Origin of the sequence: Sulfolobus sp. E5-1-F, assembly GCF_009601705.1 — an archaeon.
GTDB lineage: Archaea > Thermoproteota > Thermoprotei_A > Sulfolobales > Sulfolobaceae > Saccharolobus.
Genome location: NZ_CP045687.1, coordinates 2,139,846 through 2,255,188 on the forward strand (window position 1 = coordinate 2,139,846; position 115,343 = coordinate 2,255,188).

Below are 115,343 nucleotides of genomic sequence, written 5' to 3' on the forward strand. Positions count from 1 at the left end.
AGTGAGATAAAGATTCTTATAATCACCTTAATTAAAGAAGAGATAGAACACATTAAGGAATGGTTTAGGATAATATGGGATGAGAAATTAGATGAGGAGTTAAACGAGATAAAAAAGAAAGTAATTAGTAGCTAATACTACTTTTTATAAAACTTCTACTTACGTTAACCGAAGATAACTTTTTAATCCATTATTAGTATTTTTATTACGCCGGAGTAGCTCAGTTGGCAGAGCGCCCGGCTGTTATGCCGGGTGCAGAAACCGGGTGGTCGGAGGTTCGAGTCCTCCCTCCGGCGCTATTTTCCTATCACATGCTCACTTTGGAAATACTAGATAATTGTTGGATAAAACTAGTAATTACAATTTACTATTAATTATTCTTAAAGCTACTTTCTTACGCCTAAACGTATTGTGTACTCACACTAGAGCTACATTTTTAAGTTAATAAATACCTTATTCTGATCAACTTTCTTCCTCATCATTTGTTGAGAAATTATCATGAAGTAGCTCTTTTTGGAATAATGAAGTTGTTTTAGATAATAAGAAGTTCACTTATGAAAACAGATATAATACCGGATACAAATATACCATCAAACGTGCCCATTCCACCTATGCTAATAACCTGAGGCCTTGCCTCATTAATAATTTTTCTTAGGTTAAGTAAATCTGCACCTATTAATGTACCTAATACGCTACCTATATATGCAGATAAGGGTATAAGAATGTGAAATTTATAGAAAAGAATATAGCTGGTTATTACTGAAAATACGCTAGGTATTATGGGATGCATTGCAACTCCAACTCCTCTGATCACCCTAGAGAAAATCTTTGAAACAATAATCACAACTATTATATTCATTATAAAATATATAATATAGTCACGTAATTCATACATTAAAAACAGCGATATTGCTGAAGGAATCAAGGCTCCACCCAGATTTATGGCTACTAATGTATTCATATTGCGTCTAGACATATGTGGTATGAAGATGGGAAACCCAAAGATGAATATAACTTCTTCCTCTATTGTGATAGCCTCCTTTTTTACTTCTTTCAAAACTAAGTTAAAAGGGCTACTAAATAGACTTAGAAATGAAATAGTAATTGAGACAAGTATTGCAATATCTCTATTAATTCCAACTATTGAAAAAAGCTGGGAAAAATATCCTGCAGATATCAAGGCCATAATGAGGCCTAACAAAAAGTATAATATAGATCTAAAGAGACCTCTAAAAGGCGAGAGAACAATTATTCTTTTCAAAGCATATTACACTCCTTATTTGCCTTAATATAATCTTCCCAAGTATTTATGTTATATAATCTCTTCTTTACTTCAATATCGGCATAATTTGAAAAATTTAACCCAATCCAATACGAGACGCCAAGGTAATTCCCATAACTTTTGAGACTACATACATCAAAATTACACTTGTCGATTAAAGTTTTTATAACACTATCTTCTATGAACGCTAGATCGATAGGCATAACTAGTAGTGGTGGTTTTAGATTATCAACTACATATTTGATATCGTTTTCATAACTAATATCTGGTGTAGGAAATATTTTGAAAATAGAATCTTTAAATATTGGAAATAACGGATGGGATGGACTAATACCTAAGTATACCTCATCACATATCTTATTTACTGCGTCAAAAACCCATGAAATTAACGGTTTACCACAGACCACTAAAAAGGGCTTGAATAACGTTATCCTTTTACCCTTTCCCCCAGCTAAGATAATTGCTTTCAAATCTGACCAATTCCTCCTCGAAGTCTTCATTAAAAGTTCCAACTCCCTTAATCTCTAAAACTGGATCTCCCTTCTTAATCTCACCTATTACGTATGCCTCACTTATTTTCTCAAGAATATTTTCAGGATGACTAGATATTGCAATAAAAGATCCTGAGGAAATTAGTCTTAAAGGATCAATATTCAGAGCCTTAGTTATAATTTTCGTCTCATATCTTAACTCAATCTTTTCTAAATCACTAGAAACAGTGTACCCGGTAGCTTTTGCAATCTCAAGCAATGCTTGCATTACTCCTCCCTCTGTAGCGTCATGCATTGCAACTACATAATCTAAAATACTTAAAGCTCTCTGTTGGACTATTATGTCCTTCTTAAAATTCTTTGCATTTTCAATAACTTTTTTACTCACGCCCTTTTCCAATAACAATTCGCCATAATCTTTAGCTAAAATCCATGTTCCCTCTATCCCTGGGCTTCCAACAAGTATAACTTTCATACCCTCTTTTACATTCTTGTAACTCAAAAACTTATTAGAAATACCCATTGCGGTAGTAATTATAATGTCTTGTTTAACATTACCAGTAACCTCTGTATGACCACCTACAACTTTACAGCCTATTAAGTTACACGCTTCTGATATTTCAGAAATTATACCATTTAGGTGGGAAATATCTGAAAGTAAGATAACGTTGTTTACCCATCTACACTGAGCTCCTTTCATATTTATGTCGTTACATGCAACGGCGATTGAAAGGAAACCATTATCACTCTTAGCTTCAGTAATAGGATCTGAATGCACGATCAAATATTCGCCTTTTGCCTCGAGAACTGCAGCATCTTCACCTATCGATGGACAAGTGAGACAGTCTCCTATTGGTAAATTATAAATAAATTTATTGATAGAAACTTTACCGAAATTCACATTAACTATTATAAAATAATTAGCATATATGAGTAATGTTGCGGTAGAGGTCAAGGATTTATATAAAAATTATAAAAACAAAGAAGTACTAAGGGGGATCTCATTTACGGTCTATAAAGGAGAAATATTCTCGTTGCTAGGTCCTAATGGAGCAGGAAAGACAACAACTGTGAAAATACTTTCTTGTGTAATAAAACCAACTAGGGGAGATGTTACGGTATTAGGATATAAGGTACCGAAGGAGTGTGGGAAGATTAGAGAAAAGATTGGAGTAATGCCCCAAGATTACCAAGGTTTTCTAGATCTAACTGTAAGGGAGAACATAGAATATTTCGTTAAATTATATAATGGAAATAAAACGCAGGTAGATGAGTTAATTTCACTATTAGACTTAAGTGAAGTGAAAAATCAAAAATTGAGATACTTATCCGGGGGGTATATGAGAAGAGTAGGTCTTGCATCAGCATTTGCTGGTAATCAAGAAATTTTATTTTTAGATGAGCCAACTGTGGGTTTAGATCCTAAGGCTAGAAGAGAATTTTGGGAAATCATAAGGATGATGAAAAATAAAGGAGTAACAATCTTCCTAACAACACATTATTTGGATGAGGCACAAAAGCTATCAGATAGGGTTGCAATACTCTATGGGGGCAAGCTGATTAAAGTTTCCACTGCAGCAGAGATTATAGCAGAATTTAAGACTACTAATTTAGAAGACGCTTACCTAGAATTGATTAAGTCTTTAGAGAATGGTGAGAATGATGAATAGGATATTATTAACAGTTTCTGCATTGGTTAAGGATAATTTAAGGAATAGATTTGTAATCTTCTGGATAATTATATTTCCTATTATCATAACGTTACTATTCGGTCTCGTATTTGGGGGGTTTAGTAGTTATTTTCACGTTACTGTTGCAGTTGAGGGAGATTATGGTCTAGCTAAGTATCTTAATTCTACGGAGATATTCCAGGGAGTAACAAACGTAAGTTTAAACTACGCAGTAGAGCATGATTATATTTACGTTAAGGTGAATGGGAATAATTTCACAATATATACTAGTAAGCAAAATCAAGAGTTTGTGCCAGTATTAGAGTCAGTTATTGAACAATATTATCAAAAAGTTAATAATACACGTGACTTTACAGTGTTACAAATATCAAGCTATACTTATTATTATTATTTGATATCTGGAATAATAGGGATAATATCACTATCTAATGGAATACTTAGTACAATAGGAGTTTCGGCAAGTTATTTTAGAGATAGAATAATCGAAAGGCTAGCTACATCTCCATTGAAGAGTTATGAATGGGTTATCTCACTAATAATCTACGTGATCATTATAACACTAATTTCTACGGCTACAGTAATAATTTTGGGAATTCTATTTGGTTTTATACCAATAATAGGTATAGAATTCTTAGGATTCTTAGCAATTTCAACCTTATTATTTGGTGGTCTAGGAGCGATAATCTACGGATTAACACCAAAGGATAAGATATTTCTTTCAGAGATAGTGGCTAACGTTTTAGTATTTCCACTGATGTTCTTGAGTAATGCTTTCTTCCCTCCTAGTGTATATCCACCAATAGTAAGAACATTTGTCGAATACCAACCATTATCTGTAGTTATAACAATTATACGGGATTTAATAGTATATGGTGTATCACCAAATCCCATACTGGTCTCTATAGTGTCCCTCTTAACTATAATTTTCCTTTATACCGGAGGTCTGCTTTTGAAGTTAAGAGAAATTAGCTAAAACCAAGGAGGGTTAGTCTTATTAAGGAAGCTTAATAAACCCTCTCTTGCTTCCTCACTCTGGATCTGTACAGTAAGATCATTGAAAGCTTTATCAATATAATCTCTAAATGGTCTAAGCATATTTCTTTTTATATACAAAGTTGCAGAAGGCGAAGAAATTGATAATTCTTTAATCAATTCGAAAGTTGCCTTATCAAAATCGTCATTAACAATATGTACTAGGCCTATAGATTTAGCCTCATTCGCATCAATAACTTCACCTTTCATTGCTATTCTTTTAACGTTATTATAACCTAATATAAATTGACCAATCGATGATAGGACTGGGGGGAATAAACCTATTTTTACACCTGGTGTTGCAAAAACTGCCTTGGATTCTGATATCACGTAATCTGACAGCAATAGTAGCTCCATGGAAGCCCCGTAGGCTATCTTTTTTACCTGAGAAATAACTATTTTATTTATATCTAGCATTTTGTGAAATACCTCCCTCATGTAAGTGAAGAATGTAACTGCGAATTCACTATCATTAGAAGCTTTAATCAGTTCTCTGATATCTGCACCCGCACCAAAGTTATCTTCTCCCCTAATAATAAGAAATCTTTTACTCTTGTTCTCATTTATTGTTGATAAAGTATCTATCATCTGTGTCATGAACTCAACATTAAATAAATTATATTTATCTTCTTTTGGGTAAAATTTCAATAAAATATAGTTATCATATTCATAAACTTCAATAGGCATATTGATAGTAAATATAACTTAATAAATAAAAATCTATCGCATAACTTTACTTAACTCATCCAAAATGTTTTTCACTTTTCGTTTATCTTCATCGCTTAATTTTTCTAGATTCTCGACTATATATCTAGCAGAGAATTCTAATTGCTCTATTGCTTCCTTAACTTTATCCTCCTCTGACATAGCTCCAATAGCTCTTCTGCCCTCTTCCGTCAATTCGTAAAACTTTTTCCATCCGTCAATTTTGCTAATTCTTATCAAACCTTCAGCTTCCAGAGCGTCTAATGCAGGATAAACAGATCCGGGTGATGGTCTCCACATACCATAACTTGTCTTCTCGATTTCATCCATAATTTGAGCACCGGTCATTGGCCCCTTAGATAATACATATAATATAATCCACTTTAAGCCTCTTCTCCTATGCCAAAACATTAATACTTACTTATTATATTAAAGCTTTTAAAGCTAAAGTGCCAAAAATGGAAAAGCTCAGAAAAAATTACAATGGCTTAAACTCCTTTTCAACTAGTTGTGCCATCTTATCTGCACAATCTTTTATATCACTAAGCATCTTGCCTTTAAGCTCATTGTAATCTCTAGCCTTGTATAAATATCTTGGTCTTCCAGCCTTATTACCAGGCTCCTTTATCCTCATTACTAATCCCATTTCAAGTAACTTATTCAAACTTCTATTAATTGAAGCTTTAGAAAGCTTAAGATCACTTTCCAATTCTTCAGTACCTCTAGCATCGCCTTTCATTAGCGCTAATAATACCGTGACATCAGTTTCCGATAGACCATAGCAAAATGACAAAATATCTACTAGACCAGCATCCTTTCCAGATGGTAACTTTATTCTAGTACCCTCACTTAATTGGGTTTCCGACATTTATCTCACTAATAAAGAATCTAACAAGTCACATATAAAAATTTTTTCCAACCACAGTAAGGTAACTATTGAATCTATAAACCTCTAATGCAAGTATTATACAAAAATAATTAGCATTAAGTATTACTAATATACTTTGGATATAAAGCATTACTACATCATTCTCACTTATGTACTAGTATCTATTATTTACAGAGATAAGTAAGATTTATATATTAGATTAGTAATAGAGTATTATGGTGAATAGAATGGCAGTAGAAGAAATAGTAAAAGTATCAAGAAACTATCAAGTAACAATTCCTGCAAAAGTAAGGCAGAAATTTCAAATCAAGGAAGGAGATTTAGTTAAAGTAACTTATGATGAAAGTGAGGGAGTAGTGAAAATACAATTATTGAAGGAGCCTTGGAAGTAGTTTTTTAAATACTTTCCCCTTTTTTTTCTTTAATGTTAGTGGATTCTCACGCTCATATTGATGTCGAAGACTTTGATATGGATAGGGATTTTATAGTAAATGAATGTCGAATTCTAATAGTAAACGCTGGTGTTGATCTCAAAAGTAATTTAAAAACACTTGAGCTAGCTAAAAAATATAGTAATATTATCCCGGCTATAGGTTTCCATCCTGAGTTTGTGAAGGACAAGATAAATGAGTTAGATAAATGTATTGAACTAGTAAGATATGCGAATATAATAAGTGAGGTTGGTTTAGATTACTTTTGGATAAAGGAGAATGAACTCAGAAGAAAACAAATTGATATTTTAGAGAGATTCTTGCAAATAGCTGAGAGAGAAGAAAAACCGATAATAATCCATATAAGGGGAGGAATGAAAGATTTCTTGGAAATAATTACCTCATTCAAAAAGGTAAAATTCGTGATACATAGTTTTGAAGGAAGTGTAAAGATAGCTAATAAAATAATAGAACTTGGTGGATTAATCTCAATTCCTCCAATAATAGTAAGGGATAAGGATAGACAAATGGTTGTTAAGGAAATTCCTCTGGATTTTATTCTTACAGAAACTGATTCACCGTTTATGGGTCCTGAAAAAATGAGTAGAAATAAACCCTGCAATGTAAAGGTTGTTATAAAACAAATTAGCCAACTAAAAAGGGTAGAGGAAAAAGAAGTCGAAGAAAAAATATACAAGAATTTTCTGTACTTAATTTATGGTCCTCTTACAGCAAGCTAGCAGAAACATAGATATTATAAAACCTAAGGTTGGAATATAATATCTAGGTTCTGGTGCAAGCCACGCTAACATTGAAGATGAGAAAATTGCCATTAATAACATAGTAAGCGAAAGACCCAATATTAGAATTCCACCTATTGCCATTGGTTTATCTATCCTCTCCATTGCATCTCACTATTCTATACTAACTTAATTTAGGTTAAAAAGTTTTACTGTATATGAGAAAAATCAAAAATAATTAAAAAAAGAAATTACCTTCACTTACTTATGTTCATCTTCTGGTGCAAAATAGACAAATAAGAAGAATGATATAAAGCCTATAAAGGCACCCACAGTAAATGGTAAAATGTAATTAACAGCAGCAGCATGTAGTGTCTCCATTGTTAATTCCCACAGTAGTAATGCTATAGCTAAAATATAGCCTATACCCAATAATCTAAAGAAGCTGACCATAACTCTCACCCTTGTTCAACTAGAATCACACCCCATAGTCCCATTACGTATCCAGTTTGTTCCCCAGTTAATGTGTTCGACATTTTCATGAAGTTGTAATTATAATAAACTGGAGTTATTAGACCATATAGATATGCTGGCGCAGTAGCGTTAAAGGTGAAAGTAATGGTCTTATTGTACTGAATTGGTACTTCTTTGACTGGAGTTATACTTCCATTCCACCAGACAGCATATATTCCTACATAAACGTCAGTAACTGGGTATGGAGTACCAGTAGTTGAATAATTATACAAGAAATTATGATCATTATTAGGGGTTGGTATATAAATGTTTACGGTAACATTGGAGTTAGCTAACACTATAGCTGTAGGGCCCGGAACGGAATCATTAAACATTGCGTAGTTATTTGCGACAAGAGTAATGGATGGAGTCATTGTAGTATTATACACAACTATAGGAGGATTATACGGATCACCAACTAATGTACTTGTTTGTGCTAAATGAGTTTGTGCAATGTATTCACTGATATCAGTTGGATTCATATATCCTTGATATGGTAGTACTAATAATAATCCTTCCTGATAACTGAACCAAGGACCATTATACTCACTGTTTAGAAAGGCAAAAGCACCGCTAATATTAGGAACTACTACTGGTGCATATTGAACTAGACCAGGGACTATCTGAACATCATCGACGTGTGTAGCGTAATCTGGGTAGTAGAAATTAGCAGTAGCCATGTGTGGTGCACTATACATAGTTAAGTTAATGTACTGACCGGGATGTGCTACCATTATGTTATAATAAAACGGGCTTCCTAGCTCGTTAGAAGTAATACCGCCTCCATTTTCTTTTATGGCGAAATAATACTGATAAGCATATAATGTACCTTGTATGACTTTTCCCTCATTAGCTGCGGTATTAGGAATTATGGTCCCAGCTTGGACAGATGATGAATCGCCTCCTACGGTATATACTGCAGGTGCAGTCGCACCTATTACTATTGCGAATAGTATAATTACATATATAATCCAATAAAGTTCAAATTTTTCTTTCCTATCCACTTTAATCACCTCAAATAGACTTCATACTTTTAAGAGAACCAATAGCCGAAAAAATAATTCCAATTGTAAGAATAGTAATCCAAACCCAAGTTTGGGTAGTATACGTATCACTTGCAAAAACTAATGGAACAATGCTAACTACGATAAGTATTGCACCAACAATTGCTAATGCTATAGTCGACGCTAAACCTTTTTTACTAGTACTGTGAGCTTTTATAAACTTCAAAACTGGACTAGTAAACGAAATTGAAGATGGCCATTCTAAACTCATTGCTACCGCACCAGCAATTTGAGGCAATGATAGTCCCTCTAGTCTTACTAGTCTCCCTTTAACTAACGTTAACACCAGATTTAAGAACCATACTAAAGTAGCTAAATCGGCTATAATTGCACCAGCAGTTGCTATTACTTCAGCATCAATTAGCCCTGGTACTCTAGGATAAATCTCAGCTCTTCTTACTATCCCATAGAATCCTATTAGCTCAAATCCTACAATTAGGAGTGTAGTTCCTATCATATAACCAATGTAATGAACCCATGCCATTGCTTTTGAAAACCACATTCTTCCGCTTATCATAGTTATCATAATATATAATACTGCCCACGCGGCAGGTACTATAGAAAATAATATCATTGCATGGAAGTGTCCAACTATCCAATCCGTGTTATGAACTATTGCGTCAAAACTTATGGTTGCATTCGATATACCAGTAACTCCAGCTGCTATTGCTCCAGCAAACGAGGTTACAGCCCAAGCGGTTATAATGTTCCAATTTACGTTTGTGCCTTTAACAGTAGCCCATAGATTAAAGAATGTCATCATGGAAGGTATTACTACGGAATATGTTAGAACTTCTTGGAGAAACTTTAATGCTATGGGAAGATTGACCATGTATAAGTGATGGATAGGAACATTGTTAGAGAATATTAAGTATAATAGAGCAGATATTCTTCCCATTCTGTCACTATACAGTGGTTTGTTAGCTAACATTGGTATTAGTAAATATAATGCGCCTACTGCGGGAACCCAGGCCATGTAAACTACCGCATGGCCAAATATCCAAAACGCTATCTGATTCGCTATTGGATCTAATCCTACTACGTGATAAAATGCTAAAACATCCCATACATCAGCAGCTGTAACACCAGAATACCCTATCATGAAGATTAAGGTGACCATTAAGAAGAAAACAAGGGGGACCGGAAGTTTTTCTTTCATATTTTTACTAGCTAAGTAGTAATGATACACTATCCAGAAACCATCTATATAAGTGAAAGCATCCAGTAAGATCCAGCCCCAGAAAAACAATGGACTGGCAACATACTGAGAATAACCCGGTATTCCTAGTGGTGAGAGATAATACCATATTGTAGCGGAAAAGTAGTTATCAAAACCCGCCGCTGGTATAATTAAAATTGGCCCCTCCATAAACATCATTGAGATATTAACCGCAATAAAGCCGAGATTAAGCATCCACTTGGCTCTAGGTTCTATGTTTAGAAGCTTTATTGTAAAATAGATAAATATTGCATAAATAACTTGTTGGGCAAAACCGAATAGATCCCTTTCAGCATGTAATGTTATACCGGCATAATATTCTTGTGGTGTCAGAGGTAAGACGGCTGAAAGCCCCCAAGATGCTTCCACTAATCTTACCATTAATGAATCAATAACACCTAATAAACCCCATATAACACCTAAAACTAGCATTCCCATAACAATTCTAGTAGTCCAATCTTTATCAAGTTGGAAAAGATCAATAATTACGTCTTTTAATCCCATATCACTCATCTCTAACTATAAAAAGCTTCTTGTAAACTTAAATATTTTTCTTATAAACTCTTTGTAGGTTTATTTTAACAATGTTTGCAACTCTTTCAGTTTATTAGGTTAATTTAGCTTATTCTATATTATATGAAAAAAGAAGTAACTTACGCTATTACTGGAAAGATAAGTGCTAATTTTAAAAGTGAAGGCAACGGTTAACTAACATAGTATAAATCATAAGGATGTTCATTTATCTTTAACTTTAATTAAATGTTGTATGATTAGGCTGTTGGCAAAATGGAGATCTCACAATTTTTAATCTTTTTCAGACATTATCTTACATAACTGAAACATTTGGCGAAAGTAATATTAGAGAAATTCAGATTAAGTTCCAAGTAAACGAAATTATTATCCTAACTCAATTCTGCAATTTCTAGCCTTGTTAGTGGGAATGCGTAATCTTTATTGAAATGAGAAATGGAAAATGAGATGTTTTAGGTCGTTTTTATAATACACATGTTTATAAGGGATAAATTAGTAGGCGATAGTTGCTAAAACATTATATGTTACAATATTATCTATTTCCTATGCAAGATGAAAGTGAGAGGAGTCATGTTTTAAAGAGGCTAAAGGAAGCAGTAGATATTTTTGTATCTAATGAAAAGGCTTATCTCCTTATCCCTGAAATTAGAACTAACATTGGATATGCAGTATCTAACGCTATTAATGCCAATGACGTTGCAGCAATTCCAGGTAGGTTAACTGTAGCTTTCAAAAAGGTAATATACTGTATGTTGCCAGCCTTCGGAGCGTCTGACCATATTGCGAGGGTAATCCTCACCGTAATGAAGTATGATAAGAATCTTAGAAGTGCGATAAATTTGAAATATTATAGAGAAGTCATTGAGAAGTTACCAACCAATGATCTTTGTATATTTGATAGATCTTCCGAGCCTAAAGAAGTGAAATATAAAGAACACAGTACTATGAACTTCATGGTCGAGTTTTGTTATGGTAGATTGTCCAAGGTACCTACCTATATAGTAGATCTAGGTGACTTTGGTAAAGAGCCTTCACTCTTCATTCTAGATCAAGATCCAGTTATAGTAGTAAATAAATCTTTAGGATTATTGAAATATATTTCAGAAGATGTTCTTTAGTTGATTTCTACAATTTCTTAAATGCTCTATTATTTTTTGTATGTTATTTTGATCTATTTTTGATCTGTTATCATATAAGTAAAATGCTGTTTGCAATAGTTCTTGTAATATTTGCTTGGAGAGTTTGGCATTATCACCAAGAAGCTTAAGTGATTTATTCTTTATCTCTTCTAGTTCTTTCTTACCTTTATCTGTTATAACGTAGATCTTCTTTCCATTTTCAATTTTTACTTCTATCAAATCTTTTTCCACTAAGCCTTTTAAGACTGGATATATAGATCCGGTGCTAGGCCTATAAGAACCCTCAAATTTCTTCTCTATACTTTTTATAATCTCGTAAGTTCTCATTGGTCTCTCATTTAGGCATTCTAGGACTAGGTATTTCAGCGCGCCCTTTTTTAGCCTTTGAAAGCTAAACTTTGACATCACATGTAAAAATATTGAAACAAAAAATTAATATTTAATTGCACTAGACAAAGTAAGGATAATAGACGTTCTCCGGAATCATTATAATAAATGGTAAATTATAATCAATTTGCGAGTTAATATATTTAAAGTATTGATATGTGGCAGTCTCCGAGTATAGATAAATTTCACCAGAAATGTTTTCATATCTATAATGGGCATTAACTACTGGGTATCCCAATGGTAAATATCCTTCACTACCGCCATCTATCAATATTCCTGTTATATTATTCCTTACTATAGTAACTGGAGGTATGGGACCAATGTTGTAATTAATGGAATATGAGTATTCTTTAGCTAAATTGTATGTAATATATGCAAAATTTGGATATGTAATCCCTCCAGAATTTTCTTTAAGAGCTATAGTTATTTGTGAATTAGGTGTAATTGAGACAATTAAGTTGACATTATTAGGGTTTATTTGGGGATTTAAGAAGTACCAGAAGTAAGTGTAATTCATAACGTTATTAATCGGAGTGCCATTAATATTATAATCTAAGTTACCGCCACTGATCATCATTGAAATGCTTAGTACACTCTCTTTAGTTATATTCGAGATATTCAGAAATTCATCAATTGATGATTGGGACATCCACGTAGATACAGCTGGTTGAACAACAGGATAAATATCTCCACTTACATTATCTATATTATACGAAGCATCTATCTCTACTCCATTATATAATGTATAGTTATTGTATCCCGGGATAGGTATACCAAGCCATACTGGACTCCCGGAATATGGATTGATACCGCCAAAGCACACATATCCATAATTAATACTAGATGCTAAGAGATAACCAGTGAATTTATAGCTTATTAGTTGTAATTGTGCACCATTACTTTGTTGTATTGTATAATTGTGTTCTTTCATGAAGTAAATCATATCATACGTTACGTAACTTAGTGTTACATAATATGAACCGGGTGGTGCTACAAATATCTTACCTTGAGAGTAGATAAACGTTACGTTATAAACTGGCACAAGATAATTTACTTGATATGAAATGCCGAATTCTAAAGGTAAATAATAGGAGAACTGTGGCGAGTTAGCAGTATAATAAATTCCCGGTGTAGCCCCTTGAGAGACTGCTACAAAGACTTGAGTATAATAAGGAATTGCTATGTCAAAGTATTGGTACCTTGAAGTTAGATTAGCTATAATCGGAATTGTTCCATTTTCTGGAATAAATATTATTGAGTTTTGAATTCCGTAGGGTGTATATGATGCTGGAGTTGCCGATAGTAGATTCCAATTTGTAGGATCTAGATTTTTACCATATATGGGTGGGGTAACGAGATAATATAGATTTGATTTTCCCGGATATATTGTATATGGCGCATATATTCCAACTTTTCCTAATCCCGAAATATTAGGATACACTAACCTATCGTTTGCCGAAATATTATACCAATTGCCATCATTAAGTACTATTATACTCCAAGGATAATTATCAAGATTTATATATACGCCATTCTGCGTTATCGGAATGTTCGTATGGATAACCTCCCCATTAGGATATAATATATATGTTATAGCCAAGTGAGACGTACTGCTTGAAATTATCATTGGTCCTTGATAAGTGGGGATTACAGATATAGGAGTATTTTGAAGTTCTTCATGTATCTGTGAATACGCTATGTTAGACATTTTCGCATTTAATGAAGTTAAATAAAGAATTAGCCCTACAGATAATACTACTATTTGTATTATTATTATAGCACCTAATATTGATGATATTCCCTTTTTCATGTTAAGAATGTTAATTTTTAAGAGAAGGGAGGCCATTTTGAAACTACCATAAAGGATTTGTGGTTCATCGAATTTTCATGAATCTAATTCTCAGCCATTTGGTTTCACCAAATTCCCGCAAACTCATTCATTATTTTCAGTCCATTTAGTAGAATAAGCAGCGTGTGTTGCATTTATATCTAGCGTTACTTCTTTGGGATATAAGCTTGTATTGAACATTCACTATCTGGTAAGTGATAACATAGTGTTAACAACTTTTCTTTCATCATATAAAATAAACTTCACGGTTTATTTGAAACCGTTTGTATAACCTCTTTTTCTCATATCGGCTGTAAATTTTTAATTCATTGTTCTTTTTCTTTGTACGGTTATTGTTTTGTTATTCTCAGATCTTAAAGAAGTATAGCTATACTCATTATGAAATATTTTTTGTTAGTTTAAAATTGTAACTTGACAGAATTATCTGCTCTCTTCATTCTTCACTCTATACTCATATTTCTTCAACTCATAGCTATGCTCTCTAGATCTAAAAGTTCATAGTCTCTATGCAATTTTATTTTTATAAAGGGATAATTTTTTCAGATTGGTTATAAAGTCTAAGTTGTTAGTAAATATTCCATTTATTTTCACATTTTCCAATTTCCTATAGATGTCTAAATTATCAATATTATCTATATAAATTTTACCTTTATAGAATCTCAGATCTCTAATATTCTTTGGTATAAATTCTATCACAAAATAATCATATTCCAAAATGTTCATAGATGGTTTATCAACCCTATATGCAATTTTTATGTTTCTATTTTTTAGGTTATTAATTAATTCTATATTATTAGTAATTATAACACTATTTTCGCTAAGGATATTAATATCATGTATATATTGATCTGGTATAAAAGTTAGTACATTATTTAAAGGCCTATCATATACAATACAATTGTAATTTAATTTGAGAGCCCTTGTCACTTCCTCATTATTCTTAGCTCTTAAACAAACATCCATTTAATCACCTTAACTGTTACAAAAAGATTTAAATCTAGCATTTAAACGTGATTGGTAATACTTCCTAGAAATATTACTATAAATTAGTCTTTAAATTTCTCTTTTGCAATTTTTTCCGCAATGTCATAGAGCGTAGGGTACATTTCTTTTAATCCTTTTTCTAACGCTTCCTTGGCAATTCTGCTCATTTTAAATCCTGGTACTGTATGATATAGGTATTGAAGGACTAAAAATGCGGGATAGCTCCATACGCCTATTTTTGGATCCCTTTCAATATACTTTAACATCTCGTTCCTAATCTTCTCCTCTTCATGCAAATTTTCCTCCTTTTTTACACTTTCGTTATTGTTATCACTTTTTTCTTCATTATCACTTTTTTTCTTTTTCTTTAGTAGAAAATCTAGTTCGCTCATTCATTAATCACCTTCGCTAATTGCTGATAATAGATAGATAGCTTAGGTTTCTTTAATCTAACTTCCTCATATCTTAACGCAGGAACACCAAGTCTAGAAGCTTCAATGAATAATCTAGAGGGTGGTATTGTAATTTCTGTGAATTTCACTGATGATAGGTTATCGAGCTTAACTACCTTCTTTGAAAAATTTGTAAAAGAATACGCACTTTTCCCTATACTCTTCAATCTAGAGTCAAGGTTCTTTATTGCCTCCAAGGCTAAGGGTTGGGGAGTAATAGGTGAAATTATCCTATCGGCAACCAACATTGCTGATATGGCCAACGTACCCAGATTAGGTGGAGTATCTATAACTAAAAAATCGAAATGCTTTCCTATTTCCCTGATTTTATTACTAATCTCTTCCACATCTCCATTTAGCTCTAGCTTAAGTAGCCCTATATGTGCAGGAAAGACTTCTACATTAAAAATGTTCACGCTTTTTTCACCTAAAGGGAGCTCTTTAAGTTCTCTTTTCATTCCATAAGATACGGTTGCTCCTCCTTCCGGATCTAAATCTAGCAATCCTGTCTTCTTTTCTTTGCTTAAATAGTAAGCTAAATTTACTGAAGTAGTTGTTTTCCCTACTCCTCCTTTCTGATTTATTACTGTAACTATCATGTCTAGACTCTTCTATCTTTCAACATTTAAAAAGAGGTTTTACGCAATATTACCAGCTGGCCTAACATATTATAATGATAATATTTATATGCTGGTTTTTTAAAAAGTATAAGTATGTTTGAGAACCTATACAGCGCAATAATTTATTCTGATGAGTTTAAAAAAATATTATTAGGAAAAGGTGTAGATGGTCTAGAGATAGCATCAGCCTACATAGCATTCCTCTACGGTGATCTTCCAATAATTGGTAAGAATTTGTGTGCGGGATTCTTAAGAATGGGATTAGACGCTATTTATAGCGTAACGCCCTCTGGCAAAGTCTATTCATCCAAGCATAAGTTGTATCCAATTTCAAGGTATGGAATTAATGGAGTTTGCATTGATTGTAATGGCGGAAAAATAATTCTGAGAATTCGTAACGGTGGTTACGATCCAGAAGACTTGATAGAGTCTAAGAGTATAGAGAGTAGAGTATTCGTAAGTGAGAACTTTAGAGAGAAGAGTATGAAGATCATAGAGAAGACTTTAGATGTGAATAAGATGAGATTAACTGCTAAGAAAGAGATCATGGGAAGACTCAGAGCCGGTGGTATTCTTCATAAGATCCGATAAGGGCGCGTTCATCATTGCAATGATTAATTGAGTATACTGAATGGTTAGATTTTCCAAAAATTTTCTACTCTAAAGATTTTTAACGCTATCTGAATTTCGTTAAGTATTTTAGGTTATAGAAAGTACTATTGATGATGGATTCACTTAAACTCTTATCAAAGTACAACACTCTCACAAAGACTTTAGAGTTAGCAAAAGAGTATGCAAACAAGTTAGATTTGGTTTTTGTAATTCACGCATATTTTGAAAATGATATAATTTCAAATGTAGTAAAGAGTCTGGAGTCTAAAGTTAAGAATATATATGAAGAGTACAAGTTTGATAGAACTCTCTTTGTAAAGAATGCTGCTAAAAAATTAGGCATTAGAGAAGATGACTTTGCATATTATCCATATTACGCTATTCCAATTAGTCAAGAGACAGAAGTTAAATTTATAGATAATTCTACCATACCCCCTAAGGCTTTAATAACAAAAGGAGTTGTAAGATTTACGTTCATGGTGTATAGGAGTTTCCAAGAATTGGAATCTCACATAGCCTCTAGAGAAGATGAAGATATTGTTATAGAATTTGAAAATGGTAAAATCAAGTCACATAATAGGAAAAGGAACATATTTACTGATGCCAATGTTGTGAGTAAAATACTATCGTCCAATAAGGAAGTATTATTAAATTTAGCATTACCCGGAAACTATTATCTAATTCCTTCTCTCATATCTATGAATGTTTTTCCTTATGAAAATGAGGTATTAATAACTAGGGAAGGGGAGAGTCTTAATTTTAGGATACTTAATGGAAAGGCTTCTAGTGATAAAGTAATTATGGGAGAGACTTTACATCCCAGATTTAAGCTTGAACTATACTACGATTATAAATCTAAAAGGATTTTAAGGGAGGAAATAGCAAGAGGTTTAGCTTATAAAATTCCCTCATAGCTCTTTAACTGTAAATCTAACATATTCCTTTAACCTATCTCCTCTTAGATACATATATTTTAAAGGATCTATATCAACTATCATATAGCCTTCTTCACTTCCTAATTCTCCTACTACTTTGGGTATCACGATCCCATCTTGTCTCTGTTCTGGAACAATCGCTATACTCCTTCCAGGATAATCTGGTGGACTATACACATTTGCGTTTACTATTCCTATCCTATTTTCTAAGACTCTTATTCTAAGGAATTCATTCCAAATATCTAAACCGTTGTTTCTAATTTTGGAAGGTACCAAAATTATTTCGACTCCTTTAGAAAATAATTCTCTAGCTACTTCAGGGAAATCTATATCATAACATATTAAGATTCCAAACTTTATCCCTCTATAAGAAAAGAAGACTGCCTCATTACCGGGTATAAGTCTTAATCTTTCCTCATTAAATAGGTGAATTTTCTTCGCTATTCCTTTTAAGTTTCCACTATCATCAATTATTGGAGTGATTACTGATACTCCATCCTCAAATGCACCAGGTATAATATAAGCAGTGTATCTTTTAGCTAATTTTTGAAATTCACCCAGTGGAACATCATCTATATTTTTTATCCATTTTTCTGGTAATAATACTAGCTCTGCTCCTTCTTTTAGTGCATTTTCAGCTAATAAAATTGCTGACTTAACTTCTAAAGGTTGTATTACTCCAATTTTCAAGCCTCTTCTGCCTTAATTCCTTTTTTGCTACTCTCTTCTATTTTTCTTAGTTTTCTTAATATTCTTTCCTCTATCTTTTCCACTGCGTTCTTTAAAGCAACTATGGGTTCCCAATCTGTATCTTTGGCTACATAATCGCCTATTTTAGTAGTTACTCTTACCATCGCGGTATACAATTTTTTATTTCCTACACTACTTCTCATTTCCTCCTTAAACGATACCTTAAAGTTTATGACTTCTGTTAGCCTTTCTATTTTGCTTAGATATCTTTCGAGTATGTCATCTATGTTTGCCTTAAAATCTAAGTTCGATTTTAGCTCTTGAGGTATTTTCGCTTCGATAGGTATTGATAGTTGCATTCTTTCAGCTACTGCTTTAATAACATCTAGCCCACTTATTACACCACTCAGTCTATCGCCCTCCATAACAGGCATTCCAGAAATTCTAAATTTAAGTAATTTTTCTACTACATCTGTTAATGATTCCTTTCCATTTGCTGTTATGACAGGGTACTTCATAATTTCTTTAGCTGGCATGGCCATAACTCTTTCCTCATCCTTCATTATTGACTCTCTTTTCCTCCCACTTACACTATACAAAGCGTCAACTATATCTCTTGCACTTAAGATTCCAGTTAATCTATACTCTTTAGTTACTGGCAATCTACTTATATTATCTCTTATCATTATCCATCTAGCCCTGGCTATAGAATCATTTTCATCTATAGTGGTAGCCGGAGAGGTCATATACTCTCTTGCAGTCCTATTTTCTGGAATTTCACCAGCTCTCAATAAGTATGAGAGTAATGACTCTCTTGTTACAAAACCAATAAATTCCTTTTTGTCATTTACTACTGGTATTACTCTTGCCTTGGTGGTGTAAAATTTTGCAATTAATCTATTAATGTCCTCATCAATTTGCACGGTTACACTAGGACTCATAACATTTAACGCTTTAGTCTCTAGACTCACTCTTCTAGAAAGAAGATCTTTATAAGAGATTAAACCTAATAATTTTTTATCCTTAATAACGGGTATGGTCCACATTTTATTCTCTTTCATCTTAGAAATAATATCACTCAATCTATCCATACTATGCGCAATAAATTCTGGTTTGGTGATGAGTGTGTTATCTATCATACTAGATAAGTATTTTAAATTGAAAAATAAAAAAGTAGTGATATACTTTGCATAAAACAGCTTATATATGGACAGATGAATATTATAATTACTCGTTCCCAGATTATCATCCATTTAAATCATTAAGAGAAAGTATGACTAAGAGATTGCTGGAAGAAAGGAGTGCATTTCATTTTATCGCATTAGTTGAACCTAAGCCTATATCAGAAGAGGTTCTTCAGTTAGTACACTCTAAAGAATATTTAGAATTTGTAAAATATAAAAGCAAGGAAGGTCAAGGATACTTAGATGATGGAGATACTCCTGCATTTAAGGGTATATATGAGGCAGCATTGATAAGGATAAGTGGTAGTGTAAAGGCATTAGAATTAATAAAGGGTGGGGATTTTAATCACGCGATCAATATAGGTGGAGGTTTTCATCATGCAAAGAGGAATAGAGCAGCTGGTTTCTGTGTGTTTAATGATGTCGCTCTCATAGCCAAATTAGGTGAGAATACCTTTTCAAGAATAGCAATAGTTGATATAGACGGCCATCATGCTGATGGTACACAAGAACTATTGATTGATGATGATAAGGTTTTGAAAATTTCCTTACATATGTTTCATCCTAACTTCTTCCCGGGTAGTGGGGATGTGAACGAGATTGGTGTAGGAAAAGGGGAAGGGTACACTATTAACATTCCTCTACCACCTGGTACTGGAGATGATGGTTATCTTTTAGCATTCGATGAGATAGTAATTCCCGCTATAGAAAGATATAAACCAGAGCTAATCATCCTTGTAGCAGGTGGTGATTCTCATTTTAATGATCCTTTAGTTGAGTTAAAGTTGTCCACCCATGGTTATTTAGATGTAGTGACAAAGGTCCATCATCTAGCTCATAAATATTCCAGCGGTAGGCTTATAATGTTAGGCGGAGGTGGCTATAACTATGACGCAACTGCTAGAATTTGGACAATTTCAATAGCTGAGATTGCGGGCATATACGATCTGGAGTATGAAACTCTACATGATCCCTTCTCAACTAAATCATCTCAGTTCGTTATGGAAAAAATACGAAGCACTATCAATCAAATAAAGAAAATACATTCACTCACTTAACTAATATTATTGATGACGCTTTTCTAACCTTTTCTATTGCTTCTTCTACACTATTTCCAGTTGACAGTACTATACCCATTCTTCTCTTCTCATATGTAACGGGTTTACCGAACAATCTAACTTGCACACCTGGGATCTCCAATGCCTTCTCGACGTTAATAAATTTAGGTCCCCAAACATTTTCAGTTTGTGCTAAAATTACATGAGCTGCCGCTGGAGAGACTAACTTAACTTCTGGAATTGGAAGACCAATTGCACTTCTAACATGAATTTGAAATTCGTTTATATCACTACTAGCTAATGTAACTAATCCAGTATCATGGGGTCTAGGTGCTACTTCGCTAAAGAGAATTCTATTTCCGGTCACTATTATTTCAACACCATATATCCCTAAACCTCCTAATTCCTCTACAACTTTTTTTGCAATTCCCTTAGCAGTTTCTTTCACTTCTTGACTTACAGTAGAAGGATGCCAAGATTCAACATAATAATAACTTGGCCTTTTATGTTCTATCGGCTCTATAGTCTTAGTTATTATGCTACCGGAAGTCGAATAGTATCTATAAGTTAATACTGTTAACTCGGTATCTATCTTTACGAACTCTTCTACTATAACTCTTCTACTCTTACCTCTAGCATGAGATACTGACTCTCTATAAGCTTCTTCAACTTCATCAATCTTATTAACTAATACATGACCATGACCACTAGAACTCATCTCTGGTTTAATTAAGCAAGGAAAACCTATATCCTTACAAGCATGTTTTACTTCCTCCTCATTTTCTGCAAACGCGTATTTTGTAGTGGGAAGGCCTAGTTTTTCCGCAGCAAACCTCCTCAACTCTATTCTGTTCATGCATGCTTTCACTGCGTTTGCATTAGGAATAACTCTAAAGCCATTACTTTCAAGTTCAACTAGCGCATCAGTATTAATTGCCTCTATTTCGGCTATGATTGCATCCGGATTTTCCCTTTTCACAACTGCCTTAATAGCGTTTGGATTCATCATGTCTATTATGTACTTTCTATGTGCTACATGCATTGCCGGAGCTAGATCGTATCTATCTACTGCAATAACTTCTAGTCCCATTCTTTGTGCTTCAATAGCCATTTCCTTTCCTAACTCTCCACTCCCGAGTAGAAGAATCTTTTTTGAACCCTCAAATAGAGGAGTCCCAATTTCCATATACCAATTACTTAACTCTAGATAATAAACCTTCAAGAAGAGAGTAGAACCTAGACTGATCCTTTATCGTATTAAATACGCAAATCCAACCTTTAGGTACTCTACACTCGCCAGTAAATGGAAATACCACCATGCCATAATTGAAATATTTAGAATACTCAATAGTCTGGAGGTAATCATTTTTGCGTATCTTAGCCTCGATCACGACTTTATCTTCTACTATGAAGTCTGGTCTATTATGCCATCTGGTAAGAGTAAAATTATGGAGTGAGGGATATATTTCGTATTGTCTTTTTACCCTATAATGCTTGGTTATTAGGAGATTATAGATGAACATCTCAAATACCTCACCCATAAGCTTATTTATGGCAAGGGTTCTTTGTCTTAATGTAGGGTAAGCCATAAGAATATCTTCGTTTATCTCTACGTTAGCGAGCTTAGTCAAATACCGAAGCTTCTCCAAGAAGACGGACTCGTTACCTAAATGCTTAAATCTAACACCTTCTATCTTATTTCCGTTTTTATCAATTATCGAGATTAAATTTCCTTCTACGAATACTGTAATGTCTCCGTTTTCATCCGGAACTAAATATCCGTCCTTAAATGAGTATCTGTATAATTGCATAATTTGATTATTGTGGGTTAATTTTTATAATGTTCCATTGTCTATTATGTTGGATGTTAGTTACTATTACCGATGTTATTTGGGGAATAGTACTAAGCTTATGGGTAGCTATTGTTGTTCTGTATATTTCTAAATTGATTTCACGGAGATTCGGTGCATATGTAAGTAGAAAGGTGATACATATTTTAGGAGGAGGCGTTGTTGCAGTACTATCTCCATATGTTTTTAACTCTCCATTAGTACCAATACTCACATCTTATCTCCTTATGGTGTACTTGATAGCCATTAGAGTACTAAGAAAGGAGATGAGTTGGTTTATGGATAGAGAAAATTTAGGTGAAGTATTCTTTGCGTTCTCCTTTGGAACAATTCTTTTGTTGATGTTCTTGCTAGATCACAGTTATTGGAGGAATGTAAGTCTTATTTACGTTGCAATTCTTCCCTTAATTTTTATGTCTTTCGGAGATGGTATAACAGGGATAATAAGAAATTTTGTATACAAGAGAAGAGTTAAGGGATTTTGGGGATCGTTAGGGATGTTAATATTCTGCACTATAGTTGGCTACTATCTTCTAAATATACCCGGTTTGATAGCTGGAATCATAGCCACAATTGCTGAAGTCCTACCGTATATTGATGATAATATTTCAGTACCATTTTTGTCATTTCTAGTTCTTTATCTATTTATAAGAGTCCTTTAGCTTTCTGTATTTGTTGATATCAATTATACTAATACTTAAGTTGCTAACATCTACAACTATTACGCCATTGATTTTAACTAATTTGGTGTCATTCGGCTTTATATCATCAATCCTATGAAATTTTCTGATTAGTTCAATTGTTTTTCTTATTTTTGTCTTATCATTTACATTATCAAGTAGCTCATCTGGGATGGGTGGTATATAGAAAGATGGTACTGCAATATAGAATTTTGAGAACAAAGTGCTATATCTTAAAATTTTTAGCGAAATTCTACTTTTTAGATACTCCTCAGCGTTTATAGCATTTGAATTAGGTATATATCCATATTCTACTTCAATTCCCATATCTTCATCGCTAACGTAAACGTCAAGCAGTCTTCCATTTCTCTCATATTCTACGAATACTCTATAGCCTAGACTCTTGAAGTAAGCAGATAATATTAATTGAATACTAGAATGGTTAATATTTGTGAATCCTAATTTATAAAAGTTTATTAGTCTTTGTACTATATCATCTAGTTTTATATCTCCGTACGACTCTTCTATTCTTTTGGCTAACTTTTCTATATCGTTAATGAACATTAATTTCGATCTCATATAATATCTGCCTCAGTGAGGGGAATGGTCTTCACAACTCAGAAAACCGTCACTTCATCACTTATGAACTAATTTTTTAATTTCCAGTTAAAAACTCTGCTAAATATGATATCATGGTTATTAGGCTCACAAGCTCCTCCTTGGTCATATTTAGAAGATTTGTTTCAAGACTATAGAAACGTAGCAGTATATGTTGATAATGGAGGCATTGTACAAACAATTAAGGTTAGTGATATAGACGAATTTTACACACCGTTTTCCGTACTTATACACGCAAAGTACTTTAAATATTATTCACCATATTACATTAAATTGGAGAAAATGGTAGCATTTCCAACCATAAGCGAAAAAGTGGCTAATTATTTGATTGCTAAAAAAGGATGGAAGGGAATAAAATACTATTATGGCGATGAATTTTTGGGAGCGTGGGTAATATACGACTGCACTAAATGCAGAGATAAACAAAGAGCTCACTTAGAAATTAGTAGGTTGACTATAAATGATGATGAAATAATAGAAGCTCATTTAAAAATCTATAATTCATGAGGCTCCTGTCCTATTTCGAAATCGTCATTATGGTCATTAAACCTCTCTAATCTATATTCTTTAAAATAAGTGTCCTCTTTTTTGGATAAAATCTCCTCTACAAGAACACTAGCTAATCCTGGCCCTACTTCAGCTCCATAACCGTTAAATCCACCTATATAATATACATTTTCAGCAACTTTCCCATAAGCGGGTCTCATGTCTGGTGTAGCTTCACAGAAATTGCCAGACGTATATAATTCCTTAACTTCTCCTAGTCTCCTAGAAATTCTAGATGAAACTTCATTCTTATCTTCAATGCAGATATTTTGCTGAAAGGGAGTAGTTTCTATAGCTTTTCCATCTCCCATTATGGCAAAGGGTAATCCAAGTCCTATTACTGGCCTGGAATAGAAATTATTAATGTAATCATAAATTATATTAGATCCTACCTCTTTTTTTCTACTTAAAAATAGTGAAGCCCAACAGAAGTAAGTCTTTACGGGAAGTTTAAGATTAATTAAATATTTACTCCATGCGCCAGCAGAAAGAATTATGAAATCACTTTCATATAATTTATCATTAAGCTTAATAAAGCCTTTGTTCTGCTTAACAAAAATATAAGAATTATAAGGGATATTTTCTATGTAGGATATTAAACTTCTAATAGATACTAACCCATCTCCACCTACCGCCTCTATAGCTTCATCATTAATCCAGTTCACAAACTTTATGCTGATATTAACACCTGCGGAAATCCAGGAATCTATGATGGAAGAGCTGATTTTACCTAAAGTATACGATTTAAAAGGATAATACGGAATGTTAAATTTTTTATAAAAATTTAATGATAATTTTGCTAATTCAATATCTTTTCCCTTTAACAATAATGAGTGAATTAGAGTTGGAAATGGTTTTTTTATCTTAGGGTCAATTAATTGTACTTCAATTCCGTTTTTCTTTAGCATTCTATAGATAGAACTGCCTACTATTCCGCCTCCCACTATAGTGATCTTCAAATCATAATGTTGATAAGTCATGATTATTAAAAAATTAACTAATGAATAAAGTAGTTGAAGGTTATTTCCTAAAATATAAAAATGCAATATGGAGTATTAAAGGGTGTTATCATCCAGATGGATTTGCTGTTGCAGTACCTAGAGTAGTTGATGGCATAAAGATTAAGAGACTTAATGATGCACTAGAAATAGTAAAAAGTAAATTTAACAATTTATTAAGATATGTCGATGAGATAGGCTTTAATGTGCCGTTAGTTCCCTTGAATGAAAGTGAAATCCTAGATCCATTTAACGTTAAAATATTTGACAATAAGCTAAGAAAATTCTTGAGTTTTTTTGGTGAAGAAGTAGGAATTACAGGAAGCTATCTATATTTAGGTGAAGGTAATGACATGGATTTACTGAGTTTTAAACCAGAACATTATTACATCTTAAAGGAGTTAAGAAAAAAAGGGATTACTAGATCATTACTTACTGTCGAAGAGTCTGAAATAGAGACTCTAGACTATTCTTCGTTCAAGCTTCTTAAAAGTAGAAGGGTTCTTGAAGGCACTTTTGAAGGAAAAGGATATACGTTTAAAATTGTCCAGTGTGAAGAATTCGGTCAAGTTAGGAAAATAAAAGAATTTGAGGGATATGTAAGACTTGTGAAACCAATTAAGCCATTTACAATTCCGGTAAAGTATCTTGCTACTGGCGATAACGGTAATGAATATATTTTAACTAGTTTTAGAACCAGATTTACAGAATTACCTACTGGTGCTATAATGTATATTAAGGGAAAGATTCTAGTTAGAGATAAGTTCAATGACCTGGACTTAGATATAGCAGATGTAGTAAAGTTAAAATCGTTTTGAATAATGAATAATCTTATGTCAGCCCATAAACAACATAAGGAACATGCACCTACTAATATAAATTTTTACGTAATTACAATTAGCACTTCTAGATATGAAAAGATGATTAAAAAAGAGCCAATAATAGACGAGTCCGGGGATATTATAAAACAGCTAATTATACAATCGAATTATAATGTAGTGGGTTATGATTTAGTGCCAGATGACAAGGTAAAAATACTTAGAGCGTTTGCAAATGCCTTGGATAATTCCCAAACTGACGTAATTATATCAACAGGCGGTACTGGTTATACACAGAGCGATGTTACAGTAGAGACTATAAGAAGAATATTCGATAGAGAAATTGAGGGTTTTTCTGACGTATTTAGACTAGTGAGCTATAATGATCCTGAGGTAAGATCTGCGTCATATCTGACTAAAGCAACTGCTGGAATAGTAAATGACAAAGTAATTTTCTTATTGCCAGGATCACCAGCCGCTGTAAGATTAGCCATGAGGGAATTGATATTACCAGAAGTTGGACATTTACTCTATATTGTTAGGAGAAAATAATCTTAGTTAATTTATTTGTTAAAATCTCCTTAATATTTTCGTCTAAATTCATACTATCTAGTTTGAAGTATAGTAGAACTAAGTTCTCTATGTTTTCACCTTTAATTATCCCATCTATTAATGTAGAGTATACTCTATCTATTATCTTATTGTCAATATCCTTATACCAACCTAGGTCTTCTTCAATATCTTCTCTTAAATCCTTCGAAGCAATTTCTAGCTTTTTGAGAAACTCATTAATGTAATTTTCATCTAGATTTATTCCAAGTAAATCTATTGGCGTTTTAATATGTAATTCTCTTGCAGTTAATGGACATAATGTAATTTTCTTCTTAATATTCCTATTGATATTATCTTTATTATTAAGTATATTAAGAAATACGTTACTACAAGTAAAATTTGAATCATTTAACTCACTTCTTAGCAAGCACGGTATGTGGAGATCATTTTTATTAATTTTTAGGTCGTTCATTGCTAATAGCTGCAAATTGTATATATCTACTACACTTCTTTTCTTTAATCTCTGTAAATAAAAATATTCTTCGGGTGTTATCGTATAAATTTCTTGAAACTTGAATAATTCCTCTAAACTGGGTTCATCCTTTACTAATTTTGAGAAGTCTTGTGCCATGTAAAATAAACTTACTCTTTTTCCTTTTTTAATTAAATAAATAAAAGATTTAATTATTTGATCTTTAAGTTCCTCTGATAAAGATGTTATTACTAGGACACTATTTAGATCACTCTTAATACCTTTAAATAGATTCTTGGGTGGTATTTGATTGAGTTTTGCCGCTTTTCTTAGTTCTTTAGTAATATCTAATCTTACGGGACAAACTTCTTCGCAAAGCCCGCAAATATGGCAATTAGCTAGATCGTTGTCCTTCTCGAAATACGAAATTGAATAGAAGCCTAGAGGAGTGTGAAATACATCATTAGTTTGCTCTCCGTATGGGCAAACACTGACACACTTACCGCACAAAATACATCCATTAAATAAGCCTTCTCCTTCTGTAGTAGAATATTCTAGAGTATTGCCTATAGACTCTAGTCGCCTATCAGAGTAAATGGAAAAAGCAATTTCATCCTTTCTGAATCGTATTATTGACATCTGGGATTCTTTTACAAGATTAATTATATTTTCAAGATCATTTAGAGATGAGTACCCTAAATACCAATACTTATATTCTAACTGTTCAATTATTGGTGAGATCTCGTCATAGAACCCATCTAATAATAATTTCTGCACAAGCACTTCTCTTATTTTGGGATACGATACTAGTATGTAGCTTTCCATACCTTTCTTTACAAGGCTGACTTCTCTAAATACGGGTATTCTTGAAGCATACCAACTCTTTATTATAGGAATTAATTTAGATAATTCTCCGTCTAATCTTTTATAAACAATTTCTTTATCTTCTTTTTTCAGATAAACGTTTATTATAATACCACCTTTATATCGTCCAGAGTAATATTTCCCGTCTAGATAGGCATCCACTTCAACCCTCCCATTTATCTTAGCAAATTCATTAAAGCCTGTAATCGGGTCATTAAAGTACACAGATCCTCCAACCGCAAAGTCTATATTTGACCAGAACTCGACCTTATATTTTTCTAAAACTTCTTTCCATTTAGTACCTGCCTTTACTCTTAGTTTGTCACCTAAATCATCTATTCCCCTATAATCAATAAAATCTATTACGTTCTCACCCTCTATTCCCCTAAAGTATTCATATCTGGGTACTGCGTTTGGTAATATTGAAACACCTTCTGAGTATTTTATTACGTTTTTTACCTCAACATTACCTATTTTTGTAGGCTTAAGTATTCTGTAAAACTTCTCATGCAATTGGACTTCCCTCTCTATCCTTACTAACTTTCTTGATTGTACCTCTTATTAACCCATCTATTAATCTTAATGATTTTTTCCTTGATAAATATTTATTATTATTGCCACAATATGGGCTATATACGCAATTAGGACATCCATCCTCACAATTGCAATTCTTAACTATATCTAAGGCAACTTCATAAGCTTGTTCTAGTCTTTCAAATAGCAATTTAGAGACTCCACTTCCACCTATGGAAGAGTCGTATATTACGACGTGCCCACTAGGATAACTTATTCCACCTAGATCAGTTAACGAAGCTCCTGCAACAACTCTTGCTGCAGATATTAATACATGCTCGGTCGCATGGTAAGTCTCCATATGATCTATTAGAGTGAAGTTTTCTATTAGCGGGTGATATATCAACAGTCCCTTTGTGTTATATGTAAACGATATTGGGTTCTCATAGAAGAATTCATTTTTCCCACTTCTGCCTTTTGAATATATGTCATAAGTTACATAACCCTCTACCCTCATGAGTAGTTTCATCTCTCCATACTCTACTTTTTCTCCATAAACTTCCCTCTCATCCTTCTTATTAAACTCCAACAGATCCATGGAATAGAGGGGTTTAGTATAATACGACAGTTCGCCACTAACTTTTCTTCCTTTTGCTATTAATTTTCCAATATCAAGCTCTTCTATAATGTAGGTTTTCTTTGAAATTAAGTATACTGCATTAGGATATAGATCGTGAAGCGCTGCTGGAAGTTCTCTTTCACCAATCTTTTTCTTATCTTCATATATCCTTACAATAGGGCCTACGCTTCTAAGAGATGTAGAGGCAAGATATTTCCTAGTTTCTGAAACTGCTAAAACGTTGTTGCCTATAATTTTGACTTTCCCCTCACTATTTAATATTTCAAATGCTTTTTTCCAGAGAGGAGGTAAACTATCTAATTTTACTCTATATTTTTCAGCTAAATATGCTAAGGCATGTATTTTAATTATTTCCATATTTGTAGGATCAAATGTTAGTGGTTGTATTTTTCTATTGAAGAACTCCTCTGGATGTCTAAGATAGTAACTATCTATGGGATCATCTCCTAAAATTGTAAATATTAATCCAGCATTATTTCTTCTTCCCGCTCTTCCAGCTCTCTGAAGGTATTTAGTATAACTTGGTGGATTCTCTGCCATTATTACTGCATCAATACTTCCTATATCTATGCCTAATTCCAATGTAGGTGTAGCTACTACTCCGTCCAACTCTCCATTTCTCAGTTTTTCCTCTACTTTTATCCTGTCTTCAGCATTTAAGCCAGCCCTATGTACTTCCAGATTAATTCTAAATCTGTCAGCTATTTTAGCTACTAGTTCTGTCATCTGTTGAGAATCAGTAAACACAAGTACTTTCAACCCTTTTTTAACTAGAACTGCAGCCAAATAAGCTGCTAACGTCCACCTACTAGAATTACCACTATCTATTAGACTATGAATTGCAATTCCTTTTCTTCTTCTTGCGCCCTCTATTATTTCTCCCTCAACCCCGAATAACTCCTTAAATAGGTATTTAGAAGCCCCTATAGTTGCACTTGACGCTATTATATGGATATCGTTTTTGAACTCTCTGATTCTATCGGCTAGATTTCTAAGGTGAGCACCTAATACCCCCTCATATATATGAACTTCGTCAAATATAAAATGATCAGCTGTTCTAAATAAAAATCTGAATCTACTACTTAGCGCTAAACCTAAATGTATCATATCTGGATTAGTTATTAATATATGAGGGGGATTTCTATATAGTCTTTCTCTCTCTTTTTCTGGTGTATCTCCATCAAAAATCCCGATATTTAATTCCAATTCTCCTGCTAATTTATAAACTCTAGTGAGTTGGTCTCTTGCTAGAGCTTTTGTAGGATAGATTAGAACACTTCTTTCACCCTTTAGCGCTAGGTCTAAAATTGGTATTAAAAATGCTTCAGTTTTACCGGTTCCAGTTCCCGATATTATCATAACGTTTTCCTTATTTTTTATTTTTCTATATGCTTCATATTGATACTTATATAATCTCTCAATTCCATATTCTCTAATAGTTTTCTTTAACTTATTGTCAATATCTATCTCATTTACCGATGGTCCTAACTCTGGTTCAAGAAAAGTTTCTGTATGAACGTGAGCTATCTTAGCGTTAAACGTTTTTAGCTTATCATTTATTTCACTTAGAATTTCCACAATTTTATTAACTATTTCATGTAGGTTAAAAGTATGGTGGATGTTCTTAATAACAAAAAAGATGTTGAGATATTTCTGTCTAAACAGAGAGACAAATGCAAATTAGGGGATACTATTACTCTTGTAATAACTGAAAATATTTTAGAAGATATTCCCTTTATTGCGTCAAAATACGGATTCTCCATGATTGATGGGGATAATATGGAAGGAGATCTAATTATGATAAAATTGGAGTTTAGACAGATTTTTAGGTAAGCTATAAAGGTATAAGCAAGTGTGCAGTGTATCTGGGGTCCTTATATTAAACCCTAAAAATTTTGAGAAAGTTGAGCGAAAGCTAGCTACTATTCTCAAAAGGGCAGAGGATAGAGGTAGGGATAGTTTTGGTATTGTTGTAATTCAAAAGGATGGTACAGTAAAAGTAAGAAAATCTATAGGGAAGCCGTCAGATAAAGAGGAATTATTATATGGTATTCTAGATGAAGATTCTAGAGTAGTAATAGCTAATAATAGAGCAGAGCCTACTACTGAATATGTTAGACAAAAAACTGAGGAGGATATTCAACCTTTTATCGGAGATAGATATATTGTAACCCATAATGGAATAATTGCGAATGATTTTGAACTCGAGAAAAAATACGAACTTAAAAGAAAAACCAAGATCGACAGTGCAATTCTTCCATTACTTTTGGATAAAACATGGGATGGTAATCTTGAAACATTAAAGGGAACATTAGAACAAATTAAAGGAAGTTTTGCTTTAGTTATAGGGGATAAGAAAAACCCTGATAGGATATTTCTGGCACAGAACTTCAAACCATTATATATGGCTTATGACTACTCGTTAGAGTCAATATTCTTTACCTCTCTTGATGACTATTTTGACGTAAAACCATTTGACCCAGTGAATGTAACTAAACTAGAACCTTATTCTGTAGTAATGGTAACTTCAAATAAGCAAATAACCACGTTAGAGCTCACAGAAAAAAGGAAAAAGCGTAAGATACTTGTTGTTGCAAGTGGCGGGCTAGATTCTACTGTAGCAGCTACTAAACTTTTAAGGGAAGGCCATGAAGTAACTCTAATACACTTTAATTATCATCATAAAGCTGAGGAAAGGGAAAGAGAAGCAGTGAGGAAAATTGCTGAGTATTTGCAAGTTCCTCTAATTGAAATAAATACAGATTTATTTAAAATGGTAGGTCATGCTACGTTAATAAAGGGAGGTGGAGAGATAGTTAAAGATAGGAAAGGAGAAGAAGGAGCAGAGTTTGCACATGAATGGGTTCCTGCAAGAAATCTAATTTTCTTTTCAGTTGCATTGGCAATTGCCGAAGCTTATGGATATGACGCAATAGCCTCTGGGATAAATTTAGAGGAAGCTGGAGCTTATCCAGATAACGAGATGGAGTTCATAAGGTTGTTAAATAGATTAAGCCCATATGCGACTGGTCCAAATAAGAAAATCGAGGTATTAATGCCAGTTGGCAATTTAGTAAAGCATGAAATAGTAAAGTTGGGATACGAAATTGGTGCTCCATTACATTTAACATGGAGCTGTTATGAAGGAGGGCAAAAACATTGTGGAAAATGTGGACCTTGCTATATGAGGAAAATGGCGTTTAAGATCAATGGACTTAGAGATCCAGTTGAATATGCCGATGAATGACAGAATACTTTAATAACCATATGAATAGTAATATATTTTATGCTGTCTCCTATAGAATTTTTTGTTACAGTTGTGCTAATAAGTGCTCTTTCAGGGATACTAGGTGCTTTAACTGGTCTAGGTGGAGCTACGTTTTTAGTACCAATTTATACACTATATCTAAATATACCTATTGCCTATGCCTCTGGAGCTAGTTTAATTTCAACTATAGCAACCTCTAGCGGTGCAGCAAGTGCCTACATTAAGGATAGAATAACCAATGTAAAAATAGGGATGGGGCTTGAGATAGCTACAACAACAGGATCTATAGCTGGAGCCTTAACTGTAGCCTACATTTATGCACATCATTTAGAATTTATAGTGTACATTGTTTTTGGGATTGTTCTCCTTTCTCAAGTTTATGTGCAACTTACTAAGTCTAAATTTGAGCTTCCTAAACCCATTAAACCAGATTGGACAACTAGAGTTTTTGAGCTCTATGGAAAATATTATGATACAGCACTAAAACAAGAGGTCGAATATCATGGTGTGAGGTGGTGGTTAGGCGAAATAATTATGTTCTTTGCTGGTTTCATTTCAGGCTTATTAGGAATAGGCTCGGGGGCATTGAAAGTTCTAGGAATGGATTGGGCGATGAACCTACCAATGAAAGTTAGTACTACTACCAGTAATTTCATGATTGGCGTAACTGCTGCAACTGGAAGTTCAATTTACTGGATATTCGGATATATACAACCATTTTTAGCTGCGGGTACTGCGTTAGGTGTTCTGATTGGCGCATTTATTGGAATTAAAATCTTAGTGAGAGTTACAAATAAAACTATAAGATACATTTTTACTGCTATTCTCGTCTTTTTGGGAATTCAAATGATATTAAGGGGGTTAGGTTATGGACTTTAATAATATTATAGGTAATGCGTTAAGAGTAGGCGTAATCATTAGTGCAATAATAATAATTTTTGGAGTCGCACTACTATTCGTGAATAATGGTTCAAATGGGTTTTCCCTCACTCAGATATCAAGTTCAAACTCAATAGTTAATAGTTCAATTTTCAAACCTTCTGAAATATTTAGTGGATTACCTAGGCTATACGGTTTAGATTACATATACTTAGGACTAATGGTCCTAATAGCTACACCAGTTCTCAGAGTACTAATAGGAATAGCACAATTCGCTTCTGAGACAAATAAATTATATACAATAATAACTATAATTGTATTTTTCAATCTAATGTTTGCTATATTTATATTACCTATACTCGTAAGTAAGTAATATTTTACCACTTTTCAAATATTCCAGTCTTTTTTCTAAAATCTTAAGATTTAATTCAATTTGCTCATCTATGATTTGTTTAGTAAATAGCTTGCAGAAATTAGTCTCAGCTACTTCAGAGAAGCTTTGTTTTAGAATGCTTGCTATAGTATTATTATCAATCGACGATAGCAATTCTATTCCATCTTTAAAATCATCCTCAGTAGCCCACAAATTAAACCTACTCACCTTTTTATCGATGATTTGGATTATGTAATATAACGGTTTCCAGGCAGATAACGCGTGTCCATGATCTATAATAAATCCTTTTCCGTTCTTCGACAGTATATGATCTTCCTTTAAATCTATATTCAAAATCCATTCTTCAAATGCTAAACTTATCTTGATTTTATCTAAATTATTTATATTTTCCTTTGAAGCCTTATCAGGTAAATAATCCATTAAAAGTCCTGTTTCTTCTCTATATTTTATTAAGAATACTTCTGGTATGGGCAAATCTAGTAGTTTACCAACTTTCGAAGCGAATAATTCAGATACGATTTCCAACGCAACGTTTATATCTCTCTCCTTTTTTGTTGGCTTAAAGTATAATAACAATGCAGTGGTAAAAGTTTGGTCATGAATATAAAATTATCTTATAACATACCTACAGACCTTTTTAACACAAATTTATTTTACATATAGTTATATTATAATATAATGGAAGATGTAAAACACTCAGTAGAAAAAATAATAAAGGATCGGGAGTGGATAACATTCAATGACTTGTTAAAATATGTACCGTACCCAGCTCCAGAAGTATATAGTGCATTATCTCAACTTATTAAGGAAAAAAAAGTTGGGAGAAGAGGAAGATATTTCTATTACATAAAAGGATGAAAAGGATTAACTTTTGTTGTCTTCCCTTCTAGGTAAATTAAAATTGTATTTTATTGCAAGTATTCTCAACAAAAATGTACTTAGAAAAGTCACAAATACACTATCATGATGTAAATAAGGAGTAATGAAATAGTATATAACTCCACCAAAGAGGGCAGCAGTAGCATATATTTCCTTTGTAAGTATCATAGGTATTTCGTTTATAAGAATATCTCTTATTACACCTCCCCCAGTGCCAACGATTGTAGCAATTAATCCCACTGATATTGAATTTAAACCATAGGAGTAAGCTAAGGATGCGCCGAATGTCGCAAAAGTTGAAAGTCCTAATGCATCACTTATCGCAATTATTGTTCTTATAGGATTAGCCTGTAACCACTTATAGAAGTAAAAGACAAAAATAGAAATACCTACACTCAGTAATAGATAATTCCATTCCTTTAGAATCTGCGGTGGATATATTCCCAATAAGATATCGGCAATTATACCTCCAGCATAGCTAGTTATTACACCTAAAGTTGCAACACCGAAAATATCTAGGCCTTTACTAGTTCCCTTAAGAGAACCAGAAATCGTAAATGCGATTATACCAATCACGTTAAGCAATTCTAGGATCATATAAATCGTCAAAATTCTTAGTAACCTATAATTTTTTCCTTAAAGCAACTGTAATAATGCACATATATAGATTTATGATAACTTCATGTTATATTTGTTGTTTTCATATAACTCCTTACTTAAGTATTATTTACGCTAATATATATATATTGAGCTAAATTTAAACAGAAAAATTCACGTTTTTATATAAGAATGATTATTAAAGGTTTTTCTGGTTTTAATGAGTGTGGTCAACAATTTCATGCATTTGAAATATTTACATTTATTATCACTCTCCTATCCACTAAATACACTTGAGTATAAAGAATGTTGTAGATTAGGAAGAAGGTAGAGAGCCAACTCGTAATCGTTAACCTATTGGAACTCCAGGGGGAATGGAGGTCCATAGAGGAGAGCCTATGCTTCAATGTCCTAAACCCTTGCTCAGCGTAATCCCTCCTACCAAACGTAACCCACTTGTGCCCAACATTAAACCAGTCAAATGCATTATAAGCTGGTAAACCATCATGCAAGTAAACCACTCGATCAACCTTCTTAAAGTACTCACTCGCGATCTCCTCAATCCCCCTCATGTTAACTAGGACTATTAACACGTGAAAACCACTCCTCAAGCCATGAAGAAAGGAATAGCCTTTGTCACAACATCCCTAACGATCCAAACGTAATAGTAATTACCCCTAACGCAAACAACCTTAGTCTCGTCAATAGCGTAAAGACCACTCAAGGACACAACGTACTTAACGCTACCAAGCCTCTTGTAATAGTAAAGCAAAGTGGAGTGTGGTAGCGTTGTCCTCCAAGAGGATAAGCCAGCTAGATAACTCGCTAAGCCTAACGCGACCTCCTCCCTAACGTGAAATCTTGGCTTAAGATTAATATACTCCATTAGGATTAAAATAACTTGGGTGAGCACGGGAATATTCCATCTGTTCATCATGTGCTCACCAATAAAAATCCCGTGCTCACCCAAAAAGGTATTACGCTAAATAAAAACAATTTATTTCTATAATAGAAGCAACTTATACGATTAATTTCAAATTAATTAAATTGTTGACCACACTCAGTTTTTCTACCCTAGAGTTTTTAGCTTAACGATTTTCGACTTACGTGTAATTAACGGTATCGTGAAGTAGAAGATTACTTCCTATAGTAGATTTTCTTTTGGATTTTTTATATAATTTATATTTTTCACAATTTCAAAATTTTTACTAAAATAGACAAAGACCAGAAAAGAAATATTAAAAGTATGAATAATAAAGAAAAGATTAAGGCTAACTCTGAATAGATTGGTCTAAAAAACAATGTTAAAAGTAGAAAACTTCTTATCATAAATTTAAAGATGTTTCATTTTCTTTTATTTCTTACTCTTAGGAATACCGTGATAATAACTATAATTACTATTATTATCACAATAATCGTTATAATTCCGATAGGCGATTTAAAGAACTGCTGATAGAATGGAGGGGATATTGTTACATAGAATGTATCAGACTGCTCAAATGGGAATAATGCACCAGTTTGATTCCATACTAGGGCTATTGCCAATGGATAAGTTCCGGAAGATGCTCCACTGCTCACATCGACTACAAAAGTTACATTTATTGCTTGTCCAGGAGCAATATCACCGGCAAAAACCTCAGACGCAGTTAATGCTTGTAATGGGTTTGATGAACTTACATGAGGATATATTAGATTAGAAGTTCCTAGCCTAACTATAACGTTCTTGGCTGTCGAATTGCCAGTGTTTTTAAGAGTTATTATGATTGGCACGTTACTATCTCCTGCACTTAATGAAGGATAAGACACACCTACCACGATTAGATTAGCTTTGGGATATATTTGTAACGGATACTGATAAGTTTCTTTTCCGCCATCATAGGTAATAGTAACGTTCACAATATAGGTTTTAGGTATAGTATTGTTTGGAACATTTATAAGGAATGTAGCATTAACCGGAACTCCTATTGGTATTGCTCCTAAATGTAGCGGATTAGAAGATATAACTTGGAATGGCGATTGGATACTCACATTAGCGTTTTCAGCTATACCACTTCCAAAGTTTGTTAAAATTACCAATAATCTAACGTCGTAATAGCTAGGAAATACTTGAGGTGGAATTGTTACCAAATTTACTGAAATATTAGGTGAATAAATTGTTATTGGGATTGTTATTGTGGTCTTGTGATTAAAGTAATATAGAGTTGCTGGTATGTAGTATACTCCTGGTGTTGCATTCGGAAATACACTTACAGTTACTGTAGCATAATTTTCTTGACCAGCTGGTACAATACCTACTTGTGCACTGGTCTGATGGAAAATTAATGGATACTCTACGTTTTCAAAAACTAGTGTAGCATTAAGAATATTAACGTCACCAGTGTTTTTGAGCAAAACTGTTAAAGGTACATCGTTCTCACCTGAAGAAACTGTTATTGGAGATGTTACTCCTCCCCACAGACTTTGAGCTTGTATTGTAATATATCCTAAGATATCAACAGATATCATTATGTTTTCCTTAAATCCATTATAAGCTACTAAGGTTGCTGGTATGTAGTATACTCCTGGTGTTGCATTCGGAAATATGTTTGCTGTCACTGTTACGTAATTATAGCTGCCTGCAGGAACGAAACCAACGGAAGCATTTTGCTGGAGGAATTGTATCGGATAATGAGATTGTAATATTAGGCTCACATTTGACATTAAGTTTTCTCCAAGGTTCTTTATCACTATCGTTAATGGCACGTTAGTCTCTCCCGGTGCTACTAGTATTGGACTAGATAAAGAACCCCATACACCTTCAGCCGAAACTTGATTTAATGACTGGATATATATTGGAACTTTTACATACTGTATCACACCATCGTAGTACATTACTTTTGCGGTTATGTAATAAACGCCAGTATTTGTTACATTAGGATAAACATTTGCAAGTACTGTTACTGGTATAGGATAGCCTGCGGGAATGTTTCCTATGGTTATATTGTTCTGTAGGAACTCTACCGGATATTGTGATTGTAAGAACAAGGTGGCATTCGTTACGGAAGCTATTCCGGTGTTTTGTAGTATTATTGTTAGTGGGATGTTGTTTTCTCCTGGTCCTACTACCATTGGGTTTGATGTTGTTCCCCATACTGATGATGCTGAGAAATTAACATAGCCTAAAATATAAACTGGCATTTCAAAAGTTTGCATGAATCCTCCATCATATGCGACTAAAGTTATCGGTACGTAATATACTCCAGGTGTTACGTTCTTATAGACGTTTGCTACTACTGTTACGTAGTTATAACCTCCAGCTGGCACAAAACCTATCATTGTATAATTTTGGAGGAATTGTATCGGATAATGTGATTGCAATATTAACATGACATTGGATAATAAGTTTTCGCCAAGATTCTTTACATAAATGGTAAGGGGAAGTAATGTTTCACCGGGAGCAGCTACTGTTGGATCCGATGGTGTACCCCACGCATCCTCCAATGATACTTGATTAGAGGAGCCAATATCAATGGGTACTAATACTGTAGTGGTCGCGTTATGATAGTATATTACATTTAACTTAATATAATATAAACCTTGAGTTGCGTTAGGATATACAGAAGCCATTACAGTTACTTCTCCATAATACCCTGCTGGTACTGCGGAAATTGTTGCATTGCTTTGTAAGAATTTTACTGGAAATTGGGAGTTTAGTTCTAACGTTATGTTGGTAACTAATGAATTACCTAAGTTTTGTAGTATTATTGTTAGTGGGATGTTGTTTTCTCCTGGTCCTACTACCATTGGGTTTGATGTTGTTCCCCATACTGATGATGCTGAGAAATTAACATAGCCAGCTATTACCACCGGGACTAAAACATCATAAGTTACTTGACTACCGGAGGTGGTGATGCCTTGTACTATTACAACATCAGTGTACGTACCAGTCTTAGCAGTACTAGCTATATCAAATAGGTAAGTGACATTTACTGTTTGTCCTTGATTCCACAAGGGAATATGTGTAAGTTGAGTGCCATTATTATAGGGGTAAAGGTAAAACGGATATGTATCTGCAGGAATTATAGTGACATCAGTTAAGGTTTGACCTAAGTTAGTAAGACGAAACGTTATTGGTACCTCAATTTCTCCGGGTGTTATTAACTCGCTACTTGTTGCGTATCCTTGAATAGGCGTGGATTGTGAGGATATTGGTAGTGTTAAATATACTAGAGGAGATAATATTATAAAAAGTAATATTATTAAACTCTTTCTCACAGAAATCACCTTCAAAAAGATATATCTAAATGCTTTTAAGTGTTTTCCCTCTTTCGTTTTTTATAACACAAAGAATGATTATAGATGCTATATTACCAATTGATGAGAAATTCTGAAATTAAAAAATTATCATTGAATTTATAGAATGTATAATTCTTTTTGTAACATGTTTAACGTTTTCCCATACACTTTTTTTACTACTATTTCATCTTCTATCCTTATCCCAAATTTTCCCGGTAGGTAAATCCCAGGTTCTATGGTAAACACCATGTTTTGCTCTATTACATTATCATTATCCGGAGAGATATATGGATCTTCATGAACGTCAATACCTATACCGTGTCCAGTTCTATGAATAAAATAGTCCCCATATCCTTTACTAGTTATGACTTTTCTGGCAATATGATCAATCTCCTTAGCTCTCATACCCTCTCTTACATGTTTTTCGGCTTCTTCATTTGCATTTTTGACAATATCTACAATTTCTAAAACTAAAGTATCGTTAGGTTTACCTAATGAAAATACTCTTGTGGTATCAGTTGAGTAGCCCTCGTACTTTATCCCATAATCTATAACTATTACCTCACCTCGTTTTACCTTTTTATCACTACACCTCAAGTGTGGCATCGAAGAATTAGGCCCAGAGGTCACTATTGGATCAAATGAGATATTACCAGCATTTTCAATTAAGAAACTCTTTAGTTTTCTCTCTATTTCGCATTCTGTCATATTTTCCTTAATGGTTGGTACAAATTCTAAAATAAGTTCTTCTGCTTTTTTAACACCTTTCTCCATTTTTTCTATTTCCTCATCATCTTTTACTTGTCTAAGTTTTCGCAATATGCTAGAAGCTCTACCTATTCTTCTAGGTTTGAATCTATTTAGTATTTCTATAGTAAATAGTGAAAATATTGTATCATCAATTAAAATATTGGAATTTTCTTTTAAATTTAGTTTGGAATATGGATCCTCTCCATCTCTGTAAACGATAAGTGGAAATTGCTTTAATTGCTCCTCATAGAGTTTTGGTACAAGTAAGAAGTAATCGTCTTTAGTGACAAAAAGCAAAAGTGGCCTTTCCATCTGTTCCTCCGAAAATCCTATTAAGTAGAACATATTACTAGTAGTTCCAATTATCAAATAATCTGCGTCAGTCTTCTCTAATTCTTTTTGTAGTCTCTGTATTCGATCCATGTTTTAAACTTAAATAGACGTGTTATAAAAAGATAGGCTAAATGATAACCATTGTTTATAATGACATATACAAGTATCACGCTTCAAAAAAGTATCATGTGGAAAACCCTAATAGAATTGACAAGGCATTATCTGCGATTAATCAACTTGAAGTCAGGTTTGAAAAACCTATTAGGGTTAATGATCCTCAAATAGTTCATTCGGAAGATTACGTTAAATTAGTTGAAAAACACTCTCAGTTAGAAGAGAATTTAGATGCAGATACTTATACTAACAAGTACACCTACGAAACTGCTCTTTATGCGTTGGGTGGCGCATTAAAGGCTTTTGAGACTAATGGATTTGCATTAGTGAGACCTCCTGGTCATCATGCTGGAATTAATGGAAAAGCTTTTGGTGCTCCTACTTTAGGCTTCTGTATTTTCAACAATATAGCATATCCTATTAAGAAGTATAAGTTGAAAAGAGTTGCTATAATTGATTTTGATGTGCATTATGGTAATGGAACGCAAGAGATTTTTTATGATGATCCAGATATTTTGCATATTGATATCCATCAAGATCCTAGAACTATCTATCCTGGAACTGGTTTTGCGAATATGGTTGGTGGAAAGGACGCTGAAGGGACTAAAATTAACTTACTGATACCTCCTTTAGGTAGTGATGATTTATATGATGAGTTAATTCCAATTATTCAAGCTATTCTAGATGATTTCAAACCAACAGTTATTGCGTACTCTGCTGGTTTTGATTCTTATGTTGGTGATGGTCTGTCTTCAGTTAACGCTACTGAGTACACGTTTTATAATTTTGGTATAATCAGTAACAAATTTCCTAGGAAATATGCGGTTTTAGAGGGAGGTTATGATAAGGGTTTAGTAAGAGGTTTAAAGGCATTTTTAGAAGGATTTGCAAACGTGGAAATAGAGTATAAGAAATATAAATCAACTGATGCGATTAGGTCCAGGTTTATGAACTATCTAAGTGAAGAAAAGCAAATTTTGAGGAATTATTGGAGTATCTAGCGCTAACAAGTGTAGTAACATTTTAGTGCTATATTATATGCAGCATTATAATCTCTATCTGCTTTGTATCCACAAGCTGGACATACAAATAAAGAACCTAGTATTTCACCTTTCTTGTAGCCACATCTTGCACATACTCTTGATGTATTATATGGGTCTATTTTTCTATATCTAATACCTCTCCTTCGTATCTCGTTTTCTAACATATTCTGTAAGGCTCGTAATCCTTTACCTGTTTTTGTATCAAAATACTCCAAATTCTCTATTGCAACTATTTTTGGTTCTAATTCTTCAATAAAGCTTACAGCTTCGTGAATGATTTTTCTAGCGTTAGTCTTCATTTCTTCTAGCTTAATAATTCCTTGATTTTCACTTAAAAAATTCACAAAATACTCCATAAGTTTAGGTTCATTAAAGAATCTTACTTTCCATGGCTTACTATTTTTTAATGCAACAATTGTTATTAGGTGACGTAAACCCAAGTCTACTCCAACAATGCTAGGGTCCTCATGATAAGCTAAATATACTTTTATATCGCTATCCTTATATTCTACAATCGCATATAACGGTGGTTTGGAATCACTTTGTATTTTCACTAACGTATTATATTCTTTAATTTTTATTATATTATTGCTAACTAATTCTATCTGTAGAGGTCCATCTCTGGGGGTTCCCCCAGTAAGTATTGAAGTTACAATAGATTTGGGCAAGGTAGGAGGTGGATCTACTTTTTCCTTAATCCCCTTCTTTCTTAACGCGTCAACATAGAGCTTGTAATATACAATTTCCTTTTGAATATCCTTTAATTTACCATAATCTATAACTTTTGCTTCTATGAGACTCTCCTTCATAAATTAATATTATAATCTACATGCTTAAGAATTTATACTTCTCAAAGATGCATAATACTTCCCATTATAAGTTCTTCTGCATTTACTCCTAGATAATATTTTATTGTTGATGAAAAGACGTATCCATTATTGTCTGTATAGAGCTTATAATACTCTTCATTAGTCTCTTTTGATAATCTATTCTTATTGTAATAATATCCAACTAAAAGAGAGGGTCCTTCTTTCTTGTTGTAATAAATTAATACGGAATTTAAGCTAGTAGAGTAGTCCTTTAGTTTATCTAGAGTAGTTACATAAGCGTCGAATGGAGACATATTATTCTCTATTAGTACCTTAATTTCCTCTAGAATTAGATAACTATCAGTAAATGGTCTATTACTATCCCTAAAGCTCGTTCTATTAACTGAACCATTATGAGCAAAGTAGAGATCATAGAGATTTGCCCTCATGTAATAGGGATGAACATGGGATAATCCAGTCAAAAATTTTCTGCCTGCTTTTCTTGCATGAATTACTCCAATTATCTCTTCTCCTTTGGCAACATCAATTAGATAGTTAACGTTAGGATCTTCATATAACGGATCTTCTGACCTATAATAAATTACCTTCCATTTATCATTTCTCTTGAGAAATACACTTAGACCCCATCCATCAGGGTGACTACCATACTTAGAGAAAATATCATTTCTACTTGCCTTTATCAATGCGTTAACGTATTCTTTTAAAATTTCTCCCTTAGTGTGAAAAGCTAGAATTCTACACATTTAATGACAACCCATCAAAAGCAATAATTATTTTATTACTAGTCAAGCTTATTATTTTTTCTTCAATCTCAGCTGGAATATGAGTAGCAATAATTCTCTTATTACCAAATAATTCAAATAATTGTTTGATTGAAGTATGTCCCCAAGCAGTACAGTCATTTATACAAGTCGCTTCATGAATAATCAAATCTACATCTTTTGCGTTTTCTAGTATAGTATTACAAGGTTCTTTAGTGTCACCGGTATATAGTACTCTCGTATTACCATCACTTATAATGTAACTAACAGCATAAATTGAGTGACAAGCTTGAATCGAATATATTTCCAGTTCGTCAATTTTACCACTGGGTAAATTAGCCTCGTATATTTTTGCTGAAATATTATTTCCTACTTTAATGCATGGGTTTAGTACTTCTAAGAAGCCTTTAGGGGAGTAGATCTCTAAATCTGGAATTTGTCTTATTTTCCTTTGTACTAAGTAGTCGAAAATTCCACTGAAATGGTCAACATGCAAATGAGTAATAAAGAGAGCTTTTGGATTTATTCTTGTATCTTCTAATCTTAACTCAGCTCCAGGACCTAAGTCAAGAAGTACTTTATCGTTGATTAGTATACTAGATTTAACCCTTTTTAACCCTAAGCTAGAACCAGCGCCTGTTCCAACAAAAGTTATTTTCACATATCATCACGCTCCGTTATATCTACAAAATCTAAATCACAAAACCCTACAGTACAGTGTTCCTGCTCCTTTCTTTTATTACTTTTCCTTTCACGCATCATCGATTTCTTCAAGGAATCTCTCCACCTCATCTAATTTTGGTCCTAAAGCTCCTATCTTAGTTACGGAAAGTGCTGCTACCTTATTTGCATATTCAACTGCGGTCTCAAGATTGTATCCTTTTTCAAGATAGACGGAAAGTGCTGCGTTAAAGACATCACCAGCTCCAGTTTCATCGATAACGTTTACTTTAGGTGATGGTATAAGTACCTTTTTCCCATTCTTAGTTGCTAATAATGCTCCTCTTTCCCCCAATGTAACTATTACTGCCTTTTTTACTTTCTTTAGTAATATATTTAAGCCGTACTCAAAATCATCAGTATTTACTAACTCTTTAAACTCTATTTCATTAGGTGTTATAATATCTACCAATGACAAGATTTCAGTGTCTTTAAGGTTTGCTGGAGCAGGATTAAGTATTTTTATTCCGTTAAATTCCTTAGCTGCTTTCTTAACTACGCTCTCTTTTATCTCCAATTGCATTAACAATATATCGCCCTCAAGACTGTTATTTAAATCCTCTTCTGAGAGATAATAGTTCGCACCTCTGTTTACAACAATGATATTTCTACCTCTCTTGTCAACAAATATGTATGCGGCACCAGTGTTTATACCATTCTTTATCTTAACTTTAGATACATCAATATTTTCCGATTTCCAAAATTCAATTGCATTCATTCCATGCTTGTCATCTCCCACTGCAGCTATTATCTTAACATGACTTCCCAATCTCGAAGCCGATACTGCTTGGTTTGAGCCTTTTCCTCCATGAGTTACGTATACCTCATCAGCTATTACAGTTTCGCCAATTTCTGGTATTTTGCTTACTCTTAATATTACATCAACGTTATAACTCCCTACTACAACTATCAACCTAGGGCTACCTCTTTTAACTTTCTTATTAACTCATCCTTATCCTTAGCAACGATTAATACCATATTCTCTCGTAATATTGCGTCACCATTAATACCACTTTTACTTAATTTTATTTTACCTTTTTCTGCTGCGTCCAGTATTTTATCAGTTAATGGTAATAATATCCCTATTTTTTCACCAGCTGTTTCCTTCATGATTTTAGTTATTTCGTTACTTACGTTATTAAGGATTGGTCCGTCGATCTTTGTTTTATCCAAATATCTTATTAAGCCTCCAGCTAAACTTAGCACGTCATTATACTTTGTCATATATGCTACATTTACTTTAGAAGTATCGTTAATTAGCTTAAGTGTAATGTTGAGATTGGACTCTAAGTACCAAAGTAAGTTTTCTAGTTCGTTTCTTCCCTCTTCTCTCTTTACTATGGATTCTATAGGTGCAAAAGGGTCAACTGGTCCATATCCTCCTCCTAAGTCTAAACCGTATTTGATAGCTAGCGAAACAAATTTTTTAGCTTTAATTACTGCATCCCTAAGTTTATTTCCTAAGGCAAGATATGCAGTTATGGAGGCTGAAAATACGTCTCCACTGCCATGTGTATTTTTAGTGCCAACATAATCTCCCCTTAATTCTATTTCCTCTCCATCAATAATAGCGTAGTCCACTCCATTAAATCCCTTAACTACCACGTTCCCATATTTAGAGTAGATTTCTCTTGTTGTTTTTATAACGTCGTATTGACTATTGATCTTAATATTGGTTATTATCTCAGCTTCATATCTATTGGGGGTAGAAATTATAGCCTCTTTCATTGCCTTTCTTATTTGTTCTGAAATATCCTCTGTTACCAATAGTGATCCAGATTTAGCAACCATTACAGGATCTAGAATTAGTTTCATATTGCACTCCTTAGTTTTTCTCAGTACAAGTTCTATTATTTTACTCGATGCTAGCATACCCGTTTTTGCATGAGTCGGTCGTAAATCTTGGCAAACTGCATCAAACTGAGCTTCAATGAAATCTAGTGGTATTTCTAATACTTTGGTAACTGCTCTTGTATTCTGCGCAGTTAAGCCAGTTATTATTGTTGTACCAAAAACTCCCAATGCAGTGAATGTCTTTAGATCAGCTTGTAATCCAGCACCTCCCCCACTATCACTACCAGCTATTGTGGCTACTACTGGTCTAGTGTGCACAATTCAATTATACCGATGAAAAATATTAATTTTAGGTTAGTTTGGCTGGACAAATTACGGAAAATATACAATATTTGCACTCCCAATTAAATCTAGGTGAGTTCCTTAACGTTATTGTATCTTCTGTAAGTCTTATTATTGTTGCTTCATCTAAAGGTTCATTTATTTCGTATTCCGCAATCCTATCAGGGGTTATATAAATTAGTATCCCTTTTTTTGCACTAAACAACCATAAATATATCTGTAGTTGCATCTTGTGATGGATTAAAGGTAATCCTTTATCACTCCTAGAAGTTTTTATCTCAATTATTATACTTTCTCCATTATCGTTTTTAATTATCGCATCTGCTTTTCCTTTAATTTTGTAAACTTTACCTTGAACTTGAATCTCTCTCTGAGTTTCCACTTCAGTTTCTGCAGTAAAGTTTTCTTTTAATAAATTTTCAAGACCAAGATGTAGTATATCTCCCAAAATAGCTGAAGGTGTATAAACTTGAGAGATTGCGAGCTCTTTATATTCACTTTCATATTTTACTTTTCTGGGGCATTTTACCAAATCTGTTACATATATTGCATTCTCTTCCTTTATATGGCCCAACTGTTCTTCTAATTTCTTTTTTAGTAGAAACTCAGTTATCATCCTATCACCTCTCCCGTAACCTTTGCACTTCTTTCAGTCTTTATCCATACTCTTGGTGCTCGTATTAACTCTAAAAATATTGCAGTGAAATTTAGTGCGACAATAAAGTTCATATAAATGAATGACGGTATCATATAGAAGTACTCTATCATGTGCCTTCTTGCTATCAAGATTATAAGTATTAACGAAAGCAGAGAGGCTAAAGAAACTAAACTAGCTGCGACAATGTATAATGACGAAGAGTATACTAATACCAAAGAATAGTTCACGAGATTCAAGACCATGAAGAATGGGGTAAGCACTATCAGCATTCCATCTATCACTTTTAGATCGATTTTTCTAAGCTTGCCTAAAGGTACTTCTAGATGTCCCCTGTACCATCTTAACCTTTGTCTAATTAAAACTCTTAAACTAACTGGAACTTCTCTCCAACTAATAGTAGTTGGAGAGTAAATAATCTTGTAACCTTTATTTACAATTTTAAGACTAATATCTAAATCTTCAGTTAGAGAATATTCATTCCATCCTCCCAATTCCATTATCAAACTCTTCCTTATGAAAGAACACGTTCCTTCAATTGGTACAAATAGACCAACCTTAGCTCTTCCGGCTATCGAATATTCGTATATCAATTCTTCGATTGCCGCTAATCTACTGGTTACACTTTCCCTCACATTTATTGGAATTAGTTTTCCTTGAACAGCACCCACGTTACTATCCTCAAATTTCGGTTCAACGTATTCTAAAATATCCAATCTCGGTACCGTATCTGCATCAAATATACCGATAATTTCTCCCTTACTAATGCTCAAGGCAAAGTTTAATGCTCTACTTTTCCCATTTGGTACATTAGCTCTTAGAAGACTATAACATTTTACAAGGTTGTTATATTTTGCCTCATATTCTTTACAGATTTGGACAGTTCTATCAGTTGATCCATCTTCTACTACTATTATTTCGTATTTAGATTTGTCATATTCCAGATTTACAAGTCGGTCTAATAACCTAGGAAGCACCCTTTCCTCATTTTTGGCTGGAACTATTAGACTAAAGGTTACTCCACTATGATTTTTACTCTCAAATGGTTTCCATGTTACGCCGATTATTGATAATATACCATTATACACAGTCCATGAAGATACTATACTACTTAACGTTATTAGCAGAATTTCCAGCATTATTTTTCATACCCATGTCTGATAATATATATTTTGTTTATCGTCATACTCTTCTGATGCTCAAATCTCTTTTAATCTTAGAAATCAATTATGTATATATGTTTAAGGAATTATTGGGTGATTATGAGCCAAGGGGTAGAGTAATTCAAGGAGTAGGAAGATTTATAGCTCTTGGCCTAGATGACCCATTTCATATAACTACCATATCTGGATTTGCAATATATGGGTTAGGTAAATGCATAGAGAAGAAAAGGACCAATTATGGAATTAGAATGGCTAAAATTGACATAGAAAACGTTAGGAAAGATTTAAGAGAAATTACACTTGACATTTCTACTATTAGATTTTAATCGTAAAGGACATAAGGTATTTTTAAATGAAAATTACTCCAATAGCGTTTGAAAGTTTAGGTGTAAGATCCCAAGCAACTCTTATAGAAACTAATGATCTCAGAGTGCTGGTAGATCCAGCTATTTCATTAGCCCCAAGAAGATATAATCTTCCTCCTCATCAAAGAGAAGTAGATAGGCTAATGGAATTGGCTAAGGTTTTAGTAGATATTGCAAAAGATGTTGATGTAATAATAGTATCTCATTATCATTATGATCATCATGATCCCGGATACGTCATACCAATAGACATTTACAAGAATAAGATAGTATTTATAAAAGATCCTCAAAATATGATAAATAATAGTCAAAAATATAGGAGAGCCCCTAGATTCCTACGATCTATAAAAGATAAACCAAGTAAAATAGAAATAGCGGATGGTAGGACTTTTGAACTTGGTCATACTGTTATTTCCTTTTCTCCAGCAGTTCCACACGGGGCTGATGAAAGATTAGGCTACGTGATTCAAGTTGCGATAAGTGATAAGGACTCAACAGTTATATTCACTTCTGATATAGAGGGAGCTCCAAAAGACATCCATTTAAGATTCACAAAGGAAAAGATGCCAAAGACTATTATAATTGATGGTCCCCTAAGCTATCTTTTAGGTAGAGCATTAAAAGAAGAGGAACTAGAAAAGTCAATTAAAAATATGGAGGAAATAGTTAAGAATGGACTTGAAACGGTAATTATTGATCATCACGTCTTGAGGGACATTAACTATGCTAGTATTTTAAAACCAGTTTATGATATTGCTAAGGACTTAGGCGTAAGGGTAACTACTGCTGCTGGATATTTAAATTTAGAGCCATTAATATTGGAAGCAAGGAGAAAAGAATTATTTAAGGAAGATAATAGACCAGCAAAGATACCAAGAGGATTAGCTAATTTATTAAATGCAGGAGAGAGTTAAGGTAAGTATGAAACTGGTATAAAGTGTGCCAATATCATACCAGCTACATAGCTTCCCATAAGTGCAATTATTCCAGTACCTATTTGCTCTAAAGCTCCCCTATATTTTCTTAATCCGGTGTATTTGGTGCCTAATGAGCCAAATATTCCAAGAGTTAAAATCACTAGCAATATTGAAGTAATTAAAGCCAAGTTAAACCCAAATTGCTTAAAGTAATTGCTTACTGCAAATGGCAATATTGGTATAAGCCCTCCTATTATTAAATAAAGCGACATAAGGAAACCAAGTTTGGCTGGGCTCTCAAACTCTTCTGGGAATACTTTAAGTTCGTGCATTAACATCTCCTCTAATGCTACATCTTCATTTTTGAGTAAGTAATCTGCTATTTTTTCTGAAACTTCCTTATTAAATCCCTTCTTCGTATAAAACTCAATTAACTCTTGTTTTTCCATATCTGGGAACTTTTTTAACTGATATTTTTCTTTTCTTATCTCGTTCTGAATTACTTGCATTCTAACTCTTGTGCTAATGTACTCTCCAATACCCATGGAAAACGCTTGTCCAATCGTTGCAATTAAACCAGCTACCAATACTGCAATCGCATCATGGGAGAACCCAGCGGCTCCTAGGACAATAGCACCTACTCCTATTAAGCCATCTTGTATACCAAAGACTTTAGTCCTAAATGTGTCAGCTTCATGAATATAATGAACAAGCTCTTCCCCTTTTTCTCGATCCATAAAATTCTTCTTACATTAATTAATTTATATACTTCTCTAGCATTACGCTAAGTCGTAACTACAATAAACTTGTCTCCTTCCTTTTTTAGTAATCCAGAATAGATCCCCCATTCCACTAAAGTAATTTGTAAATCATAAAGGCCCTCTGGACTATTATAAACCTGGATTCCTTTCTTTTCAAGAACATATTTCAATTCTTCTATTGTAAAATATTTCAATTCTAATGTAGTTTTAAACGGTTCAATTCTCTTTATCGAATCTCTGATGATTTCCTTCCTTCTTTTAAGATTTGACTTAAGGAATTCCATTCCTTTGTCAGTTATTATTATGTCTCCCTCACCCACTGTTATGAAACCTAAGGAATTAGCGGTATATACTATTGGCATTAAATCATCTAAGTCTACTTCCATTTCTTTTTCTAACATATATAGGTCTGTTTTTCCATTAAACGTGTTTTCTAATGAGTACAAAAGTCCTACTAAATCTGCTACTCTCGCATGTGGATCTATAACTTCCACAGAGTTAAATTATACCACTCTTACTTTTTTAAATTATCTCTAAAGAGTGCTACTATATATAAGATGGGACCTACATAGAAACCTAAAATCATTAAAATATCCAGTGTCGTTATATACAGCGATTGGCCAAATTCTCTAAAAGCTTGTATATGTGCCTTAGAAGATGATGAGATAATTATAGCTAATATTGCCAATATCAATAATATGTATTTTAACACAGCATATTTATTAATAGTGAATAAAGATATAATTAGAAATGCTACAATAGCTAATGTACCGATTGTGAGAATTCTCGGTACCAAATTTAATAACATTATGCTCCCTATTAATAGGGATATTGCAGTCAAGATAAGTGAGAAGTAAATTAATTTCATTCTATTTCATATATTATTCTTATTCTCCATTATTAAAGTGTAGTAGCACGACGCTTACTTTTTAAAATAATACTGTACAAGTATAATATCGTGGAAGCATTAAATGAGTCTAAAAAGGAATTTTATACATATTTCATTTCAACATCAAAATTCTACTATGATCTCAGTAGCACAGTTGATTCTCCTATGGTAGTGTGCGAAATGTTGTATGAGGCAATAAATGCTGGAATAAAACTCCTAGCTTATTATTTCTCTTTGCAAGATAAACCAAGAAGTGAGGTTGTAAAGGAACTATCTAACATATTGGGAGATTGGGTAGAATATTACTGGAGCTTAGGATTAACATTGCATTACGATTGCTATTTAGGTGGAAACGTGGACCAGGATGATATTCCGTTTTACGAGAATCAAGTAAAGGATTTCATTTCCAAAGTAGAAGAAGTGGTCTTCGGTTAACCGTTTCTTAAGACTTCATTAAGGATTCTGACTCCATCAATTATTTCCTCTTTAGTTGCAACCGAGACACTTAGTCTAGCCATTGTATCTCCTCCCCTTAAAAAGAAAGGTTTTGCTGGAACAAAACTTAAACCCTTCTCTACAGCCTTATAGAAAACGTTCCAACTATCTTTACCTACATCTAGGAGAAGAAAGAAACCGCACTTAGGCTCATTAAACTTGTCTAATCCTTTATCTATGAGGGAGTCAATTAATACTCTCATTTTACTCTTATAATACTCAAAAAGTTCTTTTGATCTCTCAGTTAAAATTCCTTTTCTTAGTAATCTAGCTACTACATATTGATTTATGGTTGACGTAGAGAAGTCTAATTGTTCCATTAAGCTAATTTTTTCAGCTATATCTTCTTTTGCTATGAGAAATCCTACTCTTAACCCAGGCGCTATTATTTTACTAAAACTACTTACATATATTACTCTACCGTTGTTATCATAGTTCTTTATCGGATCTGGGATTTCTCCAGCTATTGGTCTATATGGATCATCTTCTATGATATAGAAGTCATATTTTTCAGCCAGTTCTACTAGCGTCTTTCTTTTGCATTCAGACATGTTGACTCCAGCTGGGTTGTGACAATTTGGAATAACATATAATAATTTAATTTTAATAATTTTCAACAAGGTTTCGAGCTCATCAACGTTAATTCCCGATGACTCTAACGATATTGGAATTACAGAGGAACTTCTCAATTTTAGCGCGTTGAAAGTTTCTATGAAAGTTGGATTTTCAACAGCTATAACATCATTCTCTAGGAAATATTTGCCTAATAATTCCATTGCATGTTGTGCGCCGCTTGTAACAACTATTCTCTCACTTTTTCTCTTACTCAATTTTAGAAGAGGCAGAAATTTATCTTCTATCTGTCGTATAAGTTCCTCTTGTCCTCCAGCTCCAGGGTAAAATAATGCCTTTGGGCCAAATTCGTTTAAGACTTCATTATACGCTTCTTCAATTTCCTTTATTGGCATTTTCCTAGGATCTGGTGTTCCACTAGCCATGTTAATTTTAACTCTCTTAGCTATTTGCGATCCTAATTCGACTGGTGAAATCTCTATTTCTTTTCCGATTCTCGATACCAAACTCCCTTTACCTCTATTTCAGTACCTAAACCTTTACTTAAAGCTTTTTCATAGATAAGTTTCCCTACCGCTAAATCTTCAAGACCTATACCTACAGATTTGAATATAGTTATTCCCTCTCTAGTTACATTAATTCTTCTAGATAGTATTGACGACAAGAGAGCTATCTTACTCATATCTAACATTCCCATTTTCTTTGCAATGATCAACTCTCCAGACTCCTTTAAACTCTGTTCAAGTTCTTCAACTACGATCAAATTTGACGCTTTTATTACCTCTGGAAAAATCTCAATCTTTTCTGGTATATTAGAACCCATTGCGTTAATGTGTATCCTCCTATGGTTTACATATTCTAATTTTAAAAACGGATCCTTAGCCTTAGTTATAGTTGTTATAACCTCACTTTCTTCACAAACTTTTTTAATGGAATCTTTAGGCGAGGTATCTATACCTTCACTTTTAAATATAGATAAGGCTTTTTCCATTCTTTGTTGGGAGGGAGTGAAGATATTAATTTTAATTCCTTTCCTTAGTTGGCTTGCAATCTCAACAATTGCTAGACCATACTTTCCCAAACCAATTACTCCTAGTGAGGAGAAATCTCCATATATATAATCAGTTGCTAGGATTGACAATACAGCAGTTCTAACTTGTGAGAGTCTATCGGACTCTATTATGCTTAATAAATTACCTGAGGTATCATATAAGAACGTTAAATGGCTTCCTGAAATGAAAGTTTTGTATCCCATATAGGTTTCCATAGCCGCAGCTTGAAACGTTAGAGTAGTCCCGTGAAATGATATCCTACTTCTCTCTAAATTTATTGCGAGTTTATTCTCAAAAAGTAAAAATGCGTTTAGTAATGAGTCATAAATTTGTTTGTAATCCAGTAAATTTATTACATCATTCTCCTTTAGTAGTAGTGTCAATTCACTCTTAATTTGATATGACTTTATACTTAAAAGGGATTCTATTATTAGCTATTATATATGGAACTTACTCCTAGGCTTCAAGATATAGTAAATATTCTAAAAAACAAGGGTAGTATAAACGTAAAAGATCTAGCGCTAGAAATAAAAGTATCTCCAAAGACTGCTAAGGGATATGCCAGGGAACTGCAAAGGCTAGGATTAGTTGATATGGATCAAGATGGTAATATAAGACTTAAGGAAGATAAGGAAGAACATCTAGACAACACGAAATTGTTAAAAACCTTAGAGAATCATGAGAACGAAATAACATTACTTAAAAAGGAAATAGAGGCGATTAAAGGAGAGTTAGAAAAACTCAAGAAGAAAGGGAAAGCTTAACTATATAAAGGAACCAATTTAAAATTTCTCTAAAATTTAGTTTACTTTTTCCAATTTTCCTATCTGTGAAAATAATAGGATACTCCTTAAACTTGAGATTATTTCTTATAATTTTGAATATAGAGCATATTTGAAATTCATAACCATTTGTTGTGTCACATTCTAACGCCAATAAAGCTGCTTTGCGTGAGTATATTCTATAATTTGAAGTATTATCGTTTATGGGCGAATGTGAAATCAATTTAAATAAGTAGTTAGCTCCCTTACTTATAATTCTTCTGCTAAATGGCCAATTTTCTATCCCACCTCCTTTTATATATCTAGAACCTATGACTAGATCGCAATTTTCATTTAAGGCAATCTTCATCATCTCTGGTAAATATTTTGGATCATGGCTAAAATCTGCGTCCATTGTAACTATGAAATCAGATTCCAGTTCTATTGCTTTTTTAATCCCATATCTTAGTGCTGATCCTAGGCCTCTTTCATGATATCTTACGAATATAGTTAGATTATTGATGTTTAAACCTTGTAGTACTGATGCGGTTCCATCAGGGCTATTATCATCTACTATGAGGATTCTCGAGGTATAGGGTACTATTCTGTTTATCTCCTTTACTAGTTTTATGATATTGTCTCTTTCATTATAAGTAGGTATAACGATAGAAAAATTAACCATTACACATCTCCCATATCGTATCCCCTACGTGATGAAGATTGATAGCAAACTTTCCTCTCTTTTCAACTAAAGCCTTATCCTTTGGAATTAAAACTCTTAATATTGCAACAGGTAAATTTGTCTTGGTTTTAGCCAAAATAATATCATTCTCTTTACATTCACAACCATATTCTACTATACCCGGAGTGAAAAGATCAGCTCCTCTACTGACCGCCTTTACAGCTCCCTCATCTATAATTACATAAGGTAAGCTTATCTTTAGTTTCATTACTGCACAAAGCGTAGGAATTAGGTCGTTAAAGAAAGCTAAAATATCGTTTACGTAGTACCATGTTTCCTTTTTCTCCTTACCTATCTCTAATTTAGCATTTGAAATATCAATATTATACTTCTCTTTTATTTTGCTAATGAAGATCTTAGCATCCTTTGACGACATAACGTGTCTTTGCATGAATCAAATAACCTCTTCTAGTTTTGTAGGCATTTTGAGTATTCTTTTTCCGATACACTTTTCTATCGCATTTATCACTGCTGGAGTTGAGGCAATTGCCCCAGCCTCACCTATTCCTTTAGAATTAGTAGGGTGACTTGACAACCCCTTTTCTATGTAATGCCACTCAATCCTTGGGACTTCCATTGCAGTTGGAAATCCATAGTCAGTTAGATTTGAATTTAGTAAATATCCCTCCTTGCTATATATTGCCTCTTCATATATAGCCTGACCTATCCCTTGTACAGCTCCACCAATTATCTGGCCTTCAGCAAGTAATGGATTTACAACTTTTCCTACATCGTCAAGCGCAACGTATTTTCTCACTCTTACACTTCCAGTCTCCTTATCTACCTTAACTAAGGCCATATGAACTCCGTAGGGTACAGTGTAACCTGGTTTAGTCACATTATAGACATAAGTTATATCTAAGGAATACCCCATCGAATAGGCGTTCTGGATTACCTCCTTCAAAGTAATACTCTTACCGCTCTTCTTATGAGAAAATATACCATTTTTATATTCTATCTCTTCCGCATCTGCATTTAACATTTTTGCACTAACCTCAATCAATCTTCTCTTTAATTCCTCAGCAGCCTTATACATCGCTGAGCCTCCAATTGTTAATGTTCTACTTCCCCAAGTTCCAATTCCGTCTGAAATTATATCTGTATCTCCCCATCTAACCTCAATGTTCTCTATTGGTACCTCTAAAACATCTGCCACTATTTGTGCAAAAGCAGTTCCATCACCTTGCCCATGCGGACCGCTACCAGTTATTATTATAATCTTTCCATCACTCTTAGCTAGAATTCTAGCGGTCTCCCAGGGACCAAATGCTGTTATCTCTACATACATACTTGAACCTACACATTCATCCACATTAGCTTCCTTTTTCAGCGACTGGTAATATTCTCTTGCTTTATTCAGTAGTCCCATATAATCCCCAGAATCATAGGTTATACCTAAGGCGTTCTTGTACGGTAATTCTCTAATCAAATTCCTTTCTCTTATGTCAAATTCATCTTTTCCTAGTTCTAACGAAATTATGTTAATTATTCTCTCTATAAAATATGTAGCTTCAGGTCTCCCAGCTCCCCTATAGGACTGAGTTGGTGCCTTATTTGTGTTCACTGCATATTCCTCTATCTTTACGTTTTGAATCCTATAAGGTCCCAACATCATTCTAATTGTGCTGTGAACATTGCCTATTTCATCGTCATTTGCATCTGGATAAGGTGCACCCAAATCAGCAATTATAGTACCTTCTATACCTAGTATTGTGCCATCTCTCTTTACTCCAACCTTAAACCTTAATCTCTTATCTCTTCCGTGACCGGCACTCTGCATTTCCTCAGAGCGAGTGGGTATCCACTTTAAAGGTCTCTTCAATTTTAAGGCTAATTTAGCTACGGCATATTCTTCCGGATGAGCTATTATTTTACTCCCAAAAGCTCCTCCCACATCTGGCTGAATCACTCTTATGTTATCAATTCCTAGAAAGTTCATAAGGTTTCTTCTTAAGTAATGTGCAGATTGGGTAGATGACCATACATTTAACCTATTTCCATCAAAGTGAGCCAAAATACCTCTGGTTTCTAAGGGATTAGCTATTACTCTCTGGTTATATAACTCTCCATTAATTACTAGGTCAGCCTCTTTAAGACTCTCCTCAGTGTTTCCCGCTTCCCATTTCTTATACTCGTAAATGTTAGACTCCTTCTTAGTGTAAACTTTTACATCATTCTTTAAAGCCTCTTGTGGATCGATAACGAAAGGTAATTCCTCGTACTCTATTTCTATACTCTCCAATAAATCATAAGCCTCATATCTATCTCTTGCTACTACCATTGCTAATGGTTGACCAACGTAAGTAGTCTCCTCGACTGGTATTGGGAAATCACTACCGGGATTTATATCCTCACCGGTGAATATATTGTCACTGGTCTTCCTTATTTTTATTTTGGCATGCGGTTTAACTGATCGAAGAAATGCCACAAATAATGTTCCTGGAAATTCTATATCATCAACATATGTTGAGCGTCCAGTTAAGAATTTAGAATCTTCAATTCGCTTGATGGGTTTACCAACGTACACAAATTAATCTATTGGTTGATGTTTTTAAGCCTTACGTGAATATTAGGATGTGTAGATAAAAACGTAGTTTCTTTCACATTATATTTAATTATTAAATCTTCTAATAATCTTCTATTAGTAAATCTTAAGGCAAATTTATCTGCACTTAATTCAAATCTCCTTTGGAAATATCTTTGCATAAACAAGGCGAAAAATGCAAAAGGAATTAATGCAAATAAATTAAAATTAAGAAGGTAAGAAAAGGTTACGATTATCGAAATTATATAAAGGCTCATTTTAACATGATGATTTAACTTTAAATGCCCAACTTCGTGCATGATAGCTGCTTTTATATGTTCCTCATCTTCTCCATTCACTAATCCTCTAGTTATAACGATAAATTTTCCCCAAACTGAGGTCAGAGAGTATGCATTTACTTCATTAGAGTTTACAATATATATAGGATAATTCCATATGGTGGAAAATCTTATTGTCCTTTTAAGCATTATTGCAGGTACTATGATGAATTCAAGCAAAATAACCAGTGTGAGTAAACCGAAAGTAATAATTAAATCCACAATTAATATAGCGTAAGTATTACCATATATTCCTTTTTAAAATGGTGGAGGGATTCTCACACATGAAAAGTGTAGTTATGGAAAACGGAAAGGTCAAAATAAAAGAGCTGCCATTACCTAAACTGCAGCAAGGCGACGTATTAGTTAAAATGAAGGCTTGCGGATTGTGTGGGACTGACATAGAGAAGATTTATGGGCAATATACTGCATCGCAACCGATATTAGGCCATGAGCCAGCTGGAGTAATCCAAGAATCCACAGTGGATTGGTTAAAGCCTGGAGATAGAGTTTTTGCTCATCATCACGTTCCATGTTATGAATGCTACTATTGTAAAAAGGGAAGTCCAACGATGTGTCCATATTATAGAAAAACCAACTTAGATCCTGGTGGATTTTCGGAATACTTCAGAGTTCCAGCTTGGAACGTTTCAAGAGGTGGAATATTAAAGTTACCAGAAAATGTAAGCTTCGAAGAAGGTGCATTTATAGAGCCCTTAGCTACTGTTATTAGAGCACAAAGGAGAGTAACAATTAACAAGGATGATACAGTATTTATCGTTGGAATAGGTCCTATGGGGTTACTACATGCAATGATGGCTAAGGTAAATGGTGCGGGAACTGTTATAGCATCAGATGTAAGTGAGTACAGAGTTGAATTCGGATACAAGGTAAGTATTGATTATTCGTTTGACGCAAGGAAAGTTAATGTAGTGGATGAAGTTAGGAAATTAACTTATGGCAGAGGTGCTGATGTTACCATAATTGCTTCTGGTTCTCCTTCTGCAATCATCTCTGGTCTTAATGCTACTAGAAAAGGTGGTAGAGTTTTGTTATTTGGAGTGCCATATAAGGGAACGATACTTAATTATGACATTAGTGATCTCTTAAATAATGAAATTTCAATAATTCCTAGTAATGCTGCTGTGGAAGAGGACACAAGAGAAGCATTATCTATAATAGCTAACAAGAAAATTGATGTATCTAAGCTGATAACTCATAGATTTCCTTTAGATGAGTTCAATGAGGCCGTAAGGGTAGCCAAGGAGGGAAATGCCATAAAGGTAATAATATATAGTTAGGATAAGAAGAAAGTATAAGATTAGACTTAATTTAAATAACCTTAGTGCATTTTTAATATCTTTTTCGTCTGGTAAATTTCCATATCCTACTCTATAGTGTCCAATCTTTTCTAAACTCACGTTTAGTAAACCTGCAGCAATAGCTATAGGGTATTTAGCATTTACACTTTCCATTTTTGTCTCTCTAAGTGCTCTCCATCCTTGTTTTACGTTAAGTCCTAAGATTAAGCCTGCTGTTAGCATTATCATTCCAGTCAGCCTAGCTGGGAGATAATTAAGTATAGTGTCGATTTTCGCCGAGATCCAACCTTCTTTTCTAAGCTCTATAGTCTTATACCCTACCATACTATCCATTGTATTTGCAAGTCTTTGTAACATTGCTCCAAACATTCCAAAGATAAGAAACCAGAATATTGGGGAAGTTATTCCATCTACCGTACTCTCAAATAGTGATTCGATTAGCGCAGAAGCTATATGACCTTTATCGCTTTTACTTAAATCTCTTCTGACAATTTGTTGTGCATAGTACCTAGCTTGGTCGTCTAAGCTCGATCCTTTTTTCACAATTTCATAAAGCATTTTGATTGAAAATGTTGTTTTTAATGAAAATACTAAGATTATTATTTTAAGGTAAATTGGAATTGGCATAGCTATTGGTAAATATACAAAAATAAATAATGGGGGTAAAACCGATATTATCCACAAGAGAGCTCCGTAGAAATAGCCCTTGTAGGGTTTAATTAACGCTTCTGATATTTTCCCAGTCCAAACTACAGGATGTATATAAATAGGTGGTTCTGAAATCGTAAGATCCCATATCAATGCAAGTGCAAGAATAAGTAACACAGGATAGATAGTAATGAGTAATTTAAATTGGTTATCTCATTGGTTAATAGGAATAGTGGGAAGGAAAGAGTTATTGATGCACCAGCTATATCACCAGAAGATCCTCCAAGCGATCCACAAATCTTATACATTATTACATAGAATACTAGAAAAACTATTACATTATATAATGAAATAAACGGAATTGATTCAAGAAGTAATACTATAGATTTTCCTTCCAATTTATTGTGAAAGATTTTCCCTAAATTACTTTCCGGAATTGGTCTTATGGTTGAAACTATGTAAAGGCTTATTGACACCGAGAGTACGTTAGATGAGATTAGATAGAGTATAGCGTATAGTGAGAAAAAACCTAGCTTTATTAACGCTACTATTTGAATCGATAGATATACTAAAAGTAAACCTATACCTCCAGAACCTATTTCAACATCCTTTAATGCTTTTATCTTCCTCTCCCTATCTCCTTTTGTCATTAATGCGTCTCCTAAGTCCAATAAACCGTCTAGATGATTAAATCCCCTAAGTATTTCTATTACACCTAGTAATACTATTCCAGCAAGATCTCCAAGAATTTTATATAAGAGAGCATACACTACACTTTCTATTAATGCTAACGATATGCCAATAATTAGTGGCGATATGTAGGAATATTCTGCAATTTCCTCTAACGACGCGTTACTCCTAACTGGAATTGCGGTAAAAAACGAGAACAACGCAAGTATTCTTTTTAATCGCATACGGATTTATTTATTGGCAAAGTTGATATGATTAAGTGTCAATAATAGTAGCCTCAACCATGAGTGATTCAGGTAAATCGTTTGTAACCACTGGGCTAGTTAGGATTTTAAATGCAAAACCACTTAAAATTCAAAATATGTCTTTAAATAGTATTTCAACTTGGGACGGTGGAGAAATAGCGTTCATACAAGCTTACCAAGCATGGGGAGCTGGAATAAGACCAGAAAGGTATATGAACCCGATTTTGCTCAAACCAATGGGTAGAGGCGTTGAAGTAATCTTTATGGGAAACTCGCTTGGTATTATGAATGGTAATGAGTATTATAATTTAGCAACCAATGCATTGTGGCAAAAAGTATCACAACTCTTAACAAATAATATTGTAATAGAGGCTGCAGGAGGTATAGGAGAACCAAATTTTATTGATAAGGATATTACGGCAATAAAAGTAATGAAAGAGAAGGGAATTCCAGCTATTTTAGTATTAGATATAGACAAGGGAGGTGCGTTTGCATCAGCATATGGCACTTATATGATGCTTCCTCAATCCGTTAGAGAGAACTTGAAAGGATTCATTATTAACAAGTTTCGAGGAGACGAAAAGTTTCTATATGACGCTATAAAATGGCTTGAAGAGAAAACTGGGATGAGATATTTAGGTTATTTGCCTTTTCTCAGTGAGGCTCCTATAATGCCTGAAGATTCCATGAATATTTACAATTTTGGTGAGGGCGATGCGGAAGTTGTAATAATAGCCTATCCTTATATGAGCAATTTCAATGAATTTTATGCTTTAGCTAAATCTAATGCTCATGTATCCTTTGTGAGAAAGCCTAAAGAAATTGCCAAGGCTGATCTGGTAATTTTACCAGGTAGTAGGAACACTTTAGAATCGTTAAAATGGTTAGTTGAAAATGGATTCGTGGAGTATCTAAGACAAAAAACTAGGAATATTTTAGGTATTTGTGGTGGTTTTCAGCTTTTAGGTAAAAAGCTTGTAGATCCTTATGGAATTGAGGCTGGATATCCTATAGAATATGAAGGTTTAGGAGTATTTGACCTCCATATACACTATAACATGGCTAAAGTTATTTCCATGAGTTCTGGTGTTTCTGAATACGGCGAAATAAATGGTTATGAAATTAGAAGGGGAGTAGTAAAGTACCTAAACGAAAAGCCCTTACTTGAAATAACCTTGAGAAATGGTGAAAAAGTAAGTGTTGAAGATGGGGCAAGGAAAGGTAGGATTGTTGGGTTAAGTGTACACGGAAGTCTTTTTTCTGACGGAATGAAAAAATTACTGAAGGAATTCAATATTGATATTTACTCACAATCAATGGTAGACGAGATTCAACAGCAAGCAATTCGTGTAGAACAATTTTTAAGGAAATATTTACATATTGACGAAATAGTTGAAATTTATAAGCAATGAATCTTTAGTCATACCTAAATGTTTGATCCTGCTTCGTTTGTTGAGGAAATAGGACCTCAGCTGAAACAGAAGATTGGTAATGAGAAAGTCTTAGCTGCAGTGAGTGGTGGTGTAGATAGTACTACGGCAGCAGTTTTAGCTTATAATTTGTTGGGCAGCAATGTGATTCCAGTATTGATAGATACTGGATTTTTAAGGAAAAATGAAGCTGAAAAAATTAAAGTTTATTTAAGTAATGTTCTACCTAACCTTATTATAGTAGATAAGAGGGAAACATTTATTTCTGAGATAGAGGGAATAGAAGAAGCTGAAGCGAAAAGGAAGAAATTTAGAGAACTATTCTATTCAACCATTTCATCATTAATGAAAAAGTTCAATGCAAAGTATTTAATGCAAGGAACGATAGCAGCTGATTGGGTAGAAACGCAAGGCGGAATAAAGACACAACACAATGTTCTAGTTCAAATAGGTATAGACACAGAGAAGGAGTGGGGCTTTACACTAATTGAACCATTGGCAGACCTTTATAAGAATGAGGTTAGAGAATTAGCTAGATATCTTAAATTACCTAAAGAAATCTCAGAGAGGCAACCATTTCCTGGCCCTGGCCTCCTAGTAAGAGCAATCGGTAAATTAACCAGGGAAAAGTTAGAAGTTGTGAAAGAGGCTACTGATATAGTTGAAAGACATTTAGATCCTTTTAACTATTCACAATACTTTGCGGTTTCCTTTGAATCTGATGGTAGTTTTGTAAATTTGGACGGTATTAAGGCATTTTTATATAAGGCGAAGGCTACTGGAGTTAAGGGTGATGTTAGAGCTTATGGTAGCATAGCAAAAATTAAGTGTAATGATATTAATGTTGTAAAAGACTTTGTCGATAACCTAGTTAAGTATGATATTACTCATGTATTATGCTCCTTAGATGAAAAGGGTAATGGGAAATACAGTGTTGCAATAAGGGCAGTTATTACGGAAGACTTCATGACTGCTGACTATGCTAGAATACCTAAAGAAGTTCTAGATAAAATTAGTTCTGAAATATTACAAAAAATACCTAATGTGAAAGAAGTACTTTACGATGTTACTTCTAAGCCACCTGCGACTATTGAGTTCGAGTGATTAGTATTTTGAAACTTTTTCAAGTAATTGTATTCTTTTTGCAGGATGTGGGTGATCCATAAATATATCTGCATACCATGGAACTTTAGTAGTCTTCCAAATCTCCACTAGTTCTCTAGCATTCCATGTTGGAACTTCTTCAACGGCATTTGTGAAGAATAGCATACTTGTCATTTGATTGGTAGTACTCTTTTTCTTAAATTTCTCTAATGCACCAGGATCCATTGATAGTGTTAATTTAGCTAAGGCTAACTGTAAGTTTTCTTTTCCACCTGGTACCGTTAAGGCTGAATTAACATCTGCATATGCTTCTCTCATTCTATTTAGAGATAGTACAAGTAATTGGAAAATGAAGCTTACTACCATCATAGCAATCCCTATTAAGAAAAGCAACCCTCCATTATTTCCTCTTCCATTACCTCCTCCACCGCTAAATAACCCTCCCCAGAATAACCACCAACCTAAGTAATAAATTAGAGCTGGAATCAGACCTACTGCCATTAGTAATTCTACATCTCTATGTTTTAGATGTCCTAGCTCATGACCTGCTACTGCCATTATTTCCTCTCTGTTTAGTAATTTTAATATTGGTAACGTAAATGCTATTCTTTTACCAGCTATTGGACTTCCATATGCAAAAGCGTTAGGAAATGGTACATCAGCAATATACACTTTTGGGACTTCTTTAAATCCATTATATTTGGCAACTTCGGCTACTGTACTGTATAACCATCCATAAACAGGATCAGTAGGGGTTACCTCTACCGTTCTATATGCCCAGTTTATCATGTATGGTCCGAATAACCATTGAATAATGTTAAGGAAGAATATAAACACTAAGATGGATAATATTAACCCAACTCCAAATTGTGCTCCGAACACGTAATCGGCAACTGCTAATGCTAATGCAAATCCTAGTAAAACAATTCCCAAAGTTGCTAGTGCCATATTTAGTCTTAATTTTGCTACTTCCCAATTCATATGCTATTCTCTTGCGGGAAGTTTATATTATTTTTCATTATAGCCAGCAATGATATTAGCAAGGAAACATAACCCAAACTTATATTATCTTTTTTCTCAATAATAGTAAATATGAAAGAAGAATTCGTAAGAGAATATATGAAAACCAATGTGATAACAGTAAGTAGAAACACTGAGCTTAAAGAAGTGACTAAAATAATGGCTGATAATAACGTAGGCTCAGTAATTGTGGTAGATAATGGGAAACCTATTGGTATAATAACAGAGCGTGATGTAGTTAGGGCAATCGGAAAAGGTAAAGGTTTAGATGTAAAGGCAGAAGAGATTATGACTGCCTCCCTTATAACTATCAAGGAAGATTCACCGATAACTGGTGCATTAAGTCTTATGAGAACATATAATATTAGACATTTACCAGTTATTGATCATGATGGAAACTTAAGGGGAATAATATCTATAAGAGATATTGCGCTTGCAATAGATGATATTTTAGAAGGCTAACAATTTTGTGAAATTGATTTAAGATTTTTCGTCGAATCTTTTTGATTCGATAGACTATAAATACTTTATTTTTGATACGTAAACATGTGGATAAAAAAGAGAGTGTGAGAGTTACAAGAATAGGTATTATTAACTTACTAACTAGGGCTTTAGGGGCGCCTATATCATTTATCTTCACGTTGTTAGTTGCAAGATACTTGTCAAATCCCCCTTATGGTATTATTTATTTTGCGACTTGGCAAACCTTGTATGTTCTCACAATAGGCTATTTTACAATACCCGCAAATCTATTCTCATTAATAACGTCAAGATATTCTGCAGAAAAAAAGAATGTGGGTGGGATAGTAATAATTAATTTGATCGCTGGAATTATTTCAGGTTTGGTTTTCGCTATTTTGGTCCCATACTATATTTCCTTAACCAAGCTTGATGTCCCTATCTATTTCTATTCTGCGATATCGCTAATCGTTCTAACCTATTTGCTGACTGTAACGAATTCGATAGCTCAAGGGAGAACGCCTAAGATAATTGGAATTTCCGCATTAATCTTTCAAATTTTGAGATTAATTACGGGAATTATATTCATGTTCATATTTAATCTCTCCATCTTGGCAGTAATCTTAGCCTATAGTATAGGTTATCTCGCTCAGATTTTATTTAATTTATTCTTCATAAGAGCTAATCTGAAGATTGACTTTATGGTAGCTTTTTCGGCTGTTAGAAAAGCGGTGGTATATATAGCGAATTATATTCAATATATTCTAGAAGCATCAATGGTATGGATTACTCTAGCTATCGTAAAATCAGATTTAGTAGTAGCATATTTTGAATCTGCCATTATAGTTAGTAATATCCAGATTTGGTCACAAGCAATATATACTGGCCTAATGGCTAAGCTAGCTGAAGACAAGAACCCATCTATAATTAGTGATTCAATTAGACTATACTCAATAGTGGGGAGTTTATTTTTAATTCTTATTTACATAGATGGTTATGGACTTTTATACAAACTAAGACCTGAATATACTGGGGCTATTTTCTCTCTCTATATTCTTACTTTTTCAAATTTCATAAGAGGTTTGTATAGTATCTTCTATCAAAGTATAACAATGGCTGATCCTACTTTATCAGTAGAATCTAAGAATGAATTCAAAGGTCACTTGTTTAAGCTGACTACTTCCAATTTACTTTACTCATTACTAGGTCTAGGAATTTCAACTGCACTGATTTACTTCTTTTCCTCTTACTCTCCTTATTTATTAGCAGCTTTCATGAGTGTTGGGATAGTAGTTAATTCGTTCTCGATGCTGTTTACTTCCTATAAAACATGTAAAGGAATTTATAATTTCAGTTTCCCATTAAGAGAATTTCTAATACCACTATCTTTAGGCGCACTTAGTCTGCCTATATCAATGGTCTATAGGCCAGTAAGTTTTCTTGCAATGGGGGTATATGCTATAATTGTAATTTCGTTCTTCACTCTATATAATTACGCTTTTAACCCATACGGTAGAAGGTTAGTAATAGCGATTATAAGAGAATTTAAGCAAAGAGTTTAATCTACTCTATATGCTTGGTTCAGAAATTCGAATGGCCAAATTATTCGAAAAAGGTAGAGCTTTTGTTGTAGCATTGGATCACGGATTGGTTATGGGGCCATTAAAGGGAATAGAAAATCCTATTGAAGTCGTTGCAAAAATTGCTAAAAATGGTCCAGATGCCTTGCAAATGACTCCGGCAATGGTTAAACTTGTTAAGGAGAATTTTTTCTCAAGAGGTTCGCCTATGCTAATTGCTAGATTAGATACTGCGAATGTCTGGAGACAAAAATACAAAGTCTATAATGAAGGTTATTATGCGAATATTTACACAGTAAAGGACGCAATTAATATTGGGGCAGATGCTGTAGTGACGTATCTAGTAGTTGGCTATGGTAGCGATACAGTTGAGGGGTATAATTTGAGTGCCTTAGCTTCCTTAAGGAAAGAAGCAAATGATTATGGGATACCGTTTATCGTAGAACCATTATATGTTACAAAAGATAATCCAGATTCAGTAAAAGAACTAGACCTCGTAAAGTATGTGAGTAGATTAGCGTCTGAAATAGGAGCTGATATCCTAAAGGTTGACTACACGGGAAATAAGGAATCATTTAGACAAGTCGTTAACGTAGCGTTTAGCCCAATCCTAATTAGGGGAGGCCCAAAAACTAACACAACGGAGGAATTCTTAAAGATGTTGCGAGACGCTTTAGAGGCTGGAGCTAAGGGTGTAACTGTGGGTAGAAATTTATGGCAAGCAGATGAACCAGACAAGTTAGCCAAAGCAATATCGAAGGTTGTTCATGAAAATGTAGATATTGGAGAAGCTTTAAAAATTTTAAAGTAAAGGCTAGTCTATGCAATTAAAATGGATAAACTTTTTCTTTTATTTGGCCTTGGTCGTGCTTATTTTAGTATATACTTATGAAACAGTAATTACGTTCTCATCCATTAATGCCTATATAGGAGATGAGGTATGGTACCCTACTGCTGCCTATAATATGTTAAAATTGGTTTTTCATATAACTCCTCCACCAATGACAAGTATAGGGTATCCCAATGAGCAGAATATTCAAACATATATTAACCCAGAGCATCCTCCTTTAGCTAAATACATAATGGCAGTTTTCATCTATTTTATGGGATACTATTCAATAGCCTGGAGATTGGCAAGTTGGATTCTAGGAGATTTGATGCTTATAATAGGTTATTTTCTTGGTAAAAAGTTAGTAGGGAATGGAATTTTAGGCAACCTTGCCGGAATACTTTCTGCTCTTCTCATTGCATTAGATCCTAATGTGTGGACTCTTCACGGGATAGCACTTCTTGAAATTTACGTATCCTTCTTTAGTCTACTATCTCTTTATTTTCTATTAAACGAGAAACCATTATGGGCTAGTATAGCGTTAGCACTAGCTATGCTGTCAAAGGAATCAGCTTATGTTTTAATATTTCCGTTTCTTTACTACTTAGGGGAAATCTCAAATAGTGTCAAGAAAAGGGCAATCTATGGTATTGGATTACCAGTTTTAATTTACGTTCTGTTCTCTACCCCGTTGATAGCTTATTATGGTGGAGTTAAAGCATGGCTAGACGCTACTGTGATCCATAGCGCGACATGGGACATTACTAATGGTCATATCACGCTAACAGCAACTTCTCAAATTTCAACCCCGTGGGATTGGTTTTTTAATATTCATTCTTTCTACCTTGGTTACAACTTATATGCCGATACTAATCCTTATGTGTTAATACTATGGATAATCACGACTCCGCTCGCATTTATTTTCAGAGATAGTAAGCTGATAACCACTACAATGTGGGCCTGGACTATGTGGATAGGATTTGTAGTCGTATACCTCCTAGGGAATCACACTCTATTTAGTTTTTACGTAACGGATTTTATGCCAGTAGTTGATGTATACGTAGTTGTGTCACTATTTAAACTAGTCCAAAAGATAAATATTCTAAGGTAATTTTTTAACAGTGTAAGGGAAAGAGTTTAAATAATAGTCACAGAAAATTGATTTTCGGATGAGTACTTCGTCACTCAGTAAAGCTCAACAGAGTCAAGAACCAAAAAGACACTTAGGCTTTATTGATATCGTTTTTCTTTCAATGGGTTCCCAAGCGCCCTTTCTGAGCATTCTAACATATGGCGTAGAAGCGTTTATTATTGCCGGTTTCTTAGCTCCAATAGCTATTATTTTAGGTACTTTATTAGTCCTATTAAATGGATTTGTAGTTTATGAGCTTTCAAAAAGATTTACCAAAGCAGGTGGTTATTATACATACGCATTCTATTCTTTAACTAAGCGTTTAGGTTTCGAGACTGGATGGCTCTATGTATTGTATTCAACTACGTATGGTGTTGCGTACATTTTTGGAACTACGTACATAATCTATCACGTTTTGGGTGTAAATCCATGGATAGTAGGGCTAGGTCTATTATCGGTTGCGTCCTTGTTTGCTATAATGGGTATAAAGATTAGTACAAAATACGCTATTTTAACAAGCTTGTTAGAAATAAGTATTATGACTATTCTTGCAATAGTGTTTTTAAGTTCTACTGGATATCACTTGTATAATCCATCATCCTTTCATGTAAGCCTAGGAACTTTAGCATATGCCATCCTATTCGGTTCCAGTATACCCACTGGGTATGGAGCAATAACGCCAGTTTCTGGTGAAGCTAAAGACGCTAAAAAGACAATTAGCAGAGCCATTATAACAGTTATTTTACTAGGAGGATTGCTAGCTGCATTCGATATTTACGCAATAGGTGATCATTTACTATTCTATAAGATTTCTGCAAGTAGAGCTGATATTTTGCATCTAATAGAAAATAGGTTTGGTCTTATCACGTTTATATTTGTTTTATTTGCAGCTATAAATGATGGTATCTTAGGTAGTTTAGGCTTTATAATAGCAACATCTAGGACAATCTTCGCAATGTCTTATACTAATCTCTTACCTAAAGTTTTCAGCAAATTTGAAAGTTACAAAGGTCCTACTAACGCAGTGATATTGTCAGTCATATTATACTTTGTGACTTCACTTTTTGGTCTGTACTTCATAAATAATCCATTTGTTGCATTTGGAGTCTTAGGAACTATAGCGTTGTTTTCAAGTCTATTTGTACATGTAGCAGCTAATTTCTCATTAATAAAAATTTCAATAAAGAAGTTCAGAAAGAGATTGTTCCAAATCATCATTGGAATTGCTGCTGTAATATTTAGCGTATTTGAGCTAGTAAATTCTATATCTTCTGCGTCTCCTATAGAAGTATATATCTTTATGTCATTCATTATAATAGGTTTTCTAACAGCTGAGACGTTAAGTATGATAGAAGAGGAAAATGAGCAAGAAGAATAGGTCTGCAATGAGTTTATATAATGTGAAAGTTTTAATATCAACTGATGCTTAAAAAGGCTGTAATCACATCTGCTGGAAAAGGTAGCAGAATGAAACATATAACGAGTGTATTACCAAAGGCGTTACTTCCTTTATTTGTCACTGAAAATGGCAGTAAGGTAACTAGACCAGTTATAGACTTAATAATGGATTCATTGAGCAAGGTAGGTATTGAAAAATTTTGTATCGTAGTAGGAAGGAATGGGATGCTATTAATGCAATACTTATTCGATAGAACACCAACCTTTGTATTCCAAGATATGCCTAAGGGATTTGGTGACGCTGTATTGAGAGCGGAGGACTTCTCATCTAATGAGCCATTTTTCGTTCATGCAGACGATGGCGTTTTAACTAAAGGATATGAGTCACTTAAAATGCTATTTGACGAAATAAATCCAGATGGTGTACTTTTCGTTAGAAGAGTGGAAAATCCTAGTAGATATGGGGTAGTAACTATCGAAGATAAAGGTGTATATGATGGTCATAAATTATATAAGGTAATTGACGCAGAAGAAAAACCATTACACCCAAAATCTAATTTAGCAATAGCAGCAGTTTACATTTTTAAGCCCAGTATATTTAATGCGCTGAAGCAAATCAATGTTGAAGAAGGTAAAGAGATAGAATTAACCTATGGAATTCATAATTTGTTACTAGAAGGTAAAGAGGTTTATGCGTTAGAGATGAATGAAGATGAGAAATGGCTAAATGTGGGAGATCCTAAAAGTTATCTAGACGCATTAAACTATTCATTTAAATTTCTTTGACAACAAAATATATTTGATGATACTTGTTGGAGTAGATGGTGGAGGAAGTAAAACAAGTGCTATAGCCTATACTTGTAGTGGGTCTTTTTTAGGAAAAGGTCTAGCTGGGCCAGCAAATTTTCACAACATCGGTGTTGAAGAGGCTGTAAAAAACGTTAATAAAGCTATCTTATTAGCAACAAAAGGTATGAAACCTGACGTTGCTTATATAGGATTGGCAGGAATAGATTCTAAATATGATTATAACGTAATGTCAGAAGCGCTGAGGTCTATTGCTAAGAACGTCTATATCGATCATGATGGTTTTGTCGCGCTTTATGCTGAAACTAGAGGAAAACCCGGTGTTATAGTCATAGCTGGTACTGGGAGTGTTATAGTTGGTTACGATGGGAGTAGGAGAGTTCGATTTGGTGGTCTAGGATGGTTAATAGCCGACGAAGGTTCAGCTTATTGGATAGGAAGAGAAGCATTAAGAGCTTTTGGAAAGATGTTAGATGGAAGAATGAATAAAACAGTAATTGCAGAGAAGATAATGAGAAGTTTAAATATAAATGATATTGACGATCTCATCAAGTGGGCTTATCATGAGGGACATAAAGTTAAAGATATTGCATCATTAGCTAAAATAGTAGATGAGGCTGCTAATGAGGGAGATGAGATAGCCTTAAATATATTGAAAAGTGCTGCTTATGAGCTCGCTAGTTATTCTGTTCAACTTGCAGTTAAAATAGGAGTTGACAAGATATATCTTAAAGGCGGGATGTTTAATTCTCCAATGTATTTCAACTTCTTCAGGGGTTATCTAGACAGTAATAATATAAAAGGTATAATTGCAGAACATGACCCAGAACAAGGTGCTCTGCTTTTAGCCTTTAAATATGCAGGATGTAACAGTAGTGTGCTAAATTGGTAGAACTATTAAGAAATTTCAATAATATAATATATCATATTTACTGTGATATACAAAAAGTCCTCCATAAGAGGATTGAGTTCTATATTATCTCATTACTCTATTTCGCTTGATTTTTCTAGAAAATGTCGAAATATACTTAGGAAAAGTGACATATTTGATTTCTACAGTTATCATATAGATTTGCTATAGAACTAACAATAATGAACGTTTATTTAGAGCATTCAACGACAAATGATGTATCCGAATAGAATTATATTTTATAAATAAATACTGTGTAGAGACTCTAATGTGAAAAGATGAATAATATCAAAAACCTTTTCTAATCATAAATATAAGCCTTAGTAATATTTACAAGGGAGCGTGAGATTCTTAAGATAGGAGATGTAGCAGTGAGTTATGTATATGAAGCTTTGCCTTTTAAATCAAGGGAAATTAACCCCTTGATGCACTTTAAATAGAGATATTAACTCAATAATAATGTTAATAGTATCTACACTAAAGAAAAGTAATAATAAGAATAATATTTAAAAACAACTTTCAAATTATTACTGGATATTCTGATGGAATCAAAGAGTCTTATCTGTAGGGAGTAGCTTTAGTGATAAATAACTTGTATAATATTATATTATGTAACTGGTAGTACTATACCTTCACTTCTAATGTCAGCAACTCCAATATATTTTCCCTTCTTATACTTTAGGGCTTGTACTATTCCTACCTCTGGTGAGTAATAGTCTGTCTGTGTCGCAGGGATGCCGAGTCTCTTTTCAGCTACGACCTTATTTCCTAAGTACATGAATCGAGGTGCTTGAACGGCTTCATCAATTTCCATATTATAATCCGCATAATATTCAAATACTTCAGCGTGAATTTGTGGCCTTAGATCTCCACCTGCACAACCAATTATAACCCTCTCATCCTCTTTCTCAGCCATTAATATAGATAGCGTATGTAAGGGTCTCTTCCTAGGTTCTGGTTTGTTATTTCCCTCAGAAAATCCCGCTCCTCTGTTATTAAATGGTATGTCGTTCACCACTATCCCAGAGCCGAAGGGGTAAAATAGGCTCTGTATAAATCCAATCTCATTCTCACCATCAGAAACTACAAAGAATGTTGTATCTCCAGTGACGTTTACTTTTACCTCGAATCCATACTCAGCTATTTTATTTGCAATATATTTCTCCGATAATAACATCTCTATTGGGACGTTTACAAATTTTGGATCAGCAATATATTTATTTCTATCGCTATAAGCTAGTGCACTCAATCGCACATGATCATTTATTCTCCTTACGTCATTGAAAGGTAATTTGTTTATCTCAGTTAGCTCAATCATTTTTAGTAATTCCAATGTAGTTATTCCTTGGCTATTTGGCGGTAATTCATACAGTGTGAAATCTTTATATTTCATTTTTACTGGATTAATGACTTCGCCATGAAATTCACTAAAGTCCTCATAACTTATTGGTACTCCTCTATCTCTTAATCCTTCAGTTAGTTCTTCAGCGATTTTCCCATCATAAAAACTTCTAGGATCTTTTGCAATCTCCTTCAAAACTCTACCAATTCCCTTGAGCTTTATTTCATCGCCAAATCTTTTATTCCCATAAACTCTATTCCAATCATCTGATAATTTGAACGAACTTATTATTGCGTGGTGTAACCCTCTTCCCACCATAAAGCCATTGGTTGCTAATGAAATTGCAGGATTAAGTAATTCGTTTAATGATTTTGAGGCGTAATTTTGATAAATGAATTCCCATAGATCTACTAATCCTGGAACGACTACAGTTAGTGGACTTCTATCGCTATCTATTTTCTCTACTTTCAATTCCTTAGGAGCCCATCCAGATGCATTATATGCTATTATACCCTCTGGTGTCTTGGCTAAAAGAAATCCATCACCACCGAGACCACTGGTATGTGGTATCACTACTGATAAGGTAGCGCTTATTGCTATAGCGGCATCAAATGCGTTTCCTCCATCTTCTAAAACTCTAGCTCCTATATAACTTGCTATATAGTTTTGTGTTGCGACGACTTTTCTACCTACTGCGGATGGCATAATTATTTAATAGTTTGACAAACATAAAAATATCCATTACCGTTATGGAACTACCACCAGAAGTTAGGAATAATCTAAGTGAGGGCGTATGTCTTACGTGCTGTAACAATTCAGTAATATGCATGACAAGTGACTATCCTAAAAATACCGATGTTGAGGTATTATTTGAAATAGATAAGGAAGGTAGAGAAGTAATCTTTAGGCATATAGTCATGGATGATCCTTCAAATCCATTAACTGTCGAATATTCGGTAGACACTAAATTTGTTGAAAATGTTTCCCAAACGAAATCGATTAACATATATTTTGTCGATGAGAACTTTAATGAGGAGAATAAATTAAGAATAACTTTTTCTGATGACGAGATAAGAGTGATGCGGAGGGAAATTGGACTTGGAACTTAAGGATCTACAATCCAAAATGAAGGACATGTATTTTGAGAAGGACTCACAAAGAGGAGTTTATGCTACATTTACGTGGTTAGTAGAAGAGGTAGGAGAATTAGCTGAGGCTCTTCTATCTGATAATTTAGATTCTATTGAAGAGGAATTAGCGGACGTTATAGCTTGGACAGTATCAATAGCTAACCTAAAAGGTATAGACATAGAAGAAGCTTTAAAGAAGAAGTACAAATTGTAAGCAATGGTTAATAAAGAGCAGTTTTATGATCAAATAAGAAAGGCACTAGAAGACGGGAATGCTAAATATTATAGAAACTTAGTTTACATAGAAAGAGATGATTATCTAGATTATGTTAAGGAAATTATAAATCTATTTCTTAAATTTAAACCAGATCCTTCAGTAGCTTATGGTTTCGTACCTTGGGCAAGTGGCTCTAAAGAGAGAATGAAGGTTATAAAAGAATATTTCTCGAAATTTGACGACATCGACTACGCTAATGCTGAATATTACTTAGGTAATACTTATGATTTGGTAATATTGGATACTGTAGACAATTTTCAGCCAATTAACATAGGTAGACTTGTTGATCTTGCTAGAGGTGGAGGTTTAATAGTAATTTATACAAGCAATCTAACCAAAGACAAAGTTTTTAGAACTTCAATAGTAAGGAATGGTTTAGTTTTAGACGAATATGAGAAGAGATTCAAAAGAAAATTGTATGAGCATGAAGGGATATTTATCGTTGACGCTAATGGTTACGTTTCTAGGCCATTTTCCGGCAACATAATGCCAAAATCAGAGAAGAAAATACCAAGAAATCCCGTAATGCCAAGAGAAATTCATGAATTATCACTAAGTGAGGACCAAAATAGAGTTATAGAAAATTTCACTTATTTATTAAGTGGAGGGCAAAGAGCTTTAGTCTTAACAGCTGCTAGAGGCCGAGGAAAAAGTGCTGCTACTGGGTTATCTATAGTTGGGCTAATAGAAAAACTTAGGGAAAGAAAAGGTAAAAGTATTAGAATAATAGTTACTGCACCATCGATAGCAAGTGCATCTCAAGTAATGGCCTTTGCCAAATTAGGTTTAGAAAGTTTAGGTGAAGAGTTTTCAGTGAAGATTAGTGATACCGGACATATAAAGAATATAAAAGGTGATTATTTCAGAGTAGAGTACGTTCCGCCGGATGCAGCTGTTGAAGACGAAGGTGAGCTTTTAATCATAGATGAGGCAGCAGCCTTAGGCATCAATTACATAGATCTAGCGTTAAGAGCGTGGAAAAAAGTAGCCCTAGTAACTACAGTTCATGGATATGAAGGTTCTAACAAAGCTTTTCTTAGATATTTAAGAAGATTAATTGAAAGTAAAAGGATTAGGGTAAAATGGATAAATATGGAGCAGCCTTTAAGATATGCAAATGGGGATCCAATCGAAAAGTGGCTTTATGATGCATTATTACTCGATGCAGAACCTTCGGAACCACAATATCTTAATGATACAATGATTTATGAAGATGTGGATAAATCCGAATTGGCTAATGACGATGCCAAATTGAGAGCGATTTACGGAATAATGGTAACGGCTCACTACAAAAATAATCCAGATGACTTAATGATAATGTTGGATGGTGTTCATCATAAGATAAAAGCTTTACGGATAGGAGAGAACTCATATGTTGCAGCTTGTCAAATAGCAGAAGAGGGTGAACTTTCTGATAATATGGTAGATATTGCTTTGAAAGGAGGTACGTTTGACGGTGATCTGATACCTGATAGAATTATAAAGCACGTCAGAATTAAGGATTTTGCTAGACTACGAGGATGGAGGATTGTTAGAATTGCAGTTGTTTCAGAACTTCAGGATAAGGGATTTGGTAGCGAGCTCTTAAAGATGATATATGAAGAGGCTAAGGATAAAGGATTAGATTGGGTAGGTTCGTCTTTTATGTCAGATCCAAAAGTCTTAAATTTCTGGATAAAGAATGATTTTGTTCCAGTTCATATATCGCCGAAGAAAAATGAGAAATTAGGTGATTACCCAGTTGTTGTCATTAGACCTATAAGTGACATCGCGAAACAAATTGTAAAAATATCCGTATATATGTTAAAAGAGAAGCTTCTTAACACCTTACATGATGTGTACTTTAATATGAACCCTGAAGTAGTTAGGTTAATATTAAAGGGGAGTAAAGTCGCTCACAGAATCGTCGATGTAAATCCAATATTATTAGACAAAATCATCTCATTCCTTCAAGGTGTAAGTCCATATGAATCTTCCGCTGATGGAATACATATGTTAACGTTAAAGTATTTCTGGGATGGAAGAAGAGATTGGAGTTTGACTCAAGATGAGGAATTAGTGCTAATCTCTAAAGTTATTCAAGGTAAGCCATGGAGTTACGTTTCAACTATACTTAACAGTAATAGGACACATATATATGAATTAATATATTCTGCTATATCAAAAATAATGCAAAAATATTATAACTTAACCGCTGATAGTAAGGTAGGTCTAACATTAAAGGATGTGATGAGTTCACAACAATATGATTTAGGTGAATGAATGCACCTCAACTGATACTATTCAAGATTATTGCTACTACCACAAGAATTGAGAATAATTGGTGTAATCCGATAGACATGCCTGGTTTTAATGGATTTCTATTGCTAGAATCCCATACCCATAATCCAACAATTATTTCTAATGCTGTGAAAATTAATGTTAACCAGTAATGTAGCAAGACCACAGCAATAATAAAGATTAGCGACACAATACCGTGAATTATCCATGCAGCTTGTAACCATGGATTTCTCTCCTTGTCTTTTTCCCAAGGTCTGCCTATCTTTAGTTTCATCCTCCTAGTTCCAGTTACTACACCTCCCATAAAGATGACGAAGTATAAAAAGTGTGGAGGAACTATTGCGTTAATTAAAAATGACACTATATTCAGCTTAAATATTTCTAATCCTTGTAGCATAATGAGAAAATAAGATACGAAAGTCGTATAAGCTGCTATATCATGTAATCCCTGGAATATTGAAGGTAGCTTTCCAGCTAAGACATATAGTGTCGCCATACCTAAAAGTGCTGTAAAAACTACTGATATAAATCCAATTATTGATATAAGAGAGGGATGAATTATTAATATGACAAGAGAGAAAATTCCTACTATTGTAGCTAGAATTCTGTGGATCGCTTCAGGGTCTTTTTTAGCAGCTAATTGCATTATATCATGTGTATAGGGCCAATTAGTTCCTAGTGATAAACCATATCCATAGCCTTCTACTATTCCACCAAAAACTATAGTTGTTCCAGCCAATATTGTCTCAAGTGCTGAAAGGTAAGTTAAAATCATCACTGTAATAGTGAATTTATGCCTTAAAAATCTCTTTTAACTTATAGCTAACATCTGGTAAATATGTTTCAAAATAATGATAGATTTGGGAAAAATTCTATTTATATTTTTGTGGAAAAAGTACTTGATGGCAGAAAAAGAAGTGGGAATTGCTAGGCTAACGTTAAGATGGATAACTGCAATGTTATCAGCACTATGGGCGGGAGTTCACTTAGTACTAACACATGCAGTGTTACCTAATTCAACTGCAACAATGATTTATGATACGTTCTTCGGTTTTACATCGGCGTTGGCAATAATAGCAGCTGTCTTATTAATTCAAGGATTAAGGTATAGCTATCCACTAATTACTATATTTTATACCATTGACTTAGCATTGCTTAGTGAGACCAGGTTAGGACCAGCATTATTCGTAGGTAAGAAACTCCCATTTAACTACTATGTTGATATCTCCTTAGCTCTTGATGGTATCCTAATAGTATTATCGTTACTACTAATCCTTGTGGAAAAGAAAAGTTAAAGTTTTTCTATTTCTTCTTTTATTATTCTAGTACCTTTCATAGCCAACTCTTCATCTATTATTAATGGAGGTTCTATTCTAACTACAGATTCTCCAGCACCTATCGCTAGTACACCTCTTCTAAAGGAATTATATAATATTTTCTCTAGACCTTCAACAAATGGTTTATTACTCTTTCTTAGCTCAGCCCCTATGAGAAGACCTAATCCTCTAACATCGTATAAGTAAGGTGATTTAGTATCTGCTAATTCTTCTATAATTTTCTTGCCTATATTGCTTACATGGTCTAAAAGTTTCGGAACCTCTTCTAAAATAACTTTTGATGCAGCTAATGCTAGTGGATTTCCTCCAAAAGTAGTTGCATGAGATCCCGGTGGCAAATCCATGATTTCCTTTCTTCCAACAACTGCACCGAGTGGAAGTCCTCCACCTAGTGCTTTAGCTAAACACACCAAATCCGGTGTCACATTGAAATATTCAAATGCGAACATTTTACCTGTTCTTCCAATTCCTGTTTGTACTTCGTCAAGTATAAGTAAGATTCCAAATTTCTTAAGTAAATTATTCAATTTATAAAAGAAATCTTTAGGAGGTACAATAACTCCACCTTCTCCTTGGATAGGCTCAGCAACAAATGCTGCCACTTCATTAGGATCAACTACTTTCTTGAAAATCCAATCCTCTATAAATCCCAATAACGCTTCAGTACAATCTTCTTTACATAATGGATCTCTTTTATCTGGATATGGGATCAAATATGTTGATGGTAAAAGAGGAGAGAAGGATTGCCTTTGGATAGCTTTACTTGAGGTAAAGGCTAAGGAGCCTAAGGTTCTTCCATGGAAGGAATTGATGAAACCAATAATCCATTGTCGCTTTGTATGCCCTCTAGCTATCTTTATTGCTGCTTCCACACTTTCAGTACCACTGTTAGTATAGAATACCTTAGCCGAGAATGGCATAAAGGAGTTTAATCTTTTCGCTACTTCTACTGCAATTTCATAGTAAAAATCTGTAAGACTGTAATGAAAGAACTTCTCCATTTGCTCCTTTACTGCCCTAATGATCTTCTCGTTTTTGTGACCTAATGCTAATACTCCTATTCCTGCGTTAAAGTCAATGTACTCCTTTCCCTCTATATCGTAGACTATAGCTCCGGAGCCATGATCTATTGCAAACGGATACCATCTCCTAAAGGATTGCATCAAATACTCTTCATCATCTTTTATTAACTCTTCCACTTTCTTGCTCATAGTTTAAAGTTCGAACAAATAATATATTAATTTTTCCTAGATTCTTCAAGTAACAAGGATAACTGTCCATTTATCGTAAACAGTAAATTAATGTCTTTTAATATTTTCTTTGGAAGGAAAGATAGTATTTTATATTCATGATAAAATATTTAGGTATGAATGCCGGAAAGACGTTTTTATCTCTCCTTAAGGAAAGCGGTATTAATAAGATATTTATAGTATCTGGTACGGATTACGCTTCATTAATAGAGGCTAAGGTTGAGGATCCTAGCTTACCAGATTTTGAAATAGTACCTCATGAGATTACTGCAATTTCAACAGCAATAGGTTATGCACTAGGTAATAAGCTAAGTGCTGTTGCTGTTCACACCACGCCTGGAACTGCAAACGCGTTAGGAGGTATAATGAGTGCATATACTTCTAGAATACCACTTTTAGTTATTGCGGGAAGGAGTCCATACACTGAGAAAGGTAATACTGCAAGTAGAAACTTGAGAATTCATTGGACGCAAGAGGCTAGGGATCAAGGAGAATTGGTTAGACAATATGTCAAGTATGATTTTGAAATTAGAATGGCTGATCAAATACCAGCAGTAATATCTAGAGCAATCCAAATAATGATGAGTGAACCTAGAGGTCCAGTATATCTTGTATTACCAAGAGAGGTAAGCATTCAAGAGATTAATGAAGTTAAGAGAATACCAATGGACTATTATGAACCTGCGCCTTCACCAGATAAGATTAGTAAAGCTAAGGAGATGCTGGAAAAGTCCGAAAGACCTGTAATTATCACGTGGAGAGCTGGAAGAAGAAAAGAATGGTTTGAATCTCTAAAGAGATTTGCAGATAGTTATAACATTCCAGTTCTCAATTATGCTGGAGAGGTTTTGAATTATCCCAGTAATGGTACAATGGCTCTGGATAGATTTGATTTACGAAATGCTGATTTATTATTAGTAGTTGAGGCTGAAGTACCATATTTTCCTAAGAAAATCGATTTAGATATCCCGATAATTAAGGTTGATGTTGAGCCTTCATACTCTTATATTCCATACTACGGTTTTAGATGCGATTTATGTATACAATCCACTCCGAGTAACTTCTTTGATTACGTTTCAATAAGACCAAAGAGTTATGATGAAATTAGAGAGGTAAAAATAAAGCAGGAAGAATATAAGAGGCAAGAGATTGAGAAGTTAAAAGATAAGAAACCAATTCATCCTAAGTATTTGTCATATGAAATTGGGAATATAGCGTCTGAGTATGATTTGGCAATATTTAATGAATATCAGTTTAACCCTAGATATGCAAAGCTGAGCGAGTTTGGGTCTTATTTTGCCGACTTATCCATAGGATATCTAGGCCTTGCATTAGGAGCTGGAGTTGGGTACAAAATAGCTACTAATAAGGACGTAATTATTACTACTGGCGATGGTTCCTTTATATTTGGCGTTCCAGAAGCCTTTTATTATGTTTCCTCAAAATATCCGACAATGGTTGTGATTTTCGATAATGGCGGTTGGTTGGCGTCAGCTGAGGCAGTAGATGAAGTTTTCCCTGAGGGTTTAGCAAAAAGTAAAAGGTATTATCCTGGTGCAGATTTCGATAAGAGATTCGAGATCGGAAAGACTGTTGAGGCTTTTCATGGCTACTATGAACTAGTTGAGGATCCTTGGGAGATTAAGCCTGCCTTAGTAAGAGGTTTAGAGAAGGTGAGAAAAGAGAATAAAATAGCTGTGATTCAAGTTATAGTAGATAAGGTGAGGTAATTATGAAGTTATGTAACAAGGAGATATCACAAATTGGATTTGGAACTTGGAAAATTGGCGGAGGCTATTGGAGTCCAGATTATTCTAAGGATTCCTATTATATCGAGATATTAAAGTACGTATTAAGTAAGGGAATAAACGTTATTGACACTGCAGAAATGTATGGTGGAGGACACTCTGAAGAATTAGTTGGAAAAGCTATACAAGATTTCGAAAGAGATAGAATTTTCATTATAACTAAGGTATGGTCTAATCATTTAAGATATGATGATTTAATAAGATCCGCTAAAAATAGTTTAAGAAGGCTTAACTCAAAGTATATTGACCTATACTTAATCCATTGGCCAAATTCTTCAGTGCCGTTAGAGGAAACTATAAGGGCAATGGAGGAACTAGTAGATCAAGGTATTACAAATTGTATTGGAGTGAGTAATTTTGATGTCAAACTTTTAGAAGAGGCTATGTCATTAACTAAAAAATATGAAATTGTCGCAAATGAAATAGAGTATAACATTGAGAATAAAACCGCAGAAAAAGATGTTATACCATTTTGTGAAAGGAATAACATAAAAGTCATAGCTTATTCTCCTCTCGCTAGAGGAAATATTAAGAACAATAAAATATTAGAGGAGATTGGGCGTAAATACAATAGAAGTTCCGTTCAAGTAGCACTAAACTACCTCATGAGAAGATCAATACCAATACCTAAGGCATCCAGTAAAGAGCATATTGACGATATCCTCGGGGCCTTGGGATGGAATCTAAGTGATGAGGATTATGAGAGGATTTCGAAAATCTAAATAACTCAGCATACTCTGAAAACATGAGATCGTTTTAAAAGTTATAAAAAGCGCAGTACCTATAATTTGCCTATAATACAAGCTTTTGGTGAGGAGGAGGTATTATATGATTAAAGTTACTTAAGATATTCCTTAGAACTGAGTTAGTGTGAAGCTAGTATTACAGTTAGATGATCAGAGATATTTATACGTTGATGGTGTAATTAGACCTTTCGATGGTAAGGTAAAAGTTAAAGATGATGTGATAGGATACGGTGTCATTTATGATGCAGGTAAGGTAAAAGTTTTATATGATTATAAGGTAGTGAGAGTAAGCGATAATAATGTAATTGCACAAGCAATATTGAAAGAAAAAATAGATAAACTAAATATATACTTATTTGAATATAACAATACTATATTTGCATATTTTGGTGATATTTCTAACCCTAAATTAAACTTTCCTTATATGATTATATATGGAATACCTATCCCCTTAGGTTCTAAAATCGAAATTACTGAGGCTTTAAATAGAGACTATAGGATAGCGTTATATGCATTAAACAATTTTAGGAATGATTCCAGCATAGTAAATCATTCAATTTTATCTTTGGTCAAATTTGATAAATGTGATGATGCGGTAAAATATTATAAAGAACTGAAAGTTTCAGATCCAGAGGTTTCCTTAGCAGTAGCTCAATGTATGGAGAAAATAGGAGATGAATTAGAGGCCTTAAAGATTTACTCATTTTTATCTGAAGAGAAGTATAGAGAATTAGAGAGTAAAATTAGGAGTAAGGTAAACTCAATTATTGAAGAATATAGGAAAGAGGGAAACGTGAAACTCTTAATGGATGCTGTAAAGATGTTACCAACGTATGACGCACCACTTATTGAATTAGGCTGGTATTATGTTAACAAGAGAAAGTTTGATGAAGCTGTAAAGTACTTTAATGAAGCTGTTAAAAGAGTACCTACGTTTCATAATCTGTTGTTATACGCATGGTCTCTTATAATTAATAACAAGTATAAGGAGGCATTAGAAGTTATTGAGAAGGCAGAAAGAGTTAAGCGTAATGCCGGTTCGGCATACATAAAGGGATTAGCTTTAGAGGGTTTAAATGCTCCATCTCAGGCTCAAAGAGAGTTCCTCTATGCATGTAGGGAAGGGATAATCGATGCATGCATGAAGATTAGATCGTATAAGCTTTACGTACCAGAACCGTTTGATGCTACAGCTTGGTTAGGTTATGTGCTCTATGGATACGAAGTAAAGCAAGTGTTGGGAAATGGTGGTATGGGTTATGTATTATTAGTTGAGAGGAATGGTAGGAAGTATGCTATGAAAGTGATGAAGAAGGAATATACTTTTATAGAGATGCTTTATGAGGTTGCGAAAATGCAAGAAATATCTAAAAGATCTGAATACTTAGTTAAAATATTTGCTAGTTTTCTAGATGAGAATTGGACAGATTACTTTAGTTCTCCACCCGCAATAATAATGGAATATATGGAGGGGGGCGACTTAAGATCAATCTTAGTTGATCAAGACTATTCTGCTTTACGTCACTCTGTTAAGTGGCCTCAAGTAGTAGCCTTTGTGTTCTCTAAACTTGCAAAAGCCGTTATAGAAGTTCATAAGGAAGGATACGCACATTGTGATATAAAACCATCTAATGTACTATTCAATAAGAAGCTACCGAGATATGGAGAAGACGCTCTTAATTCTTTACTCAATTCTGAAGTTATACCTAAACTATCTGATCTAGGTTCATCGGTAAAAATCGGTACTCCAGTGATGCACTATACTCCCTATTATGCCCATCCCTTACAGAGATTTGGGAATAAAGCCGAAACTATGTTTGATGTTTACTCGTTTACGGTATCACTTTATGTATCTCTCACTAACAACTTTCCATATCCAGAATGGTTAGAAAATGAAATCGAGGAAGCGGTAAAGAATCCGGAGAAGAGAAAACAAGCCTTAGATGATTTTTATAAAGCGGTACCAAGGCTTGATTACATACCAGTGGAATTTAGGGATCTTATAATGAGTGGACTAAAGGGTGAAGTTAGTATATTAGAGATAAATAAGAAGCTTGAAGAAATTTTGATTGAAGATTATAACATAGACATTAATAATTTGAATAGTGAAGTAGAAAAGCTTATAAGCTATTGATTACAGTTATATAAAATAAAAGACTCGGTGAAAAAGAATGACAGAGTCAATGGCCAGGAAAGTATTCGAAGGACTAGCATATACAATATGGGAAGACGACGAAGCTAGTGTTGTCTTGTTAGAAGGAAAACCAATTCAAGCGAGCTGCGTTGAACACGGAAATCATAATCTATTCGATCTAGAATGTCCATATGTAGAAAAGCTATTGAAAAAGATTTTTTCTTAACCCTTCTGAGCTATGACGCTTATTTCTATTAATACGTCTCTTGGTAGTCTTGAAACTTCTATAGTAACTCTAGCAGGGGGTTTATTACTGAAATATTTCGAGTAAACTTCATTGAATCTTTGGAAATCTTTTATATCTTTTAAATATACAAATGACATTACAACGTCATCCAGCACATAACCAGCCGCTTCTAGAATAGCCTTTATGTTTTCAATGACTCTAATTGTCTGTTCTTCTATATTTTTGCCTACTACTTCATTTGTATTAGGATCTACTGGGATTTGCCCAGATACGTAAAGTACATCTCCAACTTTTACTCCTTGAGAATATGGGCCTATTGGTTTAGGAGCTTTATCTGTGAAAACTATTTCCCTCATGTGAATTACTAAATCGAAAATGGTTTAAAGTTTTTCCTTAAATTTCTCCATGACTAGAATATGATGTAGAGCTATTAACAAATCCCTCTCAGTGATTATACCTCTTATAGTATTATCCTTATTCAATATCAGTAGCGAGCCTATTCTCTTTACAATCATCTCTGCAGCTGCTCTATTTATTGAGGATAACTCATCAATAGTCACTAGGTTTGTGACCATAATGTCTTTCACTGCTTTATTATAGAAGTAATCTGGATCCAACTTATCCACTGCCTTAGCCAACTGTCTAATAGCATTAACTACAGTTATTATTCCTATTACCTTGTTATCGTCATTAATGACTGGTAATCTTCTAAATCCCCTTCTTAACATCAATCTAACTGCTTGATCTAATCTCACATCCTTATAAATAGTTCTAACATTAGTTGTCATGAAAACTTTTACAGGAAATATCTCATCCAGATCCTTGTAGAGTAGTAGAAATTCTCTCTCTGTTATAATTCCTACTGGTTTATCGTTTATATCAACAACTGGCAATGATCCAAAATTCCTGGTTACCATTATATTTAATGCAGTAAATTCATCAGTAGTATTATAAATTGTAACTGGATTAGGGGTCATATAATCTATTACTGGCGTAGTGGAAATACGATAGAGATCACCTTGACTACAACTATCTTTGCAATGCGATTCTACAGTAGATAAAAGATCTCTAGTGGTTAACAGCCCTTCTATTTTTTCATTAGATATGATTATTCTACCTATCCCTCCCTCATTTATCTTCTTAAACGCTAAACCTAATCTATCCTCTTTAGATAATATTGGTGGGTTTCTTATCATTAAAGTTTCTATATTCACATATATTATCTGTTATTTTACTTTATAAACATGTGTTTACGAAGAATAAGAAGTAAGGTCTTTAGATAGGCAGGGATATACATACTATTTAAACCATAACTCATAATTCGTACCATTTATGGAGTTTTCTCTAGTTCTAGAAGCTTTTCTTAAACGAGATATGTAATTCCGAATCAATTAGGATAAGAAGTGAATTATCAACTTGAATCAAGTAGGAAAACAAAATTCTGATAATCCGTAAAGAGGGGTTTAGGCAAAGAACTCTGTATGGTTCTAAAGGGAATGGGGAAATATTAAAAAGGAACACATACTGCTAGAGAGAAAACTGAGATGAAGAATTGTATCTGAGTAGACACGTGAAATTCTTTTCAGTTATCTAATAGTGGTTATGCATTAAGTGTTTTTTTGTATTTTTGAAAAATTTTATAATAATCTTATAAAAGCTGAAGAAGGGTATCGATTTATGTTAAAGTTAGCTAAACGTCATTTAATAAAAACTCATAAGACTATGAATATTTGAAGAATGGTTATGGGAGTAAAGTTCGTCAAGTGAATATTATATATTTTTATAAAATTTGATAATTTTTATGAAGGTTATTATGTATTTATAAATTTAAATGCAAATATACTTCTTATGAAGGCATTATTAGTCTATCCACCAAAAAGAGGGGTAGAAGTTAAAGAGATAAACAGCATAGATCAATCAATAAGTGGAGAAGAAGTTTTAATTAAAACGATAGCAAATGGCATTTGTGGGACTGATCGTGGTATTGTTTCTGGCTTGTTGAAATTTTCGCGTCCACCTAAAGGTAAAAATGGTCTAGTACTAGGGCATGAAAATCTTGGTCAAGTAATAGATAAAGGACCTCATGTACAAGCTTTAAGTAAGGGGGATTATGTTGTTTCGATAGTTAGAAGGGGTTGTGGAAAGTGTTCTAATTGTTTATCTGGAAGGCAAGACTTTTGTGAAACCGGAGAATTCGTCGAAGCTGGAATTAGAGGATTAGATGGCTTTATGAGAGAATTTTACATAGATAATGCTAGTTATTTAGTTAGAATACCAAATGAAATAGTCGATATCGCAGTTTTACTTGAACCACTTTCCAATGTAGTAAAGGCTTATAATGAGCTAATGTTAACGCAAAGAAGAATGATATGGTGGTGTAGGGATGGTAGTTACGATTGTAAAAATGTTACCATAGTGGGATCTGGACCAATAGGTCTCCTTTTTTCGCTGATATTTTCCGTTCAAGGTTTTAACGTATTTGTTTTAAATAAGAGAGATCCTTTTCCAATTGAAGCAGAGATTATGGAGAAGATTAACGCTAAATTTATCAATACTACTAAAGATCAATTACCTAATGTAGTAGATGTACTTATTGATACTTCTGGATACCCGTCAGCGTTTATTCCCCTAATGAATAAGTTGAACAAAAACTCATCTGTTATATTATTTGGCACTACTGGTGGAGAGAAATTCGAAGTAAATGCTGATTTAATAACATACCTTGTTGAAAATAATATTTTATTGTTTGGGAGTGTTAACGCTAGCAAGAAGGACTTCGAGGAGGGTGTAAATTATCTTACGATATGGAAGTATAGGTATCCAAATGTATTAAATAAAATGATAACTAGAGTAGTTAAGCCTGAAGAGGCTCCAGAAGTATTATATGCAAAACCTAGGGGAGAAATAAAAACAATAATTTCATGGGTTTAATTGACTCCTTAACGCTTCTATAGCTTTTTTAATTTCTTCTATGGAAGCTTCATCTTCTAGTGTAGAGATATCCCCTACAGCAGAGCCCATCATAACTGCTTTTATCACTCTTCTCATTACCTTACCAGACCTAGTTTTAGGTAACGCGTTAACAAAATGTACTTCTAATATTACAATTGGTCCCATAACTTTCTTTACATGTTCGTTTATGCTCTTAGCCAATTCGTTACTCGGTTGATAGCCTTGCTTTAATACAACAAATGCATGAGCGATCTCTCCTTTTACGGGATCTGGAATACCTATTACAGCTGCTTCAGCTACAGCTGGGTGTGAAGTTATTGCTGATTCTATTTCACCAGCTCCTATTCTATGACCAGCTATCTTTAACGTCTCATCTGCTCTCCCAGATACCCATACATATCCATCTTCATCTATCATGGCAAAGTCTCCAGTATAGTATACATTAGGGAACTTACTGAAGTAAGTCTTTATAATTCTCTCATTACCCTCATCATTCCACATACCTATCATCATCATTGGCGGGAATGGTGGCTCAATAATTAAGTAACCTCTCTCTCTAGGCCTAGCAAGATTCCCATTTTCATCAACGACCTTTACTTTATTTCCCGGTAATGGGAACCCAGATGCGGGTCCCGACTTCATTGTTAAGAAGATTGGATATCCCGGCATATAACCTAAATTCGGAGCTCCAGTTTCAGTTTGCCACCATTGGTGTGACATGAACACTTTACCTTTACCTATAACTTCTAACCCGTATTTCCACGGAGCGTAATTCAGAGGTTCCCCATTCGTCACTATTATTCTAAGTGAATATAATTCACGATCTTTAATGTAATCTTCACCGTATTTCATTAGATACCTTAAGAATGTTGCAGAAGTACCAAAAGTGGTAGCCTTATATTTCTCAATTAGTTCAGCCCATTTATCGGGATATGGGTAATCGGGTACACTCTCATATATTATCACACTTCTACCCATTACTAGCGGTGAGTAAGTAATGTACGAATGCCCTACAATCCATCCTATATCTGAAGTATTGAATAATACGTCGTTTTCTTGACTTAACCCATAACTCCATAACAACATAGTTGCAGTACCCACCAAATATCCACCTGTGGAATGAACTACACCCTTAGGTTTCCCAGTAGTTCCAGAAGTATAAAGGATAAATAACGGATGTGTAGCATCAACTGGTTCTGGTTCAATATATTTGTATTTACCTATTTCATCAAAATAGATATCTCTTCCTTCTTTAAATGGTATTTCTATCCCACTTCTCCTAAATACTATAACATTCTTTACGGAATTATTCTGTAATTTTGATAATGCCTCATCGACAGTCCTCTTAAGCTCTACTAGCTTACCCTTTCTATAATAACCATCTGCAGTAATAACAACCTTAGATTGGGCATCAGAAACTCTATCAGCCAATGCTTGTGAACCAAAACCCGCAAAAACTACACTGTGAATTGCGCCTATTCTCGCACAAGCTAACATTGCTATAACTCCTTCTGGAGTTAAAGGCATGTAAATTGTAACCCTATCACCTTTTTTTACACCTAATTGTTTTAACGCGTGAGCCCATCTATTTACCTCGTAAAATAAATCTTGATAAGTAAGTACTTTTCTCTCACCTTTTTCAGATTCCCAAATTATCGCAGCCTTAAACTTCTTACTACTATTCAAATGTCTATCAATTGCATTATAGGTAGCATTTAGTTTTCCGCCAACGAACCACTTTGTAAGAATTTCTTGTTTGAAGGTTTCCTTCCAAGGGTCAAACCAGTCAATTAATTCTTCAGCTAGTTTACTCCAGAATTTACCTGGATTTTCTATACTTTCCTTATAGATCTCCTTATAAAGTCTTATATTATAGTCAACTTTTTCTTCTATTTCCTTAATATTTTCTGAAATTTCTTGTTCCATATGATATCATATAAATCTGTTTGTAAGGTATTAAAAAACTTTACTTAGGATTGAATGTAATTATAGACTTAAAAAACATAGAGAGAGATAAATGGTATTGATTCTATAATAAATCTTATAATCATGTCTCTTTTACAATATTATATGAACTTATCATCATTGCCATATTTCGAAAAGTGGTTTATCCTTGGAATAATCTTAGGTGTTGTAGCAGGTTTCGCAGCGATCACATTTTACTTATTACTACACCTGTTCGAAGAAATATTTCTGTTCAATTTTATAGGCATGAGTTATCCTAGACCACTCGGCGAGGGAGGAACATTAAACTTCGTCTTTCATCCAGGTAATTATCTTCTTATACCTATATCCACTGCAATTGGAGGTTTAATTTCTGGAATAATAGTTTACACATTCGCTCCAGAAGCTGAGGGACATGGTACTGATGCCGCAATAAAATCTTATCATTATTTTCAAGGCAAGGTTAAATGGATTGTTATTCCAGTTAAGATAATAGCTTCCGCTATTACGATAGGTTCTGGAGGTAGCGCTGGAAGGGAAGGTCCAACTGCGCAATTTTCAGCTGGTGTAGGTTCAGTTATTGCTGATTTACTGCATCTCAGTCCAGAGGATAGAAGAAGGGCGGTAGCAGTAGGCATTGGAGCCGGAATAGGTACAATTTTTAAAACGCCAATTGGAGGTGCAATCTTAGCTGCTGAAATTCTATATAGAAGGGATCTAGAGCCAGAAGTAATATATCCAGCATTAGTTGCCTCAGCAATAGGTTACACCATATTCGGAAGCATATTTGGTTTCACTCCCGTATTTGGCTATTATACAGGAACTTTTGATCCATTGAGATTGCCAATGTATGCAGTTCTAGGACTAGTTTCTGGCTTGATGGCTATATTATATCCTAAAACCTTCTATGGAATTAACTCACTTTTCAAAAAATTACGAATACCTAATCACGTGAAGCCAGCAATAGGTGGGCTTATCACTGGTTTAATTGGATTATTGGCTCCAGAGATTCTTGGAACTGGTTACGGGTGGATTAACTTAGTTGAGTATGAGAAGGTTTTCACACTATATTCTCCGCTTATACCCGCAATCATATTAATAATAATATTGCCATTTTTAAAGATCATATCAACTTCATTTTCAATAGGTTCTGGCGGTAGTGGAGGAGTTTTTGCTCCCGGTTTGTTTATAGGTGCATATTTAGGTGCGAGTATTGGGTTATTGTTTCATTATTTATTTCCAACCATTGTACCTACTATAGCCCCATTCGTTATCATAGGTATGATGAGCTTTTTTGCGGGAGCAGGAAAAGTTCCATTATCAGTTTTAATAATGGTTACTGAAATGACCTCAAGTCTCCAGTTACTCCCTGGAGCCATGATTGCCGTAGCAATTTCTTATTTAGTTTCTGGGAATAATACGATCTACGTATCTCAATTGCCGACAAGAAGGGACTCACCAGCTCACAAGGCTGAATATGAAACTCCACTAATGCAGACCGTACGTATTGAAAAGTGCGAATTGAAAGATATTAAGGTTTACGTTGACGAAAAGGTAGGAAAGGCTATACAAATAATGCTTGAGAATAGTTTTATGAGCCTACCTGTGGTAAATTACGATAATAGATTTCTTGGTGTAGTTTATCTAAAAGATTTGGAAAGGGTCAATCCAGAAGATTCAATAGGAAAATATATAACCAGAGGGTCTCCTTCAGTATCCTTAACCTCTACCTTGGAACACGCATTAGAGGTAATGGCTACTAACAAAACTAGATGGGTTGCTGTTGTGGATAACGGAAAATTTTTAGGAATTGTGACGTACGATAGTATTATAGATGCGTATAAGAGAGAGTTAAACGTGATTAAGAATTCATAGCTAAATATCTCTAACACAATTTTTTAAACGTAATTTTGCATCATTAATTATGCAAGAAGTTCAGAAACCACCAAATCAAAAATATATAAAGAACTTTATTATCTATGCCGAGTTTGGTATACCAGAAGTTAACTTAGAATCGTATAGGTTAAAAGTTAGTGGGGAAGTAGAAAATCCTCTATCATTTACGTATGACGAATTAATGAAATTGCCAAGAAAGGAAATAGTCGAAGATTTCCATTGTGTAACGGGTTGGTCGATAAAGAATGTTAAGTGGGAGGGAATTCCCTTTAGACTATTAATTGAGACTGCTAGGGTAAAAAATAACGTCAATTGGGTCATGTTCTACAGTCTAGACGGTTATACATCAATAATACCATATGAGGATGTATTAAAGGATAATGTGATTGTCGCGTTGTTTATGAATGGGGAAAAGCTATCTTTAAAGCATGGTTTTCCAGCTAGGCCAATAATTCCTCATCTATATGGGTGGAAGAGTGCAAAGTGGTTAACCGAAATTGAGTTCCTAAGGGATTACGTTGACGGATATTGGGAGGAAAGAGGATATCATGAAAGAGGAAATGTGTGGGAAGAAGAGAGGTTTAAAGGTCAAGGAGGTAGACATTTAAGAAGAAGACCAGTTCTATGACAAGTTACGTTCTATTAATCGAATGTAAAACTGATGTTAACTTAAGGACCAAGGGTAGGGAGTTTTTAATAAAGAAGGGTATTTACGCATATGTTGGATCATGTGGGAGATCTTGTAGTAAACGTATAATTAGACACTTAAATAAAAATAAGAATACATATCATTGGCATATTGACTACTTAACAACAGTTTGTGAACCAATGGGAGTATTTGTAATAAAGCATGTTAAAGAGAAAGAATTAGCCTCGTTATTAAGTAAAAGTAACGCATGTGTAGAAAAATTCGGATCTAGTGACGATAAAGATGTAAGATCTCATTTATTTATAATAGGTGATTTACGAGAACTTTATTTAACGATTTGCGATAAATCTGGAGAACGATAGTATTCCAACTACACCCGCTATTATTAATATATTGGTTATGTTATAATTTTGGGAGAATAATTCTAGAATTAATTCTCTAACGAAAAATGATATACCAGCGTCTATTACGTTAATTATACTTCTTTCTTTTCCAGATAAGTAGCTGTTTACGGCAATGTATAATTCTATTAATACCAAAATTAATAATGGACCAGTTATAGTCACATTTACCAAATTTAATAAATTTAGAGAAAATATGTTAGATATTATACCGAAAATAGTTATTACGATTTGAACTCCTATCCCAAATAATAAAATAATTCGGATAATATAGCCTATAAATTTTATTAAATCCTTATCGTTGATTCTTACCATTATGTAAGTTTATATTTTCTGTCCAAATTATAGCTTATGAAAATCAGAGAAATAGAACCAATAGTTCTTACCTCTAAAGAAAAAGGTAGTGCGACTTGGGCATCTACGATGGTTATTGTAAGGGTCATAACGGAAAATGGAGCTGTAGGCTATGGGGAAGCGGTTCCAACATTAAGAGTTATATCTGTATATAATGCCATTAAACAAGTTGCCAAGGGTTATATAGGAAAAGAAGTAGAGGAGGTTGAGAAGAATTATCATGAATGGTATAAACAAGACTTCTACTTATCTAGGTCTTTTGAATCAACAACTGCAGTAAGTGCAATTGATATAGCTTCTTGGGATATAATAGGAAAAGAGCTCGGAGCTCCAATCTACAAGTTATTGGGTGGAAAAGTTAGGAATAAAGTACCAGTATATGCTAATGGATGGTATCAAGAGTGTGTAACTCCAGAGGATTTTGCAGAAAAGGCAAAAGAGGTTGTGAAAATGGGATATAAAGCCCTAAAATTTGATCCATTTGGTCCCTACTTCGATTGGATAGACGAGAAAGGTTTAAGAGAAGCTGAGGAGAGAGTAAGGGCTGTTAGGGAGGCTGTTGGTGATAACGTGGATATTTTAATAGAGCATCACGGCAGATTTAATGCAAATTCAGCGATAATGATAGCGAAAAGATTAGAGAAATATAATCCAGGATTTATGGAGGAACCAGTGCATCATGAGGATATTATTGGTTTAAGCAAGTATAAAGCTAGTACTCATTTAAGGATTGCATTAGGAGAAAGACTGCTAAGTGAAAAAGAAGCTGCGTTTTACGTAGAGAAAGGTCTTGTAGACATATTGCAACCAGATTTAACTAATATAGGTGGAGTGACAGTAGGTAAGAGTGTTATAAAGATAGCTGAAGCAAATGACGTAGAAGTTGCTTTTCATAACGCATTTGGTTCAATTCAGAATGCCGTTGAAATACAGCTAAGTGCAGTTACGCAGAACTTATATTTGCTTGAGAATTTCTATGATTGGTTCCCTCAATGGAAAAGGGATTTAGTGTATAATGAAACACCAGTTGAAGGAGGGCATGTTAAGGTTCCAGATAAGCCTGGAATAGGTATTTCAATTAATGAAAAAATAATAGAACAATTAAGAGCCGAACCAATACCATTAGATATAGTTGAAGAACCAGTTTGGGTTGTTAAGGGTACTTGGAAGAATTATGGTGTTTGAAAATGCCAGAGATCATAACTCCGATCATAACTCCGTTTACTAAAGATAATAGAATAGACAAGGAGAAATTGAAGCTACATGCGGAGAACCTTATTAGGAAGGGGATAGACAAACTTTTCGTAAATGGCACTACTGGCCTTGGTCCTTCACTAACTCCAGAGGAGAAGTTGGAGAATCTAAAGGTTGTTTATGACGTTACAAATAAGATAATATTTCAAGTCGGTGGGTTAAATCTAGACGATGCTATAAGGTTAGCTAAGTTGAGTAAGGATTTCGATATTGTCGGCATAGCTTCATATGCTCCATATTACTACCCTAGGATGCCAGAGAAGCACTTAATAAAGTATTTTAAGACATTGTGCGAAGTATCCCCTCACCCTGTTTATTTGTATAATTATCCAACAGCTACGGGTAAAGATATAGATGCAAAAATTGCTAAGGAGATTGGTTGTTTCGCAGGAGTTAAGGACACTATCGAAAATATAATTCACACCTTAGACTACAAACGTCTAAATCCTAATATGCGAGTTTATAGTGGCTCTGACATGTTAATTGTCACAGTAGTATCTACAGGTTTAGATGGTAATGTTGCAGCTGGTTCGAACTATCTTCCTGAAGTTACTGTGGCAATTAAGAAATTGGCTATGGAGCGGAAAATTGAAGAAGCACTTAGATTACAATTTCTTCATGACGAAATAATAGAGGCCTCTAGATTATTTGGAAGCTTATCTTCAAATTATGTTCTAACTAAATACTTCCAAGGATACGACTTAGGAAATCCCAGACCTCCGATATTCCCATTAGATGAGGAAGAGGAGAGGCAGTTAATTAAGAAAGTCGAGGGTATAAGAGCTAAACTTGTAGAACTTAAAATATTGAAAGAATAGTATACTATCATGGTTGATGTAATAGCTTTAGGAGAGCCTTTAATCCAGTTTAATTCTTTTACTCCGGGTCCATTAAGATTCGTAAACTATTTTGAAAAACATATAGCAGGATCTGAGTTGAATTTCTGCATTGCTGTTATTAGGAATCATCTATCATGCGGTTTAATAGCAAGAGTAGGTAATGACGAGTTTGGAAGAAATATCATAGAATATTCCAGAGCTCAAGGTATTGATACTACCTATATAAAGGTGGATAATGAGTCTTTCACTGGAATATACTTTATACAAAGGGGTTATCCAATACCTATGAAAAGCGAACTAATATATTACAGAAAAGGCAGTGCAGGAAGTAGACTTTCTCCAGAAGATGTAGATGAAAATTACATTAGCAAAGCTAGGTTAGTCCATTCAACTGGGATAACATTGGCTATAAGCGATAGTGCTAAGGAATCTGTAATTAAAGCGTTTGAATTAGCGAAATCTAGAAGCCTAGATACTAATATCAGACCTAAACTTTGGAGCAGTCTCGAGAAAGCTAGGGAAACTATACTTTCGATATTAAAAAGATATGACATTGAGGTACTAATAACAGATCCAGATGACACTAAGATTTTGTTAGATGTTACGGACCCAGATGATGCATATAGGAAATATAAGGAGCTAGGAGTTAAAGTCTTGCTCTATAAATTAGGTGCTAAAGGTGCCATGGCATATAAAGACAATGTAAAAGTCTTTAAAGAAGGCTATAAAGTACAAGTTGAGGATCCTACTGGGGCTGGTGACGCAATGGCAGGTACATTTATTTCATTGTATTTGCAGAATAAAGATATAGAATATTCATTAGCTCATGGTATTGCGGCGTCAACTCTAGTCATAACAGTAAGGGGAGATAATGAACTTACACCCACTACTGAGGATGCCGAAAGATTTTTAAATGAGTTTAAAACGTAAAGTCTAACATTTAAATTTTTCATTTATGAATATATATTATGGAGAAAACTTCACTATCGATAAAATCTAAGGAGCTTATGGAAATCTATGAACTGAAGGATGGAATACCTTACTTTAAGACTTATTTGGCTAGCCAATGGATTAGTGGAGATGAGTGGCAAGACGTAATTAGCCCAATTGATTTAAACGTTATAGCAAAAATTCCTAAATTAAGCTGGAATCAGGTAGACAATACATTGGAGCACATATATAGAAAGGGGAGATGGGCAATACGAGATACTCCAGGTGAGAAGAGATTAGACATATATAAGAAGATAGCGTCATTGTTGGATAAGTTTAAGGAAGATTTCGTTAATGTGTTAATAATCAACAACGGTAAAACTAGAGCTGCGGCAGAAGGCGAGGTCAAAGCTGCAATTGAAAGACTATTACGTGCAGATTTAGATGTCAAAGAGACAAGAGGTGATTACGTTCCTGGTGATTGGAGTTCAGAGACTTTAGAAACTGAAGCTGTTGTAAGAAAAGAGCCAGTTGGAGTTGTTCTTTCAATTGTTCCATTCAATTATCCCCTTTTTGATACTGTAAATAAAATAGTGTATACTACTGTAATTGGAAATGCTATAATTATTAAACCTCCATCATCAACTCCATTACCTATCTTAATGTTAGCTAAGGTTATGGAATTAGCAGGTTTTCCGAAAGACTCATTTGCGATAATTACACTACCCGGTAGAGATATGAATAAAGTGGTTGGAGATAAAAGAATCCAAGCAATATCACTAACTGGAAGTACTGAAACAGGAGAAGAAGTAGTAAGAAATGCAGGGATTAAACAATTCATAATGGAGTTAGGCGGAGGAGATCCGGCTATTGTATTGAGTGATGCGGATTTAGCATGGGCTGCGCAAAGGATAGCAACTGGAATAATAAGTTATACTGGACAAAGGTGCGATTCAGTGAAGTTAGTTTTGGTTGAGGAAGAAGTTTATGATACACTAAAAGATTTGCTTATAAAAGAATTAACAAAATCCGTTAAGATTGGAGATCCTAGAGATCCGTCAACTACTGTCGGTCCCGTTATAGACGTGAAAACAGTAGATGAATGGGAAAAGGCTATAAAAGACGCAGTAGAAAAAGGTGGAAAAATACTATTTGGAGGAAAGAGATTAGGTCCTACTTATATTGAACCAGTATTGATAGAGGCGCCAAAAGACACCCTTAAGGACATGTACTTTTATAATAAAGAAGTATTTGCGTCTGCAGCACTTTTAATTAAAGTTAAAAACATTGATGAGGCTATAGAAATTTCAAATAGTAGAAAATATGGATTAGATGCAGCAATATTTGGAAAGGATATAAACAAGATTAGAAAGCTTCAAAGGTTCTTAGAAGTAGGTGCTATTTATATAAACGATTATCCCAGACATGGAATTGGTTACTTCCCATTTGGTGGAAGGAAGGATTCTGGAATTGGTAGAGAGGGTATTGGGTATACGATTCAATATGTAACGGCTTACAAATCAATAGTCTATAATTATAAAGGGAAAGGTATTTGGGAATACTTGTAATTTTTTAATTATAGCTTATAGGGAAGTAAAACATAAATTTTAATTAAGTTGGTGTGGTTTTTAATATTAAAGCTTATAATCTTACTTATTCTAGTTGCGTTTTCAGCCACTTTAATGGCTAGGGGGACAAGAGAGCTAGAGAGGTCTTTTGGCAAAGGAATAGCTGGAGGATTAATATTAGGCTTTGTAAATGCGTTACCGGAAACTATTATTGTAATTCAGGCCGTTTTGAATGGTTTTTATGATATTGCATTAGGTTCTGCTTTGGGTGGGAACATATTGCTACTCACCTTAGGGATAGGGCTTGTTTCTATTTTTTATTATCTAAAGTACAAGTCTAATACCATTACTCTAGATAATGATATAAATATAGAATATAGCTCATTTCTAATAGCAGTTGTAATCTTAGGTATAGCAGTTGCGTATGGTAAGTTAAACTACTACATGGGGCTCTTCTTGATTTCTCCTTATATATACTATATTTATAAGAGGTATAAAAATTACAGAAATATGTCTAAAAATGGAAAGAGTAAGGGTAGCATAATAAAGGGTCTAACTTACGTTATAATAGGAGGTCTACCGTTGATTTTTATATCCAAGTATTTAATTTCCACTATAAGTAGCATCGCGAGCATGTTTAATGTGTCACCACTAATACTCGCAATACTGATAACTCCTATTGCCGCAGAGTTAGAAGAAAATCTGACTGCAATAAAATTAATATCTGATTCACCATCAAGTGTAACCACAGCATTAATGAATTTTATAGGTAGTAAGTTGGAGAATATGACATTACTCTTAGGTATAGTAGGTATTTATCAAACAGTCAGTCTTAGGTCATCCCTACTATATCTTTTGCTCATACTAGCTACAAGTCTATTTGCCTTAGGAATCATAAATGATAGAAATATAAAAATCAGAGAGGGATTATCTCTATTTGGGATTTATGCAATTCTAATTGTAATTCTATTAAGGTTTTCAGCTTAAAGGAATTTCGTCACGTTTCAGCTACGGTCGCTCTCTTCACTCAAACTTAAAATCTGATTTTCCCATTATAAAAATAATGGTTCACGCTTGTACGCGAGATTGTTATGATACTTGTATATTTGATGATAATCATAAACCACTTGATATATTTCCTTTTAATGGGTTTACATGTTCTAGGGGTATAGCGGATTTAAAGAGGAACTCGTTAAATAGAATTGATAACGTTTACATTGAAGGAGAGTCAAGTAATATAGATAATGCATTAGATTTAATAATTAAGGAAATAAGAAAACGGAAAAAAGAGGAAATTCTTCACGTCGAGTATGACGGGAACCAAGGTTTATTAACGTGGTATTTTCCGGCAAGGCTATGGAACGTAATGGGCACAGCGTCAACTGACTACTCAATATGCAGTGCAGAAGGTCATGAGGCAATTAAGCTACATTATCGTAACTCAATAGGCGCTCTACCAGACGATTTCCCCAAGTATGATTCATTTGTCATATGGGGAAGCGAATTAGTATTTAGTTTCATTCATGGTTGGAATATAATTAAAGATAAGCATAAGGTGACAATCGATGTTAGAGTATCTGAAACGGCTAAGAGGAGTGATAGATATTATATTGTAAAACCTGGAAGCGACGTATATTTAGCTATAGGGATCATGAAAAAGTTATTTGAGAAAAACTGGGTTGATTTGTCACTTCTAGATGATCCAGAGAAATTAAGGAAATACGTTTTCTCATTTAAGGATGAAGAACTCGAGAACGCTACCGGTCTGGATTCCTCTAAAATTGATGAATTAGCTGAAATTTATTATTATAGAAGACCTTTAACAATTATTGGATTTGCACTAGGCAGGAGTATAAACGGTGGTGATGCCATATCACTAATCTCATTAATACCTGCACTGATTGGAATGAAGAGGGGCTTTTTCTATGCCAATTCGCAAGGGCTTGGAATAGATTTTAAATATTTAAGAGGACTTCACAAGTACACTCCTTCAAGAATTGTAGGTATGGCAGAAGTTGGTAAAGAGATTGAAGAGGGTAAGATAACTTTTATGTTTGTTTGGAACTCTAATCCTTTACACTCATTACCAATGTCTGATAGAATATACGAGGCTGTAAATGAGGGTAAGTTATTTCTTGTTGTACATGATCCATTTTGGTCTGAGACTGCGAAGATAGCTAATGTAGTGTTACCCGCTCCTACTTATCTTGAGAAAGAGGATGTTGTCTACAGTTATTGGCATAATTATCTAGTTTACAATAAGCCAATGCTATCTAAAAGAGGTTTAACTGAGGTCGAATTAATGAGATTGTTAGCTGTAAAACTAGAGATTAGTGATGACATTATATTTGAGGACGAATGGTTAGCTATAAGTAAAGCTACCGGAGTTGATATTACAGAGCTAAAGACTAAAGGATTCATAAAGCTGTCACCTAAATATCCAGAAGATAAGGTAAGAGTAGAACCACTTCCAGATAAGCTCAAGAAGCCTGATGGAAATATTATTGTCTTTTCCTCACACCCTAATTATACTAATAGTCAATTTAAGGAAATTTATGGTGATAAGAAAGGCGTTGTGTATAATTCAGAATTAGAGGGTATAGGTTATTTATCAACAAACTATGGTAAGGTTAAGGTTATGTTTAAGAAGGATACTTCAATCCCAAGAGGGGTGTTCTTTATTCATAAATCTTTCTTGTTTGATCTTAACGGTAAGCCTATCAATAGTATTATAGGTTTTGCTAAGGGAAAATATGGTAATACACCAATAATTAATACAGATTCCGTGAATGCCATAAAAGCTTGAAAATTGACGACTTTAGTAGCTACAATAAAACATCATGAAATGAGGTGCTAGACCCTTGAAAGTACTAACGAATAATAACTTGGCATAAAGAGGAACTCTTACCTTGATTAAATGTCCTTATAAATTTGATTTACAACCAAAACAACAGGTTTAAATGGCTATCAGATTTTTTGATTTTAAGCTTCTTTCTTAGAAATTTCTGGAAAAAAGATACTAGTCTTTATCTTAAAAAAACTTCATTCAGGCGGTATTTCCTTGAATGCCAAATCTATATCAATGCCTTTCCTCTTATGAATAATCTTTGATACAACATATACTAATGCACTAACGACGAGGGTTCCTATCACAAATATAGTTGTAACTAAGTTAGGTCCACTAGAAGTCATGAATCCGAAGTCCGGATTAGTGGCTGCCACATAAGTCAGATATGCGAAATAACCAGCTGAAATTACACCTGCTGTGGATAATATATAGTTTTTCTCTTTGATTCCAAATGCAATACCAGCTACACTTACAACGAGGAAATATAGACTTCCTAGAATTGTCGCACCATAAAGGGAAAGTGCTGCGCCGATTGAGAATACCGGAACTAAAAGCAATATTAAAGTCAGTGAAAGATCGAATACGTGAGCATATACCGGTGAGCCATATTTATTGACCTCGCTAAACTTAGTTGGTAAAACTCTATCAAAGGACAATGCAAAAACGTATCTGGCAAATACTATAACACCGTAGGCAAGTATGTAAATGTTCCACACTATTAGTCCTAATGCGATTATCCATTGTAATATGGGATTCGACGCTACAGCTATTGCTGCTGTCCAGAAGTTATATAAGAAGGTTGGATAGGCTTCTAAGTTGAAATTATAGCCTCCGATTAAATCCATCTCAAGAAACGCCGATGTAACTAATATTCCAGTGATTATTAGTGCTATCGGTAAGTTCCACCTTATGGTCTTCTTCCCTTTAAATTCAGCTGCAACTGCCGGTCCAGCTTGCATCCAAGGATATGTGTATAACGCGAAGAATGGTAAGAGAAATAATGTTGCAGACCAAGATATTGAAGAAGGCAAGAATGCCCCTCTTGATGATGGAATAGTAACATTCAGATTATTAGCTGTTATTAATGTTGAGATTTTCGAGTAAAAGTCACCTGAATTTAGAGCTAGAACTATCATTGCTAAGACTAAAGTAGCCATCGAAAATATTCCCAAAACTGATACTAATCTATACCCCCACTTAGCCCTAAATATATTAAGGAGAATTATTATCACGAAAACCAACGCAGAGATTCCATAGATTATTAAACTTTGTAGTAAAGTTGGTGTTACTGCATAGGGATCAACTATCACGTTATTGGCAATGCTTAAGAGCATGGGAGAGTGTTGATATTCACCTATTACTGTTAGCGCAGTGCTTATTGCAGAAGACGTGAAAAACGCTACCAGCGCGAAGTAGGCTGTAGACTCTATCATTACTGCTAAAGCCATTGTAGATCCTAAACCACCATTTAGGCTTCTCGAAATCCATACGTAATCTCCACCAGTTCTTGGGATTTTCGACGTTAAAGATACATAAATTAGTAATTGCGGTATAGCGAAAATAAAGCCAATTAATGAGGCTAACCACAAGACTCCTCCTTGTTGTATATATGGTGATATTGATTCAAATAGTGCTACTCCAGCTGACATATTGCCTATATTGAGCGCAACCGCATCCCATAATGATACATTCTTTATTAAACCGGAAGTCTCCCTTACGAATATTCTGTTTTTGTTGCTCACACGCTATCTTCTAAATTCCCCTATTTAAATTTACTTATCTATAGCAAAAGTATGATTAAATCTTTGTTGGAGATTTACTTAAGTAAGTAAATAGTGTTGAAGTATACTAACTAATAAATTTTTTGCCCAAAAATATGGTGATCAATCTCGTATAGGACCGAAAAAATTGGGAACAAGAGATAAATATCATCACTTATTCATATTCTCGATGCTTGTCAAAAGGTCAATATTATTTATCATAAGTGTAACTATATTCCATATAGGTTTGTTGGTGTCTAAACATCATAATTACAGATTTTCTAACTGCCCATTTTTAGTATATATTCCCTTAACTTCTAATTTTATAGCAGATACCAAATGCAGATATAACTTGTTGAAAATTTTAGAGTTAATTGAGGAAGCAGAAGATGGTTTAACGGTAGAATATATATCTTCTAGTCTAAATTTAAGTAGGAAATCTGTTAGGATGTATTTAAATAAATTAGGGTCTAACGGATTAATAGAACGTGTTGGCGATAAATACAAAATAACTGAAAAGGGAAGAAATCTAATAAGGAGTCTGAAACTTAGCGGTTTTTGAAGAGGTTTTCTTATGTTAAAAAATTAAAACTTATAAAGTAAAGTAGGGTTTATGAGGATAATATCTACAGAAAAAGTTCCAGAGGAGTGTAAAAATATAATTAATGTTAAAGATGAGAATCTAACGGAAGAAGACTATAAAAATGCAGAGATTTTGCTAACGTGGCCAGGGAGAGTAAATAATGATTTGTTAGGTAAGATGCCTAACCTTAAAGTAATACAAACGTTTTCAGCAGGAGTTGATGATCTAAATTTCTCAATAATTCCTTCTCATGTTAAAGTTTTCTCAAATGCTGGTGCTTATTCTTTATCAGTAGCTGAACATGCTTGGGCTCTAGTTTTAGCATTAGCTAAAGGCGTGGGAACTAAAAAGAGGACTATAGTTTACGACGTTTCTGAAAAAACGTTATTGATTTTAGGTGGGGGTGGCATAGGGTCTGAAGTTGCCAGAATAGGTAAAGTTGCCTTTAGAAATTATGTAATAGGTATTTCCAGATCATTCAAAAAACCTGAATGGTTTGACGAAAGGCATGGAATGGGTATGATAAGGGAAAAAATTAGAGAAGCTGATATAATTGTTGACACGTTACCTCTAAATAAGCAAACTAGGAGTCTCCTAAATTATGATCTATTAAAAGATGTAAGACAAAACGCTATAATTGTAAATGTTGGGAGAGGTGAGACTGTCGATGAAGAAGGTATTTATAAGTTACTTAAGGAGAGGCAAGACGTAAGGTTCGGAACTGATGTGTTTTGGAGAAAAAATGGTAAAGAGGATTTCTATAATACGAAGCTTTGGGAATTAGATAACTTTACTGGAACACTACATACTGCTGGGGCTTATGGTAACGAGAGTATAATGAAGAAGGCGATGTTTATAGCTTGTTTAAATGTGAAAAAGTATTTAGATAAGGGAGTAGCAGATAATGAAGTGAGAAGGGAAGATTATGTTTGACAAATCGATGGACAAGCAAGTGGAGGAATGGTTGAAGGAATTAGGGCTAGTTGCAACCAGACCACCTCAGGCTAAAGAATTCTTTCACGTCATTGTATCACCTCCGCAAGGTGGGCCTACTATTAGTGTAGTGAGGGTAAATGATAGTTCAAGGTTTTATATTATAGCCATGGGAATAGGAATACATCCGTCTCATGTTAGTGCTTTAATGTCGCTTAATAGGGAGGAGAGAATCAAATTTATAATAGATTTACAATTGGAAGCTTTACGATACGGAGTGGATTTTGTAGCATTACCTCCAAATCAAGAGATTCCTAATGCCATTCAAGTATCTAAACCGATATTTATAGACAGCTTAACCGCAAACGAATTTCTCAATACTTTATTAAATGTGAGAAACGCTGGAGTTAGTATAATGCTGAAATTCACCCAAAGATTTGGTCCCTATGAACCTCAACAGCAAACTTCATTAAAGTACACATGAGACTTTTTATTCCTCTTTTTATTTTACATTATATCGTATGAAAGATGTAAAGAATGTTTTATGGAAGGTTCTAAATAATGAAGCTCCATTAGTTGAAGACGATATAAAGATGTATCACATTAAAGAAGGGATATTAACAGAAGACGACTTAAAGAGGTGGAGGGAAGCCATTAGGTTAATCAGAGAGGCGTATTATGACTCTTATAAAAACGAAAGTATTGCAGTTGAGAAGGCTAGGAAATCTCTAGAGATTATAAATTCTATTTCTCCTAAGAAACCAATGCCACTTGAAATGAAAATACGATTCGAGGATTTAAAGAAAAATCTTGAATTAATTGTGAAAATAAATAAATAATTTTTCCACTTATAATCTTTTGTTAAATGTATTAGTAAGAATTAAGGAATGTATTTTTGAATACTTTTTAGCTTCCCTTTAAGCCAATTTTTAGATTATTCAAGAGGAAGTCTTTTAAGCTTTCATGAAACTTCCTGCCCTAATTTAGGGAAACTTTTTAAACTTTTAGGATAGTAAAGCTTAAAGGGAGATACCATGGAGCTTAAAAAAGCTGTTTTGTCGTTTAAAGAAACTTACGCTCAAGCAATGGCAGTTACTGCACCCTTAGGTAGTGTGGTTTCTACAACTACAGCAGCGATATTATATGCGGGATCTTCAGTTATATTTACCACATTCTTATCTTTACTAACAAGTGCCTTATGGATCTACACCTTGTCAATGTATACTAAAAAGCTAGCATCTGCTGGAGGATATTATAACTTTAATTACGGAGCGTGGAGAAGTAAAAAACTCGCATTTTTAGAAGCACTTACCGAAATGGTAGCTTACACTCTTTTAAACGTTGTTAACGTAATTGCAGTCTATACAATATTATTAGTTGTATCTGATATTTTAGGAATTATGATTCCAAATTGGGTAATTTACTCCATAGTTGGTTTTAGTATAGCTTATCCTACATTAATTTCCTTTACTCATGTTAAAAAATTACTTGGTTATGTCGTAACCATAAGCGCTACAGCTGAAGCCGTATTATTAATTTCGCTATTCTTCTTATCTTTAAGTAAGGGTATTCATTTCGATTATTTTGTACCTAAATTTAGGAATTTTGGAGACTTGGCTACGGCTTATGTGTTAACTACAGTAAGTATATCTGGAGCAGGCGCAGCGACCTACCTAGGTGAAGAGACAAAGAAGCCTCATGAGAATGTATCTAAAGGGATGTGGCTAGCTCTAATTATAGGTGGTGTTTCCATGTTTTTAGGAACTTATGCTATGATAATATTATGGCCTGGTACGATGAGTAGTCTTGCTAATACGAATCAACCATTATTCGTAGAAATGATGCAATATGGAGTGATTGCTTTCTATATAGCAGTACTACTATCAATTAATAGTTTGTTAGCATCTAATATAGGGACAACGATAGGTGCAGCAAGGATCCTATTTAACTTAGCAAGGGAAAACGCCGCATCTAAGATTTTTACTAAAGTTAATAGAAGTGGAGAACCATTGGTTGCAACTGCTGTAATCGGTATTTCAACAGCTATAATTGCGGTATTATCTGTTTCCGTGTTAGGTATTACTGGGGCTTTTACTGAGGTAGCCGCAGTTGAGGGAGTATTATGGCTCCTAGGTAGGATATTAGATGGTTTCGGAGCTCCAATATTCTATTGGAGGTTGAATAGTTTAGGAATAGGTAATATATTAATACCCATTACAGCAACTGTAATAAACTCTTGGGGGGACATTCAATCTATACTACAAATGGACGTCGTTCAGCTTTTAATGATTATCGTATTTGCTGGCATTGTAGTTTCTTGGTATATATTGAAGGCTAGAAAAGGATTCCCTGGAACATTAGTGGTTGATGAGAATAATAATGTGATAACTATAGATGAATACCTTAAAAAGATAAAAGCCGTAAATGTTCGTTAATACATTTTCTTAGCGATTGATATACCATCTTGTTTTTACAAACTTTTTAATATCTATGATAGGAATTTTTAAAATGGTGGAAATAGAGAACTATCTGTATATGAAAGTAATTATAGCATATGATGGTTCAGATCACGCTAAAAAAGCCCTATTTTTTGCGTTAAATTTAATTAAAAAGGAGGACGAAATACATCTAGTCACAGTAGTAAAAGAAGCACCTAGAAGTGCAGAGCAAGTCATAATACAGAGTGAACAAAAAGCGAAGCAGATGCAAGATGAAGTAGTAAATGAGTTTGGAGATTATAAAATAGTACAAAAAATTTTAGAAAGTAATGATGTAGCTGATGCAATATTGCAATACTGTAATAATATAGGATGTGGTCTCATAGTAACTGGTAGTAGAGGACTTACTGGAATTAAGAAGGCGATATTGGGAAGTGTATCGAGTGCTTTAGTTTCAAAGTCTAATGTTCCTGTTTTAGTCGTTAAGTAAGTTTTTCGAATAGAAATTATACTCTAGAATAGAAAAATTCCTTCACTTCTTTACTAGTTGGCCTTACATTGGGATCAGGGTCAACCATTTTTACTATAAAGTTATAAGTATTTTTATCCACGTACTTTCTTAGCAAATCTAAATTCCTCGTATTATATAAAGAATTATCTAAGTATCTCGTATCCTTGCTAACATCAAACTTATCCATAGCTTCTATCATTGCATTGGTATTTAATGGTACTCCAGTCAATAATTTGTATACAGTAGCGCCCAATGCGTATATATCAGCCATTGGAGAAACTCCTCCAATTGAAGTTGATTTAACGAGGTCAAATGGTACATATGCTGGAGTATAACTAAACGGCTTTTCCCCAGCTTTTACCGCAGAACCCAAATCCGCCAACTTAACTATAATCTTACCATTCTTTAAGTTATCATAGGCTAGTCTTGCATTTGGAGGCAATTTCTCGTTAAATAATATGTTTTGAGGTTTAATATCGCAATGAACATACCCTCCGGAATGTATGGTCTCTAGCGCTTCAGCAATCCTCGCTGTAGCAATAAATACCATTTTTCTCCAATATTCACTCCTTACTAATTCTTTGACATTTATCACATCATTTATTGATCCACCTCTCATTAATTCGATTACTAACATTGGTGGCTTATTATAGTAAATTTCTGGATTTCCTCCTAAGATTTCCTTTACATCAAGCTGATCAGCATAAATTGCGTACAATCTAACAATATAGGGGGATTTGGTAGAAAGCTCTATCAATTTGGACGATTCTCCAACTAAATCCATTACGTTATTTAAGTAATTTATTAATGGTATCTTGAGGGCATAGAAATTCCCATCCTTTTCGCCCTTCAATATGTAGCTTGTACCTCCTACTCCTATTATATCAACAATTTTGTAACTGTGTATTTCCTTTCCTACCCATACCTTGGGATCCCAATTATTTAGATCTAAAACCGGTTTAGTTTGTTCACATGCTTTTCTATATCCCTTATTACATGCTAATTCCAGTAACTCTTTTCTTCTACTTGATAAGAATGCTAAGGAATATATCATCTCTGGTGACATTCTAGCTATATATTTCTCAACAACGCTTCGAGCTATACTATTACTTATAACTAAATTAAAATTCTGCATGTCATTTTGATCTATAATACACAACACTACCTTATCTAGGCAACTCCCTGGAATGTATACCATGTATTTTTTGTAAATCTCAATAGCATCTTTGCATTCACTTTTTTGGATTTGATTACATAATTTTTCATCAAGTTTTAGGTCGTTATCTTTAGTAGTTGCTACCTTACTTGGAATTAAGATTAGCAATACAATAGCTAATCCTACTATAATGAATACGGGATTTACTGAAAGGGGAAAAAACCCATTAATACCATAAACTATCAACGGTATACCAATCGGGAAGGTGAAATATGAGATAGTTTTCACTTTTCTATCTCTATTACCTAGGACTATGATAAGGGAGGATAATCCAATTCCTATCAAAGGAAGTGTTGATGATACTTCAACTAAATGTAAATATATGAAGTAAAGAAGTGTCAAGATACCAAGTATTATGTATATTGTTCCTCCGATACCTCTTCTCGATGCTAATTGTGTCTCAATTATTCCTCCCGTGACAAGCAGTATTTTGTCTGTGAGGGGCAACGAGCTAAGGAGTGCAAGATAAAACAATATCACAGAAAACGTTAGGGCAAACGGTTTTTCTATCATGATTCGATTAGTAAATGCATAAGTGATAGCAAAAAAACCAAAAAAGATTAGTACAAATTCTTCTAAAGAGTTGATCTCGAGAAATTCGTATTTCCAAAACAGGGAGTATATTCCGTAAAATAATGCTATAAATCCTAAAAATCCTGAAATGTACTGTAATAGGTTACTCTTCATGGTATTACTATTTTACTGGTAACACTTAAAATATTTAGCCCGATGTATTGGTATATGAGAGCATTACTACTCTTCTTCATGCTAACTCTGATTTTATCCTTTTCATGTTTGATATCATATGGTGCTATCCAAGTGAATTATTCCTTATATCAGCTTCACGGTTCAGAGATCATTTACTCTTATTCTAACTCCTCATATCTTATAGAGGAAAAGCTTATTCCAATAAATATAACTTCAGTTAACTATGTAGTTAAAATATTGTATTTTCCTAATTGGACCCTTAGTATTTCAACGAATCTGCCTAATGTATTCTCAATATTTGTAGGAAAGTTTTTGCTGTGGAGTGGTTTTGAAACTAGAGGGCTTACTGCCTCTTTTCTTATCCCTTACATAAATCCCCTAAATTTAACGATATGGATAATGAATTACCCTAATCCAATTTATTTGAACATAATGATACAAATAGGACAAGAAATAACGCTTCCAGGCGAAGTAAGCAATCTATATACTTTTAAAACAGAAATCTTGAACATAACGAAGTTAAATGTTACGTTACCTTCTCTTTCCTCTCCTCCCTCATACTGCATACTAACTTACAATTATACTTATGCTCCAGTTACAGTATTTAACTCCTCAGAGGAACAAATTGATATAGTTAGGGGTGTTAATGGTATACCCGTCTTAGAAGTTGGGTTATTACATTCAAATAATTTCACATTTTACTTCTATAACATGTCAGATAAACGAGTATTCCCTGCAGTTGAAATTTTCAAAAACCTTGTAATAACTACCAATGGAGTAGAAACACCATTTCCAGTCAAATCATCATTAGTTAGAGAAGATTTATCATTTGTAGTCGTTAACTCAACTACTGCGTTGATAATAATGAATAAAAGCGAAATTTATTTACCAATCTATAATATAACCTCCAAAGAACTTAGTTTCATTTTCATGTATGGAAAGATATTCTTAGGCTATTCAATTTTTGTTAGCTCTCCAGGGATTTATCATATCAGTGGATGCTATAATTTGGTAAATGTTCCATACGTAACGACTAAAGGGTCAACCTATTTTATAAGCTTTAACAAGGGTTATTATTTTGCATTACCACAGTCTATATTATTAAACATAAATGCTATTCTGCTTCTTTTTGCAGCTATTATATCTTCTCTATTAACTATTCTAATTTTGCTTATAAATAAGATATTCCGCTAGGATTTCTTAAATCTAACCTACTAAAGTTTAAGTAAAGAAGGCTACTATATAGATTACATAGTTAACAATAGATTATATTTACTTTATAGGTAAAATATATAATGGGAGAGACTAATAGGTGCATGAGAAAAAATGGATAAAGGAATTTCAAAAACACCTTTTGCATATATTGATTCATTAAGATTAACTTTCAATCACATTAAAGTTTGGTATACTTCTGGTATGGGATTTTTTACTGATGCCTACGATTTGTTCATAATAAGTGCAATTCTAGACGTTTTAGCACAGTTACATGACCCTAATTTCCCGCTTAATGGTTTTACACAAGGTCTTCTAGCGTCAGCAGCGTTATGGACGGCAGTAATTGGACAATTGCTCTTTGGTTTTCTGGGTGATAAAATAGGAAGAAAGGCGATATATGGCGTTGAAGCAATGTTAATGACAGTTGGTGCTTTGCTTTCTGCCATATCTCCTAACATATACTGGCTAATAATTTTTAGATCAATAATAGGTTTAGGAATAGGTGGAGATTATCCAATTTCTGCTACTATAATGGGTGAGTACGCTAATGTTAAAGATAGGGGTAAGTTAATAGCCTTAGTATTTGCAAATCAAGGATTAGGCAGTTTAGCAGCAGTAGCAGTTGGAATTGGTACTGTTTTAGCGTTTCCCCTGGATATTTCTTGGAGAGTTATGGCAGCCATAGGTGCAATACCGGCTGCTACTGTAATCTACCTTAGAAGAAAGACTCCAGAAACTCCTAGATACTCAATGCTAGTGAAAGGTAATATACAAGAAGCTAAGAGAGCTGCAGAATTTCTAGGTGGTAAAATAGAGGAAAAGAAGGCTTACTCAAAGCCGCTCTCGCTATCAGAGTTCCTATCTAAGTACTGGCTAACCTTGATAGGTACTGCAGTCTCATGGTTTCTCATTGATATAGCGTTTTATGGAACTGGAATTTACTCAGGTACAGTAACTCAATTAATATTAGGAAAACCCAGTAGTATAGCAAATTTAATATTAGAACAAGGTTTACCATACATGGTAGGATTCTTCGGTTATTTCACAGCAGTTGCCTTGATGGATAAGTTAGGAAGGAAAATTATACAGCTACAAGGCTTTATATTGTTGGCCATAATTTATGCGGTAGTTTCATCATTCCTAATAGTTAGTGGCACTAAGGTAATTGGTTTAACAATTCCAGCTGAACTTGGATTCTTGATATACGCACTATCATTCTTCTTTATAGATTTCGGTCCTAACACTACAACCTTTGTATTACCTGCTGAGAGTTACCCGACTAGGGCTAGAACTACTGGCCATGGAATTAGTGCTGCTTCGGGCAAATTGGGTGCAGCAATTGCTACTTACTTATTCCCCTCACTTTTAGCCTCTATAGGGATAAAGAATATTTTAATAATACTTTCAATATTATCGCTGGTAGGTGCAATAGTGACAATAATAGCTGTTAAGGAAACTAAGGGGAAGAGTTTAGAGGAAATAAGTGAAGAAGAGATAATTATTCATCAAGAAGAACAGTCCTCTACATAGACGAAATAGTTTACAACTGAAAGCCGAACCAATCTATAGTATGAAAATTTTTATACTTGTAGCTTGTGAATCACAGCATTTTCTCTCTGATCTAAACAAAACGGTCACCTTTAGACACTGGAAAAAGTTAGTCTTATGTAAGACGTTTTTTAATGGCAAAAATTTTTAGCTAACCGTTATTAGTCAGCTATTTGAATTTTAAGTTCTAAAAACATAGTAGAAAGTCCATGTCGTATAGCACGGGAGATATGTTTCAAAAATTCTTGAACCATGACGAAAGTGTCTTATAATTAACAAATTCCTTGGGCTTTTCAGCGAAAGTAAGTTAACTCCGTATATATAACTTTGGATAAATAATACAAAAATTAATAATATTTAAAATAATAATTATTAAATGGATTCATTAATACTTGTGATTTATTCATATTATGTCGCTCTTTTTCTGTTTCCAGTAAAGTGAAACGTGTTTTGAGACGAGTTCTTTAAAAGAGCTAAACGTCTAAAGTATCTCAATGAAAACCTCTCTACTAGCATTAGCCCTAGTAGGAGCATTCGTAGCAGGCCTAGCGACTGCGGGTGTAGCGGGCTATGGACCACTAGCATATATATCATACCATATCATAGTAAGTCAGCAACAAGGTCAAGCACAAGTAATACCAGCATATATTAACTTAGGTAATTTAACCGCTGGGGAAAAGGGCAATACAACTGCAACTGCGGTAATTAACATTTCATCTAATGGGACATATACAATAGATTTGCTCCATGCTGATAAGCTACAAAAAGTTTTCAGTAATTTCACAGTAGAACTGAAGATAAACAATAATACTATAACTCTCACACCAGAAAATGATAGTGCTAATGTGAAATTAGCAAGTGGATCCTATAATGTTTCAATACTAATAATATTCCAAGTATCCCAGCATCCTAAAGGAGATTTAAACGTTAATCAAGAGCCACTACTTATTATTCATCCACAAGGAGATAATACCAATAGTTAAAAGGTAATTTTTTTAAAAAATTTTATTTCTGTAATTCTTTTTCGGTATCTCTTTTCTTGACCGCTCTATCGTAGATAATCCAGTTCTTGTACCATTCTTCATTTTCCTTCCTTAAAAATCCTAGAATTATACTTGTCAATTCCTTTGCAGTCACCTTATCTTTTCCGTCCATGTGTATTTTTCCGACAGTCATGTAGGCTATTTTCCTAAGCTACGTTAATTGGTGCACCAGTTTTTAATACGCTGACTACAATCTTTTCCCATATAAGTTCCTCTTCAGATCCATCTCTTTTAACCACTTTTATCATAATTTTATAATACTCTTACTACAATTTAAAATTTTTTATTGATCAGTGAGTTAGTTATGTACGATAAAGATTAACTCATATATACATAAAAATTAGCTTCTACGAGAAAATTATGTTAGATGTAAACTATCGTCTCTAAAAAGATTTCTAATGTACGTTATCAACTATCCCCCTAACTTAGTTATGTTCATAACTTCCAGTTTAAGTTAAGATATATTTTAGGAAAATCACTTGATTTTTGCATGTTTCAAAACATTTTTATTCATAAAATGAGAGTTTTTATTATGAGTATAGAGATTAATGAAAAGGGTGTTACAATAAAACTACCTACTTTATCTACCTTTATTTCATTTTCCAGAGATCAAATAGAAAGGGTTGAAGAAGTGATACCTCCTGATGAGATATGTAGATTCGCAAGAAATAGGGGAGTTATATTTGCTGGAAGTACAATAGATGGAAAGATAATGTATTATAATGTAAGGAAAGGGGAGAAATGTTTACTATTAGTTCTTAAAGATGGAAGAAAGGTCTATGTAGGAACGTGAATTATCTAACTAATTAGTACAACTTTTTCATTATTTATTTTTGTTAGAAGGAATTTCACCTCATTGAATTTGAGCGAATCTTTGTGAACCTTTACCCCCATTTCATTAAACATTTTTATAATGTTATCATCTATCCCTACTAGCCCCCATCTTGGGATTAGATACTCATAATCGTAGTTTAAATTTGGTGTAATTACAATTTTCTCTAGAAGTTCCTTAGCCTTACTCTTATTGTAGGAATATATAATGTAGATCATAAAGGCATCCAATTCCCTTTTGTTGTATAAGTTTTCAATTACCTTATTGTAAGCCTTTTCAACTGACACTCTAAATAAACTTCGTAAATTCTCATATATACTTACGAAGTCCCATCCATAAGTTTCTATGAGCTTCTGTACTGCTTCATCTGCTATTGTGTCATATATTTTCACGTTATTTATAGAAATATTGTCAAAAGCATATTTTAAATAATTATAATCATTATTTCCACTTTTCTTATCTTTCAAATAACATGCTTCTAATAGATCTCCATAAAATCCACCCACTTTTATTACACTATCGATGAGACTATACGTTATTATATCCGAATATTTGGATAGAGGAATTACTTTGTAATAGAAATACCGATCAGAATTTATTTTGTTAGCTATATCATCTCCTATTTCTAGCCTTGAGAAATCTACCTTAGAACCTAATTGATCAATTAGAGATATTTCTCCATTTATTGAAGTCAATGTGTAATCATCGAATTCCACCTTATATTTCCTTTTTCCCTTAATTGGCATTACGTTAGTGTGTGATGATTCTCATATAAAAATTTTTAGGGATGTTAAGTTTTACCTCGTTAATGAGATACCTAAAATTTGCCCTCACATAATTTTTACCTAACTGAAGGACTCGTTATCTATGATGGGGGTAATAGAGTATGAAAAATTTTGAATTTGTACTTTGGGAATTGTTCAGACTTACCCTTGGCTCTAGATGAAACACTCGCTTTAGAAGCTAGGAAAAATTATGCTCTCAATCGATTAGATCATAAGTCAAGCTCTACTCATCTAATATCTTCCCTCTCATTCAATTCAATATATTATTCATGGATATTCTAGATCTCGTTAGGGTTGGATTCATATTGATGTAATCGTAATTCACATGGGTAATGTATTTTTCTCAATGTTATCACTACTCGCTCTATTATTCTCTTCAGATTTTATTCCATAAAGTCTTTCAATCAAAATATTTTATTGTCAAAGAATCCTTTTAGCCCTATTTATCGTCTTTCACTGTAGTTCTAAAAATTCTCATTTATTCGAATACTACTTGTTGGTATAGCAATTTGTGATAGAGTGAATTTCTCTCCCCATTTTCTAAGTTCATCGAATACTCTTTTCAGTTCCTTGCCTTTATCCGTTAATTCATAGACCACAAGAACCGGACGAGAGTTTATAATTCTTCTCTCAATTATCCCGTAATTTTCCAATTCTTTTAGCGTCTTCGAGAGTGTTTTAGAACTTAACGAAGTGAGCTTTTGAAGTTCATTAAATCGTTTAGGTCCCTCAAGTAAATACCTTATTGTTATCAACTTTGGCTCACTTCCTATTACGGCTATTGCGGAAACTATTGGGCATATTTCCTTTGGTTTATTAGATTTAGAAACTCTCATTATTTACACTTAACATAGCACGTCTTATATACTTTACGTACTACGATCTTCTTTTCCTTATTGCCACTATTGATGCGATTGCTAACAATATTACAACTATTCCAGAGATTAAAACAAGACTATTAGCTCCATATGGAATTGGAGGTTGTTTAGTTTGTGTTATAGTTAATAACGGATGGTTAGAGTATACTATATAATACGTTTCACCAGGCTCAAAAGCTACTAGGTACAAGATACCGTTATGTGTGAAAAAGTCTGTTTCATTTATGAATAATATAGAACCATTAGGTAACTCTTTCAATATTAAAAATGTGCCATTATATTTAGGAGTTATTGGTATTAGCGAGATTGATGAGTTAAGGTGGACAATTATTTTTTCAGCCAAGAATACTGTATCTTGAATCGTAATATTAGAAACAGATATATTTTTCGGATATGAAATTTGAATATTATAGACACTACCATTATTAAAAGCTAAGAATAATCTTGATGTATTTTCTATACTGAATAGTAATCCCATTTGTTTATTAATATTGACAAAGTAAGAAAACGTAATATTGGCAGTACTTTCTACACTATTATTTCCAATTCCCAATATTATTGTGCTATTATTAATTGATGTAGTAATAACATACTTAGGTGTGTAATAATCCGCGTTGAGATTTTTCAAGATTAATAGGCTTGAGTTATTTACCTCTATGAACGCTACAATAGTCCCATAAGTTCCAAAGAACTCTACTGCTGTGATATTACTTGATTTCCATATCATTGAGGGTAATAAGGTATCGTTGAAAAAAGATGACATAGAGACGTAAAAGTCACTTATATTTTCAAATGTTCTATACGGTATAGGTAACTCAGTTGAAATTGTTGTGTTAAGATAAGATTGTAACGTAAATATTGTATAGTTTAAGCGTATGAGGGGAATGGATATTTTTTGGTCGTTACCAATTGAAACATTTAAGGTATATATTGAAGAACCGTTTAAGTATTGTAATTCTAAGGTTCCGCTCCCATTTATATAAGCGTAAGCTGAAATGAGGGCTGGTTCAGATATATATCCAGCCCATATAACTTCTTTTAGGCCCGATGTATAAAGTATAACCTTAGTTAATTGTGGGATGCCACTATATATTTTTAATTTTTCTCCATCTATTGTAACATTTATGATTGAGTTGTTATAGTATACTAAGCTCTGCGGTTTAAGCAAATATGTCGTTCGATTATAGTTGATCACTACTTGCGATATATTACTATAGATCATCGCGTCTTCAACTCCACTTACCACGGTGTAATTTACATACTCAGCATTTCGTATTAAGTACGTTGAATATTGTTGTATAATTAACTCTTCTTTTTGTATATTAGAATGTTCTATTGGAGTAATACCTAATGATATCAAGAATAAGAATAAAATAATATACATTATAAATTTACTTCCCATCTGCTCTATTTCCGGATTGTCCCATTTAAATTCATCTACTAAATTAGTACTAAAAAATATTTATGACATGGAATTAGATTGTTGTCAGTATTTAATTCGTTCCTATTCTAACAATTTACTTCACTAAGACAATTCACCATATTGCAAGATCAAGTGCTAATAGATTAACTGCCTTAGCTGCATCTCTAATTGATATTACTCCTACTAGTTCCCCATTTTGTCCAACTACTGCTAGATGTCTAACGTTATTTTGATACATGATTATCAATGCTTCTGTAATATCCTTGTCAGGGGTAATTGTTATCAAACCTTTCGTCATGATTTTAGAAACTGGAGAATCTAACAATATTTCATCAGCTACTGCTCTTAAAATATCCCTTTCAGTAACTATACCAATCGGCTTATTTTTCTCATCTACAATTATAAGTGATCCAAGCTTTTCCTTTTTCATAATCTTTGCAGCATCTC

General features: G+C 33.9%; 120 protein-coding genes, 1 tRNA gene and 2 pseudogenes (2 of these 123 cut by a window edge). 62 read left to right on the forward strand and 61 right to left on the reverse strand.

Annotation, left to right across the window (positions count from 1 at the left end):
• Together GFS03_RS11275 and GFS03_RS11280 are read left to right on the forward strand one after the other, a co-directional pair.
• On the forward strand, positions 1–135 hold the 3' end of the coding sequence (locus GFS03_RS11275; RefSeq protein WP_153424170.1) for a hypothetical protein. 303 nt of this gene lie to the left of the window's left edge; the window shows 135 of its 438 coding nt (coding positions 304–438); its start codon lies off the left edge, out of view; the stop codon is at positions 133–135.
• A 74-nt stretch (positions 136–209) separates the two neighbouring features.
• Positions 210–296, forward strand: a tRNA-Asn gene (locus tag GFS03_RS11280).
• A 236-nt stretch (positions 297–532) separates the two neighbouring features.
• Here GFS03_RS11280 and GFS03_RS11285 read toward each other — a convergent pair.
• Genes GFS03_RS11285 through GFS03_RS11295 form a run of 3 tightly spaced genes read right to left on the reverse strand, consistent with a single transcriptional unit; the run spans position 533 to position 2,674 of the window.
• Entirely contained in the window at positions 533–1,261 is a 729-nt protein-coding gene (locus GFS03_RS11285; RefSeq protein WP_153424171.1) for a DUF1614 domain-containing protein, read from the reverse strand.
• Complete coding sequence (locus tag GFS03_RS11290; protein ID WP_153424588.1) at positions 1,258–1,752, reverse strand: NTP transferase domain-containing protein; 495 nt, start codon at positions 1,750–1,752, stop codon at positions 1,258–1,260. Before GFS03_RS11290 ends, GFS03_RS11285 begins: the two co-directional genes overlap by 4 nt.
• The gene (locus GFS03_RS11295; protein ID WP_153424172.1) at positions 1,718–2,674 is read right to left on the reverse strand and encodes an AIR synthase family protein; all 957 of its coding nucleotides are present in this window, start codon (positions 2,672–2,674) and stop codon (positions 1,718–1,720) included. The genes GFS03_RS11290 and GFS03_RS11295 overlap by 35 nt, the downstream gene beginning before the upstream one ends.
• 28 nt (positions 2,675–2,702) lie before the next feature.
• Between GFS03_RS11295 and GFS03_RS11300 the strand changes: the two genes are divergently transcribed.
• Complete coding sequence (locus GFS03_RS11300; RefSeq protein ID WP_153424173.1) at positions 2,703–3,443, forward strand: ABC transporter ATP-binding protein; 741 nt, start codon at positions 2,703–2,705, stop codon at positions 3,441–3,443.
• Entirely contained in the window at positions 3,436–4,437 is a 1,002-nt protein-coding gene (locus GFS03_RS11305) for an ABC transporter permease (RefSeq protein ID WP_153424174.1), read from the forward strand. Before GFS03_RS11300 ends, GFS03_RS11305 begins: the two co-directional genes overlap by 8 nt.
• Here the strand turns inward: GFS03_RS11305 and GFS03_RS11310 are convergent.
• The 3 genes from GFS03_RS11310 to lrs14 form a co-directional block, all read right to left on the reverse strand.
• Positions 4,434–5,183: an enoyl-CoA hydratase/isomerase family protein gene (locus GFS03_RS11310; RefSeq protein ID WP_153424175.1), complete on the reverse strand. Its 750-nt coding sequence runs from the start codon at positions 5,181–5,183 to the stop codon at positions 4,434–4,436. The two genes, GFS03_RS11305 and GFS03_RS11310, sit on opposite strands and share 4 nt — an antisense overlap.
• Positions 5,184–5,216: 33 nt before the next feature.
• Entirely contained in the window at positions 5,217–5,612 is a 396-nt protein-coding gene (locus GFS03_RS11315) for a PadR family transcriptional regulator (RefSeq protein WP_153424176.1), read from the reverse strand.
• 67 nt (positions 5,613–5,679) lie between these two features.
• Complete coding sequence (lrs14, locus tag GFS03_RS11320; RefSeq protein WP_153424177.1) at positions 5,680–6,069, reverse strand: HTH-type transcriptional regulator Lrs14; 390 nt, start codon at positions 6,067–6,069, stop codon at positions 5,680–5,682.
• A gap of 248 nt (positions 6,070–6,317) precedes the next feature.
• Here lrs14 and GFS03_RS11325 point away from each other — a divergent pair, with 248 nt between their 5' ends.
• Together GFS03_RS11325 and GFS03_RS11330 are read left to right on the forward strand one after the other, a co-directional pair.
• A complete protein-coding gene (locus tag GFS03_RS11325; RefSeq protein ID WP_012712036.1) occupies positions 6,318–6,482 on the forward strand; it encodes an AbrB/MazE/SpoVT family DNA-binding domain-containing protein in 165 nt (54 codons plus the stop codon).
• 32 nt (positions 6,483–6,514) lie between these two features.
• A complete protein-coding gene (locus GFS03_RS11330) occupies positions 6,515–7,261 on the forward strand; it encodes a TatD family hydrolase (RefSeq protein ID WP_153424178.1) in 747 nt (248 codons plus the stop codon).
• On the opposite strand, the gene GFS03_RS11335 is transcribed toward GFS03_RS11330, so the two are convergent.
• The 4 genes from GFS03_RS11335 to GFS03_RS11350 form a co-directional block, all read right to left on the reverse strand.
• Positions 7,232–7,426 carry a hypothetical protein gene (locus tag GFS03_RS11335; protein WP_153424179.1) on the reverse strand — a complete coding sequence of 65 codons (195 nt, stop codon included), beginning with the start codon at positions 7,424–7,426 and terminating at the stop codon, positions 7,232–7,234. The two genes, GFS03_RS11330 and GFS03_RS11335, sit on opposite strands and share 30 nt — an antisense overlap.
• A gap of 96 nt (positions 7,427–7,522) precedes the next feature.
• On the reverse strand, positions 7,523–7,714 hold the full coding sequence (locus GFS03_RS11340) for a hypothetical protein (protein WP_153424180.1): 192 nt from the start codon (positions 7,712–7,714) through the stop codon (positions 7,523–7,525).
• A gap of 5 nt (positions 7,715–7,719) precedes the next feature.
• Positions 7,720–8,778, reverse strand: a complete 1,059-nt coding sequence (locus GFS03_RS11345) for an oxidase (RefSeq protein WP_153424181.1) — start codon at positions 8,776–8,778, stop codon at positions 7,720–7,722.
• Between the two features lie 10 nt (positions 8,779–8,788).
• Positions 8,789–10,561: a cbb3-type cytochrome c oxidase subunit I gene (locus GFS03_RS11350; protein ID WP_153424182.1), complete on the reverse strand. Its 1,773-nt coding sequence runs from the start codon at positions 10,559–10,561 to the stop codon at positions 8,789–8,791.
• Positions 10,562–11,109: 548 nt separating this feature from the next.
• Here GFS03_RS11350 and GFS03_RS11355 point away from each other — a divergent pair.
• Positions 11,110–11,706, forward strand: coding sequence for a thiamine-phosphate synthase family protein (locus GFS03_RS11355; protein ID WP_153424589.1), 597 nt, complete (start codon positions 11,110–11,112; stop codon positions 11,704–11,706).
• On the opposite strand, the gene GFS03_RS11360 is transcribed toward GFS03_RS11355, so the two are convergent.
• The 5 genes from GFS03_RS11360 to GFS03_RS11380 all read right to left on the reverse strand — a co-directional run bounded on the left by GFS03_RS11360 (position 11,689) and on the right by GFS03_RS11380 (position 15,998).
• Entirely contained in the window at positions 11,689–12,135 is a 447-nt protein-coding gene (locus GFS03_RS11360) for a PadR family transcriptional regulator (RefSeq protein ID WP_153424183.1), read from the reverse strand. The genes GFS03_RS11355 and GFS03_RS11360 overlap by 18 nt on opposite strands.
• 40 nt (positions 12,136–12,175) lie before the next feature.
• On the reverse strand, positions 12,176–13,924 hold the full coding sequence (locus GFS03_RS11365; protein WP_153424590.1) for an archaellin/type IV pilin N-terminal domain-containing protein: 1,749 nt from the start codon (positions 13,922–13,924) through the stop codon (positions 12,176–12,178).
• 543 nt (positions 13,925–14,467) lie between these two features.
• Positions 14,468–14,926: a hypothetical protein gene (locus tag GFS03_RS11370; RefSeq protein WP_153424184.1), complete on the reverse strand. Its 459-nt coding sequence runs from the start codon at positions 14,924–14,926 to the stop codon at positions 14,468–14,470.
• Between the two features lie 83 nt (positions 14,927–15,009).
• On the reverse strand, positions 15,010–15,339 hold the full coding sequence (locus tag GFS03_RS11375) for a hypothetical protein (RefSeq protein ID WP_153424185.1): 330 nt from the start codon (positions 15,337–15,339) through the stop codon (positions 15,010–15,012).
• Positions 15,336–15,998, reverse strand: a complete 663-nt coding sequence (locus tag GFS03_RS11380; RefSeq protein ID WP_153424186.1) for a ParA family protein — start codon at positions 15,996–15,998, stop codon at positions 15,336–15,338. The genes GFS03_RS11375 and GFS03_RS11380 overlap by 4 nt, the downstream gene beginning before the upstream one ends.
• A 114-nt stretch (positions 15,999–16,112) precedes the next feature.
• Here GFS03_RS11380 and GFS03_RS11385 point away from each other — a divergent pair, with 114 nt between their 5' ends.
• Complete coding sequence (locus GFS03_RS11385) at positions 16,113–16,610, forward strand: hypothetical protein (protein WP_153424187.1); 498 nt, start codon at positions 16,113–16,115, stop codon at positions 16,608–16,610.
• 134 nt (positions 16,611–16,744) lie between these two features.
• Complete coding sequence (locus GFS03_RS11390) at positions 16,745–17,545, forward strand: hypothetical protein (RefSeq protein WP_153424188.1); 801 nt, start codon at positions 16,745–16,747, stop codon at positions 17,543–17,545.
• Here the strand turns inward: GFS03_RS11390 and GFS03_RS11395 are convergent.
• Together GFS03_RS11395 and GFS03_RS11400 are read right to left on the reverse strand one after the other, a co-directional pair.
• Positions 17,540–18,256, reverse strand: a complete 717-nt coding sequence (locus GFS03_RS11395; protein WP_153424189.1) for a carbon-nitrogen hydrolase family protein — start codon at positions 18,254–18,256, stop codon at positions 17,540–17,542. The two genes, GFS03_RS11390 and GFS03_RS11395, sit on opposite strands and share 6 nt — an antisense overlap.
• Positions 18,253–19,395 (reverse strand): CBS domain-containing protein, encoded by a 1,143-nt coding sequence (locus GFS03_RS11400; protein ID WP_153424190.1) that lies wholly within the window; start codon positions 19,393–19,395, stop codon positions 18,253–18,255. The genes GFS03_RS11395 and GFS03_RS11400 overlap by 4 nt, the downstream gene beginning before the upstream one ends.
• A gap of 47 nt (positions 19,396–19,442) precedes the next feature.
• On the opposite strand from GFS03_RS11400, the gene GFS03_RS11405 reads away from it, so the two are divergent.
• Positions 19,443–20,498, forward strand: a complete 1,056-nt coding sequence (locus GFS03_RS11405) for an acetoin utilization protein AcuC (RefSeq protein ID WP_153424191.1) — start codon at positions 19,443–19,445, stop codon at positions 20,496–20,498.
• On the opposite strand, the gene purT is transcribed toward GFS03_RS11405, so the two are convergent.
• Together purT and GFS03_RS11415 are read right to left on the reverse strand one after the other, a co-directional pair.
• Positions 20,491–21,684, reverse strand: coding sequence for a formate-dependent phosphoribosylglycinamide formyltransferase (gene purT, locus GFS03_RS11410; RefSeq protein WP_153424192.1), 1,194 nt, complete (start codon positions 21,682–21,684; stop codon positions 20,491–20,493). The two genes, GFS03_RS11405 and purT, sit on opposite strands and share 8 nt — an antisense overlap.
• A gap of 7 nt (positions 21,685–21,691) precedes the next feature.
• Positions 21,692–22,309, reverse strand: a complete 618-nt coding sequence (locus GFS03_RS11415) for a hypothetical protein (protein WP_153424193.1) — start codon at positions 22,307–22,309, stop codon at positions 21,692–21,694.
• A 53-nt stretch (positions 22,310–22,362) separates the two neighbouring features.
• On the opposite strand from GFS03_RS11415, the gene GFS03_RS11420 reads away from it, so the two are divergent.
• A complete protein-coding gene (locus GFS03_RS11420; protein ID WP_153424194.1) occupies positions 22,363–23,010 on the forward strand; it encodes a phosphatidate cytidylyltransferase in 648 nt (215 codons plus the stop codon).
• On the opposite strand, the gene GFS03_RS11425 is transcribed toward GFS03_RS11420, so the two are convergent.
• The gene (locus GFS03_RS11425) at positions 22,990–23,607 is read right to left on the reverse strand and encodes a hypothetical protein (RefSeq protein ID WP_153424195.1); all 618 of its coding nucleotides are present in this window, start codon (positions 23,605–23,607) and stop codon (positions 22,990–22,992) included. The genes GFS03_RS11420 and GFS03_RS11425 overlap by 21 nt on opposite strands.
• Before the next feature lie 105 nt (positions 23,608–23,712).
• Between GFS03_RS11425 and GFS03_RS11430 the strand changes: the two genes are divergently transcribed.
• Complete coding sequence (locus tag GFS03_RS11430; protein WP_153424196.1) at positions 23,713–24,153, forward strand: hypothetical protein; 441 nt, start codon at positions 23,713–23,715, stop codon at positions 24,151–24,153.
• On the opposite strand, the gene GFS03_RS11435 is transcribed toward GFS03_RS11430, so the two are convergent.
• Positions 24,141–25,172, reverse strand: coding sequence for an FAD-dependent oxidoreductase (locus GFS03_RS11435; RefSeq protein ID WP_153424197.1), 1,032 nt, complete (start codon positions 25,170–25,172; stop codon positions 24,141–24,143). The genes GFS03_RS11430 and GFS03_RS11435 overlap by 13 nt on opposite strands.
• Positions 25,173–25,192: 20 nt before the next feature.
• Between GFS03_RS11435 and GFS03_RS11440 the strand changes: the two genes are divergently transcribed.
• Together GFS03_RS11440 and GFS03_RS11445 are read left to right on the forward strand one after the other, a co-directional pair.
• Positions 25,193–26,008 (forward strand): hypothetical protein, encoded by an 816-nt coding sequence (locus GFS03_RS11440; protein ID WP_153424198.1) that lies wholly within the window; start codon positions 25,193–25,195, stop codon positions 26,006–26,008.
• Between the two features lie 15 nt (positions 26,009–26,023).
• Positions 26,024–26,560, forward strand: a complete 537-nt coding sequence (locus tag GFS03_RS11445) for a MogA/MoaB family molybdenum cofactor biosynthesis protein (protein ID WP_153424199.1) — start codon at positions 26,024–26,026, stop codon at positions 26,558–26,560.
• On the opposite strand, the gene GFS03_RS11450 is transcribed toward GFS03_RS11445, so the two are convergent.
• Both GFS03_RS11450 and GFS03_RS11455 read right to left on the reverse strand, forming a co-directional pair.
• Positions 26,547–28,409, reverse strand: coding sequence for a 4Fe-4S dicluster domain-containing protein (locus GFS03_RS11450; RefSeq protein ID WP_153424200.1), 1,863 nt, complete (start codon positions 28,407–28,409; stop codon positions 26,547–26,549). The genes GFS03_RS11445 and GFS03_RS11450 overlap by 14 nt on opposite strands.
• Positions 28,402–30,627, reverse strand: a complete 2,226-nt coding sequence (locus GFS03_RS11455; RefSeq protein ID WP_153424201.1) for a DEAD/DEAH box helicase — start codon at positions 30,625–30,627, stop codon at positions 28,402–28,404. The genes GFS03_RS11450 and GFS03_RS11455 overlap by 8 nt, the downstream gene beginning before the upstream one ends.
• A 33-nt stretch (positions 30,628–30,660) precedes the next feature.
• Between GFS03_RS11455 and GFS03_RS11460 the strand changes: the two genes are divergently transcribed.
• The 4 genes from GFS03_RS11460 to GFS03_RS11475 are packed head-to-tail and all read left to right on the forward strand — an operon-like array spanning position 30,661 to position 33,569.
• A complete protein-coding gene (locus GFS03_RS11460) occupies positions 30,661–30,882 on the forward strand; it encodes a hypothetical protein (protein ID WP_153424202.1) in 222 nt (73 codons plus the stop codon).
• Positions 30,883–30,901: 19 nt separating this feature from the next.
• On the forward strand, positions 30,902–32,296 hold the full coding sequence (gene queC, locus GFS03_RS11465) for a 7-cyano-7-deazaguanine synthase QueC (RefSeq protein WP_153424203.1): 1,395 nt from the start codon (positions 30,902–30,904) through the stop codon (positions 32,294–32,296).
• Between the two features lie 39 nt (positions 32,297–32,335).
• Positions 32,336–33,196 (forward strand): sulfite exporter TauE/SafE family protein, encoded by an 861-nt coding sequence (locus tag GFS03_RS11470; protein ID WP_153424204.1) that lies wholly within the window; start codon positions 32,336–32,338, stop codon positions 33,194–33,196.
• Positions 33,186–33,569, forward strand: coding sequence for a DUF1634 domain-containing protein (locus GFS03_RS11475; RefSeq protein WP_153424205.1), 384 nt, complete (start codon positions 33,186–33,188; stop codon positions 33,567–33,569). Before GFS03_RS11470 ends, GFS03_RS11475 begins: the two co-directional genes overlap by 11 nt.
• Here GFS03_RS11475 and GFS03_RS11480 read toward each other — a convergent pair.
• The gene (locus tag GFS03_RS11480; RefSeq protein WP_153424206.1) at positions 33,546–34,166 is read right to left on the reverse strand and encodes a hypothetical protein; all 621 of its coding nucleotides are present in this window, start codon (positions 34,164–34,166) and stop codon (positions 33,546–33,548) included. The two genes, GFS03_RS11475 and GFS03_RS11480, sit on opposite strands and share 24 nt — an antisense overlap.
• Positions 34,167–34,268: 102 nt before the next feature.
• On the opposite strand from GFS03_RS11480, the gene sul7s reads away from it, so the two are divergent.
• Positions 34,269–34,448 carry a winged-helix single-stranded DNA-binding protein Sul7s gene (sul7s, locus tag GFS03_RS11485; protein WP_153424207.1) on the forward strand — a complete coding sequence of 60 codons (180 nt, stop codon included), beginning with the start codon at positions 34,269–34,271 and terminating at the stop codon, positions 34,446–34,448.
• A gap of 6 nt (positions 34,449–34,454) precedes the next feature.
• On the opposite strand, the gene GFS03_RS11490 is transcribed toward sul7s, so the two are convergent.
• From GFS03_RS11490 to GFS03_RS11505, 4 genes and pseudogenes are all read right to left on the reverse strand, one after another.
• A complete protein-coding gene (locus GFS03_RS11490; RefSeq protein WP_153424591.1) occupies positions 34,455–35,072 on the reverse strand; it encodes a trimeric intracellular cation channel family protein in 618 nt (205 codons plus the stop codon).
• A 233-nt stretch (positions 35,073–35,305) separates the two neighbouring features.
• Positions 35,306–36,044 (reverse strand): annotated as a pseudogene (locus GFS03_RS11495) (IS6 family transposase).
• 366 nt (positions 36,045–36,410) lie between these two features.
• The gene (locus GFS03_RS11500) at positions 36,411–39,320 is read right to left on the reverse strand and encodes a COG1361 S-layer family protein (RefSeq protein WP_153424208.1); all 2,910 of its coding nucleotides are present in this window, start codon (positions 39,318–39,320) and stop codon (positions 36,411–36,413) included.
• A 138-nt stretch (positions 39,321–39,458) separates the two neighbouring features.
• Positions 39,459–40,514 carry a M24 family metallopeptidase gene (locus tag GFS03_RS11505; protein ID WP_153424209.1) on the reverse strand — a complete coding sequence of 352 codons (1,056 nt, stop codon included), beginning with the start codon at positions 40,512–40,514 and terminating at the stop codon, positions 39,459–39,461.
• 41 nt (positions 40,515–40,555) lie between these two features.
• On the opposite strand from GFS03_RS11505, the gene GFS03_RS11510 reads away from it, so the two are divergent.
• Entirely contained in the window at positions 40,556–41,539 is a 984-nt protein-coding gene (locus GFS03_RS11510) for a histone deacetylase family protein (protein ID WP_153424210.1), read from the forward strand.
• 2 nt (positions 41,540–41,541) lie between these two features.
• Here GFS03_RS11510 and GFS03_RS11515 read toward each other — a convergent pair whose 3' ends face one another.
• From GFS03_RS11515 to GFS03_RS11545, 7 genes are all read right to left on the reverse strand, one after another.
• Positions 41,542–42,390 carry a zinc ribbon domain-containing protein gene (locus GFS03_RS11515; protein WP_153424211.1) on the reverse strand — a complete coding sequence of 283 codons (849 nt, stop codon included), beginning with the start codon at positions 42,388–42,390 and terminating at the stop codon, positions 41,542–41,544.
• A 41-nt stretch (positions 42,391–42,431) separates the two neighbouring features.
• On the reverse strand, positions 42,432–43,154 hold the full coding sequence (locus tag GFS03_RS11520) for a class II glutamine amidotransferase (RefSeq protein WP_153424212.1): 723 nt from the start codon (positions 43,152–43,154) through the stop codon (positions 42,432–42,434).
• Positions 43,147–43,833, reverse strand: a complete 687-nt coding sequence (locus GFS03_RS11525) for an MBL fold metallo-hydrolase (protein ID WP_153424213.1) — start codon at positions 43,831–43,833, stop codon at positions 43,147–43,149. The genes GFS03_RS11520 and GFS03_RS11525 overlap by 8 nt, the downstream gene beginning before the upstream one ends.
• Before the next feature lie 90 nt (positions 43,834–43,923).
• A complete protein-coding gene (gene rbsK, locus GFS03_RS11530) occupies positions 43,924–44,805 on the reverse strand; it encodes a ribokinase (protein WP_153424214.1) in 882 nt (293 codons plus the stop codon).
• On the reverse strand, positions 44,802–46,004 hold the full coding sequence (gene thiD / locus GFS03_RS11535) for a bifunctional hydroxymethylpyrimidine kinase/phosphomethylpyrimidine kinase (RefSeq protein ID WP_153424215.1): 1,203 nt from the start codon (positions 46,002–46,004) through the stop codon (positions 44,802–44,804). The genes rbsK and thiD overlap by 4 nt, the downstream gene beginning before the upstream one ends.
• A gap of 31 nt (positions 46,005–46,035) precedes the next feature.
• Positions 46,036–46,644, reverse strand: coding sequence for a CRISPR-associated protein Cas4 (gene cas4, locus GFS03_RS11540; RefSeq protein WP_153424216.1), 609 nt, complete (start codon positions 46,642–46,644; stop codon positions 46,036–46,038).
• Positions 46,641–47,822, reverse strand: a complete 1,182-nt coding sequence (locus GFS03_RS11545) for a glycosyltransferase (protein ID WP_153424217.1) — start codon at positions 47,820–47,822, stop codon at positions 46,641–46,643. Before GFS03_RS11545 ends, cas4 begins: the two co-directional genes overlap by 4 nt.
• Before the next feature lie 98 nt (positions 47,823–47,920).
• On the opposite strand from GFS03_RS11545, the gene GFS03_RS11550 reads away from it, so the two are divergent.
• Both GFS03_RS11550 and GFS03_RS11555 read left to right on the forward strand, forming a co-directional pair.
• Entirely contained in the window at positions 47,921–48,172 is a 252-nt protein-coding gene (locus GFS03_RS11550; RefSeq protein WP_153424218.1) for a hypothetical protein, read from the forward strand.
• A 26-nt stretch (positions 48,173–48,198) separates the two neighbouring features.
• A complete protein-coding gene (locus GFS03_RS11555) occupies positions 48,199–49,125 on the forward strand; it encodes an MBL fold metallo-hydrolase (protein ID WP_153424219.1) in 927 nt (308 codons plus the stop codon).
• Here the strand turns inward: GFS03_RS11555 and GFS03_RS11560 are convergent.
• Genes GFS03_RS11560 through GFS03_RS11570 form a run of 3 tightly spaced genes read right to left on the reverse strand, consistent with a single transcriptional unit; the run spans position 49,122 to position 50,757 of the window.
• Positions 49,122–49,865: a VIT1/CCC1 transporter family protein gene (locus tag GFS03_RS11560; RefSeq protein WP_153424220.1), complete on the reverse strand. Its 744-nt coding sequence runs from the start codon at positions 49,863–49,865 to the stop codon at positions 49,122–49,124. The genes GFS03_RS11555 and GFS03_RS11560 overlap by 4 nt on opposite strands.
• Before the next feature lie 47 nt (positions 49,866–49,912).
• On the reverse strand, positions 49,913–50,383 hold the full coding sequence (locus GFS03_RS11565) for an AAA-associated domain-containing protein (RefSeq protein WP_153424221.1): 471 nt from the start codon (positions 50,381–50,383) through the stop codon (positions 49,913–49,915).
• A gap of 20 nt (positions 50,384–50,403) precedes the next feature.
• Positions 50,404–50,757: a hypothetical protein gene (locus GFS03_RS11570; RefSeq protein WP_153424222.1), complete on the reverse strand. Its 354-nt coding sequence runs from the start codon at positions 50,755–50,757 to the stop codon at positions 50,404–50,406.
• Positions 50,758–50,847: 90 nt separating this feature from the next.
• Between GFS03_RS11570 and GFS03_RS11575 the strand changes: the two genes are divergently transcribed.
• Entirely contained in the window at positions 50,848–51,213 is a 366-nt protein-coding gene (locus GFS03_RS11575) for a hypothetical protein (RefSeq protein ID WP_153424223.1), read from the forward strand.
• Here the strand turns inward: GFS03_RS11575 and GFS03_RS11580 are convergent.
• Positions 51,210–52,352: a PLP-dependent aminotransferase family protein gene (locus GFS03_RS11580; protein ID WP_153424224.1), complete on the reverse strand. Its 1,143-nt coding sequence runs from the start codon at positions 52,350–52,352 to the stop codon at positions 51,210–51,212. The two genes, GFS03_RS11575 and GFS03_RS11580, sit on opposite strands and share 4 nt — an antisense overlap.
• Positions 52,325–53,281 carry an ornithine cyclodeaminase family protein gene (locus GFS03_RS11585; RefSeq protein ID WP_153424225.1) on the reverse strand — a complete coding sequence of 319 codons (957 nt, stop codon included), beginning with the start codon at positions 53,279–53,281 and terminating at the stop codon, positions 52,325–52,327. The genes GFS03_RS11580 and GFS03_RS11585 overlap by 28 nt, the downstream gene beginning before the upstream one ends.
• Before the next feature lie 60 nt (positions 53,282–53,341).
• Between GFS03_RS11585 and GFS03_RS11590 the strand changes: the two genes are divergently transcribed.
• On the forward strand, positions 53,342–53,662 hold the full coding sequence (locus GFS03_RS11590; RefSeq protein WP_153424226.1) for a winged helix-turn-helix transcriptional regulator: 321 nt from the start codon (positions 53,342–53,344) through the stop codon (positions 53,660–53,662).
• Here the strand turns inward: GFS03_RS11590 and GFS03_RS11595 are convergent.
• The 4 genes from GFS03_RS11595 to GFS03_RS11610 are packed head-to-tail and all read right to left on the reverse strand — an operon-like array spanning position 53,640 to position 57,485.
• Positions 53,640–54,341 carry a polyprenol monophosphomannose synthase gene (locus GFS03_RS11595; protein ID WP_153424227.1) on the reverse strand — a complete coding sequence of 234 codons (702 nt, stop codon included), beginning with the start codon at positions 54,339–54,341 and terminating at the stop codon, positions 53,640–53,642. The genes GFS03_RS11590 and GFS03_RS11595 overlap by 23 nt on opposite strands.
• Positions 54,334–54,792, reverse strand: a complete 459-nt coding sequence (locus tag GFS03_RS11600; RefSeq protein ID WP_153424228.1) for an RNA-binding protein — start codon at positions 54,790–54,792, stop codon at positions 54,334–54,336. The genes GFS03_RS11595 and GFS03_RS11600 overlap by 8 nt, the downstream gene beginning before the upstream one ends.
• A gap of 3 nt (positions 54,793–54,795) precedes the next feature.
• Positions 54,796–56,928 (reverse strand): glyceraldehyde dehydrogenase subunit alpha, encoded by a 2,133-nt coding sequence (gene cutA, locus GFS03_RS11605; protein WP_153424229.1) that lies wholly within the window; start codon positions 56,926–56,928, stop codon positions 54,796–54,798.
• An 8-nt stretch (positions 56,929–56,936) separates the two neighbouring features.
• Positions 56,937–57,485 (reverse strand): M48 family metalloprotease, encoded by a 549-nt coding sequence (locus tag GFS03_RS11610; protein WP_153424230.1) that lies wholly within the window; start codon positions 57,483–57,485, stop codon positions 56,937–56,939.
• Between the two features lie 41 nt (positions 57,486–57,526).
• Here GFS03_RS11610 and GFS03_RS11615 point away from each other — a divergent pair, with 41 nt between their 5' ends.
• Entirely contained in the window at positions 57,527–58,564 is a 1,038-nt protein-coding gene (locus GFS03_RS11615; protein WP_153424231.1) for a zinc-dependent dehydrogenase, read from the forward strand.
• Here GFS03_RS11615 and GFS03_RS11620 read toward each other — a convergent pair.
• Both GFS03_RS11620 and cobS read right to left on the reverse strand, forming a co-directional pair.
• Positions 58,493–59,410 carry a cobalamin biosynthesis protein gene (locus GFS03_RS11620; RefSeq protein ID WP_153424232.1) on the reverse strand — a complete coding sequence of 306 codons (918 nt, stop codon included), beginning with the start codon at positions 59,408–59,410 and terminating at the stop codon, positions 58,493–58,495. The two genes, GFS03_RS11615 and GFS03_RS11620, sit on opposite strands and share 72 nt — an antisense overlap.
• Positions 59,383–60,147 carry an adenosylcobinamide-GDP ribazoletransferase gene (gene cobS, locus GFS03_RS11625; RefSeq protein WP_153424233.1) on the reverse strand — a complete coding sequence of 255 codons (765 nt, stop codon included), beginning with the start codon at positions 60,145–60,147 and terminating at the stop codon, positions 59,383–59,385. Before cobS ends, GFS03_RS11620 begins: the two co-directional genes overlap by 28 nt.
• Before the next feature lie 35 nt (positions 60,148–60,182).
• Between cobS and GFS03_RS11630 the strand changes: the two genes are divergently transcribed.
• Together GFS03_RS11630 and GFS03_RS11635 are read left to right on the forward strand one after the other, a co-directional pair.
• Positions 60,183–61,580, forward strand: a complete 1,398-nt coding sequence (locus GFS03_RS11630) for a cobyric acid synthase (protein ID WP_153424234.1) — start codon at positions 60,183–60,185, stop codon at positions 61,578–61,580.
• Positions 61,581–61,598: 18 nt separating this feature from the next.
• Entirely contained in the window at positions 61,599–62,702 is a 1,104-nt protein-coding gene (locus tag GFS03_RS11635; protein ID WP_153424235.1) for an ATP-binding protein, read from the forward strand.
• On the opposite strand, the gene htpX is transcribed toward GFS03_RS11635, so the two are convergent.
• The gene (gene htpX, locus GFS03_RS11640) at positions 62,703–63,683 is read right to left on the reverse strand and encodes a zinc metalloprotease HtpX (protein ID WP_153424236.1); all 981 of its coding nucleotides are present in this window, start codon (positions 63,681–63,683) and stop codon (positions 62,703–62,705) included.
• A 111-nt stretch (positions 63,684–63,794) separates the two neighbouring features.
• Here htpX and GFS03_RS11645 point away from each other — a divergent pair, with 111 nt between their 5' ends.
• From GFS03_RS11645 to GFS03_RS11675, 7 genes are all read left to right on the forward strand, one after another.
• Positions 63,795–64,184: a CBS domain-containing protein gene (locus GFS03_RS11645; RefSeq protein ID WP_153424237.1), complete on the forward strand. Its 390-nt coding sequence runs from the start codon at positions 63,795–63,797 to the stop codon at positions 64,182–64,184.
• An 86-nt stretch (positions 64,185–64,270) separates the two neighbouring features.
• A complete protein-coding gene (locus GFS03_RS11650; RefSeq protein ID WP_153424238.1) occupies positions 64,271–65,743 on the forward strand; it encodes an oligosaccharide flippase family protein in 1,473 nt (490 codons plus the stop codon).
• A gap of 10 nt (positions 65,744–65,753) precedes the next feature.
• Complete coding sequence (locus GFS03_RS11655; protein WP_153424239.1) at positions 65,754–66,572, forward strand: class I fructose-bisphosphate aldolase; 819 nt, start codon at positions 65,754–65,756, stop codon at positions 66,570–66,572.
• A gap of 10 nt (positions 66,573–66,582) precedes the next feature.
• Positions 66,583–67,701: a glycosyltransferase family 39 protein gene (locus GFS03_RS11660; protein WP_153424240.1), complete on the forward strand. Its 1,119-nt coding sequence runs from the start codon at positions 66,583–66,585 to the stop codon at positions 67,699–67,701.
• Between the two features lie 58 nt (positions 67,702–67,759).
• Positions 67,760–69,100, forward strand: coding sequence for an APC family permease (locus GFS03_RS11665; protein ID WP_153424241.1), 1,341 nt, complete (start codon positions 67,760–67,762; stop codon positions 69,098–69,100).
• Between the two features lie 44 nt (positions 69,101–69,144).
• Positions 69,145–69,906 carry a nucleotidyltransferase family protein gene (locus GFS03_RS11670; RefSeq protein WP_153424242.1) on the forward strand — a complete coding sequence of 254 codons (762 nt, stop codon included), beginning with the start codon at positions 69,145–69,147 and terminating at the stop codon, positions 69,904–69,906.
• Between the two features lie 16 nt (positions 69,907–69,922).
• Positions 69,923–70,819 (forward strand): N-acetylglucosamine kinase, encoded by an 897-nt coding sequence (locus tag GFS03_RS11675; protein ID WP_153424243.1) that lies wholly within the window; start codon positions 69,923–69,925, stop codon positions 70,817–70,819.
• Positions 70,820–71,444: 625 nt separating this feature from the next.
• Here GFS03_RS11675 and GFS03_RS11680 read toward each other — a convergent pair.
• Positions 71,445–72,884 (reverse strand): gamma-glutamyltransferase family protein, encoded by a 1,440-nt coding sequence (locus tag GFS03_RS11680; RefSeq protein ID WP_153424244.1) that lies wholly within the window; start codon positions 72,882–72,884, stop codon positions 71,445–71,447.
• 44 nt (positions 72,885–72,928) lie between these two features.
• On the opposite strand from GFS03_RS11680, the gene GFS03_RS11685 reads away from it, so the two are divergent.
• The 3 genes from GFS03_RS11685 to GFS03_RS11695 are packed head-to-tail and all read left to right on the forward strand — an operon-like array spanning position 72,929 to position 75,848.
• On the forward strand, positions 72,929–73,288 hold the full coding sequence (locus tag GFS03_RS11685) for a hypothetical protein (protein WP_153424245.1): 360 nt from the start codon (positions 72,929–72,931) through the stop codon (positions 73,286–73,288).
• The gene (locus GFS03_RS11690; RefSeq protein ID WP_153424246.1) at positions 73,278–73,523 is read left to right on the forward strand and encodes a MazG nucleotide pyrophosphohydrolase domain-containing protein; all 246 of its coding nucleotides are present in this window, start codon (positions 73,278–73,280) and stop codon (positions 73,521–73,523) included. The genes GFS03_RS11685 and GFS03_RS11690 overlap by 11 nt, the downstream gene beginning before the upstream one ends.
• 3 nt (positions 73,524–73,526) lie before the next feature.
• Positions 73,527–75,848 (forward strand): tRNA(Met) cytidine acetyltransferase TmcA, encoded by a 2,322-nt coding sequence (locus tag GFS03_RS11695; RefSeq protein WP_153424247.1) that lies wholly within the window; start codon positions 73,527–73,529, stop codon positions 75,846–75,848.
• A gap of 7 nt (positions 75,849–75,855) precedes the next feature.
• On the opposite strand, the gene GFS03_RS11700 is transcribed toward GFS03_RS11695, so the two are convergent.
• A complete protein-coding gene (locus tag GFS03_RS11700; RefSeq protein WP_153424835.1) occupies positions 75,856–76,644 on the reverse strand; it encodes a cytochrome C oxidase assembly protein in 789 nt (262 codons plus the stop codon).
• A gap of 124 nt (positions 76,645–76,768) precedes the next feature.
• Between GFS03_RS11700 and GFS03_RS11705 the strand changes: the two genes are divergently transcribed.
• A complete protein-coding gene (locus GFS03_RS11705; RefSeq protein ID WP_153424249.1) occupies positions 76,769–77,161 on the forward strand; it encodes a hypothetical protein in 393 nt (130 codons plus the stop codon).
• On the opposite strand, the gene GFS03_RS11710 is transcribed toward GFS03_RS11705, so the two are convergent.
• Entirely contained in the window at positions 77,158–78,414 is a 1,257-nt protein-coding gene (locus GFS03_RS11710; RefSeq protein WP_153424250.1) for an acetyl ornithine aminotransferase family protein, read from the reverse strand. The two genes, GFS03_RS11705 and GFS03_RS11710, sit on opposite strands and share 4 nt — an antisense overlap.
• A gap of 155 nt (positions 78,415–78,569) precedes the next feature.
• Here GFS03_RS11710 and GFS03_RS11715 point away from each other — a divergent pair, with 155 nt between their 5' ends.
• From GFS03_RS11715 to GFS03_RS11730, 4 genes are all read left to right on the forward strand, one after another.
• On the forward strand, positions 78,570–80,183 hold the full coding sequence (locus tag GFS03_RS11715; RefSeq protein WP_181443759.1) for a thiamine pyrophosphate-requiring protein: 1,614 nt from the start codon (positions 78,570–78,572) through the stop codon (positions 80,181–80,183).
• A 2-nt stretch (positions 80,184–80,185) separates the two neighbouring features.
• Entirely contained in the window at positions 80,186–80,983 is a 798-nt protein-coding gene (locus GFS03_RS11720; RefSeq protein ID WP_153424252.1) for an aldo/keto reductase, read from the forward strand.
• 148 nt (positions 80,984–81,131) lie between these two features.
• On the forward strand, positions 81,132–83,141 hold the full coding sequence (locus tag GFS03_RS11725) for a protein kinase domain-containing protein (RefSeq protein ID WP_153424253.1): 2,010 nt from the start codon (positions 81,132–81,134) through the stop codon (positions 83,139–83,141).
• 37 nt (positions 83,142–83,178) lie between these two features.
• Positions 83,179–83,367 (forward strand): hypothetical protein, encoded by a 189-nt coding sequence (locus GFS03_RS11730; protein ID WP_153424254.1) that lies wholly within the window; start codon positions 83,179–83,181, stop codon positions 83,365–83,367.
• Here the strand turns inward: GFS03_RS11730 and GFS03_RS11735 are convergent.
• Both GFS03_RS11735 and GFS03_RS11740 read right to left on the reverse strand, forming a co-directional pair.
• Positions 83,364–83,744 carry a RidA family protein gene (locus tag GFS03_RS11735; protein WP_153424255.1) on the reverse strand — a complete coding sequence of 127 codons (381 nt, stop codon included), beginning with the start codon at positions 83,742–83,744 and terminating at the stop codon, positions 83,364–83,366. The genes GFS03_RS11730 and GFS03_RS11735 overlap by 4 nt on opposite strands.
• Positions 83,745–83,768: 24 nt before the next feature.
• Complete coding sequence (locus GFS03_RS11740) at positions 83,769–84,602, reverse strand: CBS domain-containing protein (RefSeq protein WP_153424256.1); 834 nt, start codon at positions 84,600–84,602, stop codon at positions 83,769–83,771.
• Between the two features lie 634 nt (positions 84,603–85,236).
• Between GFS03_RS11740 and GFS03_RS11745 the strand changes: the two genes are divergently transcribed.
• The gene (locus GFS03_RS11745; protein WP_153424257.1) at positions 85,237–86,319 is read left to right on the forward strand and encodes a glucose 1-dehydrogenase; all 1,083 of its coding nucleotides are present in this window, start codon (positions 85,237–85,239) and stop codon (positions 86,317–86,319) included.
• Here GFS03_RS11745 and acs read toward each other — a convergent pair.
• Positions 86,308–88,266 (reverse strand): acetate--CoA ligase, encoded by a 1,959-nt coding sequence (acs, locus tag GFS03_RS11750; RefSeq protein WP_153424258.1) that lies wholly within the window; start codon positions 88,264–88,266, stop codon positions 86,308–86,310. The two genes, GFS03_RS11745 and acs, sit on opposite strands and share 12 nt — an antisense overlap.
• A 144-nt stretch (positions 88,267–88,410) precedes the next feature.
• On the opposite strand from acs, the gene GFS03_RS11755 reads away from it, so the two are divergent.
• From GFS03_RS11755 to GFS03_RS11765, 3 genes are read left to right on the forward strand one after another with little or no spacing between them, the layout of a single operon-like run.
• Positions 88,411–90,159: a chloride channel protein gene (locus tag GFS03_RS11755; protein WP_153424259.1), complete on the forward strand. Its 1,749-nt coding sequence runs from the start codon at positions 88,411–88,413 to the stop codon at positions 90,157–90,159.
• A 49-nt stretch (positions 90,160–90,208) separates the two neighbouring features.
• Positions 90,209–90,808 carry a sulfite oxidase-like oxidoreductase gene (locus tag GFS03_RS11760; protein ID WP_153424260.1) on the forward strand — a complete coding sequence of 200 codons (600 nt, stop codon included), beginning with the start codon at positions 90,209–90,211 and terminating at the stop codon, positions 90,806–90,808.
• Positions 90,805–91,191 (forward strand): GIY-YIG nuclease family protein, encoded by a 387-nt coding sequence (locus GFS03_RS11765; RefSeq protein WP_153424261.1) that lies wholly within the window; start codon positions 90,805–90,807, stop codon positions 91,189–91,191. Before GFS03_RS11760 ends, GFS03_RS11765 begins: the two co-directional genes overlap by 4 nt.
• Here GFS03_RS11765 and GFS03_RS11770 read toward each other — a convergent pair.
• Entirely contained in the window at positions 91,159–91,545 is a 387-nt protein-coding gene (locus tag GFS03_RS11770; protein ID WP_153424262.1) for a phosphate-starvation-inducible PsiE family protein, read from the reverse strand. The genes GFS03_RS11765 and GFS03_RS11770 overlap by 33 nt on opposite strands.
• Before the next feature lie 36 nt (positions 91,546–91,581).
• Between GFS03_RS11770 and GFS03_RS11775 the strand changes: the two genes are divergently transcribed.
• From GFS03_RS11775 to GFS03_RS11800, 6 genes are all read left to right on the forward strand, one after another.
• A complete protein-coding gene (locus GFS03_RS11775; protein WP_153424263.1) occupies positions 91,582–92,769 on the forward strand; it encodes a mandelate racemase/muconate lactonizing enzyme family protein in 1,188 nt (395 codons plus the stop codon).
• 2 nt (positions 92,770–92,771) lie between these two features.
• A complete protein-coding gene (locus GFS03_RS11780) occupies positions 92,772–93,656 on the forward strand; it encodes a bifunctional 2-dehydro-3-deoxy-phosphogluconate/2-dehydro-3-deoxy-6-phosphogalactonate aldolase (protein WP_153424264.1) in 885 nt (294 codons plus the stop codon).
• Positions 93,657–93,665: 9 nt separating this feature from the next.
• Positions 93,666–94,607, forward strand: coding sequence for a bifunctional 2-dehydro-3-deoxygluconokinase/2-dehydro-3-deoxygalactonokinase (kdgK, locus tag GFS03_RS11785; RefSeq protein WP_153424265.1), 942 nt, complete (start codon positions 93,666–93,668; stop codon positions 94,605–94,607).
• Positions 94,608–94,645: 38 nt separating this feature from the next.
• Positions 94,646–96,175, forward strand: coding sequence for an NADP-dependent glyceraldehyde-3-phosphate dehydrogenase (gene gapN / locus GFS03_RS11790; RefSeq protein ID WP_153424266.1), 1,530 nt, complete (start codon positions 94,646–94,648; stop codon positions 96,173–96,175).
• 48 nt (positions 96,176–96,223) lie between these two features.
• The gene (locus tag GFS03_RS11795) at positions 96,224–97,162 is read left to right on the forward strand and encodes a sodium:calcium antiporter (protein WP_153424267.1); all 939 of its coding nucleotides are present in this window, start codon (positions 96,224–96,226) and stop codon (positions 97,160–97,162) included.
• A gap of 76 nt (positions 97,163–97,238) precedes the next feature.
• A complete protein-coding gene (locus tag GFS03_RS11800) occupies positions 97,239–98,981 on the forward strand; it encodes a molybdopterin-dependent oxidoreductase (RefSeq protein WP_153424268.1) in 1,743 nt (580 codons plus the stop codon).
• A gap of 236 nt (positions 98,982–99,217) precedes the next feature.
• Here the strand turns inward: GFS03_RS11800 and GFS03_RS11805 are convergent, their stop codons facing one another.
• Positions 99,218–100,765 (reverse strand): APC family permease, encoded by a 1,548-nt coding sequence (locus GFS03_RS11805; RefSeq protein WP_153424269.1) that lies wholly within the window; start codon positions 100,763–100,765, stop codon positions 99,218–99,220.
• 208 nt (positions 100,766–100,973) lie between these two features.
• Here GFS03_RS11805 and GFS03_RS13790 point away from each other — a divergent pair, with 208 nt between their 5' ends.
• The 6 genes from GFS03_RS13790 to GFS03_RS11835 all read left to right on the forward strand — a co-directional run bounded on the left by GFS03_RS13790 (position 100,974) and on the right by GFS03_RS11835 (position 105,227).
• Positions 100,974–101,345 (forward strand): winged helix-turn-helix domain-containing protein, encoded by a 372-nt coding sequence (locus tag GFS03_RS13790; RefSeq protein ID WP_153424270.1) that lies wholly within the window; start codon positions 100,974–100,976, stop codon positions 101,343–101,345.
• Positions 101,346–101,396: 51 nt separating this feature from the next.
• Positions 101,397–102,299, forward strand: a complete 903-nt coding sequence (locus GFS03_RS11815; protein WP_153424271.1) for a glycolate dehydrogenase — start codon at positions 101,397–101,399, stop codon at positions 102,297–102,299.
• A complete protein-coding gene (locus GFS03_RS11820) occupies positions 102,292–102,783 on the forward strand; it encodes a DUF2299 domain-containing protein (RefSeq protein WP_153424272.1) in 492 nt (163 codons plus the stop codon). The genes GFS03_RS11815 and GFS03_RS11820 overlap by 8 nt, the downstream gene beginning before the upstream one ends.
• A gap of 37 nt (positions 102,784–102,820) precedes the next feature.
• Entirely contained in the window at positions 102,821–103,138 is a 318-nt protein-coding gene (locus tag GFS03_RS11825) for a hypothetical protein (protein WP_153424273.1), read from the forward strand.
• A gap of 195 nt (positions 103,139–103,333) precedes the next feature.
• Entirely contained in the window at positions 103,334–104,734 is a 1,401-nt protein-coding gene (locus tag GFS03_RS11830; protein WP_153424274.1) for an APC family permease, read from the forward strand.
• A gap of 100 nt (positions 104,735–104,834) precedes the next feature.
• A complete protein-coding gene (locus GFS03_RS11835) occupies positions 104,835–105,227 on the forward strand; it encodes a universal stress protein (protein ID WP_153424592.1) in 393 nt (130 codons plus the stop codon).
• A gap of 16 nt (positions 105,228–105,243) precedes the next feature.
• Here GFS03_RS11835 and GFS03_RS11840 read toward each other — a convergent pair whose 3' ends face one another.
• The gene (locus GFS03_RS11840) at positions 105,244–107,151 is read right to left on the reverse strand and encodes a serine/threonine-protein kinase (protein WP_153424275.1); all 1,908 of its coding nucleotides are present in this window, start codon (positions 107,149–107,151) and stop codon (positions 105,244–105,246) included.
• A 54-nt stretch (positions 107,152–107,205) separates the two neighbouring features.
• On the opposite strand from GFS03_RS11840, the gene GFS03_RS11845 reads away from it, so the two are divergent.
• From GFS03_RS11845 to GFS03_RS11855, 3 genes are all read left to right on the forward strand, one after another.
• The gene (locus GFS03_RS11845; protein WP_153424276.1) at positions 107,206–108,366 is read left to right on the forward strand and encodes a hypothetical protein; all 1,161 of its coding nucleotides are present in this window, start codon (positions 107,206–107,208) and stop codon (positions 108,364–108,366) included.
• 132 nt (positions 108,367–108,498) lie between these two features.
• Positions 108,499–109,917 carry an MFS transporter gene (locus tag GFS03_RS11850; protein ID WP_153424277.1) on the forward strand — a complete coding sequence of 473 codons (1,419 nt, stop codon included), beginning with the start codon at positions 108,499–108,501 and terminating at the stop codon, positions 109,915–109,917.
• A gap of 512 nt (positions 109,918–110,429) precedes the next feature.
• A complete protein-coding gene (locus GFS03_RS11855) occupies positions 110,430–110,918 on the forward strand; it encodes a hypothetical protein (RefSeq protein WP_153424278.1) in 489 nt (162 codons plus the stop codon).
• 22 nt (positions 110,919–110,940) lie between these two features.
• Here GFS03_RS11855 and GFS03_RS13795 read toward each other — a convergent pair.
• A pseudogene (locus GFS03_RS13795) lies at positions 110,941–111,226 on the reverse strand (ATP cone domain-containing protein).
• 242 nt (positions 111,227–111,468) lie between these two features.
• Between GFS03_RS13795 and GFS03_RS11865 the strand changes: the two are divergent.
• Positions 111,469–111,771 carry a hypothetical protein gene (locus GFS03_RS11865; protein ID WP_153424279.1) on the forward strand — a complete coding sequence of 101 codons (303 nt, stop codon included), beginning with the start codon at positions 111,469–111,471 and terminating at the stop codon, positions 111,769–111,771.
• 5 nt (positions 111,772–111,776) lie between these two features.
• On the opposite strand, the gene GFS03_RS11870 is transcribed toward GFS03_RS11865, so the two are convergent.
• The 4 genes from GFS03_RS11870 to GFS03_RS11885 form a co-directional block, all read right to left on the reverse strand.
• Positions 111,777–112,556: a hypothetical protein gene (locus GFS03_RS11870; RefSeq protein WP_153424280.1), complete on the reverse strand. Its 780-nt coding sequence runs from the start codon at positions 112,554–112,556 to the stop codon at positions 111,777–111,779.
• 503 nt (positions 112,557–113,059) lie between these two features.
• Positions 113,060–113,431 carry a winged helix-turn-helix transcriptional regulator gene (locus GFS03_RS11875; protein ID WP_153424281.1) on the reverse strand — a complete coding sequence of 124 codons (372 nt, stop codon included), beginning with the start codon at positions 113,429–113,431 and terminating at the stop codon, positions 113,060–113,062.
• A 40-nt stretch (positions 113,432–113,471) separates the two neighbouring features.
• Positions 113,472–114,875 (reverse strand): hypothetical protein, encoded by a 1,404-nt coding sequence (locus GFS03_RS11880; RefSeq protein WP_153424282.1) that lies wholly within the window; start codon positions 114,873–114,875, stop codon positions 113,472–113,474.
• 133 nt (positions 114,876–115,008) lie between these two features.
• Positions 115,009–115,343, reverse strand: the 3' portion of a protein-coding gene (locus tag GFS03_RS11885) for a CBS domain-containing protein (protein WP_153424283.1). 61 nt of this gene lie beyond the right edge of the window; the window shows 335 of its 396 coding nt (coding positions 62–396); its start codon lies beyond the right edge, outside the window — the gene reads right to left on this strand; it ends in the stop codon at positions 115,009–115,011.

Coding starts and splice junctions, on each gene's coding strand:
- GFS03_RS11300 (WP_153424173.1), top strand. CDS start 2,703: ATGAGTAATGTTGCGGTAGAGGTCAAGGATTTATATAAAAATTATAAA.
- GFS03_RS11305 (WP_153424174.1), top strand. CDS start 3,436: ATGAATAGGATATTATTAACAGTTTCTGCATTGGTTAAGGATAATTTA.
- GFS03_RS11310 (WP_153424175.1), bottom strand. CDS start 5,183: ATGCCTATTGAAGTTTATGAATATGATAACTATATTTTATTGAAATTT.
- GFS03_RS11315 (WP_153424176.1), bottom strand. CDS start 5,612: ATGTTTTGGCATAGGAGAAGAGGCTTAAAGTGGATTATATTATATGTA.
- lrs14 (WP_153424177.1), bottom strand. CDS start 6,069: ATGTCGGAAACCCAATTAAGTGAGGGTACTAGAATAAAGTTACCATCT.
- GFS03_RS11325 (WP_012712036.1), top strand. CDS start 6,318: ATGGCAGTAGAAGAAATAGTAAAAGTATCAAGAAACTATCAAGTAACA.
- GFS03_RS11330 (WP_153424178.1), top strand. CDS start 6,515: ATGTTAGTGGATTCTCACGCTCATATTGATGTCGAAGACTTTGATATG.
- GFS03_RS11335 (WP_153424179.1), bottom strand. CDS start 7,426: ATGGAGAGGATAGATAAACCAATGGCAATAGGTGGAATTCTAATATTG.
- GFS03_RS11340 (WP_153424180.1), bottom strand. CDS start 7,714: ATGGTCAGCTTCTTTAGATTATTGGGTATAGGCTATATTTTAGCTATA.
- GFS03_RS11350 (WP_153424182.1), bottom strand. CDS start 10,561: ATGGGATTAAAAGACGTAATTATTGATCTTTTCCAACTTGATAAAGAT.
- GFS03_RS11355 (WP_153424589.1), top strand. CDS start 11,110: ATGTTACAATATTATCTATTTCCTATGCAAGATGAAAGTGAGAGGAGT.
- GFS03_RS11365 (WP_153424590.1), bottom strand. CDS start 13,924: ATGAAAAAGGGAATATCATCAATATTAGGTGCTATAATAATAATACAA.
- GFS03_RS11370 (WP_153424184.1), bottom strand. CDS start 14,926: ATGGATGTTTGTTTAAGAGCTAAGAATAATGAGGAAGTGACAAGGGCT.
- GFS03_RS11375 (WP_153424185.1), bottom strand. CDS start 15,339: ATGAGCGAACTAGATTTTCTACTAAAGAAAAAGAAAAAAAGTGATAAT.
- GFS03_RS11380 (WP_153424186.1), bottom strand. CDS start 15,998: ATGATAGTTACAGTAATAAATCAGAAAGGAGGAGTAGGGAAAACAACT.
- GFS03_RS11385 (WP_153424187.1), top strand. CDS start 16,113: ATGTTTGAGAACCTATACAGCGCAATAATTTATTCTGATGAGTTTAAA.
- GFS03_RS11390 (WP_153424188.1), top strand. CDS start 16,745: ATGGATTCACTTAAACTCTTATCAAAGTACAACACTCTCACAAAGACT.
- GFS03_RS11400 (WP_153424190.1), bottom strand. CDS start 19,395: ATGATAGATAACACACTCATCACCAAACCAGAATTTATTGCGCATAGT.
- purT (WP_153424192.1), bottom strand. CDS start 21,684: ATGGAAATTGGGACTCCTCTATTTGAGGGTTCAAAAAAGATTCTTCTA.
- GFS03_RS11415 (WP_153424193.1), bottom strand. CDS start 22,309: ATGCAATTATACAGATACTCATTTAAGGACGGATATTTAGTTCCGGAT.
- GFS03_RS11420 (WP_153424194.1), top strand. CDS start 22,363: ATGTTAGTTACTATTACCGATGTTATTTGGGGAATAGTACTAAGCTTA.
- GFS03_RS11425 (WP_153424195.1), bottom strand. CDS start 23,607: ATGAGATCGAAATTAATGTTCATTAACGATATAGAAAAGTTAGCCAAA.
- GFS03_RS11430 (WP_153424196.1), top strand. CDS start 23,713: ATGATATCATGGTTATTAGGCTCACAAGCTCCTCCTTGGTCATATTTA.
- GFS03_RS11435 (WP_153424197.1), bottom strand. CDS start 25,172: ATGACTTATCAACATTATGATTTGAAGATCACTATAGTGGGAGGCGGA.
- GFS03_RS11440 (WP_153424198.1), top strand. CDS start 25,193: ATGAATAAAGTAGTTGAAGGTTATTTCCTAAAATATAAAAATGCAATA.
- GFS03_RS11445 (WP_153424199.1), top strand. CDS start 26,024: ATGTCAGCCCATAAACAACATAAGGAACATGCACCTACTAATATAAAT.
- GFS03_RS11460 (WP_153424202.1), top strand. CDS start 30,661: ATGGTGGATGTTCTTAATAACAAAAAAGATGTTGAGATATTTCTGTCT.
- GFS03_RS11470 (WP_153424204.1), top strand. CDS start 32,336: ATGCTGTCTCCTATAGAATTTTTTGTTACAGTTGTGCTAATAAGTGCT.
- GFS03_RS11475 (WP_153424205.1), top strand. CDS start 33,186: ATGGACTTTAATAATATTATAGGTAATGCGTTAAGAGTAGGCGTAATC.
- sul7s (WP_153424207.1), top strand. CDS start 34,269: ATGGAAGATGTAAAACACTCAGTAGAAAAAATAATAAAGGATCGGGAG.
- GFS03_RS11505 (WP_153424209.1), bottom strand. CDS start 40,514: ATGGATCGAATACAGAGACTACAAAAAGAATTAGAGAAGACTGACGCA.
- GFS03_RS11510 (WP_153424210.1), top strand. CDS start 40,556: ATGATAACCATTGTTTATAATGACATATACAAGTATCACGCTTCAAAA.
- GFS03_RS11515 (WP_153424211.1), bottom strand. CDS start 42,390: ATGAAGGAGAGTCTCATAGAAGCAAAAGTTATAGATTATGGTAAATTA.
- GFS03_RS11520 (WP_153424212.1), bottom strand. CDS start 43,154: ATGTGTAGAATTCTAGCTTTTCACACTAAGGGAGAAATTTTAAAAGAA.
- cas4 (WP_153424216.1), bottom strand. CDS start 46,644: ATGATAACTGAGTTTCTACTAAAAAAGAAATTAGAAGAACAGTTGGGC.
- GFS03_RS11545 (WP_153424217.1), bottom strand. CDS start 47,822: ATGCTGGAAATTCTGCTAATAACGTTAAGTAGTATAGTATCTTCATGG.
- GFS03_RS11550 (WP_153424218.1), top strand. CDS start 47,921: ATGTTTAAGGAATTATTGGGTGATTATGAGCCAAGGGGTAGAGTAATT.
- GFS03_RS11555 (WP_153424219.1), top strand. CDS start 48,199: ATGAAAATTACTCCAATAGCGTTTGAAAGTTTAGGTGTAAGATCCCAA.
- GFS03_RS11560 (WP_153424220.1), bottom strand. CDS start 49,865: ATGGATCGAGAAAAAGGGGAAGAGCTTGTTCATTATATTCATGAAGCT.
- GFS03_RS11570 (WP_153424222.1), bottom strand. CDS start 50,757: ATGAAATTAATTTACTTCTCACTTATCTTGACTGCAATATCCCTATTA.
- GFS03_RS11590 (WP_153424226.1), top strand. CDS start 53,342: ATGGAACTTACTCCTAGGCTTCAAGATATAGTAAATATTCTAAAAAAC.
- GFS03_RS11595 (WP_153424227.1), bottom strand. CDS start 54,341: ATGGTTAATTTTTCTATCGTTATACCTACTTATAATGAAAGAGACAAT.
- GFS03_RS11600 (WP_153424228.1), bottom strand. CDS start 54,792: ATGCAAAGACACGTTATGTCGTCAAAGGATGCTAAGATCTTCATTAGC.
- GFS03_RS11615 (WP_153424231.1), top strand. CDS start 57,527: ATGGTGGAGGGATTCTCACACATGAAAAGTGTAGTTATGGAAAACGGA.
- cobS (WP_153424233.1), bottom strand. CDS start 60,147: ATGCGATTAAAAAGAATACTTGCGTTGTTCTCGTTTTTTACCGCAATT.
- GFS03_RS11635 (WP_153424235.1), top strand. CDS start 61,599: ATGTTTGATCCTGCTTCGTTTGTTGAGGAAATAGGACCTCAGCTGAAA.
- htpX (WP_153424236.1), bottom strand. CDS start 63,683: ATGAATTGGGAAGTAGCAAAATTAAGACTAAATATGGCACTAGCAACT.
- GFS03_RS11645 (WP_153424237.1), top strand. CDS start 63,795: ATGAAAGAAGAATTCGTAAGAGAATATATGAAAACCAATGTGATAACA.
- GFS03_RS11655 (WP_153424239.1), top strand. CDS start 65,754: ATGCTTGGTTCAGAAATTCGAATGGCCAAATTATTCGAAAAAGGTAGA.
- GFS03_RS11660 (WP_153424240.1), top strand. CDS start 66,583: ATGCAATTAAAATGGATAAACTTTTTCTTTTATTTGGCCTTGGTCGTG.
- GFS03_RS11665 (WP_153424241.1), top strand. CDS start 67,760: ATGAGTACTTCGTCACTCAGTAAAGCTCAACAGAGTCAAGAACCAAAA.
- GFS03_RS11670 (WP_153424242.1), top strand. CDS start 69,145: ATGCTTAAAAAGGCTGTAATCACATCTGCTGGAAAAGGTAGCAGAATG.
- GFS03_RS11675 (WP_153424243.1), top strand. CDS start 69,923: ATGATACTTGTTGGAGTAGATGGTGGAGGAAGTAAAACAAGTGCTATA.
- GFS03_RS11680 (WP_153424244.1), bottom strand. CDS start 72,884: ATGCCATCCGCAGTAGGTAGAAAAGTCGTCGCAACACAAAACTATATA.
- GFS03_RS11685 (WP_153424245.1), top strand. CDS start 72,929: ATGGAACTACCACCAGAAGTTAGGAATAATCTAAGTGAGGGCGTATGT.
- GFS03_RS11695 (WP_153424247.1), top strand. CDS start 73,527: ATGGTTAATAAAGAGCAGTTTTATGATCAAATAAGAAAGGCACTAGAA.
- GFS03_RS11705 (WP_153424249.1), top strand. CDS start 76,769: ATGGCAGAAAAAGAAGTGGGAATTGCTAGGCTAACGTTAAGATGGATA.
- GFS03_RS11710 (WP_153424250.1), bottom strand. CDS start 78,414: ATGAGCAAGAAAGTGGAAGAGTTAATAAAAGATGATGAAGAGTATTTG.
- GFS03_RS11715 (WP_181443759.1), top strand. CDS start 78,570: ATGAATGCCGGAAAGACGTTTTTATCTCTCCTTAAGGAAAGCGGTATT.
- GFS03_RS11720 (WP_153424252.1), top strand. CDS start 80,186: ATGAAGTTATGTAACAAGGAGATATCACAAATTGGATTTGGAACTTGG.
- GFS03_RS11730 (WP_153424254.1), top strand. CDS start 83,179: ATGACAGAGTCAATGGCCAGGAAAGTATTCGAAGGACTAGCATATACA.
- GFS03_RS11735 (WP_153424255.1), bottom strand. CDS start 83,744: ATGAGGGAAATAGTTTTCACAGATAAAGCTCCTAAACCAATAGGCCCA.
- GFS03_RS11745 (WP_153424257.1), top strand. CDS start 85,237: ATGAAGGCATTATTAGTCTATCCACCAAAAAGAGGGGTAGAAGTTAAA.
- acs (WP_153424258.1), bottom strand. CDS start 88,266: ATGGAACAAGAAATTTCAGAAAATATTAAGGAAATAGAAGAAAAAGTT.
- GFS03_RS11755 (WP_153424259.1), top strand. CDS start 88,411: ATGAACTTATCATCATTGCCATATTTCGAAAAGTGGTTTATCCTTGGA.
- GFS03_RS11760 (WP_153424260.1), top strand. CDS start 90,209: ATGCAAGAAGTTCAGAAACCACCAAATCAAAAATATATAAAGAACTTT.
- GFS03_RS11765 (WP_153424261.1), top strand. CDS start 90,805: ATGACAAGTTACGTTCTATTAATCGAATGTAAAACTGATGTTAACTTA.
- GFS03_RS11770 (WP_153424262.1), bottom strand. CDS start 91,545: ATGGTAAGAATCAACGATAAGGATTTAATAAAATTTATAGGCTATATT.
- GFS03_RS11775 (WP_153424263.1), top strand. CDS start 91,582: ATGAAAATCAGAGAAATAGAACCAATAGTTCTTACCTCTAAAGAAAAA.
- GFS03_RS11780 (WP_153424264.1), top strand. CDS start 92,772: ATGCCAGAGATCATAACTCCGATCATAACTCCGTTTACTAAAGATAAT.
- kdgK (WP_153424265.1), top strand. CDS start 93,666: ATGGTTGATGTAATAGCTTTAGGAGAGCCTTTAATCCAGTTTAATTCT.
- gapN (WP_153424266.1), top strand. CDS start 94,646: ATGGAGAAAACTTCACTATCGATAAAATCTAAGGAGCTTATGGAAATC.
- GFS03_RS11800 (WP_153424268.1), top strand. CDS start 97,239: ATGGTTCACGCTTGTACGCGAGATTGTTATGATACTTGTATATTTGAT.
- GFS03_RS13790 (WP_153424270.1), top strand. CDS start 100,974: ATGCTTGTCAAAAGGTCAATATTATTTATCATAAGTGTAACTATATTC.
- GFS03_RS11815 (WP_153424271.1), top strand. CDS start 101,397: ATGAGGATAATATCTACAGAAAAAGTTCCAGAGGAGTGTAAAAATATA.
- GFS03_RS11820 (WP_153424272.1), top strand. CDS start 102,292: ATGTTTGACAAATCGATGGACAAGCAAGTGGAGGAATGGTTGAAGGAA.
- GFS03_RS11825 (WP_153424273.1), top strand. CDS start 102,821: ATGAAAGATGTAAAGAATGTTTTATGGAAGGTTCTAAATAATGAAGCT.
- GFS03_RS11830 (WP_153424274.1), top strand. CDS start 103,334: ATGGAGCTTAAAAAAGCTGTTTTGTCGTTTAAAGAAACTTACGCTCAA.
- GFS03_RS11835 (WP_153424592.1), top strand. CDS start 104,835: ATGAAAGTAATTATAGCATATGATGGTTCAGATCACGCTAAAAAAGCC.
- GFS03_RS11840 (WP_153424275.1), bottom strand. CDS start 107,151: ATGAAGAGTAACCTATTACAGTACATTTCAGGATTTTTAGGATTTATA.
- GFS03_RS11845 (WP_153424276.1), top strand. CDS start 107,206: ATGAGAGCATTACTACTCTTCTTCATGCTAACTCTGATTTTATCCTTT.
- GFS03_RS11850 (WP_153424277.1), top strand. CDS start 108,499: ATGGATAAAGGAATTTCAAAAACACCTTTTGCATATATTGATTCATTA.
- GFS03_RS11855 (WP_153424278.1), top strand. CDS start 110,430: ATGAAAACCTCTCTACTAGCATTAGCCCTAGTAGGAGCATTCGTAGCA.
- GFS03_RS11865 (WP_153424279.1), top strand. CDS start 111,469: ATGTTTCAAAACATTTTTATTCATAAAATGAGAGTTTTTATTATGAGT.
- GFS03_RS11870 (WP_153424280.1), bottom strand. CDS start 112,556: ATGCCAATTAAGGGAAAAAGGAAATATAAGGTGGAATTCGATGATTAC.
- GFS03_RS11875 (WP_153424281.1), bottom strand. CDS start 113,431: ATGAGAGTTTCTAAATCTAATAAACCAAAGGAAATATGCCCAATAGTT.
- GFS03_RS11880 (WP_153424282.1), bottom strand. CDS start 114,875: ATGGGAAGTAAATTTATAATGTATATTATTTTATTCTTATTCTTGATA.